General features: G+C 74.4%; 106 protein-coding genes and 3 pseudogenes (2 of these 109 cut by a window edge). 81 read left to right on the forward strand and 28 right to left on the reverse strand.

The window, feature by feature from the left end:
• The 6 genes from HDG68_RS11815 to HDG68_RS11840 form a co-directional block, all read left to right on the forward strand.
• Positions 1-238, forward strand: the 3' end of a protein-coding gene (locus HDG68_RS11815; protein ID WP_172152345.1) for a ribonuclease HII. The gene continues 599 nt to the left of window position 1, outside the view; the window shows 238 of its 837 coding nt (coding positions 600-837); its start codon lies off the left edge, out of view; it ends in the stop codon at positions 236-238.
• A gap of 7 nt (positions 239-245) precedes the next feature.
• Positions 246-545 (forward strand): DUF2469 family protein, encoded by a 300-nt coding sequence (locus HDG68_RS11820; protein ID WP_172152347.1) that lies wholly within the window; start codon positions 246-248, stop codon positions 543-545.
• Positions 546-692: 147 nt separating this feature from the next.
• Positions 693-1,049: a YraN family protein gene (locus HDG68_RS11825; RefSeq protein WP_172152348.1), complete on the forward strand. Its 357-nt coding sequence runs from the start codon at positions 693-695 to the stop codon at positions 1,047-1,049.
• Positions 1,046-2,584, forward strand: a complete 1,539-nt coding sequence (locus HDG68_RS11830; protein WP_172152349.1) for a YifB family Mg chelatase-like AAA ATPase — start codon at positions 1,046-1,048, stop codon at positions 2,582-2,584. The genes HDG68_RS11825 and HDG68_RS11830 overlap by 4 nt, the downstream gene beginning before the upstream one ends.
• Positions 2,577-3,872 carry a DNA-processing protein DprA gene (gene dprA, locus HDG68_RS11835; protein WP_172152350.1) on the forward strand — a complete coding sequence of 432 codons (1,296 nt, stop codon included), beginning with the start codon at positions 2,577-2,579 and terminating at the stop codon, positions 3,870-3,872. Before HDG68_RS11830 ends, dprA begins: the two co-directional genes overlap by 8 nt.
• 79 nt (positions 3,873-3,951) lie before the next feature.
• Positions 3,952-4,896 carry a tyrosine-type recombinase/integrase gene (locus HDG68_RS11840; protein WP_172152351.1) on the forward strand — a complete coding sequence of 315 codons (945 nt, stop codon included), beginning with the start codon at positions 3,952-3,954 and terminating at the stop codon, positions 4,894-4,896.
• Positions 4,897-4,911: 15 nt separating this feature from the next.
• Here HDG68_RS11840 and HDG68_RS11845 read toward each other — a convergent pair whose 3' ends face one another.
• A complete protein-coding gene (locus tag HDG68_RS11845; protein WP_172152352.1) occupies positions 4,912-5,508 on the reverse strand; it encodes a peptidoglycan DD-metalloendopeptidase family protein in 597 nt (198 codons plus the stop codon).
• Between the two features lie 448 nt (positions 5,509-5,956).
• On the opposite strand from HDG68_RS11845, the gene rpsB reads away from it, so the two are divergent.
• The 11 genes from rpsB to HDG68_RS11900 all read left to right on the forward strand — a co-directional run bounded on the left by rpsB (position 5,957) and on the right by HDG68_RS11900 (position 16,669).
• Complete coding sequence (rpsB, locus tag HDG68_RS11850) at positions 5,957-6,838, forward strand: 30S ribosomal protein S2 (RefSeq protein ID WP_172152353.1); 882 nt, start codon at positions 5,957-5,959, stop codon at positions 6,836-6,838.
• Between the two features lie 78 nt (positions 6,839-6,916).
• Positions 6,917-7,756, forward strand: a complete 840-nt coding sequence (gene tsf / locus HDG68_RS11855) for a translation elongation factor Ts (RefSeq protein WP_172152354.1) — start codon at positions 6,917-6,919, stop codon at positions 7,754-7,756.
• 175 nt (positions 7,757-7,931) lie between these two features.
• Positions 7,932-8,756: a UMP kinase gene (gene pyrH, locus HDG68_RS11860; protein WP_172152355.1), complete on the forward strand. Its 825-nt coding sequence runs from the start codon at positions 7,932-7,934 to the stop codon at positions 8,754-8,756.
• A 54-nt stretch (positions 8,757-8,810) separates the two neighbouring features.
• The gene (frr, locus tag HDG68_RS11865) at positions 8,811-9,368 is read left to right on the forward strand and encodes a ribosome recycling factor (protein ID WP_172152357.1); all 558 of its coding nucleotides are present in this window, start codon (positions 8,811-8,813) and stop codon (positions 9,366-9,368) included.
• Complete coding sequence (locus HDG68_RS11870) at positions 9,368-10,201, forward strand: phosphatidate cytidylyltransferase (RefSeq protein ID WP_172152359.1); 834 nt, start codon at positions 9,368-9,370, stop codon at positions 10,199-10,201. Before frr ends, HDG68_RS11870 begins: the two co-directional genes overlap by 1 nt.
• A gap of 16 nt (positions 10,202-10,217) precedes the next feature.
• Entirely contained in the window at positions 10,218-11,399 is a 1,182-nt protein-coding gene (rlmN, locus tag HDG68_RS11875; protein ID WP_172152361.1) for a dual-specificity RNA methyltransferase RlmN, read from the forward strand.
• Positions 11,396-11,950 carry a DivIVA domain-containing protein gene (locus HDG68_RS11880; protein WP_172152363.1) on the forward strand — a complete coding sequence of 185 codons (555 nt, stop codon included), beginning with the start codon at positions 11,396-11,398 and terminating at the stop codon, positions 11,948-11,950. The genes rlmN and HDG68_RS11880 overlap by 4 nt, the downstream gene beginning before the upstream one ends.
• Positions 11,950-13,143 carry a 1-deoxy-D-xylulose-5-phosphate reductoisomerase gene (gene dxr / locus HDG68_RS11885; protein ID WP_172152365.1) on the forward strand — a complete coding sequence of 398 codons (1,194 nt, stop codon included), beginning with the start codon at positions 11,950-11,952 and terminating at the stop codon, positions 13,141-13,143. Before HDG68_RS11880 ends, dxr begins: the two co-directional genes overlap by 1 nt.
• A gap of 46 nt (positions 13,144-13,189) precedes the next feature.
• Entirely contained in the window at positions 13,190-14,455 is a 1,266-nt protein-coding gene (locus HDG68_RS11890; RefSeq protein WP_172152367.1) for a site-2 protease family protein, read from the forward strand.
• A 113-nt stretch (positions 14,456-14,568) separates the two neighbouring features.
• Positions 14,569-15,711: a flavodoxin-dependent (E)-4-hydroxy-3-methylbut-2-enyl-diphosphate synthase gene (gene ispG / locus HDG68_RS11895; RefSeq protein ID WP_172152601.1), complete on the forward strand. Its 1,143-nt coding sequence runs from the start codon at positions 14,569-14,571 to the stop codon at positions 15,709-15,711.
• Between the two features lie 40 nt (positions 15,712-15,751).
• Positions 15,752-16,669, forward strand: a complete 918-nt coding sequence (locus tag HDG68_RS11900; protein ID WP_172152369.1) for a GNAT family N-acetyltransferase — start codon at positions 15,752-15,754, stop codon at positions 16,667-16,669.
• Between the two features lie 42 nt (positions 16,670-16,711).
• Here the strand turns inward: HDG68_RS11900 and HDG68_RS11905 are convergent, their stop codons facing one another.
• Positions 16,712-17,590, reverse strand: coding sequence for an Fpg/Nei family DNA glycosylase (locus HDG68_RS11905; RefSeq protein ID WP_172152371.1), 879 nt, complete (start codon positions 17,588-17,590; stop codon positions 16,712-16,714).
• Positions 17,591-17,652: 62 nt separating this feature from the next.
• On the opposite strand from HDG68_RS11905, the gene HDG68_RS11910 reads away from it, so the two are divergent.
• Positions 17,653-19,494: a proline--tRNA ligase gene (locus HDG68_RS11910; RefSeq protein ID WP_172152372.1), complete on the forward strand. Its 1,842-nt coding sequence runs from the start codon at positions 17,653-17,655 to the stop codon at positions 19,492-19,494.
• 23 nt (positions 19,495-19,517) lie between these two features.
• Here the strand turns inward: HDG68_RS11910 and HDG68_RS11915 are convergent, their stop codons facing one another.
• Positions 19,518-20,678, reverse strand: a complete 1,161-nt coding sequence (locus tag HDG68_RS11915; protein WP_172152373.1) for a DUF4439 domain-containing protein — start codon at positions 20,676-20,678, stop codon at positions 19,518-19,520.
• A 167-nt stretch (positions 20,679-20,845) separates the two neighbouring features.
• Here HDG68_RS11915 and HDG68_RS11920 point away from each other — a divergent pair, with 167 nt between their 5' ends.
• From HDG68_RS11920 to HDG68_RS11980, 13 genes are all read left to right on the forward strand, one after another.
• Positions 20,846-21,370, forward strand: a complete 525-nt coding sequence (locus tag HDG68_RS11920) for a ribosome maturation factor RimP (protein WP_172152374.1) — start codon at positions 20,846-20,848, stop codon at positions 21,368-21,370.
• 2 nt (positions 21,371-21,372) lie between these two features.
• On the forward strand, positions 21,373-22,413 hold the full coding sequence (gene nusA / locus HDG68_RS11925; protein ID WP_172152375.1) for a transcription termination factor NusA: 1,041 nt from the start codon (positions 21,373-21,375) through the stop codon (positions 22,411-22,413).
• 155 nt (positions 22,414-22,568) lie between these two features.
• Entirely contained in the window at positions 22,569-22,769 is a 201-nt protein-coding gene (locus HDG68_RS17130; protein WP_343037554.1) for a DUF448 domain-containing protein, read from the forward strand.
• Positions 22,770-22,952: 183 nt separating this feature from the next.
• Positions 22,953-25,802 carry a translation initiation factor IF-2 gene (infB, locus tag HDG68_RS11935; protein WP_172152376.1) on the forward strand — a complete coding sequence of 950 codons (2,850 nt, stop codon included), beginning with the start codon at positions 22,953-22,955 and terminating at the stop codon, positions 25,800-25,802.
• A 90-nt stretch (positions 25,803-25,892) separates the two neighbouring features.
• Complete coding sequence (gene rbfA, locus HDG68_RS11940) at positions 25,893-26,321, forward strand: 30S ribosome-binding factor RbfA (RefSeq protein WP_172152377.1); 429 nt, start codon at positions 25,893-25,895, stop codon at positions 26,319-26,321.
• Positions 26,322-26,402: 81 nt separating this feature from the next.
• A complete protein-coding gene (truB, locus tag HDG68_RS11945) occupies positions 26,403-27,356 on the forward strand; it encodes a tRNA pseudouridine(55) synthase TruB (protein WP_172152378.1) in 954 nt (317 codons plus the stop codon).
• Positions 27,357-27,448: 92 nt separating this feature from the next.
• Entirely contained in the window at positions 27,449-28,438 is a 990-nt protein-coding gene (locus HDG68_RS11950; RefSeq protein WP_172152379.1) for a bifunctional riboflavin kinase/FAD synthetase, read from the forward strand.
• A gap of 257 nt (positions 28,439-28,695) precedes the next feature.
• The gene (locus HDG68_RS11955) at positions 28,696-30,702 is read left to right on the forward strand and encodes a peroxidase family protein (RefSeq protein ID WP_172152380.1); all 2,007 of its coding nucleotides are present in this window, start codon (positions 28,696-28,698) and stop codon (positions 30,700-30,702) included.
• Between the two features lie 175 nt (positions 30,703-30,877).
• The gene (gene rpsO / locus HDG68_RS11960; RefSeq protein ID WP_172152381.1) at positions 30,878-31,147 is read left to right on the forward strand and encodes a 30S ribosomal protein S15; all 270 of its coding nucleotides are present in this window, start codon (positions 30,878-30,880) and stop codon (positions 31,145-31,147) included.
• 205 nt (positions 31,148-31,352) lie between these two features.
• Positions 31,353-33,599, forward strand: coding sequence for a polyribonucleotide nucleotidyltransferase (locus tag HDG68_RS11965; RefSeq protein ID WP_172152383.1), 2,247 nt, complete (start codon positions 31,353-31,355; stop codon positions 33,597-33,599).
• Between the two features lie 8 nt (positions 33,600-33,607).
• The gene (locus HDG68_RS11970) at positions 33,608-34,936 is read left to right on the forward strand and encodes a M16 family metallopeptidase (RefSeq protein ID WP_172152385.1); all 1,329 of its coding nucleotides are present in this window, start codon (positions 33,608-33,610) and stop codon (positions 34,934-34,936) included.
• 7 nt (positions 34,937-34,943) lie between these two features.
• Positions 34,944-35,717, forward strand: a complete 774-nt coding sequence (gene dapB / locus HDG68_RS11975; RefSeq protein WP_343037555.1) for a 4-hydroxy-tetrahydrodipicolinate reductase — start codon at positions 34,944-34,946, stop codon at positions 35,715-35,717.
• Positions 35,714-36,190: a hypothetical protein gene (locus HDG68_RS11980; RefSeq protein WP_172152387.1), complete on the forward strand. Its 477-nt coding sequence runs from the start codon at positions 35,714-35,716 to the stop codon at positions 36,188-36,190. Before dapB ends, HDG68_RS11980 begins: the two co-directional genes overlap by 4 nt.
• Before the next feature lie 3 nt (positions 36,191-36,193).
• On the opposite strand, the gene HDG68_RS11985 is transcribed toward HDG68_RS11980, so the two are convergent.
• A complete protein-coding gene (locus tag HDG68_RS11985) occupies positions 36,194-36,733 on the reverse strand; it encodes a hypothetical protein (RefSeq protein ID WP_246253868.1) in 540 nt (179 codons plus the stop codon).
• A gap of 46 nt (positions 36,734-36,779) precedes the next feature.
• Complete coding sequence (locus HDG68_RS11990; protein WP_172152389.1) at positions 36,780-37,970, reverse strand: MFS transporter; 1,191 nt, start codon at positions 37,968-37,970, stop codon at positions 36,780-36,782.
• Between the two features lie 93 nt (positions 37,971-38,063).
• Here HDG68_RS11990 and HDG68_RS11995 point away from each other — a divergent pair, with 93 nt between their 5' ends.
• Positions 38,064-39,029 carry an HdeD family acid-resistance protein gene (locus HDG68_RS11995; RefSeq protein WP_172152391.1) on the forward strand — a complete coding sequence of 322 codons (966 nt, stop codon included), beginning with the start codon at positions 38,064-38,066 and terminating at the stop codon, positions 39,027-39,029.
• On the opposite strand, the gene HDG68_RS12000 is transcribed toward HDG68_RS11995, so the two are convergent.
• From HDG68_RS12000 to HDG68_RS12015, 4 genes are read right to left on the reverse strand one after another with little or no spacing between them, the layout of a single operon-like run.
• A complete protein-coding gene (locus HDG68_RS12000) occupies positions 39,026-39,532 on the reverse strand; it encodes a GNAT family N-acetyltransferase (protein ID WP_172152393.1) in 507 nt (168 codons plus the stop codon). The genes HDG68_RS11995 and HDG68_RS12000 overlap by 4 nt on opposite strands.
• Before the next feature lie 29 nt (positions 39,533-39,561).
• Positions 39,562-39,882, reverse strand: coding sequence for an AzlD domain-containing protein (locus HDG68_RS12005; RefSeq protein ID WP_172152395.1), 321 nt, complete (start codon positions 39,880-39,882; stop codon positions 39,562-39,564).
• Entirely contained in the window at positions 39,879-40,586 is a 708-nt protein-coding gene (locus HDG68_RS12010) for an AzlC family ABC transporter permease (RefSeq protein ID WP_172152397.1), read from the reverse strand. Before HDG68_RS12010 ends, HDG68_RS12005 begins: the two co-directional genes overlap by 4 nt.
• A 44-nt stretch (positions 40,587-40,630) precedes the next feature.
• On the reverse strand, positions 40,631-42,097 hold the full coding sequence (locus tag HDG68_RS12015; protein WP_172152399.1) for an NAD-dependent succinate-semialdehyde dehydrogenase: 1,467 nt from the start codon (positions 42,095-42,097) through the stop codon (positions 40,631-40,633).
• A 142-nt stretch (positions 42,098-42,239) separates the two neighbouring features.
• On the opposite strand from HDG68_RS12015, the gene dapA reads away from it, so the two are divergent.
• Positions 42,240-43,163 carry a 4-hydroxy-tetrahydrodipicolinate synthase gene (gene dapA, locus HDG68_RS12020; RefSeq protein ID WP_172152401.1) on the forward strand — a complete coding sequence of 308 codons (924 nt, stop codon included), beginning with the start codon at positions 42,240-42,242 and terminating at the stop codon, positions 43,161-43,163.
• Between the two features lie 23 nt (positions 43,164-43,186).
• Positions 43,187-44,872: an RNase J family beta-CASP ribonuclease gene (locus tag HDG68_RS12025; protein WP_172152403.1), complete on the forward strand. Its 1,686-nt coding sequence runs from the start codon at positions 43,187-43,189 to the stop codon at positions 44,870-44,872.
• Between the two features lie 89 nt (positions 44,873-44,961).
• Here HDG68_RS12025 and HDG68_RS12030 read toward each other — a convergent pair whose 3' ends face one another.
• On the reverse strand, positions 44,962-45,159 hold the full coding sequence (locus tag HDG68_RS12030) for a hypothetical protein (RefSeq protein ID WP_172152405.1): 198 nt from the start codon (positions 45,157-45,159) through the stop codon (positions 44,962-44,964).
• 58 nt (positions 45,160-45,217) lie between these two features.
• Here HDG68_RS12030 and HDG68_RS12035 point away from each other — a divergent pair, with 58 nt between their 5' ends.
• Positions 45,218-47,773 carry an FtsK/SpoIIIE family DNA translocase gene (locus HDG68_RS12035; protein WP_172152407.1) on the forward strand — a complete coding sequence of 852 codons (2,556 nt, stop codon included), beginning with the start codon at positions 45,218-45,220 and terminating at the stop codon, positions 47,771-47,773.
• Positions 47,770-48,321 (forward strand): GNAT family N-acetyltransferase, encoded by a 552-nt coding sequence (locus HDG68_RS12040; RefSeq protein WP_172152409.1) that lies wholly within the window; start codon positions 47,770-47,772, stop codon positions 48,319-48,321. The genes HDG68_RS12035 and HDG68_RS12040 overlap by 4 nt, the downstream gene beginning before the upstream one ends.
• Before the next feature lie 7 nt (positions 48,322-48,328).
• Here HDG68_RS12040 and HDG68_RS12045 read toward each other — a convergent pair whose 3' ends face one another.
• Positions 48,329-49,618: a CapA family protein gene (locus tag HDG68_RS12045; RefSeq protein ID WP_172152411.1), complete on the reverse strand. Its 1,290-nt coding sequence runs from the start codon at positions 49,616-49,618 to the stop codon at positions 48,329-48,331.
• A gap of 88 nt (positions 49,619-49,706) precedes the next feature.
• On the opposite strand from HDG68_RS12045, the gene pgsA reads away from it, so the two are divergent.
• The 3 genes from pgsA (at position 49,707) to HDG68_RS12060 (ending at position 51,319) form a co-directional block, all read left to right on the forward strand.
• Positions 49,707-50,321 carry a CDP-diacylglycerol--glycerol-3-phosphate 3-phosphatidyltransferase gene (pgsA, locus tag HDG68_RS12050; protein ID WP_172152413.1) on the forward strand — a complete coding sequence of 205 codons (615 nt, stop codon included), beginning with the start codon at positions 49,707-49,709 and terminating at the stop codon, positions 50,319-50,321.
• A complete protein-coding gene (locus tag HDG68_RS12055) occupies positions 50,318-50,788 on the forward strand; it encodes a CinA family protein (RefSeq protein ID WP_172152415.1) in 471 nt (156 codons plus the stop codon). Before pgsA ends, HDG68_RS12055 begins: the two co-directional genes overlap by 4 nt.
• A 135-nt stretch (positions 50,789-50,923) precedes the next feature.
• On the forward strand, positions 50,924-51,319 hold the full coding sequence (locus HDG68_RS12060; protein WP_425483764.1) for a helix-turn-helix domain-containing protein: 396 nt from the start codon (positions 50,924-50,926) through the stop codon (positions 51,317-51,319).
• Here the strand turns inward: HDG68_RS12060 and HDG68_RS12065 are convergent.
• Both HDG68_RS12065 and HDG68_RS12070 read right to left on the reverse strand, forming a co-directional pair.
• Positions 51,303-52,106, reverse strand: a complete 804-nt coding sequence (locus HDG68_RS12065; RefSeq protein WP_343037556.1) for a DNA-formamidopyrimidine glycosylase family protein — start codon at positions 52,104-52,106, stop codon at positions 51,303-51,305. The genes HDG68_RS12060 and HDG68_RS12065 overlap by 17 nt on opposite strands.
• 42 nt (positions 52,107-52,148) lie before the next feature.
• Positions 52,149-56,897 (reverse strand): ATP-dependent helicase, encoded by a 4,749-nt coding sequence (locus HDG68_RS12070; RefSeq protein ID WP_172152421.1) that lies wholly within the window; start codon positions 56,895-56,897, stop codon positions 52,149-52,151.
• Between the two features lie 55 nt (positions 56,898-56,952).
• Between HDG68_RS12070 and HDG68_RS12075 the strand changes: the two genes are divergently transcribed.
• The 6 genes and pseudogenes from HDG68_RS12075 to HDG68_RS12090 all read left to right on the forward strand — a co-directional run bounded on the left by HDG68_RS12075 (position 56,953) and on the right by HDG68_RS12090 (position 61,282).
• The gene (locus HDG68_RS12075) at positions 56,953-57,186 is read left to right on the forward strand and encodes a DUF3046 domain-containing protein (protein WP_172152423.1); all 234 of its coding nucleotides are present in this window, start codon (positions 56,953-56,955) and stop codon (positions 57,184-57,186) included.
• A gap of 235 nt (positions 57,187-57,421) precedes the next feature.
• Positions 57,422-58,273: pseudogene (gene recA, locus HDG68_RS17395) on the forward strand (recombinase RecA); the annotation flags it as partial.
• Positions 58,274-58,315: 42 nt separating this feature from the next.
• Positions 58,316-59,101: pseudogene (locus tag HDG68_RS17400) on the forward strand (LAGLIDADG endonuclease); the annotation flags it as partial.
• A gap of 27 nt (positions 59,102-59,128) precedes the next feature.
• Positions 59,129-59,644, forward strand: a pseudogene (locus tag HDG68_RS17405) (recombinase RecA family protein); the annotation flags it as partial.
• A 38-nt stretch (positions 59,645-59,682) separates the two neighbouring features.
• Positions 59,683-60,249 carry a regulatory protein RecX gene (locus tag HDG68_RS12085; RefSeq protein ID WP_343037557.1) on the forward strand — a complete coding sequence of 189 codons (567 nt, stop codon included), beginning with the start codon at positions 59,683-59,685 and terminating at the stop codon, positions 60,247-60,249.
• Between the two features lie 82 nt (positions 60,250-60,331).
• Positions 60,332-61,282 (forward strand): zinc-binding dehydrogenase, encoded by a 951-nt coding sequence (locus HDG68_RS12090; RefSeq protein ID WP_172152427.1) that lies wholly within the window; start codon positions 60,332-60,334, stop codon positions 61,280-61,282.
• 52 nt (positions 61,283-61,334) lie between these two features.
• Here the strand turns inward: HDG68_RS12090 and HDG68_RS12095 are convergent, their stop codons facing one another.
• The 4 genes from HDG68_RS12095 to HDG68_RS12110 all read right to left on the reverse strand — a co-directional run bounded on the left by HDG68_RS12095 (position 61,335) and on the right by HDG68_RS12110 (position 64,743).
• A complete protein-coding gene (locus HDG68_RS12095) occupies positions 61,335-62,276 on the reverse strand; it encodes an amino acid ABC transporter permease (protein WP_172152429.1) in 942 nt (313 codons plus the stop codon).
• Positions 62,273-62,950, reverse strand: a complete 678-nt coding sequence (locus tag HDG68_RS12100; protein WP_172152431.1) for an ABC transporter permease subunit — start codon at positions 62,948-62,950, stop codon at positions 62,273-62,275. The genes HDG68_RS12095 and HDG68_RS12100 overlap by 4 nt, the downstream gene beginning before the upstream one ends.
• 112 nt (positions 62,951-63,062) lie before the next feature.
• Positions 63,063-63,926 (reverse strand): glutamate ABC transporter substrate-binding protein, encoded by an 864-nt coding sequence (locus tag HDG68_RS12105; protein ID WP_172152433.1) that lies wholly within the window; start codon positions 63,924-63,926, stop codon positions 63,063-63,065.
• 37 nt (positions 63,927-63,963) lie between these two features.
• Positions 63,964-64,743: an amino acid ABC transporter ATP-binding protein gene (locus HDG68_RS12110; RefSeq protein WP_172152435.1), complete on the reverse strand. Its 780-nt coding sequence runs from the start codon at positions 64,741-64,743 to the stop codon at positions 63,964-63,966.
• A gap of 148 nt (positions 64,744-64,891) precedes the next feature.
• Between HDG68_RS12110 and miaB the strand changes: the two genes are divergently transcribed.
• A complete protein-coding gene (miaB, locus tag HDG68_RS12115; RefSeq protein WP_172152437.1) occupies positions 64,892-66,553 on the forward strand; it encodes a tRNA (N6-isopentenyl adenosine(37)-C2)-methylthiotransferase MiaB in 1,662 nt (553 codons plus the stop codon).
• Positions 66,554-66,558: 5 nt separating this feature from the next.
• On the opposite strand, the gene HDG68_RS12120 is transcribed toward miaB, so the two are convergent.
• Both HDG68_RS12120 and HDG68_RS17575 read right to left on the reverse strand, forming a co-directional pair.
• On the reverse strand, positions 66,559-67,068 hold the full coding sequence (locus tag HDG68_RS12120) for a type III secretion system chaperone family protein (RefSeq protein WP_343037558.1): 510 nt from the start codon (positions 67,066-67,068) through the stop codon (positions 66,559-66,561).
• The gene (locus tag HDG68_RS17575) at positions 67,065-67,628 is read right to left on the reverse strand and encodes a YbjN domain-containing protein (protein ID WP_343037559.1); all 564 of its coding nucleotides are present in this window, start codon (positions 67,626-67,628) and stop codon (positions 67,065-67,067) included. The genes HDG68_RS12120 and HDG68_RS17575 overlap by 4 nt, the downstream gene beginning before the upstream one ends.
• Before the next feature lie 36 nt (positions 67,629-67,664).
• On the opposite strand from HDG68_RS17575, the gene HDG68_RS17580 reads away from it, so the two are divergent.
• On the forward strand, positions 67,665-68,255 hold the full coding sequence (locus HDG68_RS17580; RefSeq protein WP_172152441.1) for a hypothetical protein: 591 nt from the start codon (positions 67,665-67,667) through the stop codon (positions 68,253-68,255).
• 3 nt (positions 68,256-68,258) lie between these two features.
• Here HDG68_RS17580 and HDG68_RS12135 read toward each other — a convergent pair whose 3' ends face one another.
• On the reverse strand, positions 68,259-68,732 hold the full coding sequence (locus HDG68_RS12135) for a YqaA family protein (RefSeq protein ID WP_172152443.1): 474 nt from the start codon (positions 68,730-68,732) through the stop codon (positions 68,259-68,261).
• Positions 68,733-68,781: 49 nt separating this feature from the next.
• Here HDG68_RS12135 and miaA point away from each other — a divergent pair, with 49 nt between their 5' ends.
• From miaA to HDG68_RS12150, 3 genes are read left to right on the forward strand one after another with little or no spacing between them, the layout of a single operon-like run.
• Complete coding sequence (gene miaA, locus HDG68_RS12140) at positions 68,782-69,783, forward strand: tRNA (adenosine(37)-N6)-dimethylallyltransferase MiaA (protein WP_172152445.1); 1,002 nt, start codon at positions 68,782-68,784, stop codon at positions 69,781-69,783.
• A complete protein-coding gene (gene dapF / locus HDG68_RS12145; RefSeq protein WP_172152447.1) occupies positions 69,780-70,715 on the forward strand; it encodes a diaminopimelate epimerase in 936 nt (311 codons plus the stop codon). Before miaA ends, dapF begins: the two co-directional genes overlap by 4 nt.
• Positions 70,712-71,779: a hypothetical protein gene (locus HDG68_RS12150; protein WP_172152449.1), complete on the forward strand. Its 1,068-nt coding sequence runs from the start codon at positions 70,712-70,714 to the stop codon at positions 71,777-71,779. The genes dapF and HDG68_RS12150 overlap by 4 nt, the downstream gene beginning before the upstream one ends.
• Before the next feature lie 3 nt (positions 71,780-71,782).
• Here HDG68_RS12150 and HDG68_RS12155 read toward each other — a convergent pair whose 3' ends face one another.
• The gene (locus tag HDG68_RS12155) at positions 71,783-72,397 is read right to left on the reverse strand and encodes a class I SAM-dependent methyltransferase (protein ID WP_172152451.1); all 615 of its coding nucleotides are present in this window, start codon (positions 72,395-72,397) and stop codon (positions 71,783-71,785) included.
• Positions 72,398-72,469: 72 nt separating this feature from the next.
• On the opposite strand from HDG68_RS12155, the gene hflX reads away from it, so the two are divergent.
• The 3 genes from hflX to HDG68_RS12170 are packed head-to-tail and all read left to right on the forward strand — an operon-like array spanning position 72,470 to position 77,113.
• Positions 72,470-74,011: a GTPase HflX gene (gene hflX, locus HDG68_RS12160; protein ID WP_172152453.1), complete on the forward strand. Its 1,542-nt coding sequence runs from the start codon at positions 72,470-72,472 to the stop codon at positions 74,009-74,011.
• A gap of 50 nt (positions 74,012-74,061) precedes the next feature.
• Positions 74,062-76,143 (forward strand): ATP-dependent DNA helicase, encoded by a 2,082-nt coding sequence (locus HDG68_RS12165; RefSeq protein ID WP_425483765.1) that lies wholly within the window; start codon positions 74,062-74,064, stop codon positions 76,141-76,143.
• Between the two features lie 10 nt (positions 76,144-76,153).
• Positions 76,154-77,113, forward strand: coding sequence for an L-lactate dehydrogenase (locus tag HDG68_RS12170; RefSeq protein ID WP_172152455.1), 960 nt, complete (start codon positions 76,154-76,156; stop codon positions 77,111-77,113).
• A gap of 3 nt (positions 77,114-77,116) precedes the next feature.
• Here the strand turns inward: HDG68_RS12170 and lexA are convergent, their stop codons facing one another.
• Positions 77,117-77,863: a transcriptional repressor LexA gene (gene lexA, locus HDG68_RS12175; RefSeq protein ID WP_172152457.1), complete on the reverse strand. Its 747-nt coding sequence runs from the start codon at positions 77,861-77,863 to the stop codon at positions 77,117-77,119.
• 262 nt (positions 77,864-78,125) lie between these two features.
• Between lexA and HDG68_RS12180 the strand changes: the two genes are divergently transcribed.
• The 3 genes from HDG68_RS12180 (at position 78,126) to HDG68_RS12190 (ending at position 79,293) form a co-directional block, all read left to right on the forward strand.
• Positions 78,126-78,467 (forward strand): LysM peptidoglycan-binding domain-containing protein, encoded by a 342-nt coding sequence (locus tag HDG68_RS12180; RefSeq protein ID WP_172152459.1) that lies wholly within the window; start codon positions 78,126-78,128, stop codon positions 78,465-78,467.
• A gap of 88 nt (positions 78,468-78,555) precedes the next feature.
• Positions 78,556-79,056, forward strand: coding sequence for a transcriptional regulator NrdR (gene nrdR / locus HDG68_RS12185; RefSeq protein ID WP_172152461.1), 501 nt, complete (start codon positions 78,556-78,558; stop codon positions 79,054-79,056).
• Positions 79,057-79,110: 54 nt separating this feature from the next.
• A complete protein-coding gene (locus HDG68_RS12190) occupies positions 79,111-79,293 on the forward strand; it encodes a DUF5302 domain-containing protein (RefSeq protein WP_172152463.1) in 183 nt (60 codons plus the stop codon).
• 69 nt (positions 79,294-79,362) lie between these two features.
• Here HDG68_RS12190 and serA read toward each other — a convergent pair whose 3' ends face one another.
• Both serA and HDG68_RS12200 read right to left on the reverse strand, forming a co-directional pair.
• Positions 79,363-80,601 carry a phosphoglycerate dehydrogenase gene (gene serA, locus HDG68_RS12195; RefSeq protein WP_172152464.1) on the reverse strand — a complete coding sequence of 413 codons (1,239 nt, stop codon included), beginning with the start codon at positions 80,599-80,601 and terminating at the stop codon, positions 79,363-79,365.
• A gap of 43 nt (positions 80,602-80,644) precedes the next feature.
• Positions 80,645-82,879: an AAA family ATPase gene (locus HDG68_RS12200; RefSeq protein WP_172152465.1), complete on the reverse strand. Its 2,235-nt coding sequence runs from the start codon at positions 82,877-82,879 to the stop codon at positions 80,645-80,647.
• A 139-nt stretch (positions 82,880-83,018) separates the two neighbouring features.
• Between HDG68_RS12200 and HDG68_RS12205 the strand changes: the two genes are divergently transcribed.
• From HDG68_RS12205 to HDG68_RS12225, 5 genes are all read left to right on the forward strand, one after another.
• A complete protein-coding gene (locus HDG68_RS12205) occupies positions 83,019-84,326 on the forward strand; it encodes a PP2C family protein-serine/threonine phosphatase (protein WP_172152466.1) in 1,308 nt (435 codons plus the stop codon).
• Complete coding sequence (locus HDG68_RS12210; protein WP_172152467.1) at positions 84,311-85,504, forward strand: ATP-binding protein; 1,194 nt, start codon at positions 84,311-84,313, stop codon at positions 85,502-85,504. The genes HDG68_RS12205 and HDG68_RS12210 overlap by 16 nt, the downstream gene beginning before the upstream one ends.
• Before the next feature lie 9 nt (positions 85,505-85,513).
• The gene (locus HDG68_RS12215) at positions 85,514-85,954 is read left to right on the forward strand and encodes a response regulator (RefSeq protein WP_172152468.1); all 441 of its coding nucleotides are present in this window, start codon (positions 85,514-85,516) and stop codon (positions 85,952-85,954) included.
• An 89-nt stretch (positions 85,955-86,043) separates the two neighbouring features.
• Positions 86,044-86,973, forward strand: a complete 930-nt coding sequence (locus HDG68_RS12220; protein ID WP_172152469.1) for a PAC2 family protein — start codon at positions 86,044-86,046, stop codon at positions 86,971-86,973.
• Positions 86,974-87,174: 201 nt separating this feature from the next.
• Entirely contained in the window at positions 87,175-87,378 is a 204-nt protein-coding gene (locus tag HDG68_RS12225) for a cold-shock protein (RefSeq protein WP_172152470.1), read from the forward strand.
• A 99-nt stretch (positions 87,379-87,477) separates the two neighbouring features.
• On the opposite strand, the gene HDG68_RS12230 is transcribed toward HDG68_RS12225, so the two are convergent.
• Positions 87,478-88,458, reverse strand: coding sequence for a spermidine synthase (locus HDG68_RS12230; RefSeq protein ID WP_172152471.1), 981 nt, complete (start codon positions 88,456-88,458; stop codon positions 87,478-87,480).
• A 96-nt stretch (positions 88,459-88,554) separates the two neighbouring features.
• Between HDG68_RS12230 and HDG68_RS12235 the strand changes: the two genes are divergently transcribed.
• Genes HDG68_RS12235 through HDG68_RS12245 form a run of 3 tightly spaced genes read left to right on the forward strand, consistent with a single transcriptional unit; the run spans position 88,555 to position 90,706 of the window.
• Positions 88,555-88,992, forward strand: coding sequence for an SAV_6107 family HEPN domain-containing protein (locus HDG68_RS12235; protein ID WP_172152472.1), 438 nt, complete (start codon positions 88,555-88,557; stop codon positions 88,990-88,992).
• Positions 88,989-90,251 carry a DNA polymerase IV gene (locus HDG68_RS12240; RefSeq protein WP_172152474.1) on the forward strand — a complete coding sequence of 421 codons (1,263 nt, stop codon included), beginning with the start codon at positions 88,989-88,991 and terminating at the stop codon, positions 90,249-90,251. Before HDG68_RS12235 ends, HDG68_RS12240 begins: the two co-directional genes overlap by 4 nt.
• A gap of 38 nt (positions 90,252-90,289) precedes the next feature.
• Positions 90,290-90,706: a DUF3040 domain-containing protein gene (locus tag HDG68_RS12245; protein WP_172152476.1), complete on the forward strand. Its 417-nt coding sequence runs from the start codon at positions 90,290-90,292 to the stop codon at positions 90,704-90,706.
• A 143-nt stretch (positions 90,707-90,849) separates the two neighbouring features.
• Here the strand turns inward: HDG68_RS12245 and HDG68_RS12250 are convergent, their stop codons facing one another.
• From HDG68_RS12250 to HDG68_RS12260, 3 genes are read right to left on the reverse strand one after another with little or no spacing between them, the layout of a single operon-like run.
• A complete protein-coding gene (locus HDG68_RS12250) occupies positions 90,850-93,081 on the reverse strand; it encodes a transglutaminase TgpA family protein (protein ID WP_172152478.1) in 2,232 nt (743 codons plus the stop codon).
• Entirely contained in the window at positions 93,078-94,403 is a 1,326-nt protein-coding gene (locus tag HDG68_RS12255) for a DUF58 domain-containing protein (RefSeq protein WP_172152480.1), read from the reverse strand. Before HDG68_RS12255 ends, HDG68_RS12250 begins: the two co-directional genes overlap by 4 nt.
• A 2-nt stretch (positions 94,404-94,405) precedes the next feature.
• Positions 94,406-95,443, reverse strand: coding sequence for an AAA family ATPase (locus HDG68_RS12260; RefSeq protein ID WP_425483766.1), 1,038 nt, complete (start codon positions 95,441-95,443; stop codon positions 94,406-94,408).
• A gap of 392 nt (positions 95,444-95,835) precedes the next feature.
• Here HDG68_RS12260 and mraZ point away from each other — a divergent pair, with 392 nt between their 5' ends.
• The 17 genes from mraZ to HDG68_RS12345 form a co-directional block, all read left to right on the forward strand.
• A complete protein-coding gene (mraZ, locus tag HDG68_RS12265) occupies positions 95,836-96,309 on the forward strand; it encodes a division/cell wall cluster transcriptional repressor MraZ (RefSeq protein WP_172152484.1) in 474 nt (157 codons plus the stop codon).
• 179 nt (positions 96,310-96,488) lie between these two features.
• Positions 96,489-97,487 carry a 16S rRNA (cytosine(1402)-N(4))-methyltransferase RsmH gene (rsmH, locus tag HDG68_RS12270; protein WP_172152486.1) on the forward strand — a complete coding sequence of 333 codons (999 nt, stop codon included), beginning with the start codon at positions 96,489-96,491 and terminating at the stop codon, positions 97,485-97,487.
• Positions 97,484-97,906 carry a cell division protein FtsL gene (gene ftsL / locus HDG68_RS12275; protein WP_172152488.1) on the forward strand — a complete coding sequence of 141 codons (423 nt, stop codon included), beginning with the start codon at positions 97,484-97,486 and terminating at the stop codon, positions 97,904-97,906. Before rsmH ends, ftsL begins: the two co-directional genes overlap by 4 nt.
• 59 nt (positions 97,907-97,965) lie before the next feature.
• Positions 97,966-99,858: a peptidoglycan D,D-transpeptidase FtsI family protein gene (locus tag HDG68_RS12280; RefSeq protein ID WP_343037560.1), complete on the forward strand. Its 1,893-nt coding sequence runs from the start codon at positions 97,966-97,968 to the stop codon at positions 99,856-99,858.
• Positions 99,859-99,885: 27 nt separating this feature from the next.
• Positions 99,886-101,487 carry a UDP-N-acetylmuramoyl-L-alanyl-D-glutamate--2,6-diaminopimelate ligase gene (locus HDG68_RS12285; protein ID WP_172152492.1) on the forward strand — a complete coding sequence of 534 codons (1,602 nt, stop codon included), beginning with the start codon at positions 99,886-99,888 and terminating at the stop codon, positions 101,485-101,487.
• Positions 101,484-102,893, forward strand: a complete 1,410-nt coding sequence (locus tag HDG68_RS12290; RefSeq protein ID WP_172152494.1) for a UDP-N-acetylmuramoyl-tripeptide--D-alanyl-D-alanine ligase — start codon at positions 101,484-101,486, stop codon at positions 102,891-102,893. The genes HDG68_RS12285 and HDG68_RS12290 overlap by 4 nt, the downstream gene beginning before the upstream one ends.
• Complete coding sequence (gene mraY, locus HDG68_RS12295; RefSeq protein WP_172152496.1) at positions 102,890-103,972, forward strand: phospho-N-acetylmuramoyl-pentapeptide-transferase; 1,083 nt, start codon at positions 102,890-102,892, stop codon at positions 103,970-103,972. Before HDG68_RS12290 ends, mraY begins: the two co-directional genes overlap by 4 nt.
• Entirely contained in the window at positions 103,969-105,396 is a 1,428-nt protein-coding gene (gene murD / locus HDG68_RS12300) for a UDP-N-acetylmuramoyl-L-alanine--D-glutamate ligase (protein ID WP_172152497.1), read from the forward strand. Before mraY ends, murD begins: the two co-directional genes overlap by 4 nt.
• Positions 105,397-105,404: 8 nt before the next feature.
• Complete coding sequence (gene ftsW, locus HDG68_RS12305; protein WP_172152498.1) at positions 105,405-106,649, forward strand: putative lipid II flippase FtsW; 1,245 nt, start codon at positions 105,405-105,407, stop codon at positions 106,647-106,649.
• 10 nt (positions 106,650-106,659) lie between these two features.
• Entirely contained in the window at positions 106,660-107,808 is a 1,149-nt protein-coding gene (murG, locus tag HDG68_RS12310; protein WP_172152499.1) for an undecaprenyldiphospho-muramoylpentapeptide beta-N-acetylglucosaminyltransferase, read from the forward strand.
• Positions 107,805-109,298 (forward strand): UDP-N-acetylmuramate--L-alanine ligase, encoded by a 1,494-nt coding sequence (gene murC / locus HDG68_RS12315; RefSeq protein ID WP_172152500.1) that lies wholly within the window; start codon positions 107,805-107,807, stop codon positions 109,296-109,298. The genes murG and murC overlap by 4 nt, the downstream gene beginning before the upstream one ends.
• Positions 109,298-110,278 (forward strand): cell division protein FtsQ/DivIB, encoded by a 981-nt coding sequence (locus tag HDG68_RS12320; protein WP_172152501.1) that lies wholly within the window; start codon positions 109,298-109,300, stop codon positions 110,276-110,278. Before murC ends, HDG68_RS12320 begins: the two co-directional genes overlap by 1 nt.
• Positions 110,279-110,472: 194 nt before the next feature.
• Positions 110,473-111,804, forward strand: a complete 1,332-nt coding sequence (gene ftsZ, locus HDG68_RS12325) for a cell division protein FtsZ (RefSeq protein WP_172152502.1) — start codon at positions 110,473-110,475, stop codon at positions 111,802-111,804.
• Positions 111,801-112,607 (forward strand): laccase domain-containing protein, encoded by an 807-nt coding sequence (locus HDG68_RS12330; RefSeq protein WP_172152503.1) that lies wholly within the window; start codon positions 111,801-111,803, stop codon positions 112,605-112,607. The genes ftsZ and HDG68_RS12330 overlap by 4 nt, the downstream gene beginning before the upstream one ends.
• A gap of 151 nt (positions 112,608-112,758) precedes the next feature.
• Entirely contained in the window at positions 112,759-113,232 is a 474-nt protein-coding gene (locus HDG68_RS12335; protein ID WP_172152504.1) for a cell division protein SepF, read from the forward strand.
• Positions 113,233-113,303: 71 nt separating this feature from the next.
• The gene (locus tag HDG68_RS12340; protein ID WP_172152506.1) at positions 113,304-113,591 is read left to right on the forward strand and encodes a YggT family protein; all 288 of its coding nucleotides are present in this window, start codon (positions 113,304-113,306) and stop codon (positions 113,589-113,591) included.
• 146 nt (positions 113,592-113,737) lie between these two features.
• Positions 113,738-113,889: the beginning of a DivIVA domain-containing protein gene (locus HDG68_RS12345; RefSeq protein ID WP_172152508.1), read on the forward strand. It continues 484 nt past the right edge of the window; 152 of the gene's 636 nt are visible here — the first part of the coding sequence; the start codon lies at positions 113,738-113,740; its stop codon lies beyond the right edge, outside the window.

The raw sequence follows: 113,889 nt of genomic DNA on the forward strand, positions 1-113,889 counted from the left end.
CTTCGCCTGGGAGCAGAACAAGGGCTACGCGGCCCCCGCGCACCTCGACGGACTGCGGCGCCGTGGTCCCACCCCCCAGCACCGTCGGTCCTGGAACCTGCGGGTCCTCGAGGACGAGCCCGCCCACGACGGCGCCGCAGCGGCGCCGGTCGCCGGGGACGGCGTCTCGGCGGACGTCGTGACGCTCGAGACCGCCGTCCGCGCGCCGGGAGCGGGCGCGGACGCCCGGGTGGGATGATGTCGCGGTGAGCGCAGAGGACCTGGAGAACTACGAGAACGAGGCCGAGCTCGCCCTCTACCGCGAGTACCGGGACGTGGTGGGTCTCTTCTCCTACGTGGTGGAGACCGAGCGGCGGTTCTACCTGGCCAACAGCGTGGACCTGCAGGTGCGGTCGGCCGCGGGCGAGGTGTACTTCGAGCTGACGCTCGCCGACGCCTGGGTATGGGACGTCTACCGGTCGGCGCGGTTCGTCAAGTCGGTGCGCGTCGTGACCTTCAAGGACGTCAACGTCGAGGAGCTCGCGAAGGCGGACATCGCGCTGTAGGACGCGCTCCGCGACGTCGTCCACGAGGCGACCCGAGGCCTCTCGTCCCCCCACAGGTGCCGGGGACGTCGCCGCCGTCCACAGCCGTCCGCCCGGCGCTGGGACCGCGGCCCCGGGACGGTCAGGGTGTGGCACGGAGGTGATTCCGTGCGAGCGAAGGACGCCGTCGGGCGACACGGGGAAGAGGTGGCCGCGCGCCACCTGACCGAGCAGGGCTACGAGCTGCTGGACCGCAACTGGCGGGGCCGCGCCGGGGAGCTCGACCTGGTGGCCCGGGACGGCGGCACCCTCGTCGTCGTCGAGGTCAAGACCAGGCGCGGCACCGCCTTCGGGCATCCCGCCGAGGCGGTCACCCCGGCCAAGCTCGCGCGCATCCGGCGGCTGACGGCCCAGTGGCTCCACGAGCACCCCGTGGGTGCCCGGCAGATCCGGGTGGACGTCGTCGCGATCGTGCTGCCGCGTCGCGGTGCCGCCCAGGTCGAGCACCTCAAGGCGGTGCTATGAGTCTCGGCACCACCGCCGCCGTGGCGCTGCACGGCATGGAGGGGCACGTGATCCAGGTCCAGGCCCAGCTGGCCGCCTCCGTCCCAGGATTCACCCTGGTCGGCCTGCCCGACGCCGCGCTGGCCGAGTCGCGCGACCGCGTGCGCGCCGCCGTGCTGTCGACGGGCATCGAGTGGCCGCACCGCAAGATCACCGTCAACCTGTCGCCCGCGTCGCTGCGCAAGTCGGGCTCGGCGTTCGACCTCGCTGTCGCCGTGGCGGTGCTCGCCGGGCACCGCGTGCTGCGCGCCTCCGGGCTCGAGGAGGTCGTCCACGTCGCCGAGCTCGGGCTCGACGGCCGGCTCCAGCCGGTGCGGGGCGTCCTGCCGGCCGTCGCCGCCGCGGTGCGTGCCGGGTACCGCGACGTCGTGGTGGCGGCGGGTGACGCGCAGGAGGCGGCGCTCGTGCCCGGTGCCCGGGTGCACGGCGCGGTCGACCTCGGCGACGTCGTCCGCCGGCACGGCGGTGCGCTGCGCACCGAACAGCGCTCGACGCCCGTGCCGCCGGTGCGCACGGGTGGCGGCCGGTCCCCGGCGGGGGACCTGGTCGACGTGGTCGGGCAGAGCGAGGCACGCCTGGCCCTCGAGGTGGCGGCCGCCGGGGCGCACCACCTGCTCATGCTCGGGCCGCCGGGCGCGGGCAAGACCATGCTCGCCGCGCGCCTGCCCGGCATCCTGCCCGACCTGACCGAGCCCGAGGCGGTCGAGGTGACGGCCGTGCACTCGGTCGCCGGCACCTTCGACCCCGGTGGCGGGCTCCTGCGCCGACCGCCCTTCGAGGACCCGCACCACACCGCCTCGCCGGCGGCGATCGTCGGCGGCGGGACCGGACTCGCGCGCCCCGGCGCGGTGTCGCGGGCGCACCGCGGTGTGCTGTTCCTCGACGAGGCGCCCGAGTTCGCGCCCCGCGTGCTGCAGACGCTGCGCCAGCCGATCGAGGCCGGCGAGCTCGTGCTGCACCGCAGCGGCGGCGCCACACGGTACCCCGCGCGGTTCCAGCTGGTGCTGGCGGCGAACCCGTGCCCGTGCGGCATGGCCACGACGGGTGCCGGCGCGGACTGCAGCTGCACGCCCATGGCGCGGCGCCGCTACCTCGCGCGGCTGTCCGGCCCGCTGCTGGACCGCGTCGACCTGCAGGTGCACCTGGCGTCCCTGAGCCGCGCCGAACGTGCGCTCGGCGCGAGCGGGGAGTCGAGCGCCGACGTCGCGGCGCGGGTCCACGGCGCTCGCGGGCGGGCCTGCGAACGCCTGGCGGGTACGCCCTGGCGCACCAACGCCGAGCTGCCCGGCCCGTGGCTGCGCGAGCACCTGCGGGCCGAACGCGCCGTGCTGGCCGGGGTCGAGCGCCAGCTCGACGCCGGTGAGCTCTCGATGCGCGGCGCCGACCGGGTCCTGCGTATCGCGTGCACGCTCGCCGACCTGGACGGTCGTGGCGTCCCGGACGCCGACGACGTCGACGCCGCCCGGCTCTTCCGGACGGGGGACCGCCGTGGATGAGCCCCTGTTCGAGCTGCCGACGGGCCGGCGCGCCGCCGTCGACTTCGACGTCACCGATCCCGTGCTCGCCGCGGCCGCCTGGAGCCGCCTCGCGGAACCGGGCGACGTCGTCGCCGGCGCTCTCGTGCAGCATCTCGGCGCGACGGAGGCGCTCACCTGGCTGCTGGAGGCGGTGGCCGACCCGGCACGCGCCCTGCGCAGCGGTCCGGCGGAGCTGGTCCCGCGGAGGGGGACGACCGTGGCGTGCGGCACCGCCGGCGGACCTGCTGACCCTGTGGACCGCGACGGCGGCACGGGGGCGCTGCGCCGGCTGCGGGACGCCGTCGGGCGATGGGCGCCGCGGCTCGAGACGCTCGACCCGCGTCGCGAGCTGCGCGTCCTGCACCGCCGCGGCGGCGTGCTCCTGACGCCCGCCGATCCCGGGTGGCCGTCGCGGCTCGCGGACCTGGGGGCCGCCGCCCCGTTCGCCCTGTGGGTCCGCGGACGCCCGGACGTCGCGTCCTGGTCGTCGCGTGCGGTGTCCGTCGTCGGTGCGCGCGCTGCCACCGCCTACGGAGAACGGGTCACCGAGGACCTGGCCGCGGGACTCGCCGACGTCGGGTTCACGGTCGTCTCGGGCGGCGCCTACGGCATCGACGCGGCCGCGCACCGCGGGGCGCTCGCGAGCGGCGGGACCACGGCGGCGGTCCTGGCCGGCGGGGTGGACCGCTACTACCCGCAGGGCAACGACGGGCTGCTGCGACGGACGGTCGAGGCCGGCGGGGCCGTCGTCGCGGAGGTGCCGCCGGGCTCCGCGCCGTTCCGTCAGCGGTTCCTCGCCCGCAACCGGGTCATCGCCGCCCTGACGGCGGCCACGGTCGTGGTCGAGGCGGCGCAGCGGTCCGGTGCGCTGTCCACCGCGCGGCGGGCGTCGGAGCTGCTGCGTCCGGTCGGCGCCGTGCCCGGTCCCGTGACGTCGATGACCTCCGCCGGGTGCCACGCCCTGGTCCGCGACGGCGTCGCGGTCTGCGTGACCGGCGTCGACGACGTGGTCGAGCTCGCCGGTGCGGCCGGGGAAGGTGTCACGGACGCCGGCGCCGACGACCGGACGGGCCCGGGCCGGTCGGAGCCCGGCCCGCAGGAGCGCCAGGTCCTCGACGCGCTGCCGGTCCGGTCGGCGACCACCGTGGACTCGCTCGCACGGACCGCGGGTCTGCCGCCGCGGCGGGTGGTGGCCGCGCTCGGTGCGCTCGAACGGTCCGGTATGGCGGCCCGGGAAGGCGGGCGATGGCGTCGCCGTGCCCGCTGATCACCGCCGCGTGCCCGGTCCGACGAAACGCCGCGTCACCTGCGACGTCGTCCGGCGACCGAGGGGCACACTGGCCGCGATGACGGCATCGGACGTCCCGCCGCTGCCCGCCGCGCTCGCCGACGCGGTGGACGGTTTCTCGCAGCACCTGGCTGCGCGGCGGGGGCACTCGGCCCACACCCGGCGTGCCTACCGTGCCGATGTCACGGGGATGCTCCGGTACGCCGTGCGGCACGGTGCCTTCACGCTCGACGACGTCACCCTGACGGTGCTGCGCGGCTGGCTGGGGATGCAGGCCGACCGGGGGCTGGCACGGTCCACGCTCGCACGGCGCAGCGCCGCGGCACGAGCGTTCCTGAGGTGGGCGCACCGCGAGGGCCTGCTGGGCACGGACCCCTCGGCGCGGCTGGCCAGTCCGCGGGTCCCGCGCAGCCTGCCCACGGTCCTGTCCGCGGACGCCACGGCCGTGCTGCTGGACACCGCTCGCGGCGCCGTCGACGATGCCGACCCGGAGCGGCGCCCGGGGGCGCTGCGGGCCTGGGCGGCCGCCGAGCTGCTGTACGGGTCAGGGGTCCGCGTCGGTGAGCTGGTCGCCTGCGACGTGCCGGCCGTCGACCTCGACGAGCGCTGGGTACGGGTGCTGGGCAAGGGCGACAAGGAGCGGGTGGTGCCCTTCGGCCTCCCCGCGGCGCGGGCCGTCCGGCGCTGGCTGGACGAGGGGCGCCCACGGCTCGTGCGCGCCGACTCGCCCGGCGCGCTGCTGCTCGGTGATCGGGGAGGTCGCTGGGGGCAGCGCCAGGTCCGGGAGACCGTGCACCGGTTGGCCGCCGCGGCCGGTGTGGACGACGTGGCCCCGCACGCCCTGCGGCACTCGGCGGCCACGCACCTGCTCGCCGGCGGGTCCGACCTGCGCACGGTGCAGGAGGTGCTGGGCCACTCCGACCTGGGGACCACCCAGCGGTACACCCACGTGGACGCCGAGCGGCTGCGCAGCGTGTTCGAGCAGGCGTTCCCGCGCGCCTGAGCGGCCCTGAGCGGCTCAGGGCACCGGCAGCAGGACGATCGGCGGTGCTCCGCCGAGCAGCGCCATCGGGTCGAGGTAGGCCTCCCCGCGCCGCACGCCCCAGTGCAGGCAGTGCTCGGGGGCGCAGTGGGACACCGTCGCGTCGTCGTCGACGTGCCCGACGACGTCGCCGCGCGACACCGTCGAGCCGACCGGCGCCGAGGGGAGCACGGGCTCGAGCGTGGACCGCAGCGCGCCGTGGTCGACCACCACGACCGGTCGCCCGCCCACGGGGCCGGCGAAGGTGATCGTGCCCGACGCGGGCGCTGCGACGACGGCGCCGGCCGCGACGGCCAGGTCGACCCCGCGGTGGCCGGGCAGCCACCGTCGTGCGGGTGGGTCGAAGGGCGCGACGAGGGCGCCCGGGACCGGTGCCGCCCATCCGGGACGGGGGGTCGACGTCGGGTCGGTCGCGCCGTCGACAGTGACGCCGACGTCGGTGCCGGCGGCCAGGACCGTGGTCGGCGGGGACAAGGTCAGCAGCGCGAGGACGGCGGCCGCCACGACCGCCCGCGACCGGTGACGGGTACGACGGGCGCGACGGGCTGGTCCAGGGGTCCGTACGGTGTCCATGGAGCCACGCTGGCGTCCGCACCGCGTGCGCGACAGCCGGACGACGGCGGCTGTGGACGCCGCCGCCGGGCGCCCGGCTGGGGGTGCGGGACGCCACTGCGGCGGCGGTGCCGCGGTGCGGCGCGGTCGGGTAGACTCGTCGCTGCGACCAGTGCTGTCCACCTCCCACACGCCGTGCAGGTTCTGTCCTGCCCGGCGGCGCGGGACGGGCAGGGTCGACATCGCGCGTCATGTCCGGCGCTCGGCGGGTCCCGCCCGTCGTGCCGCTCCGGTGCTGGCAGCGGTCCGTGCGCCACGGCGCGCGGTGCCGGCCCGGATGACGCCAGGGGTGACGGGTCCGATGCCCGGCACCGACAACCGAAGCACCGCGACCGCCCGCCCCGCGCGGCGGTCGCCTGATGCGCGCGGGACCGGGAGGATCCCGGACCGCGCGGCGAAAGGACCAGTCATGGCCGTCGTGACCATGCGCCAGCTCCTCGAGAGCGGTGTCCACTTCGGACACCAGACCCGCCGTTGGAACCCGAAGATGAAGCGGTTCATCTTCACGGAGCGCAACGGCATCTACATCGTCGACCTCCAGCAGTCGCTGTCCTACATCGACCGCGCCTACGAGTTCGTCAGCCAGACCGTCGCCCACGGTGGCACGATCCTGTTCGTCGGCACCAAGAAGCAGGCCCAGGAGCCCGTCGCCGAGCAGGCCTCGCGCGTCGGCATGCCCTACGTGAACCACCGCTGGCTGGGCGGCATGCTCACCAACTTCACCACGGTGCACAAGCGTCTCCAGCGCCTCAAGGAGCTCGAGGAGATCGACTTCGACGACGTCGCCGGCTCGGGTCTGACCAAGAAGGAGCTGCTCGTCCTGCGTCGCGAGAAGGACAAGCTCTCGCGCACCCTGGGCGGCATCCGGGACATGGCCAAGACCCCGTCCGCGGTGTGGATCGTCGACACCAACAAGGAGCACCTCGCCGTCGACGAGGCCCGCAAGCTCGGGATCCCCGTCGTGGCGATCCTGGACACCAACTGCGACCCGGACCTCGTGGACTACGCGATCCCGGGCAACGACGACGCGATCCGGTCCGTCACGCTGCTGACCCGCGTGATCGCCGACGCCGTCGCCGAGGGCCTCATGCAGCGCGCCTCCGGCAAGAAGGGCACCTCGGCCGAGGCCGAGGCCGAGCCGCTGGCCGAGTGGGAGCGCGAGCTGCTGGCCGGTGCCGAGGGCGAGAAGGTCGAGGCCGACGAGGCCGCGGCCGCCCAGGCGGCCGACGCCGCGCAGCCGACCGCGCCGGCCGAGGACGCCGCCGAGCAGCCCGCCGAGAAGTCCGAGTGATCCGGTGGCGGACCGGCCCGCGCCGGTCCGCCACCGTCCATCGCACACCGACAGACCAGCACGGAGGACATCACCCCCATGGCGAACTACACCGCCGCTGACATCAAGGCGCTGCGCGAGCGCACCGGCGCCGGCATGCTCGACGTCAAGAAGGCGCTCGACGAGGCCGAGGGCAACACCGACCAGGCCATCGAGATCATCCGCAAGAAGGGCCTGGCCAAGGCGGCCAAGCGCGAGGGCAACACGGCCTCCGAGGGTCTCGTCGCGGTGAAGATCGAGGACTCGGCCGCCGGGCAGGTCGCCACCATGGTCGAGCTGAACGCCGAGACGGACTTCGTCGTCAAGAACGAGAACTTCCTCGCCCTGGCCGAGTCGGTCCTGGAGTCCGCCGCGGCCGCCGGTGCCACCGACGCCGAGTCGGCGCTGGCCGCCCCCTCCGGTGAGGCCACGGTCGCCGACACCATCGCGGCCCAGGGCGCCACGATGGGCGAGAAGGTCGTGCTGCGCCGTGTGGTGCGCGTCGAGGGCCCGAAGGTCACGGCGTACCTGCACAAGACCGCCAAGGACCTGCCGCCGTCGATCGGCGTCCTGGTCGTCACGGACGAGACGGCCGAGCCGGTCGCCAAGGACGTGGCCCAGCACGTCGCGGCGCTGGCCCCGCAGTACCTCACGCGCGAGGACGTCCCCGCCGACGTCGTCGACAAGGAGCGCGAGATCGCGCGCGAGCGTTCCATCGCCGAGGGCAAGCCGGAGGCGGCGCTGCCCAAGATCGTCGAGGGTCGCCTCAACGGCTTCTTCAAGGAGGCCGTCCTGGTGGACCAGCCGCTGGCGAAGGACACCAAGACGACCGTCGGCAAGCACGTCGCCGCGACCGGTGGCTCGCTCATCGGTTTCGAGCGCTTCCGCGTCGGCAACTGACGCTGTTCCGGCCCGGCCACGCCACCCGGCGTGGCCGGGCCGTCGCGCGTCCGCCCGGGCGACCGTGCCGCGAGCCCGGTGCCCCGAGGGGCGGGCGCCCGCATCCGGTGCCAGGATGCGCCAGGAGACACCGACCCGGCCGGCACGCCGGGCGCGCACAGAGATGGACGGTGGCATGACGGACGGTGGCAAGACGGATTCCCTCCCGGCGGACGCGGTCGCGACCGGCGGCGCGGCGGCGCGGCCCGAGCCGGCGCCGGCGGGTGCCGGCCAGCTCCCGGCGAAGGACGCCGGGACCCGGCGGGTGCTGCTGAAGCTGTCCGGCGAGACGTTCGGCGGCGGCAGCGTGGGTCTCGCGACGGACGTGGTGCGGCGCGTGGCCCAGGAGATCGGCGCGGCGGTGCGGCAGGGTGTCCAGGTCGCCATCGTGGTCGGCGGCGGCAACTTCTTCCGCGGGGCCGAGCTCTCGCGGGCCGGTCTGGACCGTGCCCGCGCCGACTACATGGGCATGCTCGGCACGGTCATGAACTGCCTGGCCCTGCAGGACTTCCTGGAGCAGGACGGGGTCAAGACCCGCGTCCAGACGGCGATCACGATGGGGCAGGTCGCCGAGCCGTACATCCCGCTGCGCGCGATCCGGCACCTGGAGAAGGGCCGCGTGGTGATCTTCGGCGCCGGTGCGGGCATGCCGTACTTCTCCACGGACACCGTCTCGGTCCAGCGCGCGCTGGAGACCCACTGCGACGAGGTGCTCATGGGCAAGAACGGCGTGGACGCGGTCTACACCGCCGACCCCCGCAAAGACCCGGACGCGCAGCGCCTCGAGCACGTGACCTACACCGACGCGCTGGTGCGCGACCTGAACGTCATGGACGCCACGGCGCTGTCCCTGTGCCGCGACAACGACGTGCGCATGCGCGTCTTCGGGCTCGAGCGGACCGGTAACGTGACCCGTGCACTGCTCGGCGAAAAGATCGGTACCGCGGTCACCACCCGCTGAGCACGGCCAGGCCACACCAACCCCCGACACACGTCACGACGCAAGGAGCACCGGGTGATCGACGACACCCTCCTCGAGGCCGAGGAGAAGATGGACACGGCGATCGAGGTCGCCAAGGAGCAGTTCGGCGGGATCCGCACCGGCCGCGCCAACGCCGGCATGTTCTCCTCCCTCGAGGTGGACTACTACGGCGCGCCGACGCCGCTGCAGCAGCTCGCCTCGTTCAACATCCCGGACGGGCGCACGGTCCTCATCACGCCGTTCGACAAGAGCTCGATGGCGGCCGTGGAGAAGACGCTGCGGGAGTCGGACCTCGGGGTGAACCCGTCCAACGACGGCAACCAGATCCGCGTCATCATGCCGACCCTGACCGAGGAGCGGCGGCGCGACTACGTCAAGCTCGCCAAGACCAAGGCGGAGGACGCCCGCATCTCCGTGCGCGGCGTGCGCCGCAAGGCCAAGGAGCAGCTCGACAAGCTGGTCAAGGACGGCGAGGTCGGCGAGGACGAGGGTGCGCGCGCGGAGAAGGAGCTGGAGGCCCTGACCAAGAAGCACGTGGACCTGGTCGACCAGCTGCTCGCCGGCAAGGAGAGCGAGCTGCTCGAGGTCTGATGTCACCCGTCGACGCGCCGCGCAAGCCGTCCCGCGCCGGCCGCAACCTGCCGGCGGCGGTGGCGGTCGGGGTGGGGCTGCTCCTCCTCGTCGCCGCGTCCCTGTGGTTCCGTCCCGAGCCGTTCGTCGCCCTCGTCGTCGTCGCGCAGACCGCGGCGCTGTGGGAGCTCCGGGCGGCGTTCGCCCGCCGGGACATCCAGGTCCCGTTCACGCCGCTGGCCGTCGGCGGCGTCGGCATGGCCGTGTCCGCCTACCTGGCGGGTCCCGAGGCGCTGCTGGTGGCCTACGTGCTGACCGTCGGCGCCGTCGTCGTGTGGCGCGTCCTGGACGGGTCGGGGCCGCGGGCGCTGCGCGACGCCGCGGCCGCGGTCTTCGCGGCGACGTACCTGCCGTTCCTGGCGGGTTTCGTCCTGCTGATCCTGGACCAGCCCGACGGCGAGTGGCGGGTCGTGCTCTTCATCCTGCTCGGCGTCGCCAACGACGTCGGGGGCTACGTCGCGGGCGTGGTGTTCGGGCGGCACCCGTTGGCCCGGTCGATCAGCCCCAAGAAGAGCTGGGAGGGGCTGGCGGGCTCGGTGCTGCTGGCGGTGGCCGTCGGCGTGTCCGGTGCCGTGTGGGTGCTCGACGTGTCCTGGGCGTGGGGGGTGGCGCTCGGCTGCCTGGTCGCCCTGACCGCGACGGCCGGCGACCTGGCCGAGTCGCTCATCAAGCGCGACCTGGAGCTCAAGGACATGGGCTCGCTCCTGCCGGGGCACGGCGGTGTCCTGGACCGCCTCGACTCCCTGCTGATCACCGTCCCGTTCGTCTACCTCGTGCTGGCCGCGACCGTCTGACCTGAAGGAACCTGACATGGCAACGACACCCGCCGCCGGATCGGCCGAGCTCGGCATCCCCGCCGTCCGGCCCTCGGACGAGACCACGCCGATCCCGCTGCAGATGGCCCCGCGGCGTCGGGGGAAGCCGCCGCGGCACTTCGCGGACCTGACCGCCGAGCAGCGGGCCGCCTCCGTGGCCGAGCTGGGGGAGAAGCCGTTCCGTGCCAAGCAGCTCGCGGCGCACTACTTCACGCACTTCACCTCGGACCCGGCGGAGATGACCGACCTGCCGAAGGCGACGCGGGACGAGCTGGCGACGACGATGTTCCCGCCGCTCATCCGGCCCACGCGGCGCATGGAGGCCGACGGCGGCACCACCGTCAAGACCCTGTGGCACCTGTTCGACGACGCCAAGGTCGAGTCGGTGCTGATGCGCTACCCGCACCGCACCACCCTGTGCGTGTCGTCGCAGGCCGGCTGCGGCATGGCCTGCCCGTTCTGCGCCACCGGTCAGCTCGGGCTGACGCGGAACCTGTCCACGGCGGAGATCCTCGAGCAGGTGCGGGCCGCTTTCCGGGCGCTGGACCGCGGCGAGATCCCGGGCGGCCCGGCGCGCCTCAACAACCTGGTGTTCATGGGGATGGGGGAGCCGCTGGCCAACCCGCGCGCGGTCATCGAGACGGTCAAGGCGCTCGTCGCGCCGCAGCCCGAGGGTTTCGGGATGTCGGCACGCAACATCACGGTCTCGACGGTCGGCCTGGTGCCGGCGATGCGCAAGCTCGCCGACCTGGGCATCCCGGTCACCCTGGCGCTGTCGTTGCACGCGCCCGACGACGACCTGCGCAGCGAGCTCGTGCCGATCAACACCCGGTTCAGCGTGGACGAGGCGATCGACGCCGCCCGGCACTACTACGAGGTCACCGGCCGACGCGTGTCGATCGAGTACGCCCTCATCAAGGACATGAACGACCAGGGCTGGCGAGCCGACCTGCTGGCCGAGAAGCTCAACGCGCGCGGCAGGGGGTGGGTGCACATCAACCCGATCCCGCTGAACCCGACGCCCGGCTCCATCTGGACCGCGTCCGAGCGTTCCGTGGAGGAGGAGTTCGTGGCACGATTGCGCGGGCACGGCATCCCCACCACCATCCGTGACACCCGCGGGAGCGACATCGACGGCGCCTGCGGGCAGCTGGCCGCCGAGGAGGACGACGAGTGAGCAGCACGCTCTTTTCAACCGTGTCGAAGACGCGTCAGGGGTACGACCCCGACGAGGTCGACGACTTCTTCGACCACGCCCGGCAGGCGTACGAGGGTCGCACGCCCGAGCCGATGACCAACGCGGACATCGCCGGGTCCACGTTCGAGCTGATCCGCGGCGGGTACAACACCCACGAGGTGGACGCCGCGCTGGACCGGCTCGAGGGCGCCTTCATCGCCCGGCAGCGGGCCGAGTTCGTCAACTCCCACGGCCAGGAGGCGTGGATGGCCGCGCTGGCCGAGCGGGCGCGCACCCTCTACGGCCGCCTCGGCCGCCCGGACGGGTCGAAGTTCGCGCCGGCGGACCGCGGGCAGCAGGGCTACGACATGGACGACGTCGACGCGATCTGCGACCGCCTGGTCGGCTACTTCGACCGGCAGGAGCCGCTGACCGCCGCCGAGCTGCGCTCGGCCACGTTCGGACGCGCCAAGGGCGCGAACGCCTACGCCGAGGAGCCCGTGGACAAGTTCCTGGCACGGGCCATCGAGGTGCTGCTCGGCGTCGAGTGATGAGCACCCGCACCGTCACCCTGCTGGGGTCCACCGGCTCGATCGGCACCCAGGCGATCGACGTCGTGACGGCCCACCCCGGTCGTTACGTCGTCGAGGGGATCAGCGCCGGGGGGTCCGACGTCGGTCTGCTCGCCGAGCAGGCGGCGCGCCTCGGTGTGCGGACGATCGCCGTGGCGGACGCCGCGCGAGCGGACGACCTGCGCGACGCGCTGGTCGCCCGCCTCGGCGGGCCGCAGGCCCGTCGGACCGAGGTCCTGGTCGGTCCCGGTGCCGCGGCGGACCTCGCCGGCCGGGGCTCCGACGTCGTGCTCAACGGCATCACGGGCTCCGTCGGGCTCCGCCCCACCCTGGCGGCACTGCGCGCCGGTTCGACGCTGGCGCTGGCGAACAAGGAGTCGCTGGTCGTCGGCGGGGCCCTGGTCAAGGCGCTCGCGCACCCGGACCAGATCGTGCCCGTGGACTCCGAGCACTCCGCGATCGCGCAGGCGTTGCGCGGCGGGGCGCACGCCCCGGACCGCAGCGAGGTGCGTCGGCTGATCCTCACCGCGTCCGGCGGGCCGTTCCGCGGCCGGGCCCGCGACGAGATCGCGACGGTCACCGCCGAGCAGGCGCTGCAGCACCCCACGTGGGCGATGGGGCCGGTCGTGACCGTGAACTCCGCGTCGCTGATGAACAAGGGTCTCGAGCTCATCGAGGCGCACCTGCTGTTCGACGTGCCCACCGACGACATCACGGTGGTGGTGCACCCGCAGTCGGTGGTGCACTCGATGGTGGAGTTCTGCGACGGGTCGACGATCGCGCAGGCCTCCCCGCCGGACATGCGCCTGCCGATCGCGCTGGGCCTGTCGTGGCCGGACCGGCTCGACGTGGTCTCCCCGCCGTGCGACTGGACGCGGGCGACGAGCTGGACGTTCGAGCCCCTCGACGCGGCGACCTTCCCCGCCGTCGACCTGGCGCGGTCCGCGGCCGCGGCGTCGGCCACGCACCCCGCGGTGTTCAACGCCGCCAACGAACAGGGCGTCGACGCCTTCCTGGCGGGTCGGATCGGGTTCCTCGACATCGTCGACACCGTCGAGCGGGTGCTGGGCGAGCACGACGGCGTGGCCGCCGCCGACGCGACGCTCGAGGCGGTCGAGGGCGCCGAGACGTGGGCGCGGTCCCGGGCGGACGAGCTCCTGGCCCGGCGCTGATGCCGTTCCGCACGCGCTCCCAGGATCGTCGCCTACCCTCGGTGTCGTGAACATCCTCCCGGTCGTCGTCGGCATCGTGGTCGTGGTGCTCGGCATCCTCGTCTCGATCGCCCTGCACGAGGTGGGTCACATGGTGCCCGCCAAGAAGTTCGGCGTGCGCGTCAGCGAGTACATGGTCGGTTTCGGGCCCACGCTGTGGTCGCGCAAGCGTGGTGAGACGGAGTACGGCCTCAAGGCGATCCCGCTGGGCGGCTACGTCCGCCTGGTCGGGATGATGCCGCCGGCGCCCGCGGGGACGCGTCCGGGGAACGGGTTCTTCTCCCGCGTGATCGCCGACGCGCGGGACGCGAGCGTCAGCGAGATCCGCTCGGGGGAGGAGCGCCGCGCCTTCTACCACCTGTCGACGCCCAAGAAGCTCGTGGTGATGCTGGGCGGCCCGGTGATGAACCTCGTCATCGCCGTGGTGCTGCTGGCCGTCGTCTTCCTCGGGATCGGGATGCCGACGGCGACGACCACGGTCGAGGAGGTCGGTGCGGACTCCGCGGCCGCGACGGCGGGCGTGCAGGCGGGCGACGAGGTGGTCGCGTTCGACGGCGCCCCGGTGGAGGACTGGTCCCAGCTCGTGGGCATGATCAACGACGCCGCCGGCGAGCAGGTGCCGCTGGTCGTGGAGCGCGACGGCCGGCGGGTCGAGCTCACCGTCACCCCGGAACCGGCCGAGCGACCGCTGACGGACGACGACGGCTACCCCGTCACCGACGACGCGGGCGAGCCGGTCATGGTCGACGGCGCCCTGCTCGGGGTGACCTCGAGCGTCGAACGCCAGGCGCTGCCCGTGTCGTCGGTGCCCGAGGCGGTGTGGCTCCAGGTCTCGGGGACCGCCCACGCGATCGTGACGCTGCCGGTGCGCATCTACGACGCCGCGTACGAGGCCTTCACCGACGCGCCGCGCTCGCAGGACTCGGTGATGTCCGTCGTCGGCGTGGGGCGCGCGGCCGTCGACACGGCCGGGGCCGAGGACTACTCGGTGCTCGCCCGCGTCCAGCTCATGCTCATGCTGCTCGCCTCGCTGAACATCGCCCTGTTCATGTTCAACCTGATCCCCGTGCTGCCGCTCGACGGCGGGCACGTGGTCAACGCGCTCTACGAGGGGGCGCGGCGCAGCGTGGCCCGGGCGCGCGGGCGCACGCTGCCCGGCCCGGCCGACGTGGCCCGCATGATGCCGGTCGCCTACGTGATGTTCGTCGCGCTGATCGGCGTGGGGGCGGTGCTGATGATCGCGGACGTCGTGGACCCGGTCCGGCTGTTCTGAGGTGTGAAGACCTCGCGCACGATCCGGCCACGATCGGGTGACGATGCGCCGTGGGCTGTGTGGCACCGGCCGGGAGGCGCGATACTGACCCCGTGACTGCAGTGAACCTCGGCATGCCCGCACCGCCCGCTCCCACGCTCGCCCCGCGCCGCGCGACCCGGAAGATCAAGGTCGGCGACGTCTACGTCGGTGGCGACGCCCCGGTGAGCGTCCAGTCGATGACGACCACCAAGACCACCGACATCAACGGCACCCTCCAACAGATCGCCGAGCTGACGGCCGCCGGCTGCGACATCGTGCGCGTGGCCTGCCCCACGCAGGACGACGCCGAGGCCCTGCCGATCATCGCGAAGAAGTCGCAGATCCCGGTGATCGCCGACATCCACTTCCAGCCGAAGTACGTCTTCGCGGCCATCGAGGCGGGATGTGCGGCGGTGCGCGTCAACCCCGGCAACATCAAGAAGTTCGACGACCAGGTCAAGGAGATCGCGCAGGCCGCCAAGGACCACGGCACCTCGCTGCGGATCGGCGTCAACGCCGGCTCCCTCGACAAGCGTCTCCTGCAGAAGTACGGCAAGCCCACCCCGGAGGCCCTCGTCGAGTCGGCCGTGTGGGAGGCGAGCCTCTTCGAGGAGCACGACTTCCACGACTTCAAGATCTCCGTCAAGCACAACGACCCGGTGGTCATGGTCCGCGCCTACGAGCTGCTGTCCGAGCGCGGCGACTGGCCGCTGCACCTCGGCGTCACGGAGGCCGGTCCGGCGTTCCAGGGGACCATCAAGTCGGCCACCGCGTTCGGTGCGCTGCTGAGCCAGGGCATCGGCGACACCATCCGCGTCTCGCTGTCGGCGCCGCCGGTCGAGGAGGTCAAGGTCGGCATCCAGATCCTGCAGGCCCTGAACCTGCGCGAGCGCAAGCTCGAGATCGTCTCCTGCCCCTCCTGCGGGCGGGCCCAGGTCGACGTCTACGAGCTGGCGGAGAAGGTCACCGCAGGACTCGAGGGCATGGCGGTCCCGCTGCGGGTGGCCGTCATGGGCTGTGTCGTCAACGGTCCGGGCGAGGCCCGCGAGGCCGACCTCGGCGTCGCCTCCGGCAACGGCAAGGGCCAGATCTTCGTCAAGGGCGAGGTCATCAAGACCGTCCCCGAGGCGATGATCGTCGAGACGCTCATCGAGGAGGCCCTGCGCATCGCCGAGGAGATGCCGGCACCCGAGAACGACGCCCAGGCGGGCGCCCCGGTCGTCACGGTGTCCTGAGACGGCGGCCGAGGGTCCGGGCGGCGAGGAGGCGGGGACGATGGGGTGGCGACCGGCGGTGCGCGGGGCCCGAGCGCCCGAGGGGCGCCGGGGCCCCGTCGCGCGCGTGCTCGGTCCCGAGGCGGTGGCCGAGGCCCGCGGCGTCTGCGCCGTCGACCCCGTCGCGTCCGTCCTGGCCGCCAGCCGTCTCGACGTCGCCGACCGTGCCGGGCTCGCCGCGGCGGGCGGCCAGGTGTGGGGCTACCCCGAGGAGGGCCCCCTGCAGGCCGTCTGCTGGGCCGGGGCCAACCTGGTGCCCGTGGTCCCGAGCACGCTCTCGCGGGCCGAGGCGGACGACGCCGTGGCGGCCTTCGCGGCGGTCGCGCGCCAGCAGGGACGCCGGTCCAGCTCCGTCGTGGGTGAGCAGCGCGCCACGCTGCGCCTGTGGGAGCTGCTGTCCCGCGTGTGGCCGCCCCCGCGCGAGGTCCGCACCGACCAGCCCTCGCTGGTGATCGACCGCGCCCCCGACGTGGCCCCGGACCCGCACGTGCGGCGCTCGCGCCCCGACGAGCTCGAGCTCGTGCTGCCCGCCTGCGTGCGCATGTTCACCGAAGAGGTCGGCTACTCGCCGGTGGCGAGCGGGGGCAGCGCGTACGCCGCGCGCGTACGGTCGCTCATCACCGAGGGCCGCTCGTTCGTCCGGGTCGACGACGGCCCCGACGGGCCCCGCGTCGTGTTCAAGGCGGAGCTCGGCGCGGTGGCGGGCGGCGTCGCCCAGGTCCAGGGCGTCTGGGTCGATCCCGCATTGCGCGGTTCGGGGCTGTCCGTGCCCGGGATGGCCGCCGTCGTCGAGCTCACCCGGCGCACCGTGGCGCCCGTGGTCTCGCTGTACGTCAACTCGTACAACGCACCGGCGCTCGCGGCCTACCGCCGCGTGGGGTTCGAGCGCTCGGGCTCGTTCGCGACCGTCCTGTTCTGAGGTCGCCGCCGGGCGTCTCCGGGAGCTCGGACCCAGCGCGGCTCAGCGCAGCAGCCGGGACATCCGTCGGTCGGCCAGGACTTGGCCGCTGGTCTGGCAGGTGGGGCAGTACTGCAGCGACCGGTCGGCGAAGGACACCTCGCGGACGGTGTCCCCGCAGACCGGGCATGGCTCTCCGGTGCGCCCGTGCACGCGCATCCCGGCACGCTTGGCGTCCTTGAGGTCCGACGCCGGACGCCCGGCCGACGCGGCGACGGCCGCGGTGAGCGTGTCCACGACGGCGGCGTGCAGCGCCACCACGGCGTCGTCGTCGAACGACCGGGTCAGGGCGAAGGGGGAGACGCGGGCGACGTGCAGGATCTCGTCGGAGTAGGCGTTGCCGATCCCTGCCACGGCGTGCTGGTCGCGCAGCAGCCCCTTGACCTGCTGGTTGCGGCCGCGCATCAGCCCGGCCAGGACCTCGACGGTGAAGTCCTCGGACAGCGGCTCGACGCCCAGGGTGCGGATCGCCTCGACGTCCTCGGGCGCCGCGACCACGTGCAGGGCCAGGCGCCGCCGCGTGCCTGCCTCGGTGACGTCGAGCCCGGTGCCGTCGTCGAACCGCAGCCGGACACCCAGGGACGGCCCGCGCGAGGAGCCGCCGAGCCGGGGCCGCACCGGCGTCGTCGGCGCCCGGTCGTGCCACCGTACCCAGCCGCCGCGCGCGAGGTGGACGGCCAGGTGCGGGCCACCGGTGGCCAGCACGAGCCACTTGCCGCGCCGCGTCCAGGACCGCACGAGCCGGTCGACCAGCGCGCTCGTCGGCGGGTCGTGCGTCTTGAGCGCGGCGATCGAACCGACGTCGGCCGCCACGACCGTGCGGTCACGCGTGCTGCGGTCGAGGAACCGGGCCAGGGCCTCGACCTCGGGGAGCTCCGGCATGCCTCCAGTGTGGCCGCGGACGGCGGGCCGGACCACCGCCGGGCGCCGCTAGGCTGGTGCGCATGTCGATCGTGTCCGCCTCCGGCGCTGCCCGCAGCGGTGACCTGCTGCGCCTGTCCTCCCTGTTCGTCCGTACCCTGCGCGAGGACCCGGCCGACGCCGAGGTCGCCAGTCACCGGCTGCTGGTGCGAGCCGGCTACATCCGCCGGGCGGCGCCCGGGGTGTACTCCTGGCTCCCGCTGGGTCTGCGGGTGCTGGCGAAGGTCGAGGCCGTGGTGCGCGAGGAGATGGCCGCCATCGGCGCCCAGGAGGTGCACTTCCCGGCGCTGCTGCCGCGCGAGCCCTACGAGGCGACCGGACGGTGGGACGAGTACGGGCCCAACCTGTTCCGGCTCAAGGACCGCAAGGAGGCCGACTACCTGCTGGCCCCCACCCACGAGGAGATGTTCACCCTGCTGGTGAAGGACCTGTACTCCTCGTACAAGGACCTGCCCCTGGCGCTGTACCAGATCCAGACCAAGTACCGCGACGAGGCGCGTCCCCGCGCCGGGCTGATCCGCGGACGCGAGTTCATCATGAAGGACGCCTACTCCTTCGACCTCGACGACGCCGGGCTGGAGGCCGCCTACGACAGGCAGCGTGGCGCCTACCAGCGCATCTTCTCCCGGCTCGGGCTCGAGTACGTGGTCGTGGCCGCGACGTCGGGTGCGATGGGCGGCTCGCGCTCGGAGGAGTTCCTGTCGCCGTCGGCGATCGGCGAGGACACGTTCGTGCGCTCGGCCGGCGGGTACGCGGCGAACGTCGAGGCCGTCGTCACGCCGGTGCCCGAGCCGCTCGGGTACGACGACGCCCCGGCGGCGCACGTCGAGGACACCCCCGACACCCCGACCATCGAGACCCTGGTGGACTTCGCCAACGCCCACCACCCCCGGGCCGACCGCGCCTGGACGGCCGCGGACACGCTCAAGAACGTGGTGCTCGCCGTGACCCAGCCCGACGGCACCCGCGAGCTCGTCGTCGTCGGCGTCCCGGGGGACCGCGAGGTCGACGTCAAGCGGCTCGAGGCGTCGCTGGCCCCCGCCGAGGCCGAGCCCGCCACCGAGACGGACTTCGCCGCGCACCCCGAGCTGGTCAAGGGCTACATCGGTCCCGGCGTGCTCGGGCCGCAGGGCAAGCAGGTCCTCGACCCCGAGTCGGGTGAGACCCGCCCCGCGATCCGCTACCTGCTCGACCCCCGGGTGGTGGCCGGCACGCGCTGGATCACCGGCGCCGACCAGCCCGGCCGGCACGTGTTCGACCTGGTCGCCGAGCGCGACTTCGCCGCCGACGGCGTCATCGAGGCGGCGGAGGTGCGGGCCGGGGACCCGGCCCCGGATGGCTCGGGCCCGCTGGAGCTGGCGCGCGGCATCGAGATCGGCCACATCTTCCAGCTCGGACGCAAGTACGCGGAGGCGCTCGACCTGAAGGTGCTCGACCCGAACGGCAAGCAGGCCGTGGTGACGATGGGCTCCTACGGCATCGGCGTCACGCGGGTGCTGGCGGCGCTCGCCGAGGCCCACCACGACGAGCGCGGGCTGGCCTGGCCGGCCCACGTCGCGCCCGCGCACGTGCACGTCGTGGCGACCGGCAAGGGGTCCGAGGTGTTCGCCGCGGCCGAGGAGATCGCGACGGGGCTCGTGGCACAGGGCGTCGAGGTGGTCTACGACGACCGCCCCAAGGTCTCGCCGGGCGTGAAGTTCGCGGACGCCGAGCTCTTCGGGGTGCCGCTGGTCCTCGTGGTCGGCCGCGGGCTCGCCGACGGCGTCGTGGAGGTCCGTCCCCGCGCCGGCGAGGCGGTGCAGGTCCCGGTGGACCGGGCGGTGCCGACGGTGGTCGAGCGGGTCACGGAGCTGCTGGCGGGCTGAGGGCGGGCGCCCCGCGTCGCCCGCTACCCGGCGTCGTCCGCCTGCTCCGGCAGGCCCGGGAACGGCACGGGCTCGGCGCCCCACGCCTCCAGGGCGAGGGCGCAGTCGACGAGGAGGTCGACCAGGGCGCCGCGGGTGTCCGGGGCGGTCGTCCCCACGATGGTGGCGTACGTGGTGGCCAGGTCGTTCTCCACGCTGCGCACGAGCGCGCCGTCGCCGGCCCCGCGGGGGACGGCGTAGGCGACGCGGCGGGGGTCCTGGGCCGTGCCGGCGGTCCCGGCGAGGAGCGCCCAGGCTTCGCTGCGCGCGCCGTGCGTGTCGGCGCGTCCGGCCAGTGCGGCGCGCCGGTCGTCGGTGCGCAGGGCGGCGCGCAGCCGCAGCGCGTACGCCGCCGAGTCCTCCGAGGCGACCAGCGTGCTCAGGTCGGCGGCGGTCAGGCCCCGTGGCAGCGGCGCCGGGGCGTCGGAGTCTCCGCCGGTGCTGGACACCTCGCCGTCGTCGGTGGCCGACGGGGACGGGGAGGGGGACGCGGCCGTCAGGGCCGCCAGCCCGGACCCGGCGGACCCGGCGGCATCGGCCGCGGGGGACTCCCCGGACGGCTCGACCTCCACGATGGCCGTGCCGTCGGGGGCGGGCACCGTCGCGACCTGCGTCGGCGGTGGGCCGGCGTCGGTGTACGCCCCGACGCGCTGGGCGGAGACCGCCTGGGCGGCGCCGATCGAGGCGAGGAGGCGGGCCAGCGGGCCCTCGACGGTCGTGCTGGCCGCGGTCCGGCTCCGGCCGGAGGCGTCCACGAGGGCGTCGACCACGTCCTGGGCCTGCACGGGCTCCGAGCTGGGTGCCGGGGAGCCGGTGGGCGGCTCCGTCGGCTCCAGACCGGAGTCGTAGACGCCGCCGAGCTGGGCGGCCTGCGCACGGGAGTCCGCGGCGACGCGTTCCAGCTCGGCGGTGAGGCGGGCACGGCGCCCGTCGAGGCGGTCGACGACCGCGTCGGCCTGGTCGGCCACGTAGAGGGCGTCGGACACCGCGGTGCGCCGCACGATCTCGAGCGCGTCGGGCACGGGCTCCGCCGGCGGCGGGGTCTCGAGGCGCAGCCCGCACCCGGCGAGGACCGCGACGGCCAGCAGGCCGGCGAGCGCCCGGAGACGGCGGCGGCCCGGTGGGGTGACGTGGTGCGGTTCCATCGAGGTCGATCTTGCCACGTCGGGGTGCGTCGCTGTGACGTTCCTCCCGTGGCTGCCGGGGTTCGTCGGGCACGCGCGGCCCGAGGTGTTCGTTACGCTGGGACGACACACAACGACACACCGGCCGCGGGACGTCCCGGCGCGGGAATCACCCTCGGGAGGCATCGATGGCAGCAGAGCGGAGCCGTGCGTCGGACACGCGCGTCCGGTCGGTGGTCGAACCGGTGGTCGACGCCGCCGGGCTGTACCTGGAGGACGTGCACGCCACGCGCGCGGGGGACCGGTCCGTCGTGCGGATCACCCTCGACCTGCCCGAGCACGTCGAGGGCGAGCTGGACTCGGACCGGCTGGCCGAGGCGTCCCGCTCGATCTCGGCGGTGCTCGACGAGGCCGACGTCGTGCCCGGGCGCTACACGCTCGAGGTCTCGACGCCGGGCGCCACGCGCCCGCTGACCCGGGCGCGCCACTTCCGGCGTGCGCGGGGTCGCCTGGTCCGCCTGACGACGACGGACGGCGACGAGGTGCGCGGGCGCCTGCTCGACGTGGTCGATGAGGGGGACGACGTCGAGCTCGTGCTGGCCGACGGGACGCGTCTGCCGCGGTCCGCGGTGCGCCGCGGCAAGGTGGAGGTCGAGCTGACCAGGCTCGGCGACGACGACGCGGGCGCCGCCCGCGAGGGTGAGGAGGGCTGACGATGGACATCGACATGAGCACGCTGAGGCTGCTGGAGCGGGAGCGTGAGATCAGCCTGGACGTCCTGGTCGAAGCCATCGAGCAGGCCCTGCTCTCCGCCTACCACCGCACGCCGGACGCCTACCAGCACGCCCGCGTCGAGCTGGACCGCACCTCGGGCCACGTGACGGTCTGGGCCCGCGAGCAGATCCGGACGCCCGACCCGGAGGACCCGGAGGGGCGCGGGACGGTCGAGCCCGGTCCGGAGTTCGACGACACCCCGGCGGACTTCGGCCGCATCGCGACGGCCACGGCCCGCCAGGTCATCGTCCAGCGCCTGCGTGACGCCGAGGACGACCAGGTGCTCGGGATGTTCCGCGGCAAGGAGGGCGAGGTCCTCGCGGGCGTCATCCAGCAGGGTCGCGACCCGCGCGTCGTCCTGGTCGACGTGGGCGGCACCGAGGCCGTCCTCCCGCCGCACGAGCAGGTGCCCGGGGAGGTCTACACGCACGGCGAGCGGCTGCGCGCCTACGTCGTGGAGGTCTCGCGCGGCATGAAGGGCGCGCAGGTGACCCTCAGCCGGACCCACCCCAACCTCGTGCGCAAGCTGTTCGAGCTCGAGGTCCCGGAGATCGCGGACGGCTCGGTCCAGATCATGGCGGTGGCCCGCGAGGCCGGTCACCGCACCAAGCTCGCGGTGCGCTCGAAGGTGTCCGGCCTCAATGCCAAGGGCGCCTGCATCGGACCGATGGGGTCGCGGGTGCGCGCGGTGATGGCGGAGCTGCACGGCGAGAAGATCGACATCGTCGACCACAGCGAGGACCCGGCCCGCTTCGTGGCCAACGCCCTGTCGCCCGCGCGTGTGAGCTCCGTCACCGTCGTGGACGCCGACGCGAAGGCCGCCCGCGCGGTCGTGCCGGACTACCAGCTCTCGCTCGCCATCGGCAAGGAAGGGCAGAATGCCCGGCTTGCCGCCAAGCTGACGGGCTGGCGCATCGACATCCGCTCGGACGAGGGCGGGGACGTCCCGGCCGTGGCCGTCGGGCCCGACGAGGTGGCGTGAGCTCGGGGCCGGCGAGCAGTGGCGTTAGACTAGGGCCGATCGGGTCGCGAACCCAGTCCGTCGCATGCCCGCGCAACGCACCCCGGGAGACCGGTCCGCTGCGCACCTGCGTCGGCTGCCGGGGACGCGACCTGCGGTCGGATCTCCTGCGGCTGGTGCTCTCGCCGTCGGACCGCGAGCCTCGGCTCGTGGTCGACAAACGGGGCAGCATGCCGGGGCGCGGGGCCTGGATCCATCCGGACCTCGCCTGCCTGGAGCTCGCCCGGCGACGGCGGGCCGTGCCGCGCGCGCTGCGCGTCGCCGGACCGCTCGACCTGGACGAGGTGCGGGCATATCTGGAGCAGCAGGACCGTTGACGACCCGAGCGGCACCGACGGTGCCGCTCACGTCGCGACCGGGCGCCATCGCCCGGCCGCACCACGCGTACATCGACAAGGAAGCGGGTCAGAAGCCGATGGGCACCCGATGAGTCCCCAGCGATGAGTACTCGGTACTAACGACGGTCCTGCCTGTCTCGGTAGGGCCGAGACAGGAGAGATGTGGCGAAGATCCGCGTCCACGAGCTGGCGAAGCAGCTCGGGGTGGAGAGCAAGACCTTGCTGGCCGAGCTGAAGGCCTCAGGGGAGTTCGTCCGGTCGGCGTCGTCGACGCTCGAAGCACCGGTCGAGCGCACGATGCGCGACAAGTTCGCGGGCGCCGGCGGCGGCCAGGGCGACAAGCCCGCGGCCAGGAAGCCCGGAGCGCAGAAGCCGGCAGCCCAGAAGCCCGGGCCGAAGCCCGCGGCGCAGGAGCCCGCCCCGAAGCCGGGTGCCGCGGCACCGACGCCGGCCGAGGCGCCCGCGCCGGGTGCCGCGCCGTCGCCGGGTGCGGCCCCCAAGCCGGGTGCTGCCGCGCCGACGCCCGCCGAGGCCCCCAAGCCGGGTGCTGCCGCGCCGACGCCCGCCGAGGCCCCCAAGCCGGGTGCCGCGCCGAAGCCCGGCGCCGCTCCCAAGCCGGGTGCTCCCAAGCCGGGTGGCGCACCGCGCTCGGGCGGCAAGCCCGGCCAGCAGCGGGGTGGTCGCGGCGGTCAGCCGCGCCCCGGCAACAACCCGTACGCCTCGCAGCAGGGCATGCAGCGTTCCGGCGGCCCGCGCCCCGGCAACAACCCGTTCTCCTCGCAGCAGGGCATGCAGCAGCAGCGGCCGGCCCGCGGTGAGGGCAAGCCGACCGAGCGTTCCGGCGGTCCGCGTCCGGCCGCGCCCCGCCCCGGCGGTCCGCGCCCGAACCCGGGCATGATGCCCGGCAAGACCAGCATGCCGCGTCCGGGCGAGCGCCCCGCGGCGGGCGGTCGTGGCGGTCGCGGTCGTGGCGGCGGTCCCGGCGGCGCACCGGGCGGTCCCGGTGGCGGTCGCGGCGGGTTCCGTCCCGGTGGCGGCGGCGGCTTCCGCGGTCGCGGTGGTGCCGGTCGCGGCAGCACGCAGGGTGCGTTCGGCCGGGCCGGCGGCAAGCCGGTCCGCGGCCGCAAGTCGAAGCGGGCGAAGCGCCAGGAGTTCGAGCAGATGCAGGCGCCGACCCCGGGCGGCGTCAACGTCCCCCGGGGCAACGGCGACACGCTCGTGCGTCTGCGCCAGGGCTCGTCGCTGAACGACTTCGCCGACCGGATCGACGCGAACCCGGCGGCGCTCGTGACCGTCCTGCTGCACCTGGGCGAGATGGCCACGGCGACGCAGTCGCTGGACGAGGACACCTTCGTCACGCTCGGTTCGGAGCTCGGCTACAAGATCGAGATGGTCTCCGCCGAGGAGGAGGACCGCGAGCTGCTCGAGTCCTTCGCCATCGACCTGCAGGCCGAGTCCGACGCCGAGGACGACGAGGACCTGATGCCGCGGCCGCCGGTCGTGACCGTCATGGGTCACGTCGACCACGGTAAGACGAAGCTGCTCGACGCCATCCGCTCGACCGACGTGGTGGCCGGTGAGGCGGGTGGGATCACCCAGCACATCGGTGCCTACCAGGCGCACACCGAGCACGAGGGTGCCGAGCGTGCGGTGACGTTCATCGACACCCCGGGTCACGAGGCGTTCACCGCCATGCGTGCCCGTGGTGCGAAGTCGACGGACATCGCGATCCTCGTGGTCGCGGCCGACGACGGCGTGATGCCGCAGACGGTCGAGGCGCTCAACCACGCCCAGGCCGCCGAGGTGCCGATCGTGGTCGCGGTGAACAAGGTGGACAAGGAGGGGGCCAACCCCGCCAAGATCCGCCAGCAGCTCACCGAGTACAACCTGGTGGCCGAGGAGTACGGCGGCGACACGATGTTCGTCGACGTCTCGGCGCTGCAGCGCAAGGGCATCGACGACCTCCTCGAGGCCGTCCTGCTCACCGCGGACGCCGCGCTCGACCTGCGGGCGAACCCGGACAAGAACGCCCGCGGCGTCGCGATCGAGGCGCACCTGGACAAGGGCCGCGGTTCCGTGGCCACCGTCCTGGTGCAGTCCGGCACCCTGCGCGTCGGCGACGCGATCGTCGCCGGCACCGCCCACGGCCGCGTCCGCGCCATGTTCGACGAGCACGGCGAGTCCGTGACCGAGGCCGGTCCGGCGCGTCCGGTCCAGGTGCTCGGCCTGGCCTCCGTGCCGAGCGCGGGCGACGCCTTCCTGGTGGCGCCCGACGAGCGGACGGCCCGCCAGATCGCGGAGAAGCGCGAGGCCGCCGAGCGTGCCGCCCTCCTGGCCAAGCGCCGCAAGCGCATCAGCCTCGAGGACTTCACCAAGGCGCTCGAGCAGGGCAAGGTCGAGACCCTCAACCTGGTCCTCAAGGGCGACGTGTCCGGTGCCGTGGAGGCGCTGGAGGACGCGCTGCTCAAGATCGACGTGGGCGACGAGGTCGACCTGCGGGTCATCCACCGCGGTGTCGGTGCGATCACGCAGAACGACGTGAACCTCGCCACCGTCGACAACGCCGTGATCCTCGGCTTCAACGTCCGCTTCGGCGAGCGTGTCGAGGAGCTCGCGGATCGCGAGGGTGTCGAGGTCAAGTTCTACTCGGTGATCTACCAGGCGATCGACGACATCGAGGCGGCCCTCAAGGGCATGCTCAAGCCGGAGTACGAGGAGGCGCAGCTCGGCACCGCCGAGATCCGCCAGGTGTTCCGGTCCTCGAAGTTCGGCAACATCGCCGGCTCGATCATCCGGTCGGGCACGATCCGACGGAACTCCAAGGCGCGCGTGCTGCGTGACGGCAAGGTGGTCGGCGACGACCTCACGGTGGAGTCGCTGCGACGCGAGAAGGACGACGTCACCGAGGTCCGCGAGGGCTTCGAGTGCGGTATCGGTCTCGGGTCGTACAACGACATTCGCGAGGGCGACACGATCGAGACCTTCGAGATGCGCGAGATCCCGCGCGACTGACATGGTCGCGACGCCCGACGGCGTCCCGCACCGCCCGCCACTACGGTGGGTGGGCGGGGCGCCGTCGGCGTCGTCTGAAGAGGAGGACGGATGAGCGAGAACCCACGGGCACGCCGGCTGGCGGACCGCATCAAGGAGATCGTGGCGCAGCTGCTGGACGGCCGGATCAAGGACCCGCGGCTGGGTTTCGTGACCATCACGGACGTGCGGGTGACCGGCGACCTGCAGCAGGCGTCGGTGTTCTACACGGTCTACGGCGACGAGGAGGCGCACGCCGGTACGGCAGCGGCTCTGGAGAGCGCCAAGGGCATGATCCGTTCCGAGGTCGGCAAGCAGACTGGAGTGCGTCTGACCCCCAGCGTGGAGTTCCACCTGGACTCGGTGCCGGAGACGGCCGCGCACCTGGATGCCGCGCTGCTCGAGGCACGTCGCCGGGACGCCGAGCTCGCGGCGCTCCGCGAGGGCAAGCTCCCGGCCGGCGACGCCGACCCGTACCGCACGGCCGACGACGAGGACTGACAGCGCTGTGGGCATGAAACCTGCAGGTCCTGCCACCCGGGGACCTGCAGATTTCCGGCCCACAGCGGCCCGGGGAGGGACATGAGCGACGCGCGTGAGCGTCCCGCGAGGCGGCCGACGGCGGCCGACGGGTTCCTGGTGGTCGACAAGCCCGCCGGCTGGACCAGTCACGACGTGGTCGGTCGGTGCCGGCGGCTGGCCGGCACCCGCAAGGTCGGTCACGCGGGCACGCTCGACCCGATGGCCACGGGCGTGCTCGTCGTCGGCGTCGGCCGGGCCACGAAGCTGCTGACCTACGTCGTGGGAGCCGACAAGGCCTACGACGCCACGGTCCGGCTGGGGATCTCCACGACCACGGACGACGCCGAGGGCGAGCCGTCCGCGTCGGCCGGCGTCGGCCGGGGGATCGACCGGGCCGCGCTCGACCGCGAGGTCGCGGCGCTGACCGGCGACGTCCAGCAGGTGCCGAGCACGGTCAGCGCGATCAAGGTCGACGGCAGGCGTGCCTACGCCCGCGCGCGGGCCGGCGAGGACGTCGAGCTCGCCGCCCGTCCGGTCACCGTCTCGACCTTCGACGTCGTCGCGGTCCGCGAGAGCTCGGCCCGGGGCGTCCCCGTCGTCGACGTCGACGTGCGGGTCGTGGTGTCGTCGGGCACGTACGTGCGCGCGCTGGCGCGGGACCTCGGTGCCGCGCTCGGCGTCGGCGGCCATCTCACCGCCCTGCGGCGCACGCGCGTCGGCGGGTACACCGTCGCGGGCGCCCGCACGCTGGAGGAGCTCGAGCGGCAGGCCGACGCCGACGGCGTGCTCGCGACCGTGCCGCTCGCCGAGGCGGCGCGCAGCACCTTCGCGGTCCGCGAGCTCACCGCGGCCGAGGCCCGGGCGCTGGCCTACGGGCAGTGGATCCAGCCCTCCGCACTGCCGGGCACGGTCGCGGCGCTGGCCCCGGACGGCACCCTGGTCGCGCTGCTGGAGGACACCACGCGCCGTGGCGAACGTCTCGCCAAGCCGGTGCTGGTGCTCGCTCCCGCGTGAACCGTCCGACCCGACCGCCGCGCCGGGTCTATCCTGGTCCGTCGGCGCCGGCCACGGCGTCGGCCCGGAAGCGAGCGAGGAGCCCGATCGGCGTGCAGGTGTTCACCGACCTGGAGCAGGTCCCCGACGGATTCGGCCCGTCCGCGGTGACGATCGGCAACTTCGACGGGGTCCATCGCGGTCACCGGGCCGTGCTCGAACGGCTGGTCCGCCTCGCCCACGGCGACGACCGCTCGGCGGTGGCGGTCACGTTCGACCCGCACCCCGCCGCGGTGCACCGGCCCGAGTCCGCGCCCGAGCTCCTCACGGGGCTGACCGACCGGCTCGACCTCCTGGCCGGCACGGGCCTCGACGCGGTCCTGGTGGTCCCGTACTCGCTGGAGTTCGCTGCCCAGAGCCCCGAGGAGTTCGTCACCCGCTACCTCACCGGAGCGCTCGGCGCGCGGAGCGTCGTCGTCGGGCACGACGTGCGCTTCGGTGCGGGCAACGCCGGCACCCTGGCCACGATGGTGGAGCTCGGGGGAGTGCACGGGTTCGAGGTCGTCGCCGTGGACGACGTCGGTGAGCCGGACGCGGACCCCGCCGCCGGGCAGCATGCGCGGTGGTCGAGCTCGGCGGCGCGGGCGCTGCTCGCCGAGGGCGCCGTCGCCCAGGCCGCCGACGTGCTCGGGCGCCCGCACCGGGTACGCGGCACCGTGGTCCACGGGGACGCCCGGGGTCGCGAGCTGGGGTTCCCCACCGCCAACCTGGGCGACATCGCGGGGATGGTCCCGGCCGACGGCGTCTACGCCGGCTGGCTGTACCGCCCGGATCTGGCCCGCACCGCGCCGCAGCACCCTGACGTGCGGCTTCCCGCGGCGATCTCGATCGGCACGAACCCCACGTTCGACGGGGTCCAGCGCCGCGTCGAGGCGTACGTCCTGGACCGCACCGACCTGGACCTGTACGACGAGGACATCGTCCTCGAGCTGGTGGACCACCTGCGGCCCACGCTGCGGTTCGACGGCATCGAGCCGCTGGTCGCACAGATGCACGACGACGTCGCCCGGGCCCGTCGGATCCTGGTCGGTGCCGGGCGCTGACCCGACCCAGCGGGTGAAATCCGTGGAGGTGTATCACCGGCGCGGGCACCCCCTTCCCTCCGGACAGCGCCAGGGGTGATCCTGGTCGGGGATCCTGCGATCCCGGTCGCGACGCAGCCTGCCGACCCACGGCCCGGGAGGGCGTCGGCTCGCGTGCCGCATCGACGCGCACCCGCCGACGGACCGACGTCGTGCCGACGCGTCCCCGGCAGCGGACGCCTGCCCGCTGCGACCGTCCTCTCACGAGAGGCAGGGCCATGGAGGCTCAGCAGACCACCGGCGACGTCGACCAGCACGACGCCGGGACCACCGCCAGTCCGTCGAGCGCACCGTCCGAGCCGGACGTGCGTGTCGACCTCAACCAGTCGCCCGTCGGGCGCACCGTCCGCCAGGTCGGCCACGGGGGCAGCGTCGTGCCCGAGACGCCCGGGGCCCAGGACGCGGACCCCCGCACCTCCGACGCGGCGTTCCTGCCCCGGACCGCCGACGCCGTCCGTTCCGACTACCGCAGCGGCCGGTTCGACGCGACGACGTCCTTCGACTACCTGTTCGGCCGGCTCCGGGCGCGGTTCCCCGCCTCCCACCTGCCGTCCGACGACCCGGCGACCGTCGCCGAGGTGGTCTCGGCCCTCGAGGACCTCGGGGCCGCGATGATCGAGTCCGACGGGCGCGACCCGGCGCAGGACTCGACGGTCCCCGCCGTGTACACCTACTGGGGCCAGTTCATCGACCACGACATCACGCTCAACACCAACGGCCCCGACAGCACGGGCGACGGGTCGGGCGACCTGGTGCTCGGCGACATCCTCAACGAGCCGTTCACCGTGATGGCTCCCGACGTCGTCACGGCGAGCCTGCACAACGGGCGGCACCCGTCGCTGAACCTGGACAGCATGTACGGCAGCGGCCCCCGGTTCCCGGGGGAGCCGGGCGGTGCCACCCGCAGCGAGGTCGCCTACGCCACGTCCGACCCCGCCAAGCTCGCGCTCGGACGGCTCACGCCGGTACCCGTCGGCGACGAGATCGACCCGGCGGGCGACACCCAGCGCGACCTGCCGCGGTTCTCGGAGCAGGAGGCGGCCGACGCCGCCAACCCGGACCTGCGTCGTGCGGTGAAGATCCCGGACGGGCGCAACGACGAGAACCTCGTGGTCGCGCAGCTGCACGTGGCGCACATCCGGTTCCACAACGCCGTCGTCGACTGGGTGCGGGTGACCGAGCCGTGGCTCGCCGCGGACGGGCGCGCCACGTTCGAGCGGGCGCGCACGCTCGTGTGCCACCACTACCAGTGGCTGGTGCTGCACGACTACCTGCGCACCCTGACCAAGCCGGGCGTGCTCGACCAGGTGCTGCACGAGTACCGGCTGCGGTTCCGGCCGCTGCGCTCGATCGCGATGCCGCTGGAGTTCGCGGTCGCGGCGTTCCGGTTCGGCCACTCGATGGTGCGCAACGGCTACGACCACAACCGCAACTTCGGTGCCGAGGGCGTGGTGGCGCCGTTCGCCTCCCTGGAGGACCTCTTCCGGTTCACCGGCGGCGGCGGGCTCTCGCCGAGCCCGGCCGGTCCCCTGGACACGCTGCCGTCGAACTGGCCGGTCGACTGGGCCCGCTTCGTCGACAAGGGCGACCCGGCCACCAACCACAAGGCCCGCAAGATCGATCCGTTCCTCGCCGATGGGCTGCGGGTCATGCTCAAGGAGGGGTTCGGGGAGGTCGACGACGACGGCGACCCGCTCGACCCGTCGAAGGTCCCGGCGGGTCCCGACGGGAACCCGATGACCGCCAGGATGAGCGCGATCCTCAAGCAGCTCGCCCAGCGCAACCTGCTGCGCGGCTACATGCTGGCCCTGCCGACGGGGGAGGAGGTCGCCCGGGAGCTCGGTGCGGCGCCCCTGACCCGCGAGCAGCTCATCGCGGGCGCCGCGCCGGAGGTCGGGGCCGCTCTCGACCGGATCGGCGCGGGCAGGACGCCGCTGTGGTACTACGTGCTGCAGGAGGCCGCGGTCCAGGGCAACGGGAACTTCCTCGGGGAGGTGGGCAGCCGGATCCTCGCGGAGACGTTCGTCTACCTGCTGCGGCACGACGACGACTCGTTCCTTCGCACGCCCGACCCGTGGACGCCGGCGGACGGGGTGCGGCTGGAGGACGGGCGGATGATCACCACGCTGCCCGACCTGCTGCAGTTCGCCGGGGTCCTCCCGCAGGCGGACGGCACCTTCCGGGAGGTGGACGGCCGGCCGGCCGGGCTCGACGGCGACGCCTGAGCCGCGCGTGGCGCCGCCGCTCGCAGTGGCGCCCGCCACGTCGTCCCCGCGCCCGTGGGGTGCGGGGACGACGTGGTGCGCTGGTACGATGTGGGGTGCCGTAGATCGGCCGCGGACACAGAGCGCCCGGTGAAGAAGTCCCGGAGCACCGCGCAACGACACCAGAAGGAGAGCCATGCCGCTCGACGCTGCCACGAAGCAGTCCATCATCACCGAGTACGCGACTCACGAGGGCGACACCGGCTCGCCGGAGGTGCAGATCGCTCTGCTGACCCAGCGGATCACCGACCTCACCGAGCACCTCAAGAGCCACAAGCAGGACCACCACTCGCGTCGTGGCCTGCTCCTGCTGGTCGGCCAGCGCCGCCGTCTGCTCGGCTACCTGCAGAAGGTCGACATCCAGCGCTACCGCGCGCTCATCGAGCGCCTCGGCCTGCGCCGCTGACGTCGCCGCCGGCCCGGTCCCTGTCGCAGGGGCCGGGCCGGTCTGGTGTGATGTCCTAGTAGTACCCGCACACCGCGCCGCCGGGCCGTCGTCCGGTCCTCGGTAGTGGCCTCCCGATCCGCCGGTCGACCGGCGTGCTCCGGGGGCCTCGATCGAAGACCGTCGCTCGGGTGGGCGGCGCCTTTCGAGAGCAAGGAGGGCACCCGTGGAGGGTCCCGAGATCCAGTTCGCCGAGGCCGTCATCGACAACGGCCGCTTCGGCACCCGTACCGTCCGCTTCGAGACGGGCCGCCTGGCCCGGCAGGCCGCCGGCGCCGTGTCGGCGTACCTCGACGACGAGACCATGCTGCTGTCGACCACCGCGGTCGGCAAGCACCCCAAGGACCACTTCGACTTCTTCCCGCTGACGGTGGACGTCGAGGAGCGGATGTACGCCGCCGGGCGCATCCCCGGTTCGTTCTTCCGCCGCGAGGGCCGCCCCTCGACCGAGGCGATCCTGACCTGCCGCCTGACCGACCGTCCGCTGCGCCCCCTGTTCGTCAAGGGGCTGCGCAACGAGGTCCAGATCGTCATCACGGTCATGGCCCAGCACCCGGACGACGCCTACGACGTGCTCGCGATGAACGCGGCCTCGGCGTCGACGCAGATCTCCGGTCTGCCGTTCTCCGGCCCGGCCGGTGCCGTGCGCATCGCGCTGATCGACGACCAGTGGGTCGCGTTCCCGAAGTACTCCGACAAGGAGCGCGCCGTCTTCGAGATGGTCGTCGCGGGCCGCAAGGTCACCGCGGCCGACGGTTCCGAGGACGTCGCCATCGCGATGATCGAGGCCGAGGCCACCGACGACGCGTGGAACCTGGTCAAGAACGAGGGCGCCACCGCCCCGACCGAGCAGGTCGTGGCCGAGGGCATCGAGGCCGCGAAGCCGTTCATCGCCTCGCTGTGCGACGCCCAGCTCTCCCTGGCCCAGCAGTCGGCCAAGGAGGTCGCCGAGTTCCCGCTGTTCCCGGACTACGCCGACGACGCCTACGCGGCCGTCGAGTCCGCGGTGTCGGGCCCCGCCGCCGAGGCGCTGGCCATCGCCGACAAGCAGGAGCGCGAGAACCGCCTCGACGAGATCAAGGCCGGCATGGTCGAGGAGCTCGGCGGCCGGTTCGAGGGTCGCGAGAAGGAGCTGTCGGCCGCCTACCGCTCGCTGCAGAAGCAGCTCGTGCGTCAGCGCGTGCTGACCGACGGCGTGCGCATCGACGGTCGCGGCCTCGCGGACATCCGCACCCTGTCCGCCGAGGTCGAGGTGCTCCCGCGCGTGCACGGCTCGGCCATCTTCGAGCGTGGCGAGACCCAGATCCTGGGCGTGACCACGCTGAACATGCTGCGCATGGAGCAGCAGATCGACTCCCTGGGGCCGGTCACGCGCAAGCGCTACATGCACAACTACAACTTCCCGCCGTACTCGACCGGTGAGACGGGCCGCGTCGGTTCGCCGAAGCGTCGCGAGATCGGCCACGGCGCGCTCGCCGAGCGTGCCCTGGTGCCGGTGCTGCCGAGCCGCGAGGAGTTCCCGTACGCGATCCGCCAGGTCTCCGAGGCGCTCGGGTCGAACGGCTCGACGTCGATGGGCTCGGTCTGCGCCTCGACGCTGTCGCTGCTGAACGCCGGTGTGCCGCTCAAGGCGCCGGTCGCCGGCATCGCGATGGGTCTGGTCTCGGACACGGTCGACGGTGACACCCGTTACGCCGCGATGACCGACATCCTCGGCGCCGAGGACGCCTTCGGCGACATGGACTTCAAGGTCGCCGGCACCCGGGAGTTCGTCACGGCGATCCAGCTCGACACCAAGCTGGACGGCATCCCGGCGTCGGTGCTCGCCGCCGCGCTCGGTCAGGCCCGCGACGCGCGCCTGACGATCCTCGACGTGCTCGCCGAGGCGATCGACGTCCCGGACGAGATGTCGCCGAACGCCCCGCGCGTCATCGCCGTCAAGGTGCCGGTTGACAAGATCGGCGAGGTCATCGGGCCCAAGGGCAAGATGATCAACCAGATCCAGGAGGAGACCGGCGCCGACATCTCCATCGAGGACGACGGCACGGTCTACATCGGCGCGACGGACGGCCCGAGCGCCGAGGCCGCGCGGGCGTCGATCAACGCGATCGCCAACCCGCACGTGCCGGAGGTCGGCGAGCGCTTCGTCGGCACGGTCGTCAAGACGACGTCGTTCGGTGCATTCATCTCCCTGTCCCCGGGCAAGGACGGCCTGCTGCACATCAGCCAGCTGCGCAAGCTGGTCGGCGGCAAGCGGGTCGAGAACGTCGACGACGTGCTGTCCATCGGCCAGAAGATCCAGGTCGAGATCGGTGAGATCGACCCGCGCGGCAAGCTCTCGCTGGTCGCGATCACCGAGGAGGACGACCAGCCCGCCGAGGGCGAGCAGGCCGAGCAGCCGAGCGAGGCCTGACCGCTCGTATGGGCCAGCACCTCCCGCTCGTGGCAGCGGGCTCGACCGGTGCCGAGCTGACCGCCGGGCAGGAGGGAGCGACGATCCGTCGCTCCGTCCTGCCCGGCGGCGTCCGTGTGCTCACCGAGCAGATGCCGGGCCTGCGCTCGGCGACGGTGGGCGCGTGGGTGGGCGTCGGTTCGCGGGACGAGACCGACGGTCACCACGGCTCGACCCACTTCCTCGAGCACCTGCTGTTCAAGGGCACCCCGCGGCGCAGCGCGCTCGACATCGCCGAGGCGTTCGACGCCGTCGGCGGCGAGGCGAACGCCGCGACCGGCAAGGAGCACACGTGCTACTACGCGCGGGTGCTCGACGACGACCTGGCGATGGCCGTCGACGTCATCGGCGACATGGTCACGTCGGCGCGGCTCGACCCCGACGAGCTCGAGACGGAGCGCGGCGTGATCCTCGAGGAGATCGCCATGACCGAGGACGACCCGGGCGAGGTCGTCCACGAGCGGTTCGCGGCGGCCGTGCTCGGCTCGCACCCGCTCGGGCGGCCGATCGGGGGCACGCCGGAGTCGATCCGGGCGGTGCCCCGGGACGCCGTCGTGGAGCACTACCGCTGGCACTACCGGCCGGAGACGCTCGTCGTGGCCGCAGCGGGCGGCGTCGACCACGACGTCCTGGTCAAGCAGGTCGGCGAGGTGCTCGCCGAGGGCGGCTGGGACCTCGACCCGGACGCGGTCCCGCGCGAGCGCCGCTCCGACGCCGCCGAGTCCGACGGTGTGCGCACCGAGCCGACGGAGCTGACGGTCCGCCGGCAGGTCGAGCAGGCCAACGTGATCGTCGGCACCACCGGCCTGAGCGCCACCGACGACCGGCGGTTCGCGATGACGGTGCTCAACGCCGTCCTCGGCGGCGGCATGTCCTCGCGACTGTTCCAGGAGATCCGGGAGCGGCGCGGCCTGGCGTATGCCACCTACTCGTTCGCGCAGGGGCACGGGGGTCTCGGGCTGTTCGGCCTGTACGCCGGGTGCACCCCGGCGCGCGTCGACGACGTCACCGAGCTCATGGTGGCCGAGCTGGAGCGGCTGGCCGACGGCGGCATCACGGACGCAGAGCTGGAGCGGTCCGTGGGTCAGCTCTCGGGCGGCCTGGTCCTCGGTCTGGAGGACTCCGGGTCCCGCATGAGCCGGCTCGGCAAGGCCGAGCTGGTGCTCGGCGAGCTGACCACGGTCGACGAGTCCCTGGCGCGGATCCGCGCCGTCACCGCCGACGACGTGCGCGAGCTGGCGGCCGACCTCGCGTCGCGTCCCCGCTCGATCGTGCGCGTCGGCCCGTTCGGAGAGTGAGGCAGCAGTGAGCAGCAGCGTCGTCCCGGTGGCCGTGGTCGGAGCGGCCGGACGCATGGGCGCCACCACGTGCGCCGCCGTCGAGGAGGCGGACGGCCTGGAGCTGGTCGCGCGGATCGACGCCGGCGACGACGTCGGCGCCGCGGTGCGCGACTCCGGCGCCCTGGTCGCCGTGGACTTCACCGTCCCGGCGGTCACGGAGGCCAACGTGCACGCGATCCTCGACGCCGGCGCGCACGCCGTGGTCGGCACCACCGGCTGGGACGAGGCGTCCCGGTCCCGGGTGGTCGAGCACCTCGACCGGCTGAACGCCGGGCGCGAGGACGGTCTCGGCGTGCTCATCGCGCCCAACTTCGGTCTCTCCGCGGTGCTGGCGATGACGTTCGCCGCGAAGGCCGCCCGCTACTTCGAGTCGGCGGAGGTCGTCGAGCTGCACCACCCGAACAAGGTGGACGCCCCCTCGGGCACCGCCCGGCACACCGCCGCGGCGATCGCGGCGGCACGGGCCGACGCGGGCCTGGCGCCGTCCCCGGACGCGACCGAGTCGGGCTGGGAGGCGCGCGGTGCCGACGTCGACGGCGTGCGGGTGCACGCCGTGCGGCTGCGAGGTCTCGTGGCTCACGAGGAGATCCTGTTCGGCAACGTGGGCGAGCAGCTCACGATCCGGCAGGACTCGTTCGACCGTGCCTCGTTCATGCCGGGAGTCCTGCTCGCCGTGCGCGAGGTCGTCGGGCGCCCGGGGCTGACGGTGGGCCTCGAGCACGTGCTGGACCTGACGTGACCGGACCCGCCCCGGCGGCCGGCCGTCGGCGCGTGCCGCGAGGTCTGCTCGGTGCCGTCGCGGTCACCGTCCTGCTCGGCATCTACGTCTGGGCGATCGGCGGTCGCGGGGTCGCGATGCTGGGCACGGGCGAGCCCGTGCTGATCGGGATCGGTCTGGCCGTCCTCATCATCCCGCTGCTGGTGCTCGGGCTGATCGCGCGCGAGTTCTGGCTCGCCGCACGGGTGCAGCGCATGGCGGACACCCTGGCGGCGGAGGGGGCGCTGCCCGTCGACGACCTCCCGCGCTCCCCGGGCGGCCGCATCGACCGCGACGCCGCCGACGTGGCGTTCGACGACGCGCGGGAGGCGGTCGACGCCGACCCCGAGAGCTGGCGTGCCTGGTACCACCTGGCCTTCGCCTACGACGCCGCCCGGGACCGCCGTCGGGCGCGCGCCGCCCTGCGCAAGGCGTCCTCGTTGTTCAGCGGTTGAGCCTCACTGCTGCGGCCACCGGGTCCAGCAGTAGAGCCGGTGCCGCACGTCGCCGGCCCGCCAGGCCAGCTCGCCCAGGTCGCACAGCCCCCGCGCGAGCAGGTCGCCGTCGAGATCCGACGTCGCCGAGCTCGCCGCCCACCGCCGTGCGGCGGAGGACAGCACCCGCGGTGACGCCGCGGCCAGCCGGGCCGTGAGGTCCGTGCCCACCGTGACGACGAACGGGCCCGCGTCCTGCCCGGCGACCACGAGGGCGTGCCGCGGGTCGGCCGTGACCTCGCCGTAGGGGACGGCGAACGCCGCCTCGGCGAGCAGACCCAGCGCGACGAACGGGTCGACCGCCGGCAGGGAGACCGCGTCGAAGAGCGGTTCGCCCGAGCCGCGTGCCGGCGTACCCGGACCCGTGACGGCGTGGAGCACCGTGGCGGCCAGGGCGTCCGACGGCGCGGCGAAGTACTCGGTGATCATCGGCTCGGTCGGCTGCCCCAGCCGGTGGTGCCGGGAGCCTCGCCGGTCGGAGCGGTCTGCGACGTCGGAGGACATGCGTCCCAGCCTGACAGCGGTGTGCTACGGCACCGTCACGACGATGCTACGGCTCAGGGTCGTTCCTCGGCGCGGCGGTCGGGTCGTGGGGGAACGCGCGGCGGGCCACGAGCACGATCCCGCCGCCGACCGCCATCGCCCCGGCACCGGCCCACGCCAGCGCCGGCAGCCCGGGGCCGGCGACGAGCACGGATCCCAGGGCCGCGCCCAGACCGATCCCGAGGTTCGAGGTGCCGTTGACGAAGGCGCCGGCCAGGTCCTCGCTCGCGCCGCGGGCACGCAGCGCGAGCGTCTGGAACGCCGCCGGGACGGCGCCGAACGCGGCCAACCACACGGCGAGGCCCACCAGGACCGTGGCGCGCTGCGGCAGGGCGAGCGCGACCCCGGCCAGCGCCGCGACCATCACGGCGATCGTGACCAGGGTGAGGGTGCGCGGCCGACGGTCGAGGTAGCGGCCGGCCGCCCAGAGGCCGACAATCCCGAGCGCACCGAACACGAGCAGCGCGGGCCCGACCGACGCCGCGGCGAGCCCGGTGGCCAGCATCAGCAGGGACACGTAGGTGTAGACGGTGTACTGGCCGACGAACAGCAGCGTGTTGGTCCCCACCACGAGCGCGAGCCTGCCGCGGCCTCCACGCTGCTCGGTGGAGGCCGCCGCGGGCGCCGCGTCGACCGGTGGCAGCACGCGCCCCAGGAGCACGGCCGTCAGGGCGCACACGGCGGCCAGCACGGCGAAGGACCACCGCCAGCCCACGGCCGCACCGAGGGAGGTCGACAGGGGGACGCCGAGCACGAAGCCGGCGGTGCCGCCCGCGGTTACCAGCGTCACCGAGCGTCCGGTGTACAGCGGCGAGACGAGCCGGGCGGCGTAGGCGATCGACACCGAGAAGAACACCGCGTGCCCGACGCCCCCGAGCGTGCGCGCGGCCACCACGACGCCGAACGACGGGGCGAGCGCCGCGACGACGTTGGCGACGGCGTACACGACGACGGTCGCCAGCAGCAGGGGCTTGCGGGGGAGCCGGCGGGTGGCGAGCGTCAGCGGGACGGCGCACGCGGCCACCACGAAGGCGTAGACCGAGACCAGCAGGCCCGCCGTCGACTCGGGGACGCCGAGCCCCGCAGCGAGCTGCGGGAGCAGCCCGACGGGGAGGACCTCGGTGGTGATGGCGACGAAGTTGGCCACGGCCAGGACCGTGATCCCCGCGGCGGCGTCACGGACGGTGCGGTGGGACACCGCCTCATCCTGTCATCCGCGCCCTGGTCGGGCGGTGCCGCCCCCCGGCGTCTAGCATGGCCGCAGGTCAGCAGGCGTCGACGAAGGGCTGGTATGACACGCGACGAGGGTGCCGTCCGCGAGGGGTCGCACGACGGGCCGGTCGACGGGCCGGTCGACGAGGCGCCGGGAGCGGTGCGCAACCCGTTCCGGCGCGTGTGGTGGCTGCCCGTGCTGCGCGGGATCGTGTTCATCGTGCTCGGCCTGCTGCTGATGATCGAGCCGCTCGAGGAGCTGGAGATCCTGCGCCTGCTCATCGGCGCGTTCCTCGCCGCCGACGGCGTGCTCGTCCTGGTGCAGTGGCTGGTGCACCGGCGGCAGGTCGGCTCGGCCTGGTGGCTCGCCCAGGCGGGCGTCAACGTCGTCTTCGGGGCCGTCGTGGCCCTGTGGCCCGGCCTGGATCCCACCCCGCTGTACTACGTGCTGGCGGTCTGGACGATCGTGCTGGGCATCGTGGCGATCATCGGTGGCGCGGCGCTGTCCCGGAACCGCGACCTGGGTTGGCCGTGGATGGTGACGTTCGGTATCACGGCGGCGCTGTTCGGCATGCTCCTCGTGACGCGCCCGCTGGACTCCCTGGACGTGCTGCGCCTCGTGGCCATCGTCTTCGCGCTGTTCGCCTTCGTGGCCGGCTCGGTCAACATCGTCTCGGGCTTCGCCGTGCGGTCCGTCGCCCGTGAGCTGCGCGACCTGCGCGAACAGGCCGAGAAGGTCGGTGTGGTCGTCACGGGCGGGTCGGTGCTGGGAGCCGCCAACCCGCACGCCGCCCCGGCCCGGGCCGCCGGCCCGCGCCTGACCGGGGACGCGCCGTCGTCCGGCGCCGACACGGGCGAGCCCGCCCCGACGGCAGGCCCCGCCCCGACGACCGGTCCGGAGGCGTCCGGGAGCCCGGACGTCACGCCGTCGGACACGGACCCGGGCGCAGGGCGGAGCACCGCGCCGGCCGGCGAGGCGCCCCGGACGGGGGAGGACGCCGGGACGGAGTCGGATCCGTCCGAGGACGGCCGGCAGGATCGCTAGATCGCCGCTGCCCAGCGGTGCTCGACGACGTCGCGCACCCCGGTGGCGAGGTGCCGGGTCGTCCCGTCGGGACCGAGCCCCGAGGAGGACAGGAAGCGTTCCCGTCCCTCGTCGCCGCCGAGCACCCAGGTGACGACCTCGGTGGAGCCGTCGGAGCGCAGCCGGTCCACGCAGGCGGAGAGCAGGCGGGAGCCGTGCCCGGCCTGCCGGTCGTCGGGCGCGACCTCCAGGGCCAGGAGCTGGTCGGGGGAGACGGCGCCGAACCCGACGACGCGCTGCCGCTCGAGCGCCACGAAGACCGCGCACCCCGGCGCCGGCGGGCGGGCGATCGCGTCCGCCCAGCGCTCGCGCATCGCCGCGGTGTCCAGGGCGTCGACCGCCCCGCCGAGCGTCTCGGCGTGGGTGGCGCGCCAGGCCTCGACCTGGATGCGGGTCACGGCGTCCTCGTCGCCCGGCACGGCGGGGCGGACCGAGACGTCGGCGGTCTCACGGAACAGGGCCATGACACCACCCTAGGGCCGCACGGCGGTCGTCAGCCCCAGCCCAGCGCACGCAGCCCGGCGGCGGTGGCCGCCGCGAGCACGACCACGACGACGAACGGTGCGCGCAGCGCCAGCGCGACGGCCGCGACCGCCAGCGCGGGCAGCCGGGCGTCCACGACGACGGCCTGCCCGTCGGCGACGGTCTGGACGACCACGAGGGAGACCAGCAGCGCCACGGTGACCAGGGCGGAGCTGCGCTGCACCCGGTCGGTGGCGAGCCAGTGCTCGGGCACGAGGTGCCCGGCGAGCTTCAGCACGAACGAGGCCGCCGAGGCGACGAGGACGGTCGCCCACAGCACGGTCGGGGTCATGCCGCCCGCCCCTCGCCGCGCCCGGGCCGCGCCGGCGGTGCCACGAGGCCGACGACGATCGCGGCTGCCGCCGCGGCGAGCACGGGGATCCCGGCCGGGGTGAGCGGGACCAGCGCCAGCGTGACGGCGACCGCGAGCGCGGCGACCGCCTGCGCCTGCCGGGCGGCGAGCCGGGGCCACACGAGGGCGAGGAACGCGGCTCCCGCCGCGGCGTCCAGGCCCCACGCGCGGGGGTCGCCGAGGGCGTCGCCGGCGAGCGCGCCGAGCAGGGTGCACAGGTTCCACAGGACGAAGACGCCCAGGCCGGTGGTCCAGAAGCCGGCGCGGACGGCCTGCGGGTCGCGCTGCCCGACGGCGACCGCCGTGGACTCGTCGATGGTCAGCTGGGCGGCGGCCAGCCGGCGCCAGCCCCGCACCTGCAGCAGCGGGGCGACGACGGCTCCGTAGAGCATGTTGCGCACACCGAGCAGCGTCGACGTGGCCACGGCCGCGAGCGGGGTGCCCCCGGCGGCGACCACCCCGATCAGCGCGAACTGGGAGCCGCCGGAGAAGAGCAGCAGGCTGAGCGCCATCGTCTGCGGCACGGAGAGGCCCGCGACGACGCCGAGCGCGCCGAAGGAGATCCCGTACAGCCCGGTGGCCACGGCGATGCTGAGGCCCTGCCGCACGGCGGCGGTGACCTCGGGGGGACGCGAGGAGTGCACGCGCCCGAGGAAATCACATCAGCGCCACGGCCGGCCGCCGTGTGTCACAGAGCGACGTAGACGGTCTCCAGGTACTCCTCCAGCCCGGCCTCGCCGCCCTCGCGGCCCAGCCCCGACTGCTTCATGCCACCGAAGGGGGCGCTGGCGTCGCTGACCATGCCCCGGTTGACCCCGATCATGCCCGCGTCGATCTCGTGTGCCGCCCGCATCGAACGGTCCAGGCCGCGCGACCAGGCGTACGCCGCCAGTCCGTACTCGGTGTCGTTCGCCAGCGCGATGCCGTCGTCGTCGCTTCCGAAGGTCACCACGGGTGCCACCGGTCCGAAGATCTCCTCGGTCACGCAGCGCGCGTCGCGGGTCACCCCGGACAGCACGGTCGGCGGGTAGAAGTGGCCCCGCCCGCCGAGCGGCTCGCCGCCGGTACGCACGGTGGCGCCGCGGTCGACGGCGTCGGCGACCAGGTCGTGCACGTCCGTCACGGCACCGCCGCCGATCAGAGGGCCGACGTCGTGCCCGTCGGTGCCCGGACCGACCGAGAGCCCCTCGAACCGTCGCGCGAGCCGGGCCGCGAAGTCCTCGGCGACGGACTCCTGGACCAGGAACCGGTTGGCGGCGACGCAGGACTGGCCGCCGTTGCGCAGCTTGGCGACGACCGCACCCTCGACGGCGGCGTCGAGGTCGGCGTCGTCGAACACGACGAACGGCGCGTTCCCGCCGAGCTCCATCGAGCAGGGGAGCACCTGGGCCGCGGCCTGCTCCAGGAGCTTGCGCCCGACGCCGGTCGACCCGGTGAAGGACAGCTTGCGCAGCCGGGGGTCCGCCAGGAGCGGGCCGGTCACCGTCGAGGCGGACGACGTCGGCACCACGTTGATCACCCCGGCCGGCAGGTCGCGGCGGGCGAGCTCGGCCCGCACGATCTCGGCGACCGCCATCGTCGTCAGCGGCGTGAGCTGTGCGGGCTTGATCACCACGGGGCAGCCGGCGGCCAGGGCGGGCCCGATCTTGCGGGTGGCCATCGCGATGGGGAAGTTCCACGGCGTGATCAACAGGGCCGGCCCCACCGGTCGGCGGTGGACCAGCTGCCGGTTGGCGCCTGCCGGCGCGGTGCGCGCCAGGCCGGGGGCGCGGACCGCCTGCTCGGCGAACCACCGGAAGAAGTCGGCCCCGTAGGCCACCTCGGCCCTCGCCTCCGCCAGCGGCTTGCCGCCCTCGGCCGTGATGAGGGCGGCGATCTCGTCGGTGCGCCCGACGATCTGCTCGTAGCAGGACCGCAGCAGCTCGGACCGATCGCGCGGCGACGTGGCGGCCCAGGCGGGAGCGGCCGCGTGGGCCGCTGCCAGCGCGGCGTCGCCGTCGTCGGCGGTGCCGTCCGCCACCTCGCGCAGGACCTCCTCGGTGGCGGGGTCGGTCACCGGGAAGGTCGCACCTCCGGACGCGGGACGCCACGATCCACCGACCAGGACCTCGGTCGGGACGTCACGGACTTCCGGGGGCAGCGTCGTCGCAGTCATGCCGTCCAGTATGTGACCGTCGCGGCGGCCGGCACCACCGCGGAGCGCCCCCCTGCGCCGCCTGGCACGACGTCTCACGACACGCCCGTCCGGCGACGGGACGGCGGCGCCCCGGAGGCCCACCGACCGGTACGGTGTCCTCATGACGCTTCCCGGTACCACTGCGCGCCCGTTCGGCGCCGTGCTCACCGCCATGGTCACCCCCATGACGGAGTCGGGTGCGGTCGACCTGGACGCGGCCGTGAAGCTGGCCACGCGTCTGGTCGACCAGGGCAACGACGGTCTCGTGCTCTCGGGCACCACCGGGGAGGCCCCCGTCACGCACGCGCCGGAGAAGGCCGACCTCGTGCGCGCCGTCGTCGACGCCGTCGGGGACCGGGCCGTGGTCCTGTCCGGTGCCGGCTCGAACGACACCGCGCACGCCGTCCGCATGGCGGAGCAGGCCGCGGAAGCGGGCGCGCACGGCCTCCTCGTCGTCTCGCCGTACTACTCCCGGCCCACCCAGGAGGGCCTGTACCGGCACTTCGCCACCGTGGCGGACTCCACCGACCTGCCCGTCATGCTCTACGACATCCCCGGGCGGGCCGGTGTCCGCATCGCGCCGGCCACCTACGCCCGCATCGCCACGCACCCCCTGGTCGTGGCGGCCAAGGACGCCACGGGTGACGTGGCCTCCGTGCCGTTCCTGCGCCAGGCCACCGGCCTGGCCTGGTACGCCGGCGACGACGGCCTGCTGCTGCCGTTCCTGGCGCACGGCGCCGCCGGCATCGTCTCCGTCTCCGGTCACGTCGTCGCACCGGCCTTCGCCGAGGTCGTGCGCCGCTTCGACGCCGGGGACCACTTCGGGGCCCTCGAGGCCTTCACCGGGACGCTGCCCGTGATCTCCGCCATGAACGGCGCCGGGGCACAGGCCGTCATGGTCAAGGCCGCCCTGGAGATCCTCGGCGTGCACACCAACCGCGAGCTGCGCCTGCCGAACGTCGCCGCCACGGACGACGACGTCGCTGCGGTGCGCGCCGCCCTCATCGCCGGCGGTGTCCTGGACGCCGCCACCACACCTCAGTAACGCAACACAGGCCTGGAGGCCCCGTGAGCCACCCTCACCCCGAACTACCCCTGCCCGCCGAGCTGCCCGCGCGCGGTCTGCGGATCGTCGCCCTCGGCGGCCTCGGCGAGGTGGGCCGCAACATGGCCGTCCTCGAGCACCACGGCAAGCTGCTCGTCATCGACTGCGGCGTGCTCTTCCCCGAGGACCACCAGCCCGGCGTCGACCTCATCCTGCCGGACTTCGAGTACATCGCCGACCGCATGGACGACGTCGAGGCGATCGTCCTCACGCACGGCCACGAGGACCACATCGGCGCCGTGCCCTACCTGCTGCGGCTGCGCCGCGACATCCCCATCTACGGCTCCCAGCTCACCCTCGCCTTCGTCGAGGCCAAGCTCAAGGAGCACCGCATCCGGCCCGTCACGCGCGTCGTCGCCGAGGGTCAGACCGTCCGGGCAGGAGAGTTCGGCCTCGAGTTCGTCGCCGTCAACCACTCCATCCCGGACGCGCTCGCCGTCGCCGTGACCACCGAGGCCGGCACCGTGCTGCACACCGGCGACTTCAAGATGGACCAGCTGCCCCTCGACGGGCGCGTCACCGACCTGCGGGCCTTCGCCCGCCTCGGCGAGAAGGGCGTCGACCTGTTCATGGTCGACTCCACCAACGCCGAGGTCCCCGGGTTCGTGACCAACGAGGTCGAGATCGGCCCGGTGCTCGACAGCGTCTTCGCCCAGGCGGAGAAGCGCATCGTCGTCGCCTCGTTCTCCTCGCACGTGCACCGCGTCCAGCAGGTCCTCAACGCCGCGCACGCCCACGGCCGCAAGGTCGCCCTCGCCGGCCGGTCCATGATCCGCAACATGGGCATCGCCGCCGAGCTCGGCTACCTCGACGTGCCGCCCGGCGTCCTCGTCGACATGCGCAAGGCCACCGACCTGCCCGACGACCGACTCGTGTACATGTGCACCGGCTCGCAGGGCGAGCCCATGGCCGCGCTCAGCCGCATGGCCAACGGCGACCACAAGGTCTCCATCGGCCACGGCGACACCGTGATCCTGGCCAGCTCGCTGATCCCCGGCAACGAGAACTCCGTGTTCCGGGTCATCAACGGCCTGACCCGGCTCGGCGCCCGCGTCGTGCACTCCGGCAACGCCAAGGTGCACGTCTCCGGGCACGCCAGCGCCGGCGAGCTGCTCTACTGCTACAACATCCTGCGTCCCAAGAACGTCATGCCCGTCCACGGCGAGGTGCGCCACCTCGTGGCCAACGCGGCGCTCGCGGTGCGCACCGGCGTGCCGGCCGACCGCGTGGTCCTGGCCGAGGACGGTGTCGTCGTCGACCTCGTGGACGGCAAGGCGTCGGTCGTCGGTGCCGTGCCGTGCGGGTACGTGTTCGTCGACGGGTCCTCGGTCGGGGAGGTCACGGAGAACGAGCTCAAGGACCGGCGCACGCTGGGCGAGGAGGGCTTCGTCTCCGTGTTCGCCGTGGTCGACACGGCGACCGGCAAGGTGCTGGCCGGGCCGCAGATCCTCGCTCGCGGCATGGCCGAGGACGACGCGGTCTTCTCCGACATCCAGCCCGACGTGGTCAAGGCGCTCGAGGACGCCATCGCCGGGGGAGCGACGGACACCTACCAGCTGCAGCAGGTGATGCGGCGCGTCATCGGCCAGTGGGTGAACCGCCGGCTGCGCCGCCGCCCGATGATCGTCCCCGTCGTAGTCGAGGCCTGACGCGGAGCGAGCCTGCGAGTGCAGTGGCGGGCCGACCGGTCAGCACGGTGGCCTTGACGCGGAGCGAGTCGACGCGGGACACGCAACCCTCACCTGCGGTGCGACCCGGACGACGCCGGGTACGGTGAGGGCATCATGGCGACCCGCAGCCCTGCCCGGAGACCTGCCGGCAGCTCGAGCCGGTCCGGCCGGTCGGCCCGGGCCTCGACGGCGCGCACCGCATCGGTGTCCGCGCCGTCGAAGCGCGCCTCCGGGTCGCGCAGCGGTGGCCGGTCCTCGACCTCCAAGCGAGGTTCCGCCTCCAGGCGTCGCCCGGCTCGGACCGGCCCCCCGTGGCCGATCCGGATGGTCCGGGGCGCCTATCTGGGCATCGCCCACGGCCTGGGGGCCGTGACACGCACGATCACCAAGGGAGCAAGAGACCTGGAACCCGAGCACCGCCGTGACGGCCTCGCCTTCTTCCTCGTGGCCGTCGCGATCGTCGTCGCGGCCCGTGAGTGGTGGGCCATCCCCGGCGCCTTCGGCGACGGCGTGCACGCCGTCGTGGCCGGCACCGTCGGGCTGGCGGGCGTCGCCGTGCCGGTGCTGCTGCTGTGGCTCGCGGGCCGGCTGATGCGGCACCCGGAGCGTGGGCAGGCGAACTCTCGGGTGGCGATCGGCGCGAGCCTCATCGTCATCTCGGTGTGCGCGCTCATCGCGATCGCGGAGGGCACGCCGTCGCCGCGCGACGGGTTCGCGGACGTCCAGGACGCCGGCGGCATCATCGGCTACCTGACGGCGACCCCGGTGGTGATCGGTGTCACCGAGTGGGTGGCGGTCCCGCTGTTCCTTCTGCTGGGGTTCTTCGGCCTGCTCGTGGTCACCGCCACGCCCGTGCACCGCATCCCTGAGCGACTGCGCGGGCTGTACGACCGGCTGACCGGCAACCACGTCGACGCCGGGGCCGCCGACGACGAGCTGCAGCTCGCCGATGGCGTGTCCCGCCACGACGGCTCGGACGAGAAGAAGCCGCGCCGACGTCGCCGCAAGACGAAGGCGCAGCGGGCCGCGGAGGCCGCGGCGGCCGAGCTGGACGAGTACGCCGGGGACGAGGCGTTCGAGAAGGCCGCGACCACCGAGCCGGGCACGGAGGGTGGTGCCCGCGGCAAGGCACCCCGCTCGGCCGCGACCCAGGTGGTGCCCACGGGTGCTACGAAGCCGGCCCCGGTCCCTGCCGGCCCGGTGGAGCAGGCGCCGCCCGAGCCGCGTCCGGCGCCGGCCGGGCGGGCCGAGCAGCCGATGCTCTCGGGCGACACGGTCTACGTGCTGCCCAGCGAGGACTCCCTGGGTCAGGGCGCTCCGCACAAGACGCGCTCGGCGGCGAACGACCGCGTCGTCGAGGCGCTGGAGGAGACGTTCGAGCAGTTCGGCGTGGACGCCAAGGTCACCAACTTCACGCGTGGCCCGACGGTCACGCGCTACGAGGTCGAGGTGGGCCCGAAGGTCAAGGTCGAGCGCATCACCTCGTTGAACAACAACATCGCCTACGCGGTGGCGAGCGCGGACGTGCGCATCCTGTCGCCGATCCCGGGCAAGTCCGCGATCGGCATCGAGATCCCGAACACGGACCGCGAGACGGTGGTGCTGGGTGACGTGCTGCGCTCGTCGGCGGCGCGTCGCACCGAGCACCCGATGGTCATGGGCGTGGGCAAGGACGTCGAGGGCGGGTTCGTGGTGGCGAACCTCGCCAAGATGCCGCACATCCTGGTGGCAGGTGCCACGGGCGCGGGTAAGTCGAGCTTCATCAACTCGATGATCACCTCGATCCTCATGCGCTCCACGCCGGAGCAGGTGCGGATGATCCTGGTGGACCCCAAGCGGGTCGAGCTGACGATCTACGAGGGCATCCCGCACCTGATCACCCCGATCATCACCAGCCCGAAGAAGGCCGCCGAGGCCCTGGACTGGGTGGTGCGGGAGATGGACGCCCGCTACGACGACCTCGCGACCTACGGCTTCAAGCACATCGACGACTTCAACGCCGCGGTCCGGGCGGGCAAGGTGACCCCGCCGCCGGGCTCGGAGCGCAAGGTCGCCGCCTACCCGTACCTGCTCGTGGTGGTCGACGAGCTCGCCGACCTGATGATGGTGGCGCCCCGTGACGTCGAGGCTGCGATCCAGCGCATCACCCAGCTCGCCCGCGCCGCGGGCATCCACCTGGTGCTGGCCACCCAGCGGCCGTCCGTGGACGTGGTCACGGGCCTGATCAAGGCGAACGTGCCCTCCCGACTGGCGTTCGCGACGTCGTCCCTGGCGGACTCGCGCGTGGTGCTGGACCAGCCCGGCGCGGAGAAGCTCATCGGCCAGGGTGACGCGCTGTTCCTGCCGATGGGGGCCGCCAAGCCGATGCGCGTCCAGGGGGCCTGGGTCACCGAGTCCGAGGTCCACGCGGTCACCGAGCACGTCAAGTCCCAGCTCAAGCCCACCTACCGCAAGGACGTCACCGCCCCGGCGGCGGCGAAGAAGCAGATCGACGAGGACATCGGCGACGACCTGGACCTGCTGCTGCAGGCGGCCGAGCTCGTGGTCTCGACGCAGTTCGGGTCGACCTCGATGCTGCAGCGCAAGCTGCGGGTCGGGTTCGCGAAGGCCGGCCGGCTGATGGACCTGCTGGAGTCGCGCGAGATCGTCGGACCGTCCGAGGGCTCGAAGGCGCGCGACGTGCTGGTCGCGCCCGACGACCTGTCCGGTGCGCTGGCGATCATCCGCGGCGAGACGACGCCGGCGTACGACCAGGAGGCCGACGACGGTTCCGGGTCGGCGGGCGACCCGTACGCCGACGGCACCGACGGGCACCGTCCCCCGACGGCGGTCGACTACCACGACGGCGCGGACACGGACGCCGAGAACCCGGTGCGGTGACGCGGGCGGACCCGGCCGTCCCGCACGTCTGTGTGCGGCCGTTGCGGCAGGACGACGCCGCCGACGTGCTCGCCGCGTTCAGGTCGGCCCCGGACATGGCCCGGCAGGGGGCGGTGACCACTCCGGCGGAGGCGGACGCCTACGTGGCGCGGCTGGTCGACCCGGACGGGCCGCACCGGCCGCGGGCGCTCGAGGAGCGCGGGCAGTGCGTGGGGCTCGTGGCGGTCAGCGTGGACGCAGCTCATCGCACGGGGTGGTTCTGGTACTGGACCACCGCCGCCGCACGAGGGCGGGGCCTCACGCAGCGCGCAGCCGCCACGGTCGCGGACCACGAGCTGACCGCGGGCGGGCTGCACCGTCTCGAGCTGGGCCACCGGACGAACAACCCGGCCTCCGGCGCGGTCGCGCGGGCGGCCGGGTTCGTCCGCGAGGGCCTCGAGCGGGAGAAGTTCCTCATCGACGGGGTGCGTGTCGACGTCGCCACGTACGGTCGGCTGCGCACGGACCCGCCGCCGTCGTACCGGCCGCTGCCGATCATCGAGCGGTAACCCGCGCCTACCGCGCCGACGTCCGGACCCGCGGCACCACCCGCGGCGGCTCCCCGGTCGGTTCCGGCGGGCGGGTGCGCCGGCGGGCGTCGTCGCCGACGGCGCCCGCAACCCGGTCGCGACGATCGACGAGCTCGGCGCGCGCCAGGGTCGTGGCCGCGGCTCCCCGGAGCAGGTCCGGCAGCGCGTGGACCCGGTGGCCCGCGGCGATGTCGACCGTCGTGCCCGTCCAGCGCACGTCGGTCACCCGCGTCGGTGCCGCACCGTGGTCCTGGGTGAACGTCGCCGTGAGCAGCACACCGTTGCTGGTCCGGGCGTCGCAGCACGCCGCGCTCTGGTTGGACAGCATGTTGCCGAGTCCGTAGGCGACCCACATGCCGTCCCCCGACGGTCCGCCGTCGACCCGCTGGATCCGCTGCGGCACGTGGGCGTGGTGCCCGAGGACCAGGTCTACCGCGCCCGAGTCCGCGAGAGCGGCGACCACGTCCGTCTGCTGGTCGGTGAGCGTCTCGGTGTACTCGGCGCCGGCGTGCAGGCTGACCAGGACGACGTCGGCTCCGTCCCTCCGGGCCCGTTCGGCGGCAGCGACCAACGCGCCGGCGTCGATGAGGTCGACCGCCCACGGTGCCTCGGCGGGCAGCGGCAACCCGTTGAGCCCGTACGTGGCGGACAGGTGGGTGACGGCGATTGTCCTGCCGCCGCGGTGGAGGCGGTAGCGCTGCGGCGCCCGCTGCTCCTTCGTCGAGCGGGCCGTGCCCACGTGCCCGAGACCCGCGGCGTCGAAGGCGTCGAGCGTCGCCACGACGCCGGCCAGGCCGCGGTCCACCGAGTGGTTCGACGCCGTCGAGCAGCCGTCCCAGCCCTGCCGCGCGAGCGCGTCGACGAGCCCCGCCGGCGCCGCGAAGCTCGGGTAGCCGCTGGGTGCTGTGCCCGGCGGCGCCACGGGGGCCTCCAGGTGGCACAGCGCGAGGTCCGCACCGGCGATCCACGGATCGAGACCGGTGTGCAGGGCGCCGAACCGGGACCCGCCCGCGGCCGAGCGCACGACGGGACCGTGCGGCAGGAGGTCGCCGGCAGCCGCGAGCGTGAAGGTCGCCGGGGGCACCGGCTCGGGCGGGAGGATCTTGGCCCGGGAGGTGTCCGGCAGGATCGTGACGGTGGCGCCGGGACGGGGTTCCGGGGCGAGGACGGCGCAGGCGGGGAGCAGCGCCACGACCGCGAGCGCGGCCGCTGCGGCGCGGCGGGCTCGGCGTCCGACGGCGACGTCGGTGCGAGGTCGGGACGGCGCGACGTCCATGCGCCGAGCGTAGTGGTCCGGTCGTGGCCGCGGGCGTCGGCCCCGCGGGTGAACCCTGGTGGTCGCGCACCGCCAGTAGGGTGGAGCGATGGACACCGCCCCGTCGCCGTGGAACATCGCCAACGTCGTGACCATGGTCCGTATCGCCCTCGTCCCGGTCTTCGCGGTGGCGCTGCTGGTCGACGACGGCGAGTCCATGACCTGGCGGTTCGTCGCCACCGCGATCTTCCTGCTGGCCGCGCTGAGCGACAAGGTGGACGGGCACCTCGCCAGGTCGCGAGGACTGGTCACCGACCTCGGCAAGCTGCTGGACCCGATCGCCGACAAGGCCCTGACGGGGACGGCGCTGGTCCTGCTGTGGTGGCCGTTGGGCGAGCTGCCGTGGTGGGTGCCGACGGTCATCCTGGTGCGCGAGCTCGGCATCACGGTCATGCGTATGGCCATGCTCCGGTACGCGGTCATGCCGGCCTCGCGCGGCGGGAAGCTCAAGACGGTCCTGCAGGTCGTCGCGATCGGCCTCTTCCTGCTCCCGCACGCCGACCTGCCGGCGTTCTTCCTGGTGGTCGCGTGGGCGGCCATGGCCGCCGCGGTGGCGGTGACCGTCGTCACCGGTGTGGACTACGTGGTCCAGGCCGTGCGGTTGCGCCGCGAGGGACGACGCGGCCCGGACGGCACGGCGGCCGACGCGTCGCAGGAGCGATGACGGCTGCCCGGCTGCTCGCCGAGCTCGGGCGGCACGGTCGGACCCTCGCGGTGGCGGAGTCGCTCACCGGTGGACAGGTGACCGCCGCGCTCGTCGACGTGCCTGGTGCCTCGAGCGTCCTGCGCGGCGGCGTCGTCGCCTACGCCACCGACCTGAAGGCGTCGTTGCTCGGTGTGGACCGCGGGCTGCTGGCAGACCGGGGCGCCGTCGACCCCGACGTGGCGGCAGCGATGGCCCACGGCGTCCGGCGTGTCACGGGCGCCGACGTCGGGCTGGCCACGACCGGCGTCGCCGGTCCCGACCCGCAGGACGGCACGCCGCCGGGCGTCGTCTACGTCGCGGTCGCCTCGGCGGCCGGCGACCGGGTCCGGCGGTGCGAGCTCGCCGGCGACCGGGCGGCCGTGCGGGCCGGGGCGACCCGCGCGGTGCTGGCGCTCGCCGTCGAGGTCGTCTCCGGGTCGGCGTGAACGATCTGTGCGCACCGTGCGGGGGTCCGGCGGGCCCGACGGCGGCGGGAACAGAAGCCGCGGCCCGCGCGTTGGGCAGGTGTGATCGTCAACAGGCCACGAACTCGTATCGATGCTCGTACCCCGGCTCGCGCCGTGCGTCCGTCGCGGTACGGTAGTGCCACCCCCGCACCGGGGGAGCCGGAGGAAGGAAGGGGGCGCGAGATGGTCGTCCTACGACAAGAGATCGGCGACGTGCTGCGCGGTGCGCGGCAGCGCCAGGGGCGCACCCTGCGTGAGGTGTCCTCGGCCGCACGGGTGTCGCTGGGTTACCTCAGCGAGGTCGAACGCGGCCAGAAGGAGGCGTCCTCCGAGCTGCTGGCCTCGATCTGCGAGGCGCTCGACGTCCCGCTGTCCCTCGTCCTGCGCGAGGTCAGCGACCGGATCGCCGTGGCCGAAGGGCTCCACATCCCCGACACCATCCCGGCGGACGTCCTGTCCGGCATGGTGCGCGGCACCTCGCCGCGCGACGACCTCACGCCGGTCGGCTGACCTCCACGCCCCGCCCGGGGGCCTGGCACGTCGGGCACCAGAAGACGGGTCGCTCGTAGGGCGGCTCGTTCGCCTGCCCGACCTCGACGGGTGTGCGGCACCGGCGGCACGGGCTGCCGAGCCGCCCGTGGACGGCGCGCGGTACCTCCCCGAGCCCACGCGTGCGGCCGATGTCGACGCTGCGGGACAGGAGCCGGTGACCGGTGCCCAGGAGGCGGCGTCTGCCCTCGGCGTCGAGGCTGCCGGCGGGGGTCCACGGGTGACACCGCAGCGTGAACAGCGTCTCCGCCATCCAGATGGTGCCGAACCCGGCCACGACCCGCTGGTCGAGCAGCACGTCGCACAACGGTCGGGTACCCTGCTCGGCGAGCCGACGCTCGCCCTCGGCGATCCCACTGGTCGGGAAGTCGGCGCCGAGGACGTCCGGGCCCAGGTGGGACAGCAGCCGGGCCTCGTCGTGGGTGCGCAGCAGGTCCAGCATCCCGAGCCGCAGGCCGAGGCAGGTCCACCGCTCCGTGGCGAGGACGGCGCGGACGTGCGGGGCGCGGGCCGCGGCCGCCACGGACCCGGTGCGCTCCACGCGCCACGACCCCTCCATGCGCAGGTGCGTGTGCAGGGTGCGGCCGTCGTCGAACCGGGTCAGCAGGTGCTTGCCGTAGGACTCGCAGGACAGCACGGTGCGTCCCACCAGGTCGGCAGCGGCGGCGGTCGGCCAGCGCAGCTCGGCACGCACGAGCGGCGCACCACGCAGCGCCTGGTCCAGCCGTTGCGCGGTCAGTCGTAGCACGTCACCCTCCGGCACCGCTCCGCCTCCGTCCCGGTCGCCGTCTCAGCGCGCCGCCACGCGCAGGCCCTGCGGGGTCACGCCGAAACCGGCCGCGAGCAGCGCCTCGACCACGGGTCCGCCCTCGCGTGCGGCGGTCAGGGCTGCGACCCCGTCGACCCGCCGGACGGTCAGCCGACCCAGCGGGCCGCTGCCGGTCCGCTCGGCCAGGGCCGCGGCCGCGGCGGCGAGAGCCGCGGCGTCGACGTCGAAGCTGAGCAGGGACCGGCCGCCCCGCTCGACGAAGAGCGCGAGTGCGCCGTCGGCCAGGACGACGACCGCGCCGGCCTTGCGACCGGGACGGTGCGCCGGGGTGTCCGGGTCGGTCCCGCCGGCCCGCGGCCAGGCCAGTGCCGCGCCGTAGGGGTTGGCCGGGTCGGTGGCCGCGAGCAGCACCGCACGCCGCGGGGCGTCGGGGTCCGCCGTCACCCGGTCGCGCTCGGCCGCGTCCCGTCGGAGCTGGTCCACGGCGCCGGGCACCGCGAACTGGGATCCGCCGAGCCGTTCGACGAAGTACCCGCGGCGCACCGCCCCCCGTTCCTCCAGGCCCGTCAGGACGCGGTACACCTCGCGGAACCGGGACGCCACCCCCTCCGACGGCGCGACCGCCCGCGTCAGCACGCCGTGCCGGTCGAGCAGCACCTGCGTCAGCGCGTGCGCGGCCAGGGTGGGGTCGGTCTCGCGCACGGGCAGGGCGGACCACCGCCCGCCGCCGGCCCGCGGGGCGGCCGGCCGGGCGCTCGCGAAGCGGGAACGACGCACGGGTCGGGCCCGGGCAGGCCTCCGTGGTGCCCGGTGGGCCCCGCCGCGGGCCGTCCCGAGCCGCTCGCGCAGCACGGTCAGCCCGTCGTTGGTGACGTGCCCGGCCCACACCAGGTCCCACAGCACCTCGAGCACGCGGCCCGTCTCGGCGGCGGCGCGCTCGGCCAGCTCGGGCAGGAAGTAGCCGCCCGAGCCGGTGAGCAGGTCGAGGACCACGCGGTGCAGGTCGGTGTCCAGCGGGCCGTCCAGCTCCAGGTCCGACGGCGCGGCGAGGGTCAGGGGCGCGTCCTCGGCCAGGTGGAGGCTGACCAGGCCGTCACCCGTGCCTGCCGCGGTCGGCGGGCCGTGCCCGGCCCAGAGCACCTCGCCGGTCGTGGTGAGCTCGTCCAGCAGGGCGGGGGAGTAGTCCGTCACGCGGGCGGGCAGCACCAGGGTCTCCAGGGCCGAGGCGGGCAAGGTCGCACCGGCCAGCTGCTCGACGGCCCGCAGCAGACCGTCGGTGCCGCGCAGGCCGGACCCGTCCGCGCCCTGCCAGCGGGGCAGGAAGACGCCCAGGGCCTCCGGCTCGACCGGCTCGACCTCGGCGCGCAGCGCGGCCAGGGAACGCCGGCGCAGGGTGCGCAGCACCTGCGGGTCGCACAGCTCGTCCCCGGTGCCGCCGAGCTCGGCCGGCAGCAGCGCCCCGCGCACCAGCAGCCCGTCCGCCTCCAGCCGGTCCACGACGCCCGCGACGACGGCCGTGCCGAGCCCGAACCGCATCGCGACGTCGGCGGCGGCGAACGGGCCGTGGGTGCGCGCGTGGCGGCGGACCAGGTCGCCGAGCGGGTCCGTGACCGGAGCCGTGTGCGCCTCGGCCAGGCCGGCGGGCACCGCGACCCCGAGCGCGTCGCGCAACCGGGCGGCGTCGTCGACCACCGCCCAGCGCTCGTCGCCGGCCACGCGGACCCGGATCGCACGCCGCTCCCGCTCGAGCGCGTCGAGCCAGTCGTCGACCTGTGCGCTCGCCTCCGGGCGGGTGCGCGCGCGCAGGTCCGCGGCGCCGTGCGGGCCGGAGCGGCGCAGCACGTCCCACAGCCCCTCGGCGTCCTTCGCACGCCGGTCGGGGGCGAGGGCCTGCAGCTCCTCCTCGGTGCGGCGCACCGCCTCGGGGTCGAGCAGGTCGGCCAGGTCGGTGGCGCCCTGCTCGCCGAGCAGCTCGGCGAGCAGCGTGGGGTCGAGGCTGAGCGCGGCCGCACGTCGTTCCGCCAGCGGGGCGTCGCCGTCGTACAGGAACTGGGCGGTGTAGCCGAAGAGCAGCGACCGGGCGAACGGGGACGGCTCGGACGTCGTCACCTCGACCAGCCGGACGCGGCCCGCGGCCAGGTCGCCCATCAGCCCGCGCAGCGCCTCGACGTCGAAGTCGTCGGTGAGGCACTCGCGCGCCGCCTCGAGCATGATCGGGAACTCGGGGTGCGCCGAGGCCACCTGCAGCAGCTGGGCGGCCCGTTGGCGCTGCTGCCACAGGGGCGAGCGGCGGTCGGGCCGACGGCGGGGCAGCAGCAGGGCGCGTGCCGCGGCCTCGCGGAACCGCGAGGCGAACAGCACGGAGGACCCGAGCTCGCGGCGCACCGCGTCGGCGACCTCGTCGGCGTCCAGCAGCAGGTCCTCGGCGGTGACGGTCGGCTCGGTGGTGGAGGCCTCGATGTCCCACGGCGAGTCGCCCGGCAGGCGCAGCACGATCCCGTCGTCGGCCGGCATCGCTGCGACGTCGGTGCCGTAGCGGTCGCGCAGCCGCGCGGCGACGGCCAGCGCCCACGGCGCGTGCAGGCGGGCGCCGAGCGGGCTGTGCACCACCACGCGCCAGTCGCCCAGCTCGTCGCGGAAGCGCTCGACGACGACGGTACGGTCGTCGGGCAGCCGCCCGGTCGCCGTGCGCTGCTCGGTCAGGTAGCCCGCCAGGTTGTCCGCCGCCCAGGCGTCCAGCCCGGCGCCGCGCAGGAACTCCCGACCGGGCCCGGCGCCCCGGACCAGCGCGGCGTCGGCCTCGCGCACGAACGCCCCCACCGCGCGGCCCAGCGTGACCGGGCGGCCGGGGGCGTCGCCCTTCCAGAACGGCAGCCGCCCCGGCAGTCCCGGCGCGGGCGTCACGACGACCCGGTCCGGGGTGATGTCCTCGATCCGCCACGTCGACGACCCCAGGGTGAACGTGTCCCCGGCGCGCGACTCGTACACCATCTCTTCGTCGAGCTCGCCGACCCGCTTGCCGCCGCGACCGCCGTCGTCGCCGGCGAGGAACACCCCGTACAGCCCCCGGTCCGGGATCGTGCCGCCGCTCGTCACGGCGAGACGCTGGGCGCCCGGCCGCGCGCTGAGACGTCCCGTGCCGCGGTCCCACACGATCCGCGCCCGCAGCTCGGCGAAGTCCTCGCTCGGGTACCGCCCCGCCAGCATGTCCAGCACGGCGTGCCACGTCGCGTCGCCCAGACCGGCGAACGGGGCGGCGCGCCGCACGAGCGCGAGCAGCTCGGAGGCCGGCCAGTCGTCGACGGCGAGCGCGGCCACCACCTGCTGGGCCAGGACGTCCAGCGGGTTGCGCACCATCGCCGTCGGCTCGATGTCGCCGGCCTGCATCCGCTGGGTCACCACGGCCGAGGGCACCAGGTCGCCGCGGTGGGTCGGCAGCACCACCCCGCGCGAGACCGCGCCCACCTGGTGGCCCGCGCGCCCGATGCGCTGCAGGCCGCTGGCGACCGACGGCGGCGCGCCCACCTGCACCACCAGGTCGACGGCGCCCATGTCGATGCCGAGCTCGAGGGACGACGTCGCCACCACCGCGGGCAGCGAGCCCGCCTTGAGGTCCGACTCCGTCCGGGTCCGCTCCGCGCGACTCATCGAACCGTGGTGCGCCCGCGCCAGCACGGGAGCGTCGTCGGGCAGGCCCGACGCCGTGCCGGACTGGCCCGGCGCGTCCGCGGCCTGCTGGGCGCCCGGGTCCGGCACGGTCAGGCCCTGACGCTGCGCCCACGCCTCGTTGATCCGGGCGGTGAGCCGTTCGGCCCCGCGCCGGGAGTTCGTGAACACCAACGTGGACCGGTGGGCGCTGACCAGGTCCACCACCCGGTCGGTGACGTGCGGCCACACCGACGCCTGGCGCTGCGGGCCGGACGCCGCCCCGGACAGGTCCGGACCGTCCGGGGTCCCGTCCGCGCCCGGCAGGTCCGTCAGGTCCGGCACCGGGACCGCGACGTCCAGGTCCCACCGCTTCGTCGCCGGCGGCTGCACGACGACGACCTCGCGCCCCCCGTCCTCCGGGCTGCGGCTGCCCGCGAGGAAGGAGGCGACCTCCTGCGGCGGGCGCGCCGTCGCCGACAGGCCGATGCGCTGCACCGGCTGCGGCAGCATCGCGTCGAGCCGCTCCAGGGTCACCGCCAGGTGAGCGCCGCGCTTGGTGCCCGCCACCGCGTGCACCTCGTCGACGATCACGGTCTCCAGCCCCGCCAGACCGCTGCGCGCCGCCGAGGTCAGCACCAGGAACAACGACTCCGGCGTCGTCACGAGCACGTCCGGCGGACGCGAGGCGAACGAGCGGCGCTCGGACGCCGGCGTGTCACCCGTGCGCATCGCGACGTCCACCTCGTGCGCCGTGGTGCCCGCCCGCGCCGCCGCCTGGCGGATCCCCGTCAGCGGCGCCCGCAGGTTGCGCTGCACGTCCGCCGCCAGCGCCTTCAGCGGCGAGACGTACAGCACCCGGCACCGGCGCGCCGGGTCCGCCGGCGGGGGAGTCGACGACAACCGGTCGATCGCCCACAGGAACGCCGCCAGGGTCTTGCCGGACCCGGTCGGGGCCACCACCAGCGCGTGCCGGTCCGCCGCGATCGCCTCCCACGCACCCGTCTGGGCCGCCGTCGGACCGGCGAACGCGTCCGCGAACCACGCCTGCGTGGCGGGCGCGAACCGACGCAGCGCGTCCTGCGGGGCGGCGTCGTGCGCGGTCGTCTCGGGTGCGGAGGCCACCGGCCCATCCTGCACCCCGGCGCCGACACCCGTCGCGGCGTGGCACGCTGGAGGTGTGCGCTACTCCGACTTCTCCCGGCTCGTCGACGAGGTCTTCGGCTCCGCCTACGGGCGGGTCCTGGTCCGTGAGCAGGTGCTCCCGCGCCTCGAGGACCGCACGCCGGAGCAGGCGCTCGCGGCCGGGGCCGAGCCGCGGGACGTGTGGCACGCGCTGTGCGACGCCCTGGACGTGCCGGACGCGCGCCGGTGGGGGACCGACCGGTTCCGGCAGGCCCCGCCGCCGGGCTGAGCCGGGCCGGTAGCCCTGTCCCGGTTCTCGCGGCCTGCGCCCGACACGCCCGACGGCGGATCTCGCCTCTCGAACAGATGTTCGGCTAGAGTGTGACCACAACGGGGCGTCCCACGCCGGTCGTCCACCGTCCGGCCGGGCCGTCCGGTCGTTGTCGGTGGCTCCGCGTAGGTTCGTCCCCGACATGAGCAGCAGACCGAAGCGCGGCCGCGCGCAGAACACGAAGGTGACCGACATGCCTGCACCGGAAGACCGTGAGAAGGCCCTCGAGGCCGCGCTCGCCCAGATCGACCGCAGCTTCGGCAAGGGCTCGATCATGCGTCTCGGCCAGGAGGGGCGCGCCCCGGTGGAGATCATCCCCACCGGGTCCATCGCACTGGACGTCGCGCTCGGCATCGGCGGGCTGCCGCGTGGGCGCATCATCGAGGTCTACGGCCCGGAGTCCTCGGGCAAGACGACCGTCGCCCTGCACGCGGTGGCCAACGCCCAGAAGAACGGCGGCATCGCGGCGTTCGTCGACGCCGAGCACGCCCTGGACCCCGAGTACGCCAAGAAGCTGGGCGTCGACACCGACGCGCTGCTCGTCTCCCAGCCGGACACCGGGGAGCAGGCCCTGGAGATCGCGGACATGCTGATCCGCTCCGGGGCGCTCGACATCATCGTCATCGACTCGGTCGCCGCGCTGGTGCCGAAGGCGGAGATCGAGGGCGAGATGGGCGACAGCCACGTCGGCCTCCAGGCCCGCCTCATGTCGCAGGCGCTGCGCAAGATCGCCGGTGCCCTGAGCACCTCGGGCACCACGGCGATCTTCATCAACCAGCTCCGCGAGAAGATCGGCGTGTTCTTCGGCTGCTTCCACTACTCCACCCGCGTCCAGCTGGCCGACGGGACGACGGAGAAGATCGGCAAGATCGTCAACCAGAAGATGCCGGTCGAGGTCATGTCCTACGACCCGGAGTCGGGGCAGACCGTTCCTCGCAAGATCGTCAACTGGTTCGACAACGGGCCGACGGACCGCTTCCTGCAGTTCACGGTCGAGAAGTCGAGCAAGAACGGCCGCGCGCAGTTCGCCGCGACCGACAACCACCTGATCCGTACCCCGGGTGGCTGGCGTGAGGCCGGCGAGCTGATCGCCGGGGACCGCGTGATGGTCGCCGAGGACGTGCTGCTCTCCGACCAGCAGTGGCAGATGGTGCTCGGTGGGCTGCTCGGTGACGCGAACCTCTCGCCGAACCGCCGCGGCCGCCGTGGGGTCCGCTTCCGCATGGGCCACGGGCCGAAGCAGGTCGAGTACGTCGACTGGAAGGCGTCGATGCTCGGCAATGTCGGGCAGTCCCGCACGGAGCGGCCGAACGGTTCCGTGCACGTTGACCTGCGTCCGCTGCCGGAGCTGTCGGAGCTGCACGACGTCGTCTACTTCGGTGACGGCAAGAAGCACATCACCGAGGACTACCTCAAGGCGCTGACCCCGCTCGCCCTGGCCGTCTGGTACATGGACGACTTCAGCTTCCAGCCGCGGTCGAAGGGGCTGCAGGAGCGTACCGCCGGGGGTTCGGGCCGTGCCGAGGCCTGCGTCGACGCCATGAGCCCGGCATCGCGGGAACGTCTGGCCGACTACCTGCGCGACGTCCACGGCGTCGAGTGCTCCCTCCGACAGCGCGGTGCGAAGCAGCAGTGGGTCCTGCAGCTCACGACAGCCGGTACCGCCCGGCTGCAGGAGATCGTCGCCCCGTACGTCCACCCCTCGATGCAGTACAAGCTGCTGCCCCGATTCCGTGACCGGTTCGACGTGACGCCCGAGTTCGTGGAGCCGCGCAGCGTCCCGGTGCCGTCGCGGGTCCTGGACATCCACGTCAAGCCGCAGACGCGGTCGACGCACCGGTTCGACATCGAGGTGGAGGGCAACCACAACTACTTCGTGGACGGTGTCATGGTCCACAACAGCCCCGAGACGACCACGGGCGGCAAGGCCCTGAAGTTCTACGCCTCGGTGCGCATGGACATCCGCCGGATCGAGACGCTCAAGGAGGGCACCGACTCGGTCGGCAACCGGACGCGGGTCAAGGTCGTCAAGAACAAGATGGCCCCGCCGTTCAAGCAGGCCGAGTTCGACATCCTGTACGGCGTCGGTATCTCCCGCGAGGGCGGCCTGATCGACATGGGTGTCGAGCACGGGTTCGTGCGCAAGTCGGGCTCGTGGTTCACCTACGGCGGCGACCAGCTCGGCCAGGGCAAGGAGAACGCCCGCGCGTTCCTGCGTGACAACCCCGACCTGGCCAACGAGCTGGAGAAGAAGATCAAGGAGAAGCTCGGCGTCGGGGCCCAGGTCGACGCGCCGGCCGAGGGCGAGGACGCGGAGACCACGGCGGACGCCGTGCCTGCCGCCGATGACGTCGCCGCCAAGCGCACCACCAGGACAGCGCGCACGACCAAGGCGAAGAAGGAGCAGCCCTTCTGAGCCCCGCAGGACGGACGGCCGGCTCGGACGGTCGCGGCGTGGGGAAGCGTCGCGGCCGTCCGACGGTCGTCGAGCGGCTGGAGGCCGGGGAGCTGACGACGGCGGAGGCGACCGAGCTGACGAGGGAGGCGGTGCTGCGCATCCTCACGACCGCACCCAAGAGCCGGGCCGAGATCGCGCGGTCCCTTGCCCGCAAGGGCCACCCCGAGGAGGTCGCCCAGGCGGTGCTCGACCGCTTCGAGGAGGTCGGTCTGGTCGACGACGCCTCCTACGCCGAGACGATCGTGCGTACCCGGCACCACGAGCGCGGCCAGGCGAGGCGCGCGATCTCCGCCGAGCTGCACCGCCGTGGCGTCGACCATGACGTCGCCGCCGGCGCGCTGGAGCAGATCGACGGTGACGACGAGGCTCGCGCCGCCGCGGAGCTCGCCCGCAAGCACGTGGCACGGACCCGCGGGCTCGACCGCGACAAGCGGGTGCGCCGGGCCGTCGGGGCGCTGAGCCGCAAGGGCCACAACCCGTCCGTCGCCTTCGCCGCGGTCAAGGACGCCCTGGCCGCCGAGGGCGAGGACTCCGTCGACGACGATCTCTACCTGGCCGACTGATCTCTCTCACCCCCGCGCCCGGTGGCGTCGGCGCGGTCGGCTCTGCCAGTCTGGTCGCGACCCGGGACCGTGAGGAGGACCCGTGCGTGCTGCCGTCCGTGACCGCTACGGTCCCCCCGAGGTCGTCTCGGTGCGCGAGGTTCCGGAACCGACTCTCGCTGCCCACGAGGTTCTCGTCCGCGTCCGCGCCACCACCGTCAACCGCACCGACACGGCGTACCGCGCCGGCCGTCCCTGGCTCGCCCGACCCGTGTACGGCATCCCCCGCCCGCGGGCACGAGTGCTCGGGTGCGAGTACGCCGGGGTCGTCGAGGCGGTCGGTGACGGGGTGAGCGACCGCGACGTCGGCGAGCGCGTCTACGGCTACCTGGAGGGCCGCTTCGGCGCTCATGCCCAGCTGATGGCGGTGCCCGCCGACGGCTGGATCGAGGCGATCCCCGAGCATCTGTCCTTCACGGACGTCGTCGGACTCACGGAGGGGCCGCACTACGCGCTGGCGTTCTGCGACCGCCTCCGCATCGGGGCCGGGACGCGGGTCCTGGTGCACGGAGCCACCGGAGCGATCGGCAGCGCCACCGTCCAGCTCGCCGCCGCCCGAGGAGCCGTCGTCACCGCGGTGTGCGACGCCGCGCACACCGACCTGCTGCGCTCGCTCGGAGCGGCCCGCGTGATCGCGCGCGACGAGGTCGACTTCACCCGGGACGAGGCCCGGTTCGACGCGATCGCCGACGCCGTCGGCAAGAGCTCGTTCGCCCGGTGCCGGCGGTTGCTGGGACCGGACGGCCTGTTCGCCTCGTCCGAACCCGGCCCCGGCGGCGTCAACGTCCTGCTCGCCGCCCTGCCGGGCGTACGGGTCCGGTTCCCGGTCCCGCCACCCGAGGTGCGGGCACGGCGCACGCTGCACGACCTGATCGCCGCCGGCAGCCTCGTCCCCGTCGTCGACCGGCGCTGTCCGCTGGACGACGTCGTCGCCGCGCACCGGTACGTCGACGCGGGCCGCAAGATCGGCAGCGTCGTCATCGACGTGCCGTGACCAAGCCCTGTGGTGAACGAGGTCCCGGACGGTCAGGCGCGCCGTGCCGTCGTCAGGTGCCGTCGCCTCCGCCACTGCCGCCCTCGCCGGCGTCGCCGGCGTCGCCGGTGTCACCGTCGGTCCCGCCGGCCGCACTCACGCCGACGGCTGCGACACCGGCCCCCGCGGCCGTCGTCCCCGTGCGCCCGGACGTGCGCTTGAGCGAGCGGCCCAGCCGCTCGGCGAGCTTGGTCAGGCTCCAGTTGATGACGATGAAGAGCACCGCCGCCACGGTGAGGGTCTGCAGGATGTTGCTGTTGCCGGACCCGAGACGTCGGGCGCTCTGCAGCAGCTCGGGGTAGGAGATGATCGCGCCGAGCGCGGAGTCCTTGAGCACGACCACGAGCTGGGACATCAGCGCCGGAAGCATCGCGATGAGCGCCTGCGGGACCTCGACGGATCGCAGCGACTGACCTCGCGTCAGGCCGATCGACAGGCCGGCCTCCCGCTGCCCGGAGGGCAGACCGTGGACGCCGGAGCGCACGAGCTCCGCCACGACCGAGCCGTTGTAGAGGATCAGCGCGACGACTACACCCCAGTAGGAGGACGACGGCAGACCGGCGTTCGCGAAGAGCAGCCAGAAGAAGACCATCATGAGCAGCACGGGCACGGCGCGGAAGAACTCCACGACCGCCCCGCACACCGTGCGGACCAGCAGCCGTGAGGAGAGCCGCCCGACGCCGAAGACCAGACCGAAGATCATGGCCCCGACGATCGCGACGGCGGCCGCGCGGATGGTCGCGAGGAAGCCGGGCCAGTAGTAGTAGGCCCAGGCGTCGGCGTCGACGGCGTTGAGCCACAGCGAGGGCTCGAGCTGACCCTGCTCGCCCAGGCGGACCAGCACGACGGCGGCGAGCCCGGCGACGACGATCGCGCCGACGATGTTGCCCAGGAGGATGCGACGCCGCGCCCGCGGCCCGGGGGCGTCGAACAGGACTGTCTTCTCGACCTTCATCGCGCCACCGCCAGCTTGCGGGAGAGGGACGTGGACAGCAGCCCGACAGGGGTCACGAGGATCACGTAGCCGATCGCGAAGGTGAAGAAGATGGCGTAGATGTAGTCCGGGCGGAACTCGATCATCGTGCGCATCACCGACGAGGTCTCGGTGGCCACCGACGCTGCCGCGGCCACCGTGGTGTTCTTGATGAGGGCGATGAGCACGTTGCCCAGGGGAGCGATGGCGCCGCGGAAGGCCTGGGGCAGGATGACCAGGCGCGCCGCCGCGACGAACGGCAGGCCGATGGAGCGCGCTGCCTCCGCCTGGCCGACGGGCACGGTGTTGACGCCGGAGCGGATCGCCTCGCACACGAACGCGGCGTGGTAGATGGTCAGCCCGACGACGGCCAGCCAGAAGAAGTTCGTGTCGAAGTCGGTCGCCAGCGAGAACTCGAGCTGCCCCCAGGCGCCGAGCACCATGAAGACCATGATGATCGTCAGCGGCATGTTCCGGAAGACGGTCACGTAGGCGGAACCGGCCCACTGCAGGCTGGGGATCGGCGAGATGCGGAACAGCGCCAGGATCGAGCCCAGCACCAGCGAGAACAACGCCGCCCAGAACGCGAGCTGGATGTTCACCCAGAACGCGCCGAGCACGTCGTACTCGCGGACGATGTCGAGGTACTCCTGCACGCGCAGAACGCTCCTTCGATGGTCGTGCGGTGGTCAGGGTCGGGTCGCGACGACCACCGAGGTGGCGCCCGGGCCCGCCGCGCGGCGGGCCCGGGCGGGGTTCACCGCTGCGTCACATGTCGCAGGGCTCGTACTCCGGCGGGTTGAGGTCGGCGTTCGGCGTGTAGCCCGTGCCTTCCGTCGCGGCGTCGAGCGCCTCCTGCCAGGCCCCGTCGTCGACCATCTTGGTGATGGCCTCGTTGATCGCCTCGCACTGATCGGAGTCCTGCGGGATCCCGACCCCGTAGAGCTCCTCGGAGAAGGTGTTGCCGACGACCTTGACCTGGCCGGCGTTCTCCGGCAGGGCGCCGAGGCCGGCCAGGATGATGTCGTCGGTGGTCACGGCGTCGACCTGCCCGGAGGTCAGGGCGGTGACGCACTCGGCGTAGCCCGGCTGCTCGAGCAGGTTCACGCCCTCGGAGTACTCGTCCTTGATGCGCTGGGCGGACGTCGACCCGGTGACGGAGCACAGGTTCTTGCCGTCCAGGGTGTCGGGCCCCGTGATGTCGGTGTTGTCCGCGGCGACCAGGAGGTCCTGACCGGCCACGAAGTACGGGCCCGCGAAGGAGACCTGCTCGCGGCGCTCGTCGGTGATGGAGTAGGTCGCGAAGATCATGTCGACCTGTCCGGTGGACAGCAGCGTCTCGCGCTGTGCGGACGGGGACTCCATCCACTCGATCTGGTCCTCGGAGTAGCCGAGCTCGCCGGCCACGTACTTGGCGACCTCGACGTCGAACCCGGTCGGGGTGTCGCCGTCCATGAACCCGAGTCCGGGCTGGTCGTACTTGATGCCGATGGTGACGGAGTCGCCGCCCTCGGCCTCGCCGCCCGTGTCGCCGCCGGTGTCTCCGCTGCCGGAGTCGTCCGAGCAGGCGGCGAGCGCGAGCGCTGCGGTCGCCGCCAGGGCGATCGCTCCGGTGATGCGTGTGCGTCGCATGGTCGTTCCCTTCGTCGTGCGAACTAGAACTGTCAGGTCAGTGGGCGAGGATCTTCGACAGGAAGTCCTTCGCACGGTCGCTCTTCGGGTTCGTGAAGAACTCCTCGGGGGTGTCCTGCTCGACGATCTGGCCGTCGGCCATGAAGACGACGCGGTCGGCCGCCTTGCGGGCGAACCCCATCTCGTGGGTGACGACGATCATCGTCATGCCCTCCTGGGCGAGCCGGACCATGGAGTCCAGGACCTCGTTGATCATCTCGGGGTCGAGCGCGGAGGTGGGCTCGTCGAAGAGCATCACCTTCGGGTGCATCGCCAGGGACCGGGCGATGGCGACGCGCTGTTGCTGACCGCCGGAGAGCTGTGCGGGGAACTTGGCCGCCTGGTTCTTGACGCCTACGCGGTCGAGCAGCTCGAGGGCCTCGGTCTCGGCGTCGGACTTCGACAGCTTGCGGACCTTGCGCGGACCGAGCGTGACGTTGTCCAGCACGGTCTTGTGCGCGAAGAGGTTGAACGCCTGGAAGACCATGCCGACGTCCGCGCGGAGCCGGGCCAGGTCGCGACCCTCGGCGGGCAGCGGCTCGCCGTCGATCCGGATCTCGCCCTCGTCGATGGTCTCGAGCCGGTTGATGGCACGGCACAAGGTCGACTTGCCGGATCCGGACGGCCCGATGACGACCAGCACCTCGCCGCGGCGCACCGTCAGCTCGATCTCCTGCAGCACGTGCAGGTCCCCGAAGTGCTTGTTGACTCCCTCGAGCTCGACGAGCGGAGCACCCAGGTGGGAGCCGGGCGTCGTGCTCGATCCGCTGTTGTCCATTCTGTGAACCTAACCACTCGATTGTTACGTTCGTGGCACCGACGCCCCGGCCTCCGCAACGGTTCGATAACGACTGCCCGGTACGCCCGGACATCGGGGACTTGTCCCCGCCCGACGCGGCGCGCGGTGCACCGTACCCTAGAAGGCGATGTCCACGACCATGCCTACCCCCACCGCCGACGTCTCGCCCGCCCAGGAGCGGCCCGTGCCCCGGGACGGGGCGGCAGGGCGCTCCTACACCGTGCGCACGCTCGGTTGCCAGATGAACGTCCACGACTCGGAGCACATGGCCGGGCTGCTCGAGCAGGCCGGCTACGTCCGCGCCTCGGCCGAGGACGACGCCGCCGATAGAGCCGACGTGGTCGTCATCAACACCTGTGCCGTGCGCGAGAACGCCGCCACGCGCCTCTACGGCAACCTGGGCCAGCTCGCGAGCGTCAAGGCCGACCGGCCGGGTATGCAGATCGCCGTGGGCGGCTGCCTGGCCCAGAAGGACCGTGGCGAGATCGTGGACAAGGCGCCGTGGGTCGACGTCGTCTTCGGCACCCACAACCTCGACGCGCTGCCGGTGCTGCTGGAGCGGGCCCGGCACAACGAGGCGGCCGAGGTCGAGATCGCCGAGTCGCTGCAGGTCTTCCCCTCCACGCTGCCCACCCGCCGCGAGTCGGTCTACGCGGGGTGGGTGTCGATCTCCGTGGGGTGCAACAACACGTGCACGTTCTGCATCGTGCCCCACCTGCGCGGCAAGGAGCGCGACCGGCGCCCCGGCGAGATCCTCGCCGAGGTGCAGGCGCTGGTGGACGCCGGGGCCGTCGAGGTGACGCTGCTGGGCCAGAACGTCAACAGCTACGGCGTCGAGTTCGGCGACCGCGGGGCGTTCGCGAAGCTCCTGCGCGCCTGCGGGCGGATCGAGGGCTTGGAGCGCGTGCGCTTCACGTCCCCGCACCCGGCGGCGTTCACCGACGACGTCATCGAGGCGATGGCCGAGACCCCGAACGTGATGCCCCAGCTGCACATGCCGCTGCAGTCGGGCTCGGACCGCGTGCTGCGCGCGATGCGCCGCAGCTACCGGTCCGCGAAGTTCCTCGGGATCCTCGACCGGGTGCGCGCCGCGATGCCGGACGCCGCGATCACCACCGACATCATCGTGGGCTTCCCGGGCGAGACCGAGGAGGACTTCGCCGAGACGCTTCGCGTGGTCGAGGCCTCGCGGTTCTCCTCGGCGTTCATGTTCCAGTACTCGCCGCGGCCGGGCACGCCCGCGGCGACCATGGACGGCCAGCTGCCCAAGGAGGTCGTCCAGGAGCGCTTCGAGCGGCTGCTCGCGCTGCAGGAACGCATCAGCGCCGAGGAGTCCGCGCGGCAGGACGGACGGACCCTCGAGGTGCTGGTCTCGGAGGGCTCGGGCAAGAAGGACGGGGCCAGCCACCGCTTGTCCGGGCGGGCCCCCGACAACCGGCTCGTGCACCTCGCGCTGCCGACCGGCGTGCTGCCCGACGGCGTGACCCTCGCCGACGCCCCGGAGTCACCGCAGGACCCGCGGCTGGCCGACGTGGCCGCGCTGGACCCGCGGCTGCCGCGACCGGGCGACATGGTCACGGTCGACGTCACCCGCGCCGCCCCGCACCACCTCATCGCCGACTCGGCGCTGACCGGCGGCAGCTTCGCGGTGCGACGCACCCGCTCGGGCGACGCGTGGGCCCGGCGCGAGCTCACGCGCCTCGGTGCCGGCGACGACGGCCACTCCCACGGCGGGAGCGCGCAGCCGGGCGGCCCGGTCACGCTCGGGATGCCGACCCTGCGGCGCTGAGCCGCTCAGGCCGGCCGGTCGGGGTCGGTCAGCGGGCCGACGCTGCCGAAGAACTGCGACGCGGTGACCAGGCCGCACGACACGGCCTCGGCGAGCTGGCCGTCGGTGGCGCCGTGCTCGAGGTCCACCGACACCTCCGCGTACAGCGCGAGGGCGTCCCCCTCCTCGCGGGTGTAGACCTTGGGCCAGATCCGCTCGCGGTTCCAGTCGTTGCAGGCCTGCAGCACCGCGCTGCGCGCCGACTCGGGCACGGAACCCGCCCAGCGTCCGCGGACCTGCAGGATCTCCTCGTCGTCGCCGAGCAGCAGGAACCAGAACCGGTTGCCGTCCCAGGTGCCGGTGATGTCGCCGTCGTCGTCCGTGCGGAACCGGTAGCCGCGGCGCGACAGGTCCTGGCCGATGCGGGCGGTCGTCACGGGTGCGGGCAGCTCGGGGCGCGCCACGGCCTCGGGCCGCCCGCGCCGACGGGCCGCCTGCAGCACCGCCGCGGTGGCGCGGCGCAGCGGACCGGTCACGGCGCCGCCCCCAGGGGGTCCGGGAACGCGGCGTCCAGGTGCTCGAAGAACATCGCGCCCGTCGACAGCCCGCACTCGAGCAGCTGGCCGAGCTGGTCGTCGCTCGCGCCGTGCTCCACGCCCACGGTCACCTCGGCGCACACCACCACCGCGCCGTCGTCGCGCACCCGGGTGTACGTCTTGGGCCAGATGCGGTCGGCGTTCCAGGCGTTGCAGATCTCGAGGATGTCGCCGAGCCGTTCGATCGTCGCCTGCCGGTGCCACTGACCGCGCACCTGCAGCACCTGACCGTCGTCGCCGAGGACGAGGAAGTAGAAGACCCGCCCGTGCCAGATCCCGCCGAGATCGCCGTCGGTGTCCACGAAGTACGTGAAACCGCCGGCGTCGAGCCAGGCGGAGACGCGTTCGCGGGTGACGGGGACGGGGACCGCGCCCGCCGCGTCGCCGACCGGGCCCGCGAGGAGGACGTTCTCGACGTCCGCGCGGAGCCGGTCCGTGTCGGCCTCGACCGGGGGCACCGTGTGCGACCGGGTCGGTCGACGGGAACCGAAGAACCTCACGCGACCCACGCTACACGTCCGGGTACGTTGGGCGCCGTGCCCGTCCGCGCCGTCGTCCTGCCCGCCACCGTCCTGCTCGTACCGACCACCGGTGCCCGCACCGGTCCCGCCGACGCCGTGCGCACCGTCGTCCTCGCCGCCCTGCGCGCCGTCGACGCCGGTGCCGGGTGGGGCGTCCTCGGTCCGGCGCCGGACCGCTCGCGTCGCGACGGGCGGCCGAACCTGGCGGGCGCCGGGATCGCCGACCGGTGGGTGCCGCTGCTCGCCGACGACGCCTGGTCCGCACCGGGCGGCCCGGCGGCGGGCACAGCAGTCTCCGTCGCCGCGCTGCTGCTCGCCGAGGCGCACGGCGCGCGGACGGCGGCCGCCGCCGGGACCGTCGAGCTGGCCGACGACGACCAGGAGGCCCTCGAGCGTGCGGTCGCGGACCTGGCGGGGCGGGGCGCCATCGTCGTCGCCGGCGGGGTTCCCGGCGACCCGCACGCCGGCGACGCCTGCACCCCGGCCGTGTCCGCCGTCGTGCGCGAGCTCGCCGCCCGGGGCGGGTGGCGTTCCCGCACCGAGGACGTCGAGGCGCACGGCGACCACCTGCCCGGGCGCTACACGATCACGGTCTGGGACGGCTGAGCCTCAGCCGCCGACCGCGAACCATCCCACGCCCGCCAGGAGCGCCCAGAACCGGATCGCGCGGCCCACCAGTACCGTCGGGACGAACACCGCCAGGGGGACGCGCAGGGAGCCCGCGACCACCGCCAGGATCATCAGCGGCGGGAACCCCACCGACCCCGACGCGAGCAGCACCAGGGCGGACAGCCCGTGCCGCCCGGCGATGCGGGACTGCCAGCGCTCGAACGACGCCCGCCGCCGCGGGTCCGCCAGCTTGCGCTGCACCCACGCCGTCTCCATCGAACGGGCCGCGCCCAGGTACCAGACGACCTTCGCGACCGTCTGCCCGACGGCGGCCACCGCCGCCACCGCGGCCAGCAGCAGCGGGTCGGAGGCGACGTCGGTCACGGCCGCGACGCCGCCGAGGTACACCTCGACGCTGATGACCGGGACCAGCCCGGACAGCAGGCTCACGGCGAGCACGGTCAGCAGCAGCACCCGCGCACTGTAGCCGCCGCGGGCGAACGGCCGTCGTACCGTAGGGGCCGTGATCGTCGCCGTCGTAGGACCCACCGCCACCGGCAAGTCGGACCTCGCCCTCGACCTGGCCGAGGCGCTCTCGCCAGGTGGTGCCGGCCCGGCCGGCGAGGCGCCCGCCGAGGTCGTGGGCGCCGACGCATTCCAGCTCTACCGCGGCATGGACGTCGGCACGGCCAAGGTCCCGCCGCACGAGCGCCGCGGGATCGCCCACCACCAGCTCGACGTGCTCGAACCCACCCAGGACGCCTCCGTCGCGCGGTACCAGACGGCGGCCCGGTCCGACCTCGACGCGATCGCCGCTCGCGGCGCGCGGGCCGTCGTCGTCGGCGGCTCCGGCCTCTACGTGCGTGCCCTGCTGGACGAGATGAACTTCCCCGGCACCGACCCGCAGGTGCGGGCCCGCCTCGAGGCCCGGGCGCAGACGGAGGGGCGCGCGGCGCTGTACGCCGAGCTCGACCGCGTCGACCCCGCCGCCGCCGCGAGCATCGGCCCGGAGAACACCCGCCGGCTGGTGCGCGCCCTGGAGGTCGTCGAGCTCACCGGGCGCCCCTACACCGCCAACCTGCCCCGTCAGGAGTACGTGCGCCCGGCGGTCCAGATCGGGCTCGACTGCGACCGGGAGACCCTCGACGCCCGTGTCGCCGCACGGGTCGAGCGGATGTGGGACGCCGGTCTCGTCGACGAGGTGCGCCGGCTCGCCTCGCCCGAGCAGGGCGGGACCGGCGCGGGCCTGGGCGCCACCGCCGCGCGCGCCGTCGGCTACGCCGAGCTGCTGCGCTGGTTCGCCGGGGACCTCACCGAGACCGCGGCACGCGACGCCGTCGTGGCGAACACCCGGCGCCTGGCCCGCAAGCAGATGGGCTGGTTCGGCCGCGACCCGCGCGTGCAGTGGCTCGACGCCGGGTCGCCCGCGCTGGTCGACGAGGCGCTCGCCGTCGTGCGCGCCGCGCAGGCGGGCGAGCTGCCGGCGCCGGGCGAGGGTCTCGTGCGCCGTAGTCTGGGCTCATGACGCTGCGCTTCACCAAGGGCCACGGCACCCGCAACGACTTCGTCCTGGTCGCCGACACCCGCGGCGACCTCGACCTCACCGCCGAGCAGGTGCGCCACCTCGCCGACCGGCGCAGCGGCATCGGGGCCGACGGCGTCATCCGGCTCGCGCCGACCGCCGCCGTCGCACGATCCGGCGAGCAGGTCGCGGACGCCGTGCTGGCCGAGGAGCCGGAGGCGATCTGGTTCATGGACTACCGCAACGGCGACGGCAGCATCGCCGAGATGTGCGGCAACGGGGTCCGGGTGTTCGCCGCGTTCGCCGAGAGCCTCGGGCTCGTCGACCTGTCCGACGGCCGCGAGCTCGCGCTCGGCACCCGCGGCGGCGTCAAGCGCGTGCGCAAGGAGCCGGACGGCTGGTACGCCGTCGACATGGGGCCGTGGCGCCTGACCGGCGGCCAGGAGGCGGCCGACGCCGGCGCCGACGCCGTCGTGCTCGCCACCGGCTGGGACGCGCCGCGTCCCGCGCTGAGCCTCGACCTCGGCAACCCGCACACCGTCGTCGCCGTGCCGCGCCTCGACGAGCTCGCCGCCGTCGACCTCACCCGTGCCCCCGAGGTGGAACCCGTCCCGCCCGCCGGGACCAACGTCGAGGTCGTCGTCCCGCTCGGCGAGGAGGAGGGCCCCGACGGTCGGCCCGTCGGGCGGCTGCGGATGCGGGTGCACGAGCGCGGCGTGGGCGAGACGCAGTCCTGCGGGACCGGTGCGTGCGCCGCGGCGCTCGCGGTGCGGACCTGGGCCGCGCACGGCGTCGACGACCCGCACGGGGTGCCGTCCACCTGGTTCGTCGAGGTGCCCGGCGGCGAGGTCCGCGTGCGCGTGCTGCACGGCGGGCACGTCGAGCTCGCCGGTCCGGCCGAGCTCGTCTTCAGCGGCGACGTCGACCTGGCGTGACCCCGGCCGACGACGTCTCCGCGGTCGCGCGGGCCGCCTCCGCGCTCCTCGGGGCCGAGCTGGGCGACCCGACGGACCTGGGCGGGTCGGCCCGGTCGACGGTCCTGCGCTGCCGCCGGGGCTCCGGCACGGTCGTCGTCAAGCAGTTCGGCGGGCACGACGACGGCGGGTACGCCCGCGAGGTGGCGGGGCTGACGCTGCTCGGCCGCACCCCGGACCTCATCGCCCGCGACGACGCGCAACGGCTGCTCGTCATGACCGACCTGGGCGACCCGCCGACCCTGGCCGACCTGCTCCTGGGCGACGACCGCGCCGCGGCCTGGACCGGGGCGGCCTCCTGGGCCCGCGAGCTGGGCCGCCTCGCCGGCGACGGGCGCGCCCGTGTCCACGACGCCGGCGCGCTGCGGGGCGAGCAACCGTGGGTGATCCTCGACGACCTGACCCGCGGCGCCGAGCGGCTGGCCGACCTGGTGCCGGGCGGCGACACGGCCGGGCTGCTGGCCGAGGCGCGCCGGGTCGCCCGGCGGTTCGAGGACGCGGACCGCGCGGTGCTCGCGCCGTCGGACGCCTGCCCCGACAACGCCGTCCTGCGGCCGGACGGCTGGTGGTTCCTCGACCTCGAGGGCACCGTCGTGCAGCCGCCCGCGTTCGTCGCCGCCTACACGATGCTGCCGTTCGCGACGTGCTGGTGCGTGTTCGACCCGCCCGCGGGCCTCACCGACACCCTCCTGGCCGAGTTCACCACCGGCCTCGAGCAGACCGCTCCCGGACTCCTGGCCGGCCTGGACTGGCACCGCGAGGTCGCCACGGCGTGCGCGGGCTACGTCCTGGCGATGACCGGGTGGCTCCTGGACAGCACTCTCGCCGGACGGGAGCACGTCGGCCCGCCAGGCCGGTCACCGTCGTACCGGCAGCTCATGACCTCGCGGTGGCGGTGGGCCGCGGTGAACCTGCGCCCGGTCACGCCCGTGCTCGCCGGCACCTGCGCCGCGGCGGCGCGGTGGGCGAGCAGCACCTGGGGGAGCGAGGCCGAGTCGGCCGGGTACCCGGCGTTCGCCGGCTGACCCTCAGCGGGTGGTGTGCAGCACCCGGAAGCCCTTCGACGACGTCGCGCGGCGGGTGACCAGGCCGAGCTCGGTCTCGATCCAGCGGGCCAGGGAGTCCGACCCCAGGTTCTTCTGGACCACCATCCAGGCGCCGCCCGGTGCACCGCCCGGGGCGATCCGGGGCAACCACGTGCGCAGCATCTCGTGCAGCACGGACTTGCCCACCCGGATCGGCGGGTTGGACCACAGCGCGGCGAAGGTGACGGCGTCGGGCACCCCGTCGGGCGTGACGGCCCGCACCCGGTCCGCGACACCGAGGCGTTCGGCGTTGCGTCGCACCAGGTCCAGGGCGCGAGCGTTGACGTCCACCGCCCAGACGGTCGCCGCCGGGTTCGCCAGCGCCATGGTCAGGGCCACCGGCCCCCACCCGCAGCCGAGGTCCAGCAGGTCGCCCGACGGCGGTCCCGGCACCTCGTCCAGGAGGATCCGGGTGCCCTTGTCGACACCGCCGGGAGAGAAGACGCCGCCGGCGACCTCCACGTCCAGGTCCTGCCCGCCCAGGCGGACGCCGAGGACGCGGCGCTCGGCGTCGGACGCCGGGTCGGCCGTGAAGTAGTGGTCGCTCACACCGGGCATCGTAATTGGCTTCGGCGGGACGAAACCGCGTGGGATCCTTGTTGTACCGAGCACGCCACCGAGAGGACCGACTTGACCCACATCCCGACCGACCCCGAGCATCCCGCCACGCCTGCCGCCGCCACGCCGGACGAACCCGCCGCGCGCGACGCCCAGGCCATCGCGAACGACGTCGTCGCGCGGGTCCTCGCCCGGGCCGGGACCGCGCGGTCCGAGGGCGCCACCGTGCACACCGCCCACGACGGCGACCAGCTCGACCTGGCCGAGCGCAGCGCCCTGCGGCGCGTCGCCGGCCTGTCGACCGAGCTCGACGACGTCACCGAGGTCGAGTACCGCCAGCTGCGCCTCGAGAAGGTCGTGCTCGTCGGTCTGTACCCCGGTGGCGAGCACGCCGCGCGCGAGGCCGAGGTGTCGCTGCGCGAGCTCGCGGCGCTGGCCGAGACCGCCGGTTCCCAGGTGCTCGACGGGCTCCTGCAGAAGCGTGCCAAGCCCGACCCCGGCACGTTCCTCGGCTCGGGCAAGGCCGCCGAGCTCGCCGACGTCGTCGCCGCCACGGGGGCCGACACCGTCGTCGTGGACACCGAGCTCGCGCCCTCCCAGCGCCGTGGACTCGAGGACATCGTCAAGGTCAAGGTGGTCGACCGCACCGCCCTGATCCTCGACATCTTCGCCCAGCACGCCAAGTCCCGGGAGGGCAAGGCGCAGGTCGAGCTCGCCCAGCTCGAGTACCTGCTGCCCCGCCTGCGCGGCTGGGGCGAGTCGATGTCCCGCCAGGCCGGCGGGCAGGTCGGCGGGGCAGGGGCCGGCATGGGGTCCCGCGGGCCCGGCGAGACCAAGATCGAACTCGACCGGCGGCGCATCCGCAACCGGATGGCCAAGCTGCGCCGCGAGATCGCCGCCATGGCCCCGTCCCGCGAGACCAAGCGGCTCGACCGGCGCCGGCACGCCATCCCGAACGTCGCCATCGCCGGGTACACCAACGCCGGCAAGTCCTCGCTGCTCAACGCGCTGACCGACGCCGGCGTGCTCGTGGAGAACGCGCTGTTCGCCACGCTCGACCCGACCGTCCGCCGCGCCCGCACCGAGGACGGCCGCGTGTACACCCTGGCCGACACCGTCGGGTTCGTGCGCCACCTGCCCCACCAGCTCGTCGAGGCGTTCCGGTCCACGCTGGAGGAGGTGGGCGACGCGGCGCTGCTGCTGCACGTCGTCGACGCCTCCCACCCGGACCCCGAGGGCCAGATCGACGCCGTGCGCGAGGTGCTCGCCGAGATCCCCGGCGTCGAGGACGTGCCCGAGGTCGTCGTGCTCAACAAGGCCGACGTCGCCGACCCGGAGGTCGTGGGCCGCGTCCAGCGTCGCGAACGCCGCACCGTCGTGGTCTCCGCGCACTCCGGCGAGGGCGTCGCGGAGCTCAAGGCGCTCGTCGCCGCCGAGCTGCCGCGGCCCGCCGTGGAGATCGACGTCGTCGTGCCCTACTCGCGCGGCGACCTCGTCCACCGGGTCCACGAGAACGGCGAGCTCGCCACCGAGGAGCACCTCGCCGAGGGCACCCGCCTGCAGGGCCGGGTCGACGCCGCGCTCGCGGCCGAGCTGTCGCGCGTCGCGGTCTGAGACCTGTGGACCGGCGGTCGACCCGACGGCGGCGCCCGTAGGATCGACCGGTGACGTCGCCACCCCCCGCCCAGACCCGAGCGCCCGCCGAGGGCACCCCCGCGGACGCCGACGAGACGCAGGTCCCGGGGGTCGACGAGCTGCTCGACGTCGCCGTCGAGGCGCTCGGCGGCACGCCCCGGGACGGTCAGCGGCAGATGGCGGCGGAGGTCGCTGCCGCGTTCGAGTCGGAACGGCACCTGCTCGTCCAGGCGGGCACCGGCACGGGCAAGTCGCTCGGCTACCTGGTGCCCGCCGTCCGGCACGCCGTGGCCGCCGGCGACCGCGTCGTCGTGTCCACCGCGACGCTCGCGCTGCAGCGCCAGGTCGTCACCCGGGACCTGCCCCTCGTGGCCGACGCCGTCGGCCCCCGGCTGCCGCGCGCACCCCGCGTCGCGCTGCTCAAGGGGTGGCACAACTACCTGTGCCGGCACAAGGTCGCCGGCGGGTACCCGACCGACGGGGCGACGCTCTTCGACCTCCCGGCCGACCCCGGACCCGGTGAGGGCGCCGCCGCCGAGCAGCACCCGTCCGGGGGCGACCGGGGCTCCGACGGCGCACGTCTCGCCGACCACGTCCGCCGGCTGCACGCCTGGGCCGAGGAGACCGACACCGGCGACCGCGACGACCTGGTGCCGGGCGTCCCGGACCGCGCCTGGCGCCAGGTCTCGGTCACCTCCCTGGAGTGCCTGGGGCAGAAGTGCCCCCTCATCACCGAGTGCTTCGGCGAACGGGCGCGCCTGACCGCACGGGAGGCCGACGTCGTCGTGACGAACCACGCCATGCTCGGGATCGCGGCCGCCGGCAACACGAACGTCCTGCCGGAGCACGGTGCGCTGGTGGTCGACGAGGCCCACGAGCTCGCGGACCGGATCACGGCCGCCGCGACCGTCGACCTCGCGGCCGGCACCGTCGAGAACGCGGCGCGCCTGGCACGGCGGCACGGGGGAGTGCAGACCGAGGAGCTGGACGCCGCGGCCCAGGACCTGGCACGGCTGCTGACCGAGGTGCCGGCCGAGCGGTTCCCCCAGGGGCTGCCCGGCGAGCTCCGCACGTCGGTGGCGGCCGTGCGCGACGCCGCCCGCAGCCTGCTCACCGCCCTGCGCCCCGAGAAGGGCGCCGACGCGGACCCCGGTGTGAAGATGGCCCAGTCCGCGGTCCAGCAGCTCTTCGACGTGGCAGAACGCATGACCGCCGAGGAGTCCGGGGGAGACGTGCTGTGGTGCTCGCGGCCGCCGGCCGACGCACCCTGGGGCGACGGCGTCGGACGGCTCCACGCGGCGCCCCTGGGCGTGGCCGGGCTCATCGGTTCCGAGCTGCTCGGCGAACGCACCGGCGTGATGACGTCCGCGACCCTGGAGCTCGGCGGCACGTTCGACCCCGTGGCGCGTTCTCTCGGGCTGACCGGTGGCGGAGACGGCGACGGCGGGCAGTGGCGCGGCATCGACGTCGGCAGCCCCTTCGACTACGCCGGCCAGGGCATCTGCTACGTCGCCAAGCACCTGCCGGCCCCCGGCCGCGAACCCACCACCGAGGCTCAGCTCGACGAGATCGCCGGACTGGTCGAGGCCGCGGGCGGACGCACCCTCGGGCTCTTCTCCTCGCGCCGGGCCGCGACGGCGGCGGCGGAAGCCATGCGGGAGCGGCTCGACGTGCCGGTGCTCTGCCAGGGGGACGACCAGCTGCCCACCCTGGTGCGGGAGTTCGCCGACGACCCGAGCACCTGCCTGTTCGGCACGCTGTCCCTCTGGCAGGGCGTCGACGTCCCCGGGGACGCGTGCCGGCTCGTCATCATCGACCGCATCCCGTTCCCGCGGCCCGACGACCCGGTCCGCTCGGCGCGGGCGCGTGCCGTCGAGGAGGCGGGCGGCAACGGGTTCATGCAGGTGGCCGCCACGCACGCGGCCCTGCTCCTGGCGCAGGGAGCGGGCCGACTCATCCGGTCGACGACCGACCGCGGGGTCGTCGCCGTGCTCGACCCGCGGCTCGTCACCGCTCGCTACGGATCGTTCCTGACACGCTCGTTGCCGCCGTTCTGGCGGACCACCGACGGGAACCTGGTTCGGGCTGCGCTGCGTCGCCTCGCCGCCTAGCGTGGGCCCCGTGAAGAAGACCCGCAGCACCACGAAGCTCGCCGTCATCGGTGCGGGGGCCGTCGGCTCCACCCTCGCCTTCACCGCGCTCGCCCGCGGCACGGCGAGGACGGTCGCCCTCATGGACGTCAACCGCGCCAAGGTCGACGCCGAGGTCCTCGACCTTCGCCACGGCGGCATGTTCGTCCCTCAGGCCGAGGTCGTCGGCTCCGACGACGTCGAGGTGTGCCGGGACGCCGACGTGGTCGTGGTGACCGCGGGCGCCAAGCAGAAGCCGGGCCAGTCCCGGCTCGACCTCGCCGAGGCCACGATCGGCCTGACCCGCAAGATCGTGCCCGCGCTCGTCGAGGTCGCCCCGGACGCGGTGTTCGTCATGGTCACCAACCCGGTCGACGTCGTCACGTACGCCGCGCAGCAGTTCTCCGGGCTGCCGCACGAGCAGGTCTTCGGGTCGGGCACCGTGCTCGACTCCTCGCGGCTGCGCGCGGCGCTGGCCGACCACTGCGGTGTCGCGACGGGCAACGTGCACGCGTACATCGCCGGCGAGCACGGCGACTCGGAGATCGCGCTGTGGAGCTCGGCACGGATCGCGGGGGTGCCGCTCCTGGAGTGGAACGCCCTGCCGGGCCGGGCCGAGCTCGACGACGTGGCACGGGAACGCATCGCCCGGGAGGTGGTCGAGTCCGCCTATCGCGTGATCGCCGGCAAGGGTGCCACGAATTACGCGGTGGGGCTGGCCGCGACGCGCATCGTCGAGGCGGTGCTGAACGACGAGCACCGCGTCATGCCGGTCTCCACGCGTATCCAGGACTTCCACGGCATCGGGGACGTCTGCCTCTCGCTGCCGACGCTGGTCGACTCCCGTGGGGCGACCGTCACGGTCGACACGCCCTTCTCCAAGGCGGAGCTGGAGGGCCTGCGGGCCTCGGCCGACCACGTCCGGGCCGTCCAGCGGCGCTTCGGGCTCTGAGGGTCACAGGCTCCGCAGGACCGCCACCACCCGGCCGAGGACCTGGGCCTCGTCCCCGGCGATCGGGGAGTAGGCGTCGTTCTGCGGCAGCAGCCAGGTGTGCCCGTCGATCTGCTTGAAGGTCTTGACCGTCGCCTCGCCGTCGATCATCGCCGCCACGATCTCGCCCTGCTCCGCGACGTTCTGGCGGCGCACCACGACCCAGTCGCCGTCGCAGATCGCCGCCTCGACCATCGAGTCGCCCGCGACCTTCAGCAGGAACAGCTCGCCGTCCCCGACGAGCTGGCGCGGCAGCGGGAAGACGTCCTCGACGACCTGCTCGGCGAGGATCGGCCCGCCGGCGGCGATCCGGCCGACCAGCGGGACGTACGACGGCGCCGGGGTCTCGGACCCCTCGCCGTCCGGCGTGGGAGCGGCGGGGGGAGCGTCGGTGCTCGCGGTGCGTCCGGTGTCGGGGTCGACGACCTCCATCGCCCGGGGGCGGTGCGGGTCGCGGCGCAGGTAGCCCTTGCGCTCCAGCGTCGTGAGCTGGTGCTTGACGGACGACGGGCTGGCCAGTCCCACGGCCTCGCCGATCTCGCGCATCGTGGGCGGGTAGCCGCGGCTCTCGACCGAGTCGCGGATCGTCTCCAGCACGCGGCGCTGCCGTGCCGTGAGCCGGTCCGGACCGGGGGACAGGTTCGAGACCGACGCCAGCCGGCGCTCGGGCGTGCCTGCGGTCGCGGCGTCCGTGTCGCCTCGCGTCGTCATGCGTCTCTCCCGTCGTCGAACGTCCCGCGCGGACGAATGCCCTCCGACCTGGGCGGATCCTCTCCCGCGCTGGAGCCAGCCTAGGACAGATCGCCCCCGACATCAAACATCTGTTCGAGATCTCTCGACGCGTGTCGGCGTCCCGTGGTAGACCTGGTACAGGTGTTCGACGAACACCTGTATGACGGACAGACGTTCGACGGACCCGGACCGCGTGCTCCCCGGAGCCGAGGCAGCGGGTCATGACGACGGAGGAACAACCATGGCGGCAACAGTGGCCGGCCCGGCGCCGGCCGACGGAGTGCTCGGTCTCGACGGCCTGCGGCTCACCGCGCGTGGCCGGTTCGCGCTGGCCCTGGCGGCGTTGCTGCTCGCGGCGCCCCTGGGGCTCTGGGGTGTCTCGGCGGTGGCCGGGAGCCCGCACGAGCCGGTCCCGGTCCAGCTCCACACGGTCGCACCGGGGGAGACCCTCTGGCAGTACGCCGAGCAGGTGGCCGGTCCGGGTCAGGACCTGCGGGACGTCGTGGCCGACCTGCGCGATCTGAACGGCCTGCGGAGCTCGGAGCTGCGCGTGGGGCAGCTGGTGGTGCTCCCGCGCGAGTAGGGGCGTGGTGTTGCACGTGGTGGCGCCGGGCGCATACTTTCGTCGGGCAGCCGGGCGCGGGCCCGGCCCCGACAGCAGGAGACCCCGGATGCACTGCCCGTTCTGCCGCCACGCCGACTCCCGGGTCGTGGACTCACGCACCTCGGACGACGGCGCCTCGATCCGTCGGCGGCGGCAGTGCCCCGCCTGCCAGCGACGGTTCACGACGATCGAGACGGCGAGCCTGTCCGTGGTGAAGCGCTCGGGCGTCACCGAGCCCTTCAGCCGCGACAAGGTCGTGTCGGGGGTGCGCAAGGCGTGCCAGGGTCGGCCCGTGAGCTCCGACGACCTGGCGCTCCTGGCCCAGCGGGTCGAGGAAGCGCTGCGCGCCTCGGGCAGCGCGGAGATCGACGCCTACGAGATCGGCCTCGCGATCCTCGGGCCGCTGCGGGAGCTCGACGAGGTGGCCTACCTGCGGTTCGCCTCGGTCTACCAGGCGTTCGACTCCCTGGACGACTTCGAGTCGGCGATCACGTCGTTGCGTGCCGAGCACGCCGAGCAGGCGGGACGGGACTCACGCGCCGACGTCGAGGAGCCCGACGGGTCCTGAACGGGCGCGGGAAATCGTCTGGCGGTCGCGCCCCGTCGGGCGCATGCTGTGGGCATGACCCACGAGAAGAAGACGTCGGCCGTGGCCGACGAGACCAAGGAGCGTTTCCGCGAGGCGCTCGAGCGGAAGAACGCCTCGCACCACCCGACGGCCGACGGGGACCGCAACACCGGGACGGTCCACGGCTCGGAGACGAGCGGTCCGGTCCAGCCCATGTTCCGGCGCAAGTCCGGCTGAGCGGTCCGGACGCCGACCCGGCCGTGGTCGTGCCGGCGTCGGACCTGCGCCCCGCACGCCCGCCGGTGGTCAGCCGGCCGCGGGACCCGGCGGGAACTCGGGGCGGTCGAAGGCGTCCCGGATGCGCAGGCGGACGGTGGTGTCCATCTCCATCAGCTTGGACGACGCGCCCCGATGGGTGACGTCGGAGATGTCGGTGACCACGTACCCGAGCTCGCCGCGGGTGGCCAGCATCTGCGCCTCGATGTTCGCGCCGTGGTCCGCGAAGACCTGGTTCACGGCGGCCAGGACGCCCGGCACGTTGCGGTGGAGCAGCGCGATGCGCCCCACGCCGGTGTGCTCGAGCTGGAGGTTCGGCAGGTTCACCGACAGGGTCGTCGAGCCCGTGAAGAGGTAGTCGCGCAGCTTCTTGGCGACGAAGTGACCGATCGACTGCTGCGCCTCCTCGGTCGACCCGCCGACGTGCGGGGTGAGGATGACGTTGGCGAGGCCGCGCAGCGGGGACTCGAAGTGGTCGCCGCGCTTCTTCGGCTCGGTCGGGAAGACGTCCACCGCCGCACCGCCGAGATGACCCGACAGGATGTGCTCCCGCAGCGCGTCCACGTCCACGACGAAGCCGCGCGAGAGGTTCAGGAAGATCGCTCCCGGCTTCATCCGGGCGAAGAGGTCGTCGCCGAAGAGCCCGGCGTTGCCCTTGCGTCCGTCCACGTGGATCGTCACCACGTCCGCCAGGCCCAGGAGCTCGTCCAGCGTCTCGACCCGGCGGGCGTTGCCCAGCGCGAGCTTCTCGGCCGTGTCGAAGAACACGACGTTCATGCCCAGGTTCTCGGCGAGCACGGACAGCTGGGAGCCGATGTTCCCGTAGCCGATGATGCCGAGGGTGCGGCCGCGCACCTCGTGGGAGCCCTCGGCGGTCTTGTCCCAGGTGCCGTCGTGCAGCGCCTTGTCCCGGACCGTCAGGCGCCGCGTCAGCGCGATGATCTCCGACACGGCCAGCTCGACCACGGACCGGGTGTTGGAGAACGGCGCGTTGAAGACCGCCACGCCGTGGGACGCCGCGGCGTCCAGGTCGATCTGGTTCGTGCCGATCGAGAAGGTGCCGACGGCGAGCAGCCCGGGCGTCGACTCCAGGACGCGCCGGGTGACCTGGGTCTTGGAGCGGATGCCGAGGATCTGGACGTCGGCGAGTGCCTCGATCAGCTCGTCCTCGTCGAGGGCGCCGGAGCGGACCTCGACGTCGATCTGGGCGTCCCGCAGGATCTGGACGGCGTCGGGATGGATGTTCTCGAGGAGAAGGGCGCGCAGCACGCCCCTATGGTGCGCCCGGAGGTGCCGAGCCCACAAACGCGTCTCATCCCTCGTGCACGAGTCCCGGCGGCAGGTCGAGGGAGTGCACCAGGACGAGCTGCTGGGTCGGGCGGGTCACCGCCACGTACAGGTCTCCCGGCACGGCGGCGATCTCGGCGGGCTCGACCACCACGACCGCGTCGAACTCGAGGCCCTTCGCCTGGCGCGGCGTCTGGACCACCACGGACTCGCCGTCCACGGGGCTCGAGGAGCCCTGCACCACGCCGTCGAGCACCTCGGCGAGGGCGCGGCGGACCTGCGCCAGCCGGTCGGCCGGCGCGACGACCGCGACCCGGCCCGAACCGTCCGCCGCCACGTGCCGGGCGACCAGCCCGGCGGCACGGCGCGCGGTCTCGCCCGGGAGGTCGTCGGTGCGCACCGCGGCCATGGCCGCGGGGACGTCTCGCGCCGCGGTCAGCGGAGAGACGGGCAGGCCGGCGGCTGCGGCGAAACGCTGGGCGGCGTCGGCGACGGTCGCAGGCGTGCGGTAGCTGACAGTGAGCTCGGCGAGCCGCCACCCGTCGCGCAGCACGGGGTCGAGGGCGTCGCGCCAGGACCGGGTCCCGGCGACGGACGAGGTCTGGGCGACGTCGCCCACGATGGTCATCGACCGCGTCGGCACCCGACGCACCAGCGCGCGCCACGCCATCGGGCTGAGCTCTTGCGCCTCGTCGACGACCACGTGCCCGTAGGTCCAGCTCCGGTCGGCGGCGGCGCGCTCGGCGGTCGTGAGCACCGGCCCCGAGTCGGCGAACCGGGACGCGAGGGTTTCGGCGTCGACCAGGCCGCCGCCCGCCCCGGTGGAGTCCAGCACCTGCTTGGCGTAGGCCAGCTCGGCGGCGCGCTCCGCCTCGGCGGCGCGGGCCTCGGCGCGTGCCACGGTGTCGTCCTCGCCGAGCAGCTCGGCCGCCTCGTCGAGGATCGGCACGTCGGACTCGGTCCACGCGCTGTCGGCCGACCGGCGCAGGAGCTCGCGCTCGGCCCCGGTCAGCTGGGGTGCGGCCTCGGCGAGCCGGTGCGGCTTGGCCCAGAGGTCGGACACGAGCTTCTCGGGGGTGAGCGGGAACCAGGCGATGTTGAGCGCGACCCGCACGTCGCGGTCGGCGCGCAAGTCCTCGGTGAGCACGGCGACGTCGTGCTCGGACAGCTCCGAGTCGGTGCGGGTGCGGTACTGGTCGACCAGCCGGGTCAGCATCTCGCGCACGAACGTGGCCCGGGCCTCGTTGTGCGGCTTGCGCGTACGCCGTGCGCGGGCGATCGCCTCGCGTACGTCGCGTCGCCGCACGGCCAGGTCCACGCCGTCGAGCCGGACCGGGACGTCGGCGGCGGGCACGCGCTCCCGGGCCCGCACGGCCCGGCGGACCGCGGCGCCCCACAGGAGCCGACCCTTGAGCTCGGCGACCGCGGGTTCCTCGACGCCCTCGGCGCGCAGCCCGGGGAGCAGCTCGGCGACGGTGGTCGCCACCACCCCCGTCTCCCCGAGCGAGGGCAGCACCTGGTCTATGTAGCGCAGGAAGGCGCGGCTCGGCCCGACCAGCAGCACGCCGGAACGCTCCAGGACGCGCCGGTGGGCGTACAGCAGGTAGGCCGCGCGGTGCAGGGCGACGGCGGTCTTCCCGGTGCCGGGGCCGCCCTGGACGACGAGGGCGCCGCCGAGGTCGTCGCGCACGATGCGGTCCTGCTCGCCCTGGATGGTGGCCACGATGTCCGACATCCGCCCGGTCCGGCGCTCGGCGAGCGACGCGAGGAGCGCCCCCTCGCCGGACAGCGTCGAGACCTCGAGACCGTCCTGCACGGCGTCCAGGTCGAGGACCTCGTCCTCGATGCCGCTGACGGTCCGGCCCGTCGTGACGAGGTGGCGACGACGTCGCACGCCGTCGGGATGCACCGCGGTGGCGCGGTAGAAGGCCTGCGCCGCCGGTGCCCGCCAGTCGGTGAGGAGCGACCGGTGCTCGTCGTCGGTGATCCCGACGCGTCCGACGTAGCGCGTGGCGCCGTCGTCCAGGTCGAGCCGGCCGAACACCAGCCGGTCCTCGACCGCGTCCAGGCGCGCGGCGCGGTCGGAGTACATGGTCGCGAACGCGTCGCGCTCGCTGCGGTTCTGCGGCGAGCCCGAGGGGCCCTCGCGCCGCGTCTCCGCGAGCCGGTCGCGGGCGACCGCGCGCAGCTCGTCGAGTCGGGCGTACAGGCGGCTCACGACGGCCTGCTCGCGTGCCAGCTCGTCCTGCCTGCCCGCCACGCGTCCTCCCGGTGCTGCTCGATGTGCGGCCGACCATCATTCCACGTCGGCGCGAGCAGGTGAAACCGCAGGCCGTCGGCACGCCGCGCCGGTCGGGGACCGGTGACGACGGGTCGCCCGCGGCATAGGATCGGCGGGTATGAGCAGCCGCGACGAGGACGACGGGCGCACGGGGCCGCAACCGCGGCCGTTCGTGCTCCTCGTGGAGGACGACGACGGCGACGCCGTGCTCGTGACCGAGCTGCTCTCCGACGCCCAGGTCGACGTCGACCTGCACCGGGCGCGGTCGGTGGCCGAGGCCGCCGCCGAGCTCGAGCGCGGCACCGTCGACTGCCTGGTGGTCGACCTGGGGCTGCCCGACGCCGTGGGGCTGACCGCGATCGAGCAGCTGCGTCGGTCGAGCCGCCGCCACGCCGTCCCGCCGGCCCTGGTGGTCCTGACGGGGCACTCCGGCGTGGACCAGGGGGTCGACGCCGTCGCCGCCGGCGCGGACGACTACCTGGTCAAGGGCGAGACCGGACCGGACCTGCTCGGCAGGTCCCTGCGCTACGCGCTGCAGCGCCGCAGCTCCGAGGCCCAGCAGCGGGCCCTGTACCGCAGCGAGGTCCGCGCCGCGGAGACGGCCCGCCTGGAGCGGGCCCTGCTGCCGCGGCCGCTGGTGGCCGACGAGGCCGTGTCCGTCATGGTCGGCTACCTGCCGGGCGGCGAGGGCCTCCTGGGCGGCGACTTCTTCGACACCGTCCAGATGTCCGACGGCACGGTGCTCTCGGTGATCGGCGACGTCGCCGGTCACGGTCCCGACGAGGCGGCGCTCGGCGCGACGCTGCGCACGGCGTGGCGCACCCTCGTGCTCACCGGGACGCCGCCGCAGGACGTGCTGGGTCACCTCGAGAGGGTGCTGGTGACCGAGCGGACCGGCCCCGAGATCTTCGTGACCCTGTGCCAGGTGGCGGTCGCCGCGGACCGGAGCTGGGTCGACGTCTACCTGGCCGGCCACCTGGCTCCGATGCTGCTGACCGGCGAGGTCGGTGCGGTGCGGTGCGCCGACATCGTGCCCGAGTCGCGCGGCCGCGCCCTGGGCGTCCCGGTCCCGGGGGAGTGGCGGGCGCACCGCGTCGCCCTGACGGGGCCGTTCGCGGTGCTCACCTACACCGACGGGCTCGTCGAGGCGGAGCTGGCGGGTCACGGCGAGGCCCCGGGCCGGGCGCGGGGGCGGGCGACGCCGCGCCTGGGCGTGCCCGGGCTGCGCACGCTGGTCCAGGACGAGCTGGACAGCGGCGGGTTCGTCGGTGTCGTCGAACGCGTGCTGCGCCGGGTCCGGCGCCTGCACGGCGGCCCGCTCGTCGACGACGCGGCGATGCTCGTCGTGGGGTGGACCGGGTACGACGACGTCGTCGGCGAGCGGTCGTCGACGCTGGCCGACTCCGCCGAGTGGGCGCGCTCGTGACGCCCGGGCCGACGGCGGCGGACCGGGTGCGCCGGCTGCTGCGGTGGGCGACCGCGGTGCTGGCGCTGACCGTCGTCGTGGCGGTCGCGGCGGTGGTCGGGTCCCTGGGGCAGCTGACCAGCAGCGCCGACCCTGCCTCCGTCGTCACCGCGAGGCGCTGGATCGACGCGCTGTTCCTGGTGGTCGGGCTGCTCGTCCTGGTGGCGGCGGCGCTCGGCTGGTCCGCCTGGCGGACGGTGCGGCGGGGTCTGGTGGAGCCGATCGAGCACCTCGCGGCGGAGGTGCGGGCGGCCAGCGCCGGCGAGCACGACCACGAGATCCCCCGGGTGGGCACGGGCGAGGTCGCGGCGCTGTCGCGGGACGTCGAGGACATGCGGCGCGAGCTGGTGGCCCAGGTCGCGGACGCCCGCGACGCGCACGCGGAGGTGGAGGACGCCCACGAGCGCCTGCGGGAGCAGGCCGCGGAGCTGGAGCGGTCGAACCGGGACCTCGAGCAGTTCGCGTACGTCGCCTCGCACGACCTGCAGGAGCCGCTGCGCAAGGTCGCCAGTTTCACCCAGCTGCTGCAGAAGCGCTACGGCGAGCAGCTGGACGACCGCGCCGACCAGTACATCGCCTTCGCCGTCGACGGGGCCCACCGGATGCAGCGGCTCATCCAGGACCTGCTGAGCTTCTCGCGCGTCGGCAGGTCGGGTGCGGCGGAGGAGGACGTCGACCTCGGCGAGCTGCTCGACCAGGTCCTGGCCGACCTCTCCGAGCGTGTCGCGGACTCGGGAGCCCGGGTCACCCACGACCGGTTGCCGGTGGTGCGCGGGGACCGCGGGCAGCTGACGATGCTGCTGCGCAACGTCGTGGGCAACGCCCTGAAGTTCGCCCACCCGGACCGTCCACCGCGCGTGCACGTCGGTGCGGCCCGTGCCGAGGGCCGGCACGGCGGCGGCTGGGAGCTGTGGTGCGCCGACAACGGCATCGGCATCGACCCGCAGTACGGGGAGCGGGTGTTCGTCATCTTCCAGCGACTGCACCCCAAGGAGGTGTACTCCGGCACGGGGATCGGGCTCGCTCTGGTCAAGCGTGTCGTCGAGCACCACGGTGGCCGGGTCTGGATCGACCCGAGCGCCACCGAGGGCACCACGATCCGGTGGACGCTACCGGGTCCGGGCGCGGCGTCGGCTTAGGGTGTGACCATGACGGAGCAGCAGGTGGGGATCGAGGTTCTGCTGGTCGAGGACGACCCGGGCGACGTGCTGATGACGCGGGAGGCGTTCGCCGAGCACAAGGTCGCGAACCGGCTCTCGGTCGTGGCCGACGGCGTCAGCGCGCTGGAGTTCCTGCGCCGGACGGGGGAGCACGCGGACGCACCGGTGCCGGACCTGATCCTGCTGGACCTGAACCTTCCCCGCATGGACGGGCGCGAGGTGCTCGCGGCCGTCAAGGCGGACCCGGACCTGAAGCACATCCCCGTGGTGGTGCTCACCACCTCGGAGGCGGAGGAGGACGTGCTGCGCTCCTACGCGCTGCACGCGAACGCCTACGTCACCAAGCCGGTCGACTTCGACCGGTTCATCGAGGTGGTGCGCCAGATCGACGACTTCTTCGTCTCGGTCGTCCGCCTGCCCGCGCGCTGAGGTCCGGCGTGCCGGGATGATCCCGGGCCGGGTCGTGGTTGTGCGCAGCGGGTGCGAGCGCACCCGCCCGGCGAGAACGAGGAGGAGCGGTGCTGGACCCGCAGGACATCTACGAGGTGCACGTCGAGGCAGTGGAGCGGACCCTGGGACAGTCGGGGGACGCGGCGGCCTCGGGCCCGGTCCTGGTGCACGCGCTGCGCGGGTTCGTCGACGCGGGCTCTGCCGGCGAGCTGGCCGTGGAGCACCTGCTGGAGCGTTTCGAGCCCACGCGGCTGGTGACGTTCGACGCCGACGCCCTCGTCGACTACCGGTCGCGCCGGCCGCCGATGACGTTCGACGCGGACCGCTGGTCGCACTACGAGGCGCCGTCGCTGGTGGTCGACCACCTGCGCGACGCCGAGGGCAGCGGGTTCCTGCTGCTGCACGGGGACGAGCCGGACCTGCAGTGGGAGCGGGTGGTGGCGGCGGTGCGTGCCGTCGTCGAGCGCCTCGGGGTGTCCCTGACGGTCGGGCTGCACGGCATCCCCATGGGGGTGCCGCACACCCGCCCGGCCTCCCTGACGGCGCACGGCACGCGGGACGGGCTCGTCGAGGACTACACCTCGTTCTTCGGCACGGTGCAGGTGCCGGGGTCGCTGGCGGCGCTGCTGGAGTACCGCCTCGGCCAGACCGAGCACGACGCGATGGGGGTGACGGTCCACGTGCCCCACTACCTGGCCCAGTCCCGGTACGCCCCGGCGGCGGTGGTCGCGCTCGAGCACCTGGAGAAGGCCACGGGCCTGGGGCTGCAGGTCGAGGCCCTGACGGAGGCGGCCGCCCAGGCGCGCGTGGAGGTGGCCGAGCTGGTCGCGGAGAACGAGGAGGTCGCGGCGGTCGTGCGGCGCCTCGAGGAGCAGTATGACGCGTTCAGCAGGTCGGTCGGCCGGACCAACCTGCTCGCCGACGACACCTCGCTGCCCACGGCCGAGGAGCTCGGTGCGGAGTTCGAGCGGTTCCTGGCCCAGCGCGACGACGAGTGACCGGGTCGATGCATCCGGATGTTTCCGCAGGTGGCGCCTGAGAATCGCCGGGCGATGACCCGTGGCGCGCCTGCGTGTTCCGTGTCACACTGACCGTCGTCGTACCAGGGGGCACCTCGCACGAACCGGCGTGGGTCCCGGTGCGGCGGCGGGCCGTCGGCCGACGTGCCCGTGCACTCCAGGGAAGGTCGAAGGATCAGCATGGCGCAGGGTTCTGTGAAGTGGTTCAACGCCGAGAAGGGTTACGGTTTCATCGCCCAGGACGGCGGCGGCGCCGACGTCTTCGTGCACTACTCGGCGATCCAGACGCAGGGATACCGCACGCTCGACGAGGCGCAGCGGGTCGAGTTCGAGGTGACGCAGGGCCCCAAGGGTCCGCAGGCGGAGCAGGTCGTCCCGCTCTGAACCGACCGTGCGCAGGCCGCGTCCCCACCGGGGGCGCGGCCTGCGCCGTGTCCGCGCCAGGTCTGCGTCGTTCCTGCGCCGCCACGACGTCGGGCCGCGTCACCGCGGCGAGGTCGTGGTGCCCACGAACCGTTCGAGCGCCGGTCCGGTGAGCACCTGGGCGGGAACGGCCAGGCTGCGCAGGGCGCGGCCCAGCGTCGCCGAACCCAGGTCGGGGAGCGTGTCGGGGTGGCGGTCGTCGCTGTCGGCGGCGCTGTCGACAGCGCCGTCGGCGTCGTCCGCCTCCTCCGGCCGTGCGGCCCCGGACTCCCGGCCGCCGGTGGCGCCGCGCCGGGGGCTGGGGGCGACGGCCGCGACGACGACGTTGCCGTAGCGCCGTCCCTTGAGCACGGCCGGTTCCGCGACGACGGCGAGGCGGTGCTCGGCGGCGGCGTCCGGCCCGAACGCCTCCGCGAACGCCGCGACCTCCGCGCGGGTCGTGGTCAGCGGGGGCCGGTCGGCGCAGTTGGCCAGGGCCACGCCACCGGGGCGCAGCGCGCGCCGGCAGGCGTCCGCGAACCGCTCGCCGACGAGGTGCGCGGGTGTCCTGTCGCCGTCGAAGGCGTCCCGGACCACCACGTCGGCCAGGCCAGGGGTCAGGCCGTCGAGGGCCTGGCCGCCGTCCTGGGCGCGCAGTCGCAGGGCGGGCGAGCGCGGCAGGTCGAACCACTCGCGCACGAGCGCCAGCAGGCGGGCGTCGACGTCCACCCCGATCTGGCGCGACCCGGGTCGTACGTGGTCGATCTGCCGGGGCAGCGCGCAGCCCGCGGCGCCGAGGTGCACCGCCCGCACCGGCCCCGCGGGCAGGAGGTCGACCACGGCGGCCATCTGCTGCAGGTACTCGAACGCGAGGAAGCCGGGGTCGTCGAGGTCCAGGCAGGAGCTCGGCACCCCGTTGACGTGCAGCGTCACGCGTGAGGAGTGGTCCGGGTCGGGTTCGATGCGTGCGGTGCCGGTGTCGATCGGGACCTCGTCCGCCGGCAGTGTCGGTGCCGTGCGGGACGATCGGTCGTGCCTCCGGTGGCGGGAGCGTCGGGCCATGGGCCCAGTCTCTCGCGTCGGGAGGATTGACAGGATCGAACAGGTGTTCGATCATGGAGGCGGTGGGGTCGTCCCGCCGGACGTGGGAGGTTCTCCATGGAGATGCGAGGTCGGATCCCGACGCCGGAGCGCGTGCGGCGGCTGCTCGACCGGGCGGACGCCGAGCTCGCCTCGGCCCTGCGCACCGCCGATCCTGCCGAGCGTTTCGTGCACGCCCACCTCGCGGCGCTGCGTTCCGCGGCGGCCCTGGTCGAGCTGCACGACGGCGGTGTGCCGCGCGGGCGCGCGCGCCCGGTGTGGGAGCTGCTGACCCGGGTCGAGCCGGAGCTCGGTGCGTGGAGCGTCTACTTCGCCTCCGGGGCGCGGCTGCGTGCCGCCGTCGATGCCGGGCGGGCCGAGGGGGTGTCCGCACAGCGCGCCGACGAGCTGTTGGCCTGCGCGGAGGACTTCCGCGACGAGGTGGGCCTGCGCGTCGACCCGGGTGCTGGTTTCGCCCTGCCCGGTGCGCGTGACCGGTCGGCGGCGGTCTCGTGAGCCGCGGGCCGCGGTCGCCGACGGCGCGGCGGGACTGGGGGTCGGACGAGTCGGGCGCGGGCATCCTGCACGTCGACATGGACGCCTTCTTCGCCTCGGTCGAGCTGGTCCGCCGCCCCGAGCTGAGGGGTCGGCCCGTGATCGTCGGGGGTCGGGAACGAGGTGTGGTGCTGGCCGCGACCTACGAGGCCCGGGCGTTCGGGGTCCGGTCCGCGATGCCGATGACGCACGCGCTGGCCCGCTGTCCGCAGGCGGTGGTCGTACGGCCCGACCACCGTCGCTACCGCGAGGTCTCGGCGTCCGTCATGGAGATGCTGCGGGAGGTGACGGCCGTGGTCGAGCAGGTCTCGGTCGACGAGGCGTTCCTCGACGTCTCGGGAGCGCGTCGCAGGATGGGCCCGCCGACGACGATCGGTCGCCTCCTGCGCGAGCGCGTGCAGGCCGAGCACGGCATCACCTGCTCGGTCGGCATCGGGCGCAACAAGCTCGTGGCCAAGCTCGCCTCCACCCATGCCAAGCCCGACGGCATGCTCCTGGTGCCGGAGGCCGCGACGCTGTCCTTCCTGCGCGGCCTGCCGGTCGGCGCCCTGTGGGGGGTGGGGGACAAGACAGAGCAGGTGCTGCGTCGCTGGGGCATCACCACGGTGGCCCAGCTCGCCGACACCGACGTCGACGTGCTGCAGGCCGCCGTCGGCCGCGTCACGGGGGCGCACCTGCACGACCTGGCGCTGGGGCGTGACCCGCGCCCCGTGGTGGCCGACCGTGCCGAACGCTCCATCGGCGCCGAGAGGACGTTCGAGCGCGACCTGCATGACCGCGAGGACGTGGCGCGGCGCCTGCGCGAGCTCGCCGACCGGGTCACCGCCCGGATGCGCCGGCACGACGTGGTGGCGCGCACCGTCGCGCTCAAGGTGCGCACGAGCGACTTCCGGACGCTGACGCGCTCGAGGACCCTCGACGCGCCGACCGACGTGGCCCAGGAGTTCTACCGCGTGGCTCGTGAGCTCTTCGGAGCGGTCGACCTGCGGGGCCTCCCGGTGCGCCTCGTCGGGGTGCGGGCCGAGGGACTCCGACCACGTGCGGACCTGGTCACCCAGCCGTCGCTCTTCGAGGGCGACGACCCGCACGTCGGTGCACGTCGGGAGGCCGAGGTCGCCGTGGACGCGGTCCGGGCGAGGTTCGGCGACGCCGCCATCGCTCTCGGGGCGTCCCCGGTTCCGCCTCCGACTACCGTCCGCGGCTCGGCGGGCCTATCCTAGAGGGAAGACAGCAGTCCACAGCGAGATCGGGGGGCCCGATGCCTCTGTCGGAGTACGAGCAGCGCGTGCTGGAGCAGATGGAGCGCGCGCTGGAGAGCGACGACCCCCGGCTGGCCACCACGCTCCAGCAGTCCCGCCGGCGTTCTCCGCTGCGCTTCGTGCTCGCGGCCGTCGGTGTGGTCCTCGGGCTGCTCCTGCTGGTCATCGGTGCCGCGTCGGACCTGACCTGGCTCGGCGTCATCGGCTTCGCGCTGATGTTCGCCGGAGTCGCGTTCGTCTTCGCCGCACCGCGACGCAAGGGCCCGCAGGGCACGGTCGGTGCCGACGGCGGCGTCAAGCCGTCCCCGGCGGCCGGTGGCGCGGGCGCTCCGCGCCAGGCCCGGCCCAAGAACGGCCAGGGTTTCTTCGACCGCCTCGAGGAGCGCTGGGACCGTCGCCGCGAGCAGGGGCAGTGACCGGACACCACCGCTGAGCCGTTCCGACCGGAACGGACCTTCGACGCCGACGCCGAGCGCGTCGGCGTCGTCGTCTCGTCAGCACCCCGAGGGTGCCGCGCCCCTCGCGCCCGCGGCGGCTCCGTGCCCGCCGTGACGCCGCGTCATCCCCGTGCGGCGAGACCCCGGGTGATCCTCTGGGCGACCTCCGCCAGGTCCTCGTCGTCGGACGCCGCCTCCTCATCGGGTGCTGCGTACCGTGCTCGCTCCACGGCGTCCGAGAGGAGTTGCAGGTCGTCGCGGACCTCCGCGGAAGGCGCCGCGCCGCGAGCCGCGGTCACCGCGTCCGCCACGGCCGCCGGTGCGGTGCGCGGCGTCGTCCGCGGGGGCAGACGCACCCCGTCCCGCTCCAGCGCGGCCACGACCTGCGCCCACGCGCGCTCCGCGTCCCAGGGCCGCTCGTCGCGGCGACGCCGCAGCAGGTACCACGCCAGCGCGACGGCGGCGAGGACGAGCAGGGCCACGATCGCCACGGCGGCCCACGGCGTGCCCTCGTCCGCGCCGCCGCCCCCCACGGCGACCACCGGCTCCGAGGCCGCCGGCTGGGGCGTCGGCTCGGTGCGCGGCTCCTGCTCGGCGGCCGTGGGCACCTGCTGCGGCGTGGCTCCCTGCTCCGCGGGGTCGCCGCGGTCCACGGTGTGCTCCGGCGGCGCCCCGGTCTGCACGGCCGGGGTCGGCTCGAACCGGACCCAGCCGACGCCCTCGAAGTACAGCTCCGGCCAGGCGTGGGAGTCCTGGCCGGTCACGGTCCAGCTCCGGGACCCGTCGGAGGCGTCGGTGGCTTCTCCGGGCAGGAACCCCACCCCGAGCCGGGTCGGGATGTCGAGCGTGCGGGCCATCACCGCCATCGTCGTCGCGAACTGCACGCAGTAGCCCGTGCGGTGCTGCAGGAAGTCCCACACCGGGTCGCCCGTCCCGCCGCGCGGGAGCTCGGTGGAGTACGTGAACGTCGCCGGGTCCCGCAGCCAGTCCTGCAGCGCGACGGCCTGGTCGAAGGCGGTGGACGCGTCGCCCGCGACCTCCGTGGCCAGCGCCGCCACCTCGTCGGCGTGCTCGGAGTCGGGCAGCTCGACGTAGGCGTCGACGGCGGTCCCCGCCCCGGCCGACCGCAGCGTCTCGGCGTCGAGGGGCCGGGGTCGGACGGCCAGGTCGTAGGTGTCGCCGGTGTCGGTGCGGTCCCCGACGACCTCGTCGCGGATGCCGTCGTAGCCCCAGGTTCCGTCGGTGACCACGGCGCGGGGCTCCAGGGGGAGCGGCAGCTGGTCGTCGCGCAGCGACCCGACCGTCACCGCCAGCTCGGCGGGCTCGAGCAGGCCGCCGCGGTCCAGGTCGTCGGGCCAGAGCAGGTCCTCGCCGGTGAACGGCTCGCCCGATCGTTCGTCGCCGCGCTGCCAGCGCCGGCCGTCGAACGCCGAGGCCGTGTACGTGCGCAGCGGACCGACGCCCTCGTCCGGGCCGGAGTAGGTGAGCACCACCTCCTGGGACCGCTCGGTCAGGCTGCTCAGGACGTCGAGGTCCTCGGCGAGCTGGATCGAGTCGCCCGTCGTGGTGAAGGCCTGGTACCAGGCGCCCGCGTACCCGGGCAGGGACTCCGACGCGGTGGCCGCGACGCTCGCGCCGAGCGCGACGGCGACGGCGGTGCCGGTGGTGACCAGCGCACGTGCCTGCTCCGCACGGCGTACCGGGGCAGGGGGTCGTTCGCCGCGTCCTGCCGGTGCGCGGCCGGGCGGCTGGACGGTGAGCAGCAGGAGCAGGGCGGCCACGACGACCACGAAGACGCCGCGCGGGACCTCGCCCGTGAGCACGAGCGGCGGGGCCCACAGGGCCAGCAGCGGCAGGCCCGTGGCCGCCGGCCAGTGGAGCCCGCCGGCGAGTGCGTCGGCGAGGAGCAGGACCGCGAGGGTGCCGCCGACGGCGAGCAGCGCGACGGGGAGGGTGCCCGGTACGGGTGCCACCTCCGACCGCACGACCTCGCCGGCGTCGCCGAGCCGGGCGACGACGCGAGCGAGGTGCTCCGGCCCGACGAGGAGGTCCGGCTCGGAGGTCGGCGCCCCGTACCGGGACAGCACGAACCAGGAGGCGACCAGACCTCCGGCCAGCGTCGGGACGACGGAGCCGCCCGCGACGGTGCCGGCGCGCCGGGCCCGCGACTCGAGCAGGGCGCGGACGGTCGCGACGGCCACCGAGACCAGGGCGATGCCGAGCAGACCCGTCCGGACCCACGGCCCGGGCAGGACGAGACCGGTCAGGGCGAGCATGGAGGCCGCCACCGCGACGGCGACGAGGAGGCTCGTGGCCACCGTCCGCAGGACGGGACCGGCGTGCGGGGGGATCATGCCGCCGCTCCCTCGGTCAGCGCCGACCAGGCGAGCTCGGGAGGGGTGCCGGCGTAGCAGGCGGCGACCCGCCACCCGGCCGCCCGCAGGTCGTCGGCGGTCTCGTCGAGCTGCGGGCGCCGCGACTCCTGGCGCGGTACGACGAGCAGCGCCCAGCAGGTGCCGTCGGCGCCCAGGGCGGCGAGCTCGCCACGGGCGGCCGGCGCGAGCGGGCCGAGGACGGCGACGGTGATCTCGGAGCGCGTGCGGCCGGTCCGCAGCGCGCGCACCGTGGTGGCCAGCGCGTCGTCGGCCGCCGGGGGACGCAACCCCGTCAGGTCCACGGTCGCGTCCAGGACGCTCTCGCGCCGGGTGCCGTGCGTCGGCGTGCGCAGGTCCGCCGGCCTCGCGTCGCCGGCCACCAGCCGGGCGGGACGTCCGGAGTCGAGGAACGACGTCGCCACCGAGGCCGCGAGCTCGACCACCCACTCGCCGTCGTCCACCTGCTGCGCGGTCGGCGGGCGGGCACCGGGTGCCCCGCCGGGGGCGGGGGCGAGCAGGCCGCGGTCGAGCAGCACGGTCACCGGCCGCAGCCCGGCGCTCTCGTCCGAGCGGACCATGAGGCGGTCCTGGCGCGCCGACCGGGGCCAGTGCACGCGGCGCGGGTCGTCGCCGGGGACGTACTCGCGCAGCACGGAGTCGTCCGGGGAGGACAGCCGGGCACCGACCGCCGCCCGGTCCACGTCGCCGAGCGCGCTCGCCCGCGCCGCCACCGCCATCGTGCGCGGCCACACGGCCACGGGCGTGGCCGTGCCGAGCGGCTGCGTGGTGCGGACCAGGCCGAACACGTCGGTGCGGACCGTCAGCACGGGCCCGAGGGGCCACCGACCGCGCCGCACCGGGGTCACGGCGTAGCGCACGGCGATGCGGTCGGGGTGGGAACGGACCTGGGCACGGATCCCGCCGGTGCCGGCCAGCTCGTGCGCCGCCTGCTCCGAGAGCCGGAGCCGGGCCAGCCGCTCGTAGGCGGCGCCGGTCCGCGCGCGGGCCGCCACGGTGAGCCGGGCGGTGGCCGGGCGTCCGGCGACCACCGGGTTCGGGTCGACCTGACGCACCACGTCGAGAGCGCCGCGCCCGGCGTCGAGACGCTGGACGCCGAGGGCGGCCCACGCGGCCGCGACGGCCAGCAGCGCGGCGGCGCCCAGACCGACGAGGTCCGCCAGGTCGAGGACGACGCCGCCCGCCACGAGGACGGCACCGGCCGCGGCCAGCGCGCCGCCGCGTGCGGTCGTCCGGACGCGGGCGACGCGTCGCAGCAGCGCGGGCACTCGGCTCCGGTCCATCGTCAGCGGCTCTCGGCCACCCGGCCCTGCGGCGCGCCCCTGCCGGGTGCTGCCGCGGCGGGCACGGGCACCATGGCGACGGCCTCGTCGACGATCTGCTCCGCGGAGGTGCCGGCGAGCCGCGACTCGGTGGACAGGATCAACCGGTGGGCCAGCACCGGGGTGGCGAGCGCCTGCACGTCGTCGGGCAGCACGTGCTGGCGCCCCGACATCGCCGCGTGCGCCTTGGCGACGCGCAGCAGCTGCAGGGACGCGCGCGGGGACGCGCCGAGCCGCAGCCCCGCGTGCCCGCGGGTGCGCCCCACGAGGTCGAGCACGTACTGCTTGACGGCGGGAGCGGCGTGCACCGCCCGGACCCAGGTGGCGAACCGGACCATGTCCTCGCCGGTCGTGACGGGGCTCAGGTGGGCGAGGGGGTCGTCCGTGTGCTGGGCGTCGAGCATGCGCAGCTCGGCGGCGTTGTCCGGGTATCCCACGGACAACCGTGCGGTGAACCGGTCGCGCTGCGCCTCGGGCAGGGGGTAGGTGCCCTCCATCTCGACGGGGTTCTGCGTCGCCACGACGAGGAACGGCCGGGGCAGGGGGTACGTGGTCCCGTCGACGGTGACCTGCCCCTCCTCCATGCACTCGAGCAGCGCCGACTGCGTCTTGGGGGAGGCGCGGTTGATCTCGTCGCCGATGACGACGTTGTTGAACACCGGGCCCGGGCGGAACTCGAACTCCCCGGACGCCGCCCGGTAGATGTTGACGCCGGTCAGGTCGCTCGGCAGGAGGTCGGGGGTGAACTGCACGCGCCCGGCGCGGCAGTCGATCGTGCGGGCGAGCGCCTTGGCCATCGTCGTCTTGCCGACGCCCGGGACGTCCTCGACCAGCAGGTGCCCCCCGGCGAGGAGCACGGCGACGGCCAGCCGGGCCAGGTCGGGCCGACCCGTCACGACGGTCTCGAGCGACTCGCACACCTTGCGGGTGGTGGCCACCAGCTCGGCGAGCCCGGACCGCAGCGCCTCCCGGCCTGCGTCCGGCCCGGCCGGGTCCTGGATCGTGCTGGTGGCGTGCTCTGTCACGGGGTGCCTCCGGGTCGCGGGTCGGTACCCCGGCAGCCTAGTCGCTCGAGGTGTCCTCGGTGATCCGTCTCACAGGACGTCCGACGCCGGACGGTGCCTCGGAGGGCGCTCGCAGGGGCGCTCGGAGGGGCGCTCGGAGGGGTGCTCGGAGGGTCGCTCGGCGACGTCGCCCGCGGTCCGGGTGGTCACGGGTGCGGGGCCGAGGGCGTGTCGTCCTCCACGACGCTCCACCGCGGGTGCGGGGCCGTGGCCTGCGGGGATGCGGGTGGAATCGGGCCGGGTGGAGCGCCGCGGGGCGTTTTCCCGCGCCAGGTGGAGGAAAGTGGAGTAGCGTGGAGGAAGCGGGAGCCCGAGGGGAGGTGCGGACCGTGGCAGGAGCACTGGGAGACCAGTTCCCGGGGACGGGGCTGCTGCTCGGCACGTACACCCCCCGGCTCGACGAGAAGGGTCGGCTCATCCTCCCCGCGAAGTTCCGCGCCCGTCTCGCCGCAGGGCTCGTCATGACGCGGGGGCAGGAGCGATGCCTGTTCCTGCTGCCCATGGACGAGTTCTCCCGCATGTACGAGCAGGTCCGGCAGGCTCCGGTCACCAGCCGGCAGGCACGCGACTACCTGCGCGTGTTCCTGTCGGGGGCGAGCGACGAGGTGCCGGACAAGCAGGGCCGCGTGGTCATCCCCGCGGCGCTGCGCGAGTACGCCGGCCTCGGCCGGGACGTCGCCGTCATCGGCGCCGGCACCCGCGTCGAGGTCTGGGACGCCGGCGCCTGGGAGGCCTACCTGGCCGAGCAGGAGTCGTCCTACTCCGACGTCGCCGAGGAGATCTTCCCCGACCTGCAGTTCTGACACGCCCGACCCGACCCCGCCCGACACCCGACCCCAGCACCACGACAGCACGGCACGGCCCCGCACGGCGAGGCCTCCTCCCGCAGGGTTCTGACGCACTTCCCCGGCGCCAGAACGAGCGGTGGGAGACCTGGACGGGCGGGACCACGACCCGCAGGACGCGGACCGAAGGAGGCACGATGAGCACCGACGACGCCTCCGAGCGCCACGTACCCGTCCTGCTGCAGCGGTGCGTCGACCTGCTCGGCCCGGCGCTGTCCGCCCCCGACGCCGTGCTGGTGGACTGCACGCTGGGCATGGGCGGGCACACCGAGGCCGTGCTGGAGCAGGTGCCGGGCGTCCGGGTGCTCGGTATCGACCGGGACCCGCAGGCGCTCGAGCTGGCCGGCGCGCGGCTCGCCCGGTTCGGCGACCGGTTCACCCCGGTGCACGCGGTCTACGACGAGGTCGGCGACGTCGTCGACGAGCTGGCCGGGGGAGCGGTCCAGGGCGTGCTGATGGACCTGGGCGTGTCCTCGCTGCAGCTCGACGAGACCGAGCGCGGCTTCTCCTACGCCCACGACGCGCCGCTCGACATGCGGATGGACCAGACGACCGGCATCACCGCCGCGGACGTGCTCAACACCTACGACGAGCGCGACCTGGTCCGGGTGCTGCGCGAGTACGGCGAGGAGCGGTTCGCCCCCCGGATCGCGCGGGCCCTGGTCCGGCGCCGGCAGGACGCGCCGTGGGAGCGGACGGGCGAGCTCGCCGACGCCGTGCGCGCGGCGATCCCGGCGGCGACGCGGCGCACCGGCGGCAACCCGTCCAAGCGCACCTTCCAGGCCCTGCGCATCGAGGTCAACGGAGAGCTGGAGGTCCTGGCCCGCGCGGTGCCGGCGGCGATCGAGGCGCTCGCCGTCGACGGCCGGATCGTCGTGGAGTCGTACCACTCGTTGGAGGACCGCATCGTCAAGCGGGCGATCGCCCGCGGGACGACGTCGAGCGCCCCGCCGGACCTCCCGGTCGAGCCCGAGACGCACCGGCCCTACCTCGAGGCGCTCACGCGCGGGGCCGAGGAGGCCGACCCCGCCGAGAAGGAGCGCAACCGCCGCTCGGCGTCGGTCCGGCTGCGCGCCGCCCGACGGCTGCGGCCCACCCCCGAGCACCTGCAGGTCCCACCGAAGGAGACGCGATGAGCGCACTGCGAGCCACGACGGCCGTCCCGCAGCGCAGGGGCGAGCCCGCTCCTCGCCGGGCCCCGCTGCGTGCCCTCGAGGGCGGTGCCGGCCGCCGCTTCGACGCGGTGCGCGCGCCGCTGCAGGCCACGTCCGGCGTGCCCTTCCTGGTGCTGTGCGCGCTGGTCCTGGTGGGCGCTCTGCTGGGTGCCCTGCTGCTCAACACCTCGATGGCGCGCGGCTCCTACGAGATGTCCGGTCTCCAGCGCGACGCAGGCCTGGTCGCCCAGGACGTCCAGGAGCTGCGTGCCGAGCTCCGCGCCGCCCAGGCCGGCCTGCCGGCCGAGGCGGAGCGGCTCGGCATGGTGCCCGCCGACGACGTGACGATGCTCTCGGTCGTCGACGGCCAGGTCGTCCCCGGACGCGCCGGCACGCCGTGAGCGCGACACGCCCGCCGCGGAAGCCCGCACCGGGCGGTCGGGGGGCGCACGATCGGGGAGTGCGCACCCCGACCTCCGGCGCCCGTCGCACGGGCGCCCGCCGTCCCGGTACCCCCGCGCGGACCGGTGCCGGCCGGGAGGTATCCCGGCGGCGGGCCGCCGCTCCGGCGCGCGCGCCCCGCACGCAGGCCGTGGCGGCGGACCCGGTCCGTCGTCAGCGCTGGTTGATCGTGCTGGCCGCGATCGTCGTCGCCGTGTTCGTGGCGCGGCTGGTGCACGTCCAGGTGATCCAGGGGCCGGCGCTCGCCTCGACGGCGCAGCAGGCGCGCCTGGCCACCCAGGTCACGCTGGCCCACCGCGGCGACGTCCTGGACGCCCGGGGCACCGTCCTGGCGACGTCGGTGGACCGGTACACGGTGGTGGCCGACCAGGTGGCCATCCAGGGCTTCCGCGGCAACACGCGCACCGACGCCGACGGCGAGCCCGTGCAGGACGGCGCGCTCGGCATCGCCCAGCTGCTGGCGCCGGTGCTCGGGGAGACCAAGGCCACGCTGGCCGCGCGGTTGAACGGCGAGGACCGGTACGTGGTGCTCGCCCGGGACGTGGTGCCCGAGGTGCAGCGCGCCGTGGCGGCGCTGGGGCTGCAGTCCTACCTGCGCACGGACCTGACCTCGGAGCGGACCTACCCCGCCGGGACGGTGGCCGGGCCGCTGCTCGGCCACGTCAACTCCGAGCAGGTGGGGATGGGGGGCATCGAGTCGGCGTTCGACGAGGTGCTGTCCGGGACCGACGGCACGGTCACCTACGAGCGGGGCCGGGACGGCGCGCAGATCCCGGTCTCGCAGCTCGAGTCGGTGCCGGCCGTCCCCGGTCAGGACGTGGTGCTCACCATCGACGCGGACGTGCAGTGGAAGGCGGAGGACCTGCTCGACGAGGCCGTCTCCGACACCGGGGCCTCGTACGCGATGGCGGTCGTCCAGGACGTGCGCACGGGCGAGGTGGTCGCGCTGGCGGACTCCGGCGACGTCGACCCGGGCGACCCGGACGCCACCGAGCAGGTGGTCGACGGCTCGCGCGCCGTGGACGTCGTGTTCGAACCCGGGTCCACCGGCAAGGTGATCGCCATGGCCGCCGCGCTGGAGGGCGGGTACTGGCAGCCGACCGACCAGTTCGAGGTCCCGGACACCTACACCGTCGACGGCGAGACGTTCCGCGACTCCCACTCCCACCCGGTGCAGCGCATGACGCTGGCCGGCATCCTCGCCGAGTCCTCCAACACGGGCACCGTGATGATGGGCGAGGAGATCCCGTTCGCCGTGCGGTACGACTACCTGCGCAAGTTCGGGTTCGGCGAGCGCACCGGGCTCGGGCTGCCCGGCGAGAGCGCCGGGCTCCTGCCCGCCGAGGACGTGGACGAGGTCGAGAACCGCACGCCGTACACGATCCTGTTCGGCCAGGGCGTCGCGGTCAGCGCGATGCAGGCCACGCAGGTCTTCTCGACCCTCGCCAACGACGGCGTCCGCATGCCGGCCACGATCTACGCCGGCACGCAGGGCGCCGACGGCGTGCTGCGTGCCGCCGACGCCGGCGAGGGCACGCGCGTGGTCTCCGGCGACACGGCGGCGCAGGTGCTGCGCATGATGGAGTCCGTCACCGGGGAGGACGGGACCGGTACCGGCGCCCAGGTGCCCGGCTACCGGGTGGCCGGCAAGACCGGGACGGCCCAGATGTTCGAGAACGGCGGGACCACCTACGTGGCGTCGTTCGTGGGCGTGGCGCCGGCCGACGACCCGCGCTACACGGTCTCGGTGTTCCTGAAGAGCCCGCGGTCGTCGATCTACGGCGGCGTCGTGGCCGCCCCCGTGTTCAGCGACCTCATGGGCTACACGCTGCGCAAGGAGGGCGTGCCGCCGTCGCAGGCGCGGTTCGAGCCCTTCGCGCTGACCTGGTGACCCGCCCGCAGCAGGTAGGTTCTACCCGTGACATCCCCGAGCGACCGCATCCGTCCCGCGCGCGGCGTGCCGAGACGGCTGACCGACCTCGCCGAGGCGTTCGACCTGCGTACGACGGGTGCCCTGCCGACCGACGCCACCGTCGGCGCGGTGGCGAGCGACAACCGTGCGGTGGCCTCCGGTGACCTGTTCGTCGCGCTGCCCGGGACACGCGCCCACGGTGCCGACTTCGCCGCCGACGCCGTGTCCCGCGGTGCCCGTGCGGTGCTGACCGACGACGCCGGCGCCGCCCGCGCGGCGCGTCTCGGCGTCCCCGTGCTCGTGGCCCCCGACCCGCGGCTCGTGCTCGGTCCCGTGGCCGCCTGGGTGCACGGCGAGCCGGCCGGCGCGCTGCGTACCTTCGGCGTCACCGGGACCAACGGCAAGACCACCACCACCTACCAGCTGGACCACCTGCTGCGGGCGCTCGGGCACACGGCGGGCCTGGTGGGCACCGTCGAGACCCGGGCCGGCGACCGCGTGCTCGCGAGCCGCCTGACCACCCCGGAGGCCCCCGACCTGCAGGCGCTGCTCGCGGCGATGGTCGAGGACGGCGTGTCCGCCCTGACGATGGAGGTGTCGTCGCACGCGATCGCGATGCACCGCGTCGACGGCGTGGTGTACGACGTGGCGGGGTTCACCAACCTCAGCCAGGACCACCTCGACTTCCACGGCGACCTGCCGACCTACTTCGCGGCGAAGGCCGAGCTGTTCACCCCCGCGCGGTCGCGCCGCGGCGTCGTCGTGGTCGACGACGCCTGGGGCGAGCGGATGGCCGCCACCGCCTCCGTGCCGGTCGAGACGGTCCGCACCCCGGGTGCCGCCGGGACCGACGGCGGGGCCACCGCGGACTGGACGGTCTCCGACGTCGCGACGCACGGCACCGGGTCGGCGTTCACGCTCACCCACCGCGACGGGCGCTCGCTGCGCACCTCGACCTCGCTGCCCGGCGGGTTCAACGTCGCCAACGCCGCCCTGGCGGTCGTGATGGTGCTGGCCGCCGGGGTGCCGTTCGACGAGGTCACCGCCGCGCTGGCGGCCGGCGACGGCCTGTCCGCCCGCGTGCCCGGCCGGATGGAGGTCGTGGGGCCCGGCGGCGACGGCGACCCGCGTGTGGTGGTGGACTTCGCCCACAACACCGAGGCACTCGAGCTGGCCCTGGCCGCGCTGCGTCCGACGACGCAGGGGCGCCTGGCGGTCGTGTTCGGGGCGACCGGGGACCGCGACCCCGGCAAGCGACCGGCGATGGGCGCGGCGGCCGTCGCCGGTGCCGACGTCGTGTGGGTCACCGACGACGACCCGCACGACGAGGATCCGGGCAAGGTGCGCGCCGAGGTGCTGGCCGGGGCCGAGGCGGCCCGCGCGGCCGCGCAGGACGCCGGGCGTACCGTCGTCGTCCGCGAGGTCGCCCCCCGGGGCGACGCCGTCCGCCGGGCGGTGCTCGACGCGGCCGCCGACGACACCGTGCTGGTCGCCGGACGCGGCCACGAGACCGTCCAGGAGGTCGCCGGCGTCGACCTCGAGCTGGACGACCGTCACGAGGCGCGCGCCGGGCTGCGCGCCCGCGCAGAGAGGACCGCCACCGCATGATCGAGCTCACCGCCGCCGAGGTCGCCGAGGCCACCGGAGGTATGCCGGCCGGCGTGGACCCGCGGGCCACGGTGTCCGGACCGGTCGTGGTCGACTCGCGCCGGGTCGAGCCCGGCGCGCTGTTCGTGGCGCTGCCCGGCGAGCACGTCGACGGCCACGACTTCGCGGCCGGGGCCGTGGCGCAGGGCGCCTCGCTCGTGCTGGCCGCCCGCCCCCTCGACGGGGTGCCGTGCGTGGTCGTCGCGGACGTCCAGGTGGCGTTGGGCGAGCTGGCCCGGATGGTCCTGGAGCGGCTGCGCGCGCGCTCCGAGGTGCGCGTGGTCGCCGTGACGGGCTCGATGGGCAAGACCACCACCAAGGACCTCCTGGGCAGGCTGCTCGCCCCCGAGGTGGACGCCGACGCGATCGTCGTGCCGACCGGCTCGTTCAACAACGAGATCGGGCTGCCCCTGACCGTGCTGCGGGCCACGGACCGGACCCGGCTCATGGTGCTGGAGATGGGGGCCGACCGGCCCGGCAACATCGCCGACCTGACCCGGCTGGCGCCGCCCGACGTCGGCGTCGTGCTCGCCGTGGGCACCGCCCACGTCGGAGTGTTCGGCGACGTCGAGACGATCGCGCGGACCAAGGGCGAGATGGTCGAGGGCGTCCGCGACGGCGGGACGGTCGTGCTCAACGCGGACGACTCGCGGGTCGCCGCCATGGCCGCGCGGGCGGCCGAGGAGACGCAGGTCGTCACGTTCGGCACCATCTCGGCGGCGCAGGTGCGCGCCCGCGACGTCGTCGTCGACGGCGGCCGGGCCCGGTTCACGCTGTCCGTCGGCGAGGAGTCGGCTCCGGTCGCGCTGCGGCTCGTCGGTGCCCACCACGTCACCAACGCGCTCGCAGCGGCCACCGTCGCCGTACGGCTCGGCCTGCCGGTCGACGCCGCCGCGGAGCGGCTGTCCGCGGCCACGCCCGCGAGCCCGCACCGCATGGCGGTGACGGAGCGGCCCGACGGCGTGACCGTCGTGGACGACTCGTACAACGCCAACCCCGACTCGATGCGCGCGGCCCTGCGTACCCTGGCGGTGATGGCCGGACGGACCCGGCGTTCCGTCGCGGTGCTGGGGGAGATGCGCGAGCTCGGCGAGGGCGCGCGCACCGAGCACGACGCGATCGGGCGGCTCGCCGTGCGGCTCAACGTGAAGCGTCTCGTCGTCGTCGGCGAGGGCGCCTACCACATCCACGAGGGCGCCCAGCAGGAGGGGTCCTGGGGAGAGGAGTCGGTGTTCGTGCCCGACCTGGCCACGGCGCGCGAGGTGCTGGCCGCCGAGCTGACCGGCGGTGACGTCGTGCTCGTCAAGGCGTCCAACGGTTCGGGGCTGTGGCGGCTCGCGGACGAGCTCGTGGAGGCCGCCGGATGATCGCGGTCCTGACGTCGGCGGGCGTGTCGCTGCTGGTGGCGCTGCTGGGTACGCCGCTGTTCATCCGGTTCCTCGTGCACCGCAACTACGGGCAGTTCGTCCGTCAGGACGGTCCGACGGCGCACTTCACCAAGCGCGGCACCCCCACCATGGGCGGCGTCGTGATCATCGCGGCGACCCTGCTGGGCGTGGCGGCCTCCATGGTGCTGGCGGGACGGCCGCCGAGCGCCTCGGCGCTGCTGGCCCTGTACCTGATGACAGGTCTGGGGCTGGTCGGGTTCCTGGACGACTTCACCAAGATCCGCAAGCAGCGCTCGCTCGGTCTGACGGCGAAGGCCAAGATCGTCGGGCAGGGCTTCGTGGGGATCTCCTTCGCGGTCCTGGCGCTGCAGTTCCCCAACGAGAACTCCCGCACGCCGGCGTCGACCAAGATCTCGTTCCTGCGCGACACGAACCTGGACCTGGCGTTCGCCGGGGTGACCGTGGGTCTCATCCTGTTCGTGGTGTGGGCGAACTTCCTCATCACGGCGTGGTCGAACGCCGTGAACCTCACCGACGGCCTCGACGGCCTGGCCACGGGCTCCTCGCTGATCGTGTTCGGCGCCTACGTGCTGGTGGGTATCTGGCAGCTCAACCAGTCCTGCCAGCGGCTCGCCGCGGCGGGCCCCGGCTGCTACGAGGTGCGCGACCCGCAGGACATCGCGATCGTGGCCGCCGCGATCATGGGCGCCTGCGTCGGGTTCCTGTGGTGGAACGCGTCGCCGGCGAAGATCTTCATGGGCGACACAGGGTCGCTGGCGCTGGGCGGCGCCCTGGCGGGTCTGTCGATCCTGTCGCGCACCGAGATCCTCGCCGCCATCATCGGCGGTCTGTTCGTCATCATCGTGATGTCGGACATCATCCAGATCGGCTCGTTCAAGCTCACCGGCAAGCGCGTGTTCAAGATGGCCCCGCTGCACCACCACTTCGAGCTGTCCGGGTGGGGCGAGGTGACCATCGTCATCCGGTTCTGGCTGATCGCCGGGTTCTTCGCCGCCCTCGGGATGGGCGTGTTCTACGCCGAGTGGGTCGTGAGTTGACCGGCCCGGAGCCGGACGGCGTCCCCGCCGGGGCGCACGTCGTGGTCGCTGGCCTCGGGGTGACCGGGCGGGCCGTGGTGGCCGCGCTCGACGGCCGCGTCGCCGGGCTCGTGACCGTCGACGCCCGCGCCGCCGACGCCGACGTGACCGGCCGCGACGCGGCGGACCCGACGGTGCTCGCCCGGACCGTGGCGGGTGCGGACCTGGTCGTCGCCTCGCCGGGCTGGCCGCCGTCGTCCGACCTGCTGACCGCTGCCCGAGCCGCCGGGGTGCCGGTGTGGAGCGAGGTGGAGCTGGCGTGGCGGCTGCGCCGTGGCGCGCCGTGGCTCGCGGTGACCGGGACCAACGGCAAGACGACCACGGTGCAGATGCTGGCCTCGATCCTGACCGCCGCCGGCCTGCGCACCGCCGCCGTCGGCAACGTCGGCACCCCGGTGCTCGCCGCGGCGCAGGACCCGGACCTCGACGTGCTGGCGGTCGAGCTGTCCAGCTTCCAGCTGCACCACACCAGCACCATGGCCGTGCAGGCCGGTGCGGTGCTGAACATCGCCGACGACCACCTCGACTGGCACGGCGGGCCCGACGCCTACGCGGCCGCCAAGGGCCGGATCTACGCGGGCGCCCAGGTGGCCTGCGTGTACAACGTGGCCGACCCGCGCACCGAGCGCCTCGTGCGGGAGGCCGACGTCGCCGAGGGCGCGCTCGCCGTGGGCTTCACGCTCGGGGCGCCCGGACCCGGCCAGGTGGGGCTCGTCGAGGACGTCCTGGTCGACCGCGCGTTCCACGTCGCGCCCGACGCCCGCGACCGCCACCGCACGGCCGCCGAGCTCGGCACCCTGGCCGACCTGGCCCACCTCGGACCCGACGGCGCCCCGCCGCACGTCGTCGCCGACGCGCTCGCCGCGGCGGCGCTGGCCCGCGCGCACGGGGTGCCCGCCGTCGCCGTGCGGGACGGGCTGCGGGCGTTCCGCCCCGACGCCCACCGGTCCGCGCTCGTGCGCACCCTGGACGGCGTGGCCTGGGTCGACGACTCGAAGGCCACGAACGCGCACGCGGCGGCCGCCTCCCTGGCGTCGTGCCCGCCCGGTGCCGCGGTGTGGATCGCCGGCGGGCTGGCCAAGGGGGCGCGGTTCGACGACCTGGTCGCCGCGCGCGCCGACCGGCTGCGCGCCGCCGTCGTCATCGGCGTCGACCCGGAGCCGTTCACCGACGCGCTGGCGCGACACGCCCCCGAGATCCCCGTCGTCGTGGTCGATCCCGGCGACACTGGCACCGTGATGCGCCGGGCGGTGTCCGCGGCGCGCGGTCTCGCCGTCCCCGGCGACACCGTGCTGCTGGCCCCGGCCGGAGCGTCCATGGACCAGTTCGCGTCCTACGCGGCGCGCGGCGACGCGTTCGTCGCCGCCGTGGAGGACCTGCCGTAGGGAGCCTGATGGCCGTCACCGCCGGGGTGCGCAAGCCTGCCGGTCGGCCGGAGCGCCAGTGGTTGGGGCAGTGGAACTCGTCGGTCACGAGCTACTACCTGCTGGTGGGTGCCACGGCGTTGCTGCTCATCATCGGCCTGGTGATGGTGCTGTCGTCCAGCACGGTCACGTCGATCGCCGCCGGCGAGTCGCCGTACGCCGAGGGGCTCAAGCAGGCGCGCTTCGCCCTCATCGGGCTGCCGCTGATGCTGGTGGCCGCGCGGCTTCCGGTGCGCTGGTACAAGCGCCTCGCCTGGCCGGCCCTCGTCGTGGCGATCGCGCTGCAGTCGCTGACCCTGGTCCCGGCCCTCGGCCGGGCCGCGGGATCCAACGTGGGGTGGATCCACGTCGGCGGCGTGACGGTCCAGCCCGCCGAGATCGCCAAGCTCGCCCTCGCCCTGTGGCTCGGTGCGGTGCTCGGCCGCAAGCAGCACCTGCTCGGCTCGGTCGGGCACGCCCTCGTACCGGCCGTGCCCGGGGCCCTGGTGGTCTTCGGTCTCGTGATGGCGGGCAACGACCTGGGCACCGCGATGATCGTCGCCGGGCTCGTGGCCGGGGCGATGTGGGTCGCCGGCGCGCCGGCCCGGCTGCTGCTGCCCCTCGGCGCGGCCGGGGCGGCTGCGGTCGTGCTGTACGCCGTCGTCGACAACTCGAACCGCATGAGCCGCATCCTGGCCACCTACGGCGGGTGCACCGACCCGGGCGGCGAGTGCTACCAGTCCCTGCACGGGCTGTACGGCCTCGGCACCGGAGGTCTCTTCGGCGTCGGGCTGGGTGCCAGCCGCGAGAAGTGGCGGTACCTGCCCGAGGCGCACAACGACTTCATCTTCGCGATCCTCGGCGAGGAGCTCGGGCTGCTCGGCACGCTGTCCGTGCTGGCGCTGTTCGTCGCGCTCGGGGTCGCCATGGCCCGCGTGGTGCGCCGGCACCCCGACCCGTTCGTCAAGATCACCACCGCCGCCGTGGCCTGCTGGATCGTGGGCCAGGCGTTCCTCAACATCGGCGTCGTCGTCGGCGTCTTCCCCGTCATCGGGGTGCCGCTGCCGCTGGTCTCCGCCGGCGGGTCGGCGCTGGTCGCCACCATGGTGGCGCTCGGCATGGTGATCAGCTTCGCCCGCTCCGAACCCGGCGCGGCCGAGGCGCTCGCGGCCCGCGACGGCGTCGTGCGGCGCTCGATGGCGGTGCTCGGCCGGGGGCGCCGCGACGCCCGGTAGGGTCCGGGTTGTGAAGAACTCCCACGTGCGTTCCGTCGTGCTCGCCGGCGGGGGGACCGCCGGCCACGTGAACCCGTTGCTGGCCGTCGCCGACGAGCTGAGCCGCCGTGAGCCCGCCGCGCAGATCCGCGTCCTGGGCACCGCCGCCGGGCTCGAGGCCGACCTCATCCCGGCCCGCGGCTACACGCTGCGCGAGATCCCCCGCGTCCCCCTGCCGCGTCGACCCAGCGTCGACCTGCTGCGCCTGCCCGGCCGGCTGACGACGGCGGTGCGCGCCGCCGAGGCCGCGATCACCGAGATCGACGCCGAGGCGGTGGTGGGGTTCGGCGGCTACGTGTCCACGCCCGCCTACCTCGCCGCGCGGCGGCTCGACGTGCCGGTGGTCATCCACGAGCAGAACGCCCGGCCGGGCCTGGCCAACCGGCTCGGCGCCCGGTGGGCGGCCGCGGTGGGCACCACCTTCGCCGACACCGAGCTCGCGGGGGCCACGTGCGTCGGGCTGCCCCTGCGCCGCGAGATCGACGCGCTCGTCGCGGCCCGTGAGACGGACGCCGTGGCGGTCCGCGTGGAGGCCGCCGACGCCCTCGGCCTCGACCCGGCGCTGCCCACCGTCCTCGTCACCGGCGGTTCCTCCGGCGCGCTCTCGGTCAACCGGGCCGTCGTCGGCGCGGCCGGGTCCCTGCTCGACGCCGGGCTGCAGGTGCTGCACCTGACCGGTCGTGACAAGGCGGACGAGGTCCGCGCCGCCGTCGCCGGCCTCGCCGCCACCCACGAGATCGGCCGCTACCAGGTGCGCGAGTACCTCACCGAGATGCACCAGGCGCTGGCCGCCTGCGACCTCGTGGTCGCCCGGTCCGGCGCCGGGACGGTCTGCGAGCTGGCCGCCCTCGGGCTGCCCGCCGTGTACGTGCCGCTGCCGATCGGCAACGGTGAGCAGCGCCTCAACGCCGCCGGCGTCGTCGGCGCCGGGGGAGGACTGCTGGTGGCCGACGACGACCTGACACCCGCGTGGGTGGCCGAGCACGTGCCGGCGCTCGCCACGGACCGCGCGCGCCTCGAGGCCATGTCGGTGGCGGCCCGCAGCGTGGGCGTGCGCGACGCCGCGGCACGGGTCGCCGACCTGGTCGACGCGGCGGCCGGGACGGGGGAGCGGGCATGAGCGTTCCCGAGCCGGCCGACCTGGGCCGCGTGCACCTGATCGGCGTCGGCGGTGCGGGGGTCTCCGTGGTCGCCCGGCTGCTCGCCGCCCGCGGCCTCGACGTGCAGGGGTCCGACGCGGTCGGGTCGCCGGCGCTGACCGCCCTGCGGGCCGACGGGATCCGCGTGTGGGTGGGGCACGACGCCGGCCACGTCGTCGCACCGGACGGCGTGGCGCTCGTGGACACCGTCGTCGTCTCCTCGGCGGTGCGCGACTCCAACCCCGAGCTGGCCGCCGCCCGGGAGGCGGGGGTGCGCGTGCTGCACCGGTCCGAGGCGCTCGCCGCGCTGATGCACGGACGTCGCACCGTGGCGGTGGCCGGCGCCCACGGCAAGACCACGACGTCCGCGATGGTCGCGACCGTCCTGACCGCCGCGGGCACCGACGCGTCCTACGCCATCGGCGGCACCGTGCGGGTGCGCGACGGGGCGGGGGAGCGGCACCTGCCCGGGGGGCACGCGGGCAGCTCGGACGTGCTCGTCGCCGAGGCCGACGAGTCCGACGGCTCGTTCCTCAACTACACCCCGACCGTCGCGGTCGTGACCAACGTCGAGGCCGACCACCTGGACCACTACGGGTCCGTCGAGGCCTTCGAGCAGGCGTTCGTCGACTTCGCCGGCCGCCTCGGCGCCGACGGCTGGCTCGTCGCGTGCGCGGACGACGACGGGTCGGCGCGGCTGGCGGCACGGCACCGTGCCGACGGCGGCCGGGTCGTCACCTACGGCACCTCCCCGGACGCCGACGTCGTGGTGGGCGACGTCGTCGTCGGTGCGGGCACGGTGCGCGCCGTCGTGGCCGGGGGTCCCCTGGGTGCCGCCGGCCGGGCGATCGAGCTCGACGTGCCCGGTGCCCACAACGTGCTCAACGCGACGGCGGCCGTGGTCGCCGCCGTGCTGCTCGACGTCCCGGCCGACCTCGCGGTCGCCGGGGCCGGCACGTTCGTCGGGACCGGTCGGCGGTTCGAGCCCCGCGGCGAGGTCGGCGGGGTGCGGGTGTTCGACAGCTACGACCACCACCCCACCGAGGTCGAGGCGCTCCTGCGCGCCGCGCGGCCGGTCGCGGGCGACGGTCGCCTCGTGGTGCTGTTCCAGCCGCACCTCTACTCCCGCACCCGCGCGTTCGCCGACCGGTTCGCCGCCGCGCTCGCGCTGGCGGACGAGGCGGTCGTGACCGGCGTGTACCGCGCGCGGGAGGACGTGGACCCGCGGGTCACGGCGCGCACCATCACCGACCTCGCCGGTCCCACCGTCTCGGGCGGGCGGGTGCGCGCGGTCGAGGACCGCCTGGAGGCGGCCCGGGCGACGGCGGAGCTCGCCCTGGCCGGGGACGTGGTGATCACCGTCGGTGCGGGCGACGTGACCGAGCTGGGTCCGGTGATCCTCGCCGCGCTGGCCGACCGGTTCGGCGTGGCGCGGCCCGACGGCGGCCCCGCAGCCACGACGATGGGGTGATGCGTCCGCCACCGCGACCCCGTACCCCGCCGAGCGCCGGGCGGGACGGGCGTGCGCGCAGCGGCCCGGACGCCGGGTCGGAGCGGGGCGCGACCTCGGCACGGAGCGCGTCGTCGGCACGGAGCGCGTCGTCGGCGCGGAGCGCAGGTTCGGCCCGCAGCGCGGCCTCGGCCGCCGAGGCGCCGCGGGGGCGTGCGGCACGACCTGCGCGGGCCGCGTCCGCCCCGTCCACGAAGGGTCCCGACCGCGTCTCGACCACGATGGCCGACCGCCGCGCCGAACGGTCGGCGATGCGGCGGCACCGCACGTGGCGCACGGTGCTGGTCGGCGTCCTGGTGCTGGCCCTGGCCGGCGGCGTCGGCTGGGCGGTCGGCTGGTCGGACCTCCTGGCGCTGGACGCCCGCGAGGTCTCGGTCACCGGGGAGGGCACCACCGTCGACGTCGAGCGGGTGCGTGACGTCGCGCTCGCGCCGGCCGGGACGCCCCTGGTCCGCGTCGACACCGCCGGGATGCGGGAGGAGATCCTCGGGTTGCGCGGTGTCAAGGACGTCGACGTGGTCCGGTCGTGGCCGCACGGGCTCGACGTGCGGCTCACGGCGCGGGTGCCGGTCGCGGCGGTCCCGGACGAGGACGGGTTCGTGCTGCTGGACGACGAGGCGGTCCGCGTGGGCCGGACGGCCGAGGCGCCGGCGCGGCTGCCGGTGATCGCCGTGCCGCTCGACGACGCGTCCTCGGGCGCCCTGACCTCGGCGTTGGCCGTGGTCGCGGCCCTGCCACCGGGACTGGCCAAGCGTGTCGACGAGGTCAGTGCCCGCACGCGGGACGACGTCGAGACGGTGCTGCGCGACGGCGTGAGCGTGCGGTGGGGCGGGCGCGAGGAGCTCGACCTCAAGGTGGAGGTGGTCCGGACGCTGCGCGAGGTGGCGGACGACGCGGTCGTGATCGACGTCTCCTCGCCGCACATGCCGGTGACCCGGTGAGCACCGGTCGGGCGTCAACTCGCCCCGCGCCGCTCGCGACACGCCGGGGAACGTGCGGGCACGGCCCCGAGCGGCGACCTACCGTCGGTGACAGCAGCAACCTGACATAACACTAACCCTCAACCTTAACCTGAGAGTTGGCGAGGCCGGCTCCCGGAGGGTGTCAGGACCGGAACGACCCGAGAGGCAACGACGTGGCAACTCCGCAGAACTACCTGGCAGTGATCAAGGTGGTCGGCATCGGCGGTGGCGGCGTGAACGCCGTGAACCGCATGATCGAGGTCGGCCTCAAGGGCGTCGAGTTCATCGCCATCAACACCGATGCGCAGGCGCTGCTGATGTCGGACGCCGACGTCAAGCTCGACGTCGGGCGCGAGCTCACCCGCGGCCTCGGCGCCGGCGCGGACCCCGAGGTGGGCCGCAAGGCCGCCGAGGACCACGCCGAGGAGATCGAGGACGTCCTGCGCGGGGCGGACATGGTCTTCGTCACCGCCGGCGAGGGCGGCGGCACCGGGACGGGGGGAGCGCCGGTCGTCGCGCGCATCGCGCGTGCGCTGGGTGCGCTCACCGTGGGCGTCGTGACCCGGCCGTTCACGTTCGAGGGCCGCCGGCGCTCGGTGCAGGCCGAGCAGGGGATCGAGCAGCTCCGCGAGGAGGTCGACACCCTCATCGTCATCCCCAACGACCGCCTGCTGTCGATGTCCGACAAGAGCGTCTCGGCCATCGCCGCGTTCCACTCGGCCGACCAGGTTCTGCACTCGGGGGTCCAGGGCATCACCGACCTGATCACCACCCCGGGCCTGATCAACCTCGACTTCGCCGACGTCAAGTCGGTGATGCAGGGGGCCGGCTCGGCGCTGATGGGCATCGGCTCCGCACGCGGCGAGGACCGCGCGGTCCAGGCCGCCGAGCTGGCGATCTCCTCGCCGCTGCTGGAGGCGTCCATCGACGGCGCCCACGGTGTGCTGCTGTCCATCCAGGGCGGCAGCGACCTCGGCCTGTTCGAGGTCCACGAGGCGGCCCGCCTCGTCCAGGAGGCCGCGCACCCCGAGGCCAACATCATCTTCGGTACGGTCATCGACGACGCCCTCGGCGACGAGGTGCGGGTGACGGTCATCGCCGCCGGCTTTGACGGCGGGCTGCCGAAGGCGCGTGAGGACTCCCGGGCGCTGGGCCAGGTCTCCGGGTCGCGCGCCGCGGCCGGTGACGCCGCCCGCTCCTCGGAGTCGGGCCCGCGCCCGGCGTCGGCCACGAGCAGCGCGACGCCCGGCGCCTCGCCGGCTACCGCTCCGGTCCCGGCGGCCGCCGAGCCGGCGCACGCCCGGCCGCGTCCCATCCCGGCCGACCCGGACGACGTGCCGGCCAGCCTGGAGCCGGTCGGCGCACGCCAGTCGCGACCGGCGTTCACCGTCGTCGAGGACGGCGAGGGCGAGGGCGTCACCGTCGAGCGTCCCGTGGACGTCCCGCGCGTCGTCGAGCGGACCCGCCCGCCCGAGGAGCTCGACGTGCCCGACTTCCTCAAGTGACGACGCCGGCACCCTGGGCCCAGGAGGCGCTCTTGCCGGACGACCTGGGGGCCGGCCTGCTGCGGGTCGACCTCGGCGACGGCGTGGTGGCGGGGTTCACCACGCGGCACGGCGGCGTGTCGCCGGCGCCGTGGTCGTCGCTCGACCTCTCGCCCGCCACGGGTGACGACCCGGCCCGCGTGCGGCGCAACCGCGACGTGCTGGCGGGCTGGGTCGGGGCGCCGGTCGCGTTCGCGACCCAGGTCCACGGCGACGACGTGCTCGCCCTCGGCGCGGCCGAGCGGGCCGAGTGGGAGTCGGGCCGGACGGACAGCGCCGGGGTCGCCGACGCGATGGTGACGACGGAGGCCGGGCTCGGCCTGGGCGTCCTGGTCGCCGACTGCGTCCCGGTGGTCCTGGCCGACCCGGTCGCCCGGGTGGCCGGCGTCGCGCACGCCGGACGCCGCGGCCTGGTGGCCGGCGTCGTGGACCGCGCGGTGGACGCCCTGCTCGCCCGCGGTGCGACGCCGGACGGCCTGCGTGCCGCCGTCGGGCCGGCGGTGTGCGGCGACTGCTACGAGGTCCCCGAGCAGATGCGGGACGAGGTGTCCGCCGTCGTGCCGCAGGCCTGGGCGACGACGGCCGCGGGCACGGCGGGACTGGACCTGCCCGCCGGTGTGCTCGCCGTGCTGGCCGCCCGGGGTGTGCCGACGACGCGGGTGGAGCGTTGCACGCTGACCGACCCCGACCTGTACTCCCACCGCGGTGCGACGGCGGCGGGGGACGTCACCGGGCGGCAGGCCGGCGTCGTCGTGCTGACCTGACCGGACGACCACGTGACCACGGGGACGGCGTGCCGGTCGGAGCACGGGGTGAAGCCCGCGCATCGATCTCGGCCCGGCGTGTCGCGCGATCCTTAGCCTGCCGACCTGGTTACCGTCAAGTCACTGACCTACCGAGGAACGGAGCAGGGCGATGGGCGGAGCGCTTCGCAAGACGATGCTGTACCTGGGGCTGGCCGACGACCAGCGCCCCGACGGGGAGTACCTCGACGAGTTCGACGAGGAGCTGGAGCCGGTGCGCGACGACGACTACCAGGCCGAGGTCACGCCGCTGCACCGGGACGGTGCCCCGGCGGAGGCGTTCGTCGGGGGTGACCTGCGGCGGATCACCACGATCCACCCGCGCTCCTACAACGACGCCCGGCTGATCGGCGAGGCCTTCCGCGGCGGCACGCCGGTGATCATGAACCTGTCCGACATGGACGACGCGGACGCCAAGCGGCTCGTCGACTTCTCGGCGGGGCTGATCTTCGGCCTGCACGGATCGATCGAGCGGGTGACGAACAAGGTCTTCCTGCTCTCGCCCGAGCACGTGGAGATCGCCGGCGAGGAGCAGGTCGAGAAGCGCCCCGACGGCCGCACGGGTGCGTTCTACAACCAGAGCTGACCGGCACGACAGCACGCGCGGCCCGAGCACGCCCCTCGGGCCGCGCGTCGTGCGTCCGGTAAGTTGCCCCCGTGAGTGTGATCTTCGGGCTCGTCGCCCTCCTGCTGCTGCTGTTCATGCTGTGCCTGATCGTCCGGCTGGTGTTCGACTGGGTGCAGTTCTTCGCGCGCGACTGGCGGCCCCGTGGCGTGGTGCTCCTGCTCGCGGAGGCCGTCTACACCGTCACCGACCCGCCGCTGCGCGCGCTGCGCAAGGTGATCCCGCCGCTGACGCTCGGCTCCGTGCGTCTCGACCTGGCGTTCCTCATCCTGTTCCTGGGCACGTCCATCCTGTGGAACGTCGCCCTGAGCCTGTCCTGACACCCGGCGTCGGCGGGTCCGACCTGTGAAGACGTCGTGATCGCGCCGCTCCCGACCGGCCCGCCCGGCCGCGGTCCGCTACCGTGGTCATCCACGGACGCTCCGGGTCCGTGCCCAGACCCGCGCTACGGCAACGAGGTGACACGATGGCACTGCTGACGGCAGAGGACATCCTCAACAAGAAGTTCTCGGCGACGAAGTTCCGCGAGGGCTACGACGTCGAAGAGGTCGACGACTTCCTCGACGAGGTCGTGCGGACCCTGACGTCGGTGCAGGAGGAGAACGAGGACCTGCGCTC

Source organism: Isoptericola chiayiensis (genome assembly GCF_013149805.1).
Lineage (GTDB): Bacteria > Actinomycetota > Actinomycetes > Actinomycetales > Cellulomonadaceae > Isoptericola > Isoptericola chiayiensis.

Bases quoted from the DNA above. Each gene is read 5' to 3' on its own strand.
- HDG68_RS11830 (WP_172152349.1), top strand. From the start codon at position 1,046: ATGAGTCTCGGCACCACCGCCGCCGTGGCGCTGCACGGCATGGAGGGG.
- HDG68_RS11840 (WP_172152351.1), top strand. From the start codon at position 3,952: ATGACGGCATCGGACGTCCCGCCGCTGCCCGCCGCGCTCGCCGACGCG.
- HDG68_RS11845 (WP_172152352.1), bottom strand. From the start codon at position 5,508: ATGGACACCGTACGGACCCCTGGACCAGCCCGTCGCGCCCGTCGTACC.
- rpsB (WP_172152353.1), top strand. From the start codon at position 5,957: ATGGCCGTCGTGACCATGCGCCAGCTCCTCGAGAGCGGTGTCCACTTC.
- tsf (WP_172152354.1), top strand. From the start codon at position 6,917: ATGGCGAACTACACCGCCGCTGACATCAAGGCGCTGCGCGAGCGCACC.
- pyrH (WP_172152355.1), top strand. From the start codon at position 7,932: ATGACGGACGGTGGCAAGACGGATTCCCTCCCGGCGGACGCGGTCGCG.
- HDG68_RS11870 (WP_172152359.1), top strand. From the start codon at position 9,368: ATGTCACCCGTCGACGCGCCGCGCAAGCCGTCCCGCGCCGGCCGCAAC.
- rlmN (WP_172152361.1), top strand. From the start codon at position 10,218: ATGGCAACGACACCCGCCGCCGGATCGGCCGAGCTCGGCATCCCCGCC.
- dxr (WP_172152365.1), top strand. From the start codon at position 11,950: ATGAGCACCCGCACCGTCACCCTGCTGGGGTCCACCGGCTCGATCGGC.
- ispG (WP_172152601.1), top strand. From the start codon at position 14,569: ATGCCCGCACCGCCCGCTCCCACGCTCGCCCCGCGCCGCGCGACCCGG.
- HDG68_RS11900 (WP_172152369.1), top strand. From the start codon at position 15,752: ATGGGGTGGCGACCGGCGGTGCGCGGGGCCCGAGCGCCCGAGGGGCGC.
- HDG68_RS11905 (WP_172152371.1), bottom strand. From the start codon at position 17,590: ATGCCGGAGCTCCCCGAGGTCGAGGCCCTGGCCCGGTTCCTCGACCGC.
- HDG68_RS11910 (WP_172152372.1), top strand. From the start codon at position 17,653: ATGTCGATCGTGTCCGCCTCCGGCGCTGCCCGCAGCGGTGACCTGCTG.
- HDG68_RS11915 (WP_172152373.1), bottom strand. From the start codon at position 20,678: ATGGAACCGCACCACGTCACCCCACCGGGCCGCCGCCGTCTCCGGGCG.
- HDG68_RS11920 (WP_172152374.1), top strand. From the start codon at position 20,846: ATGGCAGCAGAGCGGAGCCGTGCGTCGGACACGCGCGTCCGGTCGGTG.
- nusA (WP_172152375.1), top strand. From the start codon at position 21,373: ATGGACATCGACATGAGCACGCTGAGGCTGCTGGAGCGGGAGCGTGAG.
- rbfA (WP_172152377.1), top strand. From the start codon at position 25,893: ATGAGCGAGAACCCACGGGCACGCCGGCTGGCGGACCGCATCAAGGAG.
- truB (WP_172152378.1), top strand. From the start codon at position 26,403: ATGAGCGACGCGCGTGAGCGTCCCGCGAGGCGGCCGACGGCGGCCGAC.
- HDG68_RS11955 (WP_172152380.1), top strand. From the start codon at position 28,696: ATGGAGGCTCAGCAGACCACCGGCGACGTCGACCAGCACGACGCCGGG.
- rpsO (WP_172152381.1), top strand. From the start codon at position 30,878: ATGCCGCTCGACGCTGCCACGAAGCAGTCCATCATCACCGAGTACGCG.
- HDG68_RS11970 (WP_172152385.1), top strand. From the start codon at position 33,608: ATGGGCCAGCACCTCCCGCTCGTGGCAGCGGGCTCGACCGGTGCCGAG.
- HDG68_RS11985 (WP_246253868.1), bottom strand. From the start codon at position 36,733: ATGTCCTCCGACGTCGCAGACCGCTCCGACCGGCGAGGCTCCCGGCAC.
- HDG68_RS11995 (WP_172152391.1), top strand. From the start codon at position 38,064: ATGACACGCGACGAGGGTGCCGTCCGCGAGGGGTCGCACGACGGGCCG.
- HDG68_RS12000 (WP_172152393.1), bottom strand. From the start codon at position 39,532: ATGGCCCTGTTCCGTGAGACCGCCGACGTCTCGGTCCGCCCCGCCGTG.
- HDG68_RS12005 (WP_172152395.1), bottom strand. From the start codon at position 39,882: ATGACCCCGACCGTGCTGTGGGCGACCGTCCTCGTCGCCTCGGCGGCC.
- HDG68_RS12015 (WP_172152399.1), bottom strand. From the start codon at position 42,097: ATGACTGCGACGACGCTGCCCCCGGAAGTCCGTGACGTCCCGACCGAG.
- dapA (WP_172152401.1), top strand. From the start codon at position 42,240: ATGACGCTTCCCGGTACCACTGCGCGCCCGTTCGGCGCCGTGCTCACC.
- HDG68_RS12035 (WP_172152407.1), top strand. From the start codon at position 45,218: ATGGTCCGGGGCGCCTATCTGGGCATCGCCCACGGCCTGGGGGCCGTG.
- HDG68_RS12045 (WP_172152411.1), bottom strand. From the start codon at position 49,618: ATGGACGTCGCGCCGTCCCGACCTCGCACCGACGTCGCCGTCGGACGC.
- pgsA (WP_172152413.1), top strand. From the start codon at position 49,707: ATGGACACCGCCCCGTCGCCGTGGAACATCGCCAACGTCGTGACCATG.
- HDG68_RS12055 (WP_172152415.1), top strand. From the start codon at position 50,318: ATGACGGCTGCCCGGCTGCTCGCCGAGCTCGGGCGGCACGGTCGGACC.
- HDG68_RS12095 (WP_172152429.1), bottom strand. From the start codon at position 62,276: ATGAAGGTCGAGAAGACAGTCCTGTTCGACGCCCCCGGGCCGCGGGCG.
- HDG68_RS12105 (WP_172152433.1), bottom strand. From the start codon at position 63,926: ATGCGACGCACACGCATCACCGGAGCGATCGCCCTGGCGGCGACCGCA.
- HDG68_RS12110 (WP_172152435.1), bottom strand. From the start codon at position 64,743: ATGGACAACAGCGGATCGAGCACGACGCCCGGCTCCCACCTGGGTGCT.
- miaB (WP_172152437.1), top strand. From the start codon at position 64,892: ATGTCCACGACCATGCCTACCCCCACCGCCGACGTCTCGCCCGCCCAG.
- dapF (WP_172152447.1), top strand. From the start codon at position 69,780: ATGACGCTGCGCTTCACCAAGGGCCACGGCACCCGCAACGACTTCGTC.
- HDG68_RS12155 (WP_172152451.1), bottom strand. From the start codon at position 72,397: ATGCCCGGTGTGAGCGACCACTACTTCACGGCCGACCCGGCGTCCGAC.
- lexA (WP_172152457.1), bottom strand. From the start codon at position 77,863: ATGACGACGCGAGGCGACACGGACGCCGCGACCGCAGGCACGCCCGAG.
- HDG68_RS12180 (WP_172152459.1), top strand. From the start codon at position 78,126: ATGGCGGCAACAGTGGCCGGCCCGGCGCCGGCCGACGGAGTGCTCGGT.
- nrdR (WP_172152461.1), top strand. From the start codon at position 78,556: ATGCACTGCCCGTTCTGCCGCCACGCCGACTCCCGGGTCGTGGACTCA.
- HDG68_RS12190 (WP_172152463.1), top strand. From the start codon at position 79,111: ATGACCCACGAGAAGAAGACGTCGGCCGTGGCCGACGAGACCAAGGAG.
- HDG68_RS12205 (WP_172152466.1), top strand. From the start codon at position 83,019: ATGAGCAGCCGCGACGAGGACGACGGGCGCACGGGGCCGCAACCGCGG.
- HDG68_RS12215 (WP_172152468.1), top strand. From the start codon at position 85,514: ATGACGGAGCAGCAGGTGGGGATCGAGGTTCTGCTGGTCGAGGACGAC.
- HDG68_RS12225 (WP_172152470.1), top strand. From the start codon at position 87,175: ATGGCGCAGGGTTCTGTGAAGTGGTTCAACGCCGAGAAGGGTTACGGT.
- HDG68_RS12230 (WP_172152471.1), bottom strand. From the start codon at position 88,458: ATGGCCCGACGCTCCCGCCACCGGAGGCACGACCGATCGTCCCGCACG.
- HDG68_RS12235 (WP_172152472.1), top strand. From the start codon at position 88,555: ATGGAGATGCGAGGTCGGATCCCGACGCCGGAGCGCGTGCGGCGGCTG.
- HDG68_RS12245 (WP_172152476.1), top strand. From the start codon at position 90,290: ATGCCTCTGTCGGAGTACGAGCAGCGCGTGCTGGAGCAGATGGAGCGC.
- HDG68_RS12250 (WP_172152478.1), bottom strand. From the start codon at position 93,081: ATGATCCCCCCGCACGCCGGTCCCGTCCTGCGGACGGTGGCCACGAGC.
- HDG68_RS12255 (WP_172152480.1), bottom strand. From the start codon at position 94,403: ATGGACCGGAGCCGAGTGCCCGCGCTGCTGCGACGCGTCGCCCGCGTC.
- rsmH (WP_172152486.1), top strand. From the start codon at position 96,489: ATGAGCACCGACGACGCCTCCGAGCGCCACGTACCCGTCCTGCTGCAG.
- ftsL (WP_172152488.1), top strand. From the start codon at position 97,484: ATGAGCGCACTGCGAGCCACGACGGCCGTCCCGCAGCGCAGGGGCGAG.
- HDG68_RS12290 (WP_172152494.1), top strand. From the start codon at position 101,484: ATGATCGAGCTCACCGCCGCCGAGGTCGCCGAGGCCACCGGAGGTATG.
- mraY (WP_172152496.1), top strand. From the start codon at position 102,890: ATGATCGCGGTCCTGACGTCGGCGGGCGTGTCGCTGCTGGTGGCGCTG.
- ftsW (WP_172152498.1), top strand. From the start codon at position 105,405: ATGGCCGTCACCGCCGGGGTGCGCAAGCCTGCCGGTCGGCCGGAGCGC.
- murC (WP_172152500.1), top strand. From the start codon at position 107,805: ATGAGCGTTCCCGAGCCGGCCGACCTGGGCCGCGTGCACCTGATCGGC.
- HDG68_RS12320 (WP_172152501.1), top strand. From the start codon at position 109,298: ATGCGTCCGCCACCGCGACCCCGTACCCCGCCGAGCGCCGGGCGGGAC.
- HDG68_RS12335 (WP_172152504.1), top strand. From the start codon at position 112,759: ATGGGCGGAGCGCTTCGCAAGACGATGCTGTACCTGGGGCTGGCCGAC.